We start from the raw sequence: 112,823 nt of genomic DNA, 5'->3' as shown, positions 1-112,823 counted from the left end.
GATACACCACTTGGCCTGGGGTGGTTGCCAGATTGACACCGACCTCGAAAGCCGATCGGTCGGTCATGCCGACATTGAACAGGTTGGGGTTCTGGCGTACATCTTCCGCGAGGTTTCGGGCGCCATCCACCAGATTCATGCCTTTGCGTTCCCAGGTGATCCTCAGGACTTCCGGGTTTGTTAACGGGTAGTTGGACGGAGAGAGTGCACTGGTGAGCTGGCGGGCATAGAACAGCAACTGGTCCCGGCCAGGCCCCGGTAACCCTTCCATCCCTTCAACCCAGTTGAGAAATGCCCTTGAGTTGATCAGGTACGCTTGCTGGAGCACATCGAAAGATAGGTGTTTGTGCCAGTCTTCGGCCAGAAACCGGCGGTCGTCTGGGTCTGGCACGGCAATGGGGTCGGTGGGTTTCCCTGAAAGTCTGATGAAGGTATAGCGTGCCAGCCCCAGATGTTTCCGGGTCAGGTCCAGTTCCGCGCTGACAAACCTCAGGGGATGGAGGAACAGGTCTTCCGCCATGGCCCGGTAAGCGTCCGAGATTTCACTCAGGGTGGATATTTTGGTGTCGTCTATCAGCCCGGTGTCGCCCAGCCATTTCTCAAGTTGCTGCTGGCCCTGACGAACGTTTGTTTCGAAACGGTTGACGAGCTGACTTGCCGTTTTGCTGATGAACTCCAGACCAAACATGGGAAACTCCTGTTTCTCAATGAAAATGGCCGGAATGAAACACTCCGGCCATTGTGGTTATGCTCCGTCAGGCTTTGGGTTCCGGGCCTGTGGGTGCTTTTTCATCTGTGGAGTCAGCAGGGTTCTGCTCAAAAACACTTTGTACCTGGGTGCGGGTTTCCGTGAAGTAGTCCTGCCAGGCTTTCCAGTCTGTCGTGAACTGTTCGCTCAGGGACTTCAGCGTCTCGGCCTGTTCCGTGGTCAGCTTTTTCAGCCCTTCAATATCACGGACTTCTGAGGCTTTCCTGGCTTGATCCATGGCGACATCGGCATAGCGACGAAAGGCATCCATCTGCATTTCGGCGGCTTTGCTGAACTGGCTAAACAGTGTTTCATTCAGGCGATTGGCTTTTTCGATCAGATCCTGATTCATTTTTACAGCTCCTTTGTTTTGGGTGTCCGAGTTCTCAGTTTAGTTCACCTCCGGTGACATGATTTTGACAGGCGTCAAGCCCGGCTCTGTGAGATCTCTTAGTCTATAGTGAGTAAGTGTGGTCGATGTGAGGGGGAAGGCAATGGCAAATCGGCAGTCAGAACTTGAGACGTTGAAGGCAGATCTGGAATCGCGCCTTGTCCGCTACCGGGCACACCAGCGCCGGGAAGCCGGGGCTCTGGAAAAAGACTTTGAGGAGCAGGCAACGCAGACCCAGAACGACGAAGTCGTGGATTCTCTGGAGCAGGAAGCCCGCGTGGAACTTCGGCAGATTGATCACGCTCTGGAGCGGATTGCTCAGGGTGTTGGAGACGAGTGTGAGCGTTGTGGCTGCGAGATTGATCCCCGGCGCCTTCAGGTGTTGCCCTACACTACCGTGTGTGTCGATTGTGCCGAAGACTGATGGTTTTCATCCCTGAGGCCAGAGTGAACGGATGAGCACGCCATACGAAGAACACAACCCCCGGCCCGGGTTGCCGAGAAGCCAGATTGCAGGGCTGGTATTGGGTGCCTGTTTTCTGCTGGCGACCGTCGTACTGCCTGCTCCGGGTGGCATGGCACAGGAAGCCTGGGGGGCCCTCGGCCTGATGTTGCTGATGGCAACCTGGTGGTCTACCGAGGCGATCCCCATCCCGGCGACGGCCTTGCTGCCGATAGTGCTGGTGCCGGCTCTTGGTCTTGGCAGCATCGGGCAGGCAACATCCCCTTACGCCAACCCCATTATTTTTCTGTTTCTAGGTGGTTTCACGCTGGGGCTGGCGATGCAGCGCTGGAATCTGCATCGGCGTATTGCGCTCGTGACCCTGAGGGCGATGGGAGACCGGCCAAAACGGCAGATTGCGGGCTTTATGCTGGCGACCGCCTTCTTGAGTATGTGGGTAAGCAACACCGCAACGACCATCATGATGCTCCCGATTGGACTTTCGGTGGTGGCAATGATGGACGGTTCCCGTCCAGAGGCTGTGCGGCGCTATGCCACGGCCTTGCTGCTTGCGATCGCCTATTCGGCCAGTATCGGCGGAATCGCGACTCTGATCGGTACTCCGCCCAATGCACTGCTGGCCGCTTATCTCAGTGAAAATCAGGGCGTATCGGTGGGGTTTGCCCAGTGGATGATTCTTGGGGTGCCGGTGACTGTGGTCATGCTAACGTTGACCTGGTGGTGGTTGACCCGTAAGGATTTTGGTCTTGATGAGGTGGCCGATAGCGGCCAGATGATTCGTGAGGAGCTGGCGAAACTCGGGCCCATGACCCGGGGCGAGAAACTGGTTGCTGTGGTGTTTCTGGCCACTGCGGTGGCGTGGGTCGCCCGTCCGCTGGTGTCCGGGGCTCTGATGCCGTGGTTGAGTGATACCGGTATTGCCATTGCGGCGGCAATCGCCATGTTCCTGATCCCGGTCGACACCCGCACCCGTACCTTTATTCTGGACTGGGATTCTGCCAACAAACTGCCCTGGGGGGTGTTGCTGTTATTTGGCGGCGGGCTGGCCATGGCCGGGGTTATCAGCAGTTCCGGGCTGGCAGGCTGGATCGCCAGTAGCCTGGGAGTTGCCGGAGCATTGCCGACGTTGATGATGATGGTCATTGTTGCCACTGTCATCATTTTCCTGACAGAAGTCACCAGCAATACCGCGACGGCCGCGGCTTTTCTTCCGCTGCTGGGGGCGCTGGCGATGGCCCAGGGCGTATCACCACTCCTGTTGACGGTGCCCGCCGCCATTGCCGCCAGTTGTGCGTTTATGATGCCGGTGGCGACGCCACCGAATGCGATTGTCTTTTCCAGTGGCCACATGCAGATCTCTGAGATGATTCGGGCGGGATTCGCCCTGAACCTGATGGGCATTGCCGTGGTTACCCTGATTACTTACGCACTCCTCGGGCTGGTGTTTACGCTCTGACCGGTCTGCCTTTCTCGCTGTTTTTTACAGCCTTGAACCAGTTCTCAAACCCGGTCCCACAGGCCCCCTCTGCAGCGACAGATTTGAGGCACAGTTATCTTTAAGCCCGCCATGATTTCGGTATCGTACGGTAACAACATGTAACCCGATAAGTTGCACGCCTAATAAAAACAGGGACTTTCCAAAATGCTGCTGGTGTTGGCCGGATCCATTCTCACGTTCACCATGGTGCAGGAAGCCACGGAAGTGGAGCCGTTTGATCGGGGCACGATTGTTCTGGAGCAAAAAGTAGATTCCAGCCCTGTAGAGCTGCGATGGGATACCCGCGTTGAACCTCTGGTAGAACAGAATTTCCGCAATATTGTTCGTCAGGCCTATGACTACAGCTGCGGCAGCGCTGCACTGACCACCGTCCTCAACTTTTACGTTGGCCGGTCACTGACAGAGCGTCAGGTGATGGAAGGCCTGCTTCATTACGGTGAAAGTGAGCGCATTGTCCAGCGTCGGGCATTTTCGATGCTTGATATGAAACGGCTGGTCACCGCGCTCGGGTATCCCTCCGGCGGTTTCAAGGCGGCTATTGAAGATCTCATGGAGCTGGACCATCCCGCGATCGTGCCCATTGACCATGCTGGTTTCAAGCACTTTGTCGTGCTGAGAAGCATCCGGGACGGTCGTGTTTATCTGGCCGACCCGGCTGTGGGCAATATTTCCTTTACGGTGGCCCAGTTCGAGGAGAAATGGGACGACAACGTTCTGTTCATCGTTTTTCCCGGGAGCGACAAGCCCCTGGATAACCTTGAGCTGAAAGAAGAAGACCTGCGCTTTGTTGATGACCAGACAATGACGTTGCTCGCCATGCAGCAGATACCGGCATTTCATGAGTCGACAGAACGCCGCATCCAGAACTTGCTGGAACGCCAGAAGAATAATCCGGACGGTAGCGTGGAGAACACGCGCAAACAGCTTCATTACCGTCGTCATTAATTTTCCGGGCAGGTGTCCGGCAGGAATAAAACCAATAAAAGTAGGGAGTCAGGATGAATCGTTGGTTTGTGCGAGGTTTTATCCTTGTTTCCTCAGCGGGTGTGCTTCCGGGCATGGCCATCGCTCAGGAAGGAAACGTTGATCAGGCGCGGGAAGCGCTGGCGCGTCAGGAAGGAGATGAGGATTCCACAAAGCAGCTTGAGGAGGTGTTCCAGGCTGCTGAAAAAAACTACTCACTGCAAAAGAAAGGCTCGCACTCCCTGAACTACTCGTTTGATTACTCCTATACGGGGGATCAGCGTCTGGACCTGGCGATCTCGAACGGCTCGGTCCGGAATCTGGATGTGGTTCCTACCGCTACCCACAATTTTACCAACGCATTCTCATACGACTATGGCCTCCTTGATAACCTGACGATTGGCACGCGCGTCCCTCTGGTGGTGAAATATGACACTCAGGACGAGCTGAACGTCTACGATTTTGGCGATGTGTCCTTTACGGGCCGCTGGCAGCCCTTTGCCTATGTACCCGGGAAGGTCTCGACCACCTTCTTCGGAACCTTCAACACGAAGACCGGTGTCAGCCCCTACGAAATTGATATTAACGAGCAGTTGTCGACCGGCAGCGGTTACTACTCGTTCGGGGGCGGTGTCAGCATGTCTAAAGTGCTCGACCCGGTTGTGGTATTCGGGTCGGTAAGCGCAACCTATAATCTGACCGCCGATGGCCTGGAACAGGTTCGGGGTGCGCGTCTGCTCGAAGAGGTGGATCCGGGGTTTGGCCTGTCGGGGTCTGTCGGTTTTGCTTACTCCCTTTCCTACGATATCTCACTCAGCATTTCCGGCCAGCTCAGTTACAGCGATGAGACGGTCCTGACCTTCTCTAACGGTGACCAGGCTGTGGCGCAGGACCAGATGACCGGTTTTCTGAGCTTGTCCCTGGGGACACGCCTGAGCGATCTGACCATCGTGAACACCAGTCTGGGGATCGGTCTGACGGAGGATGCGCCGGACTTCTCCCTGGGTATATCCCTGCCCATTAATTTCTCTGGCCTCAAAGAGTGATCGGCTTCGAGGACGTTTCAAGGGAAGGGGAAGGATTTCATGGGACAAGCTAGCCACAAGCGACATATGTTGGCCGTGCTCATCGCAGCAGGGATGTCCTGCGGTGCCCAGGCACAGATGACGCAGAACCTGACGTTGCACCCCAAGGCTTTGGCGTTGGGTAATGCTGTGACTGCCGACCCTCCAGGGTTGATGGCGATTCATTATAATCCAGCCGGCCTGACCAAACTGGATGGGCGCCAGCTGGAGGTCAACCTGCTGAGTATCTATCTGGATATCGATGCTGACTTCTATGCAGATGACGATTACGAGATTTTCGGGATCAGCGGGTTGGAGAAAGACCCGTTAACTGGCAAGCAGCGCGACCCGGTGGCCAACAGCAGCAGCCACACCAACAATGTGGCGCTGTACGTGCCGGGTTATGGCATCCTGAGGCTGCCTCCGGGGCCGGCGGTTGCGCCTTCTGCCGGCATCAGCATCAAATCTCCCGGGTCGAAACTGACCTTTGCCAATGCGTTTTACCTGCCGATGGCCGCCGGCTTTTATCGGGATAAAAATGATCCAGGGCGCTATCAGCCCCAGGCTGCGACCCTGCAGAGAACAACCTACCTGTCCCCGACTGTCGGTTATGAAATCAACGACGAGTGGTCCGTGGGTGCCGGGATTCACCTCTCTCACTTCGGGTTTGCCGCCGACCAGTACATGAGGGCGCCCAACATGCTGATGGGTGTGGCGGAAGTGCTGCAGGAGGCTTTCAACTGTGAAAGCGGGGACGAGCCCCTGCAGCCCTGGCTGGCTCTGTGCGGGGGAAATGTTGGCCCCTGGGATGATATTGGAGCGATGAACCTCAACCTTCAGGAAACCATCTCTCCGACTTATGCCCTGGGGGTGATGTGGGAGCCAACCGACTGGTTTCGCTGGGGTGCCAGCTATACCTCTGAAGCCGACATGAACCTTAAAGGCCAGTTTGAGATTCAGTATACCGACGACTGGTCCGGGTTCTGGCAAAGCGTGAATGGGTCGATTCTCGGGGCTATTACCTCCGCCATTCTCAGCCTGCCATCGGGGGCGCCGCGAGAGGCTGGAAACGTCAGTATGGATCTCGTTTATCCGCAGCACTTTCAAACCGGCATCAGCGTGGATGTTCATCCCAAACTGACGCTGAACGCGGACGTCGGATGGACGGACTTCTCCCAGTGGGACGCGTTTAATTTCCAGTTTGACCGGAACCTCGAATTTCTGAACGCTGCCCGTATTCTGTCGCCGGACAACGCCACTTCAGACACTCTGCGTTTGCCGCTTGGTTTCAAAAGCCAATGGAACTGGGCGTTTGGTATGGAGTTTCACGCGTCGTCCCGCCTGGATCTCCGGGCCGGGGTGGAAATTCGTGACTCGGTGATTCCGGACGACCAGAGATCGATCATGGCGCCCTTTGGCGGGGCCAATCTGTACAGTATTGGTATGGGGTATCGGTGGGACAAGGACACTGAAATCGACATGAACCTTTCGTATCTGCAATCCGTGGAAACGATTCCTGCGAACACCAGTTGCAACGTGAACTGTGCCAACATCACCAACATCATCTATAACCCCTATGCCGACCTCACCGTCAAAACGTCCTTGCGAGTGGTGATGGCCGGTCTGAGTTTCCGGACCAAATTCTGAGTCAGCCAAAGGGGGCGCTATGGGGCGAGGTCGAGCTGGAAAGGTTCTGAGCAGCGTGGTAGCGCTGGCTTTGATGTCGGGTTGCCAAACAGGGGGAGAGCGCCCGGAGCGGGAAGGCTACTTTTCCTGGGTGGATGAGCGGGGACGAGTGCAGTATTCGCGAATTCCTGAGTCTCAACCAGAGGAAAGCAAAGAGACACTTTCCCCTTCTGAGCCGGTCTCCGACGAAGGGGTGGCATTGGCACTGGAAACGGCAGCTGAGTATACGACCGATAACTACCCAGACGGGAATGAATTGGCGAAAAATGGTTTTGTTCGACCTGGGCAGCGCCAACCCTATTTTACCTGGCTCGATGCCGATGGCGTTGTCCGGGTCAGCTACTTCACGCCGGATACCCGGGGTGAAGTCCAAAAAAAGGGAGACAACGCGCCGGTTACCCTGACAGAAGCCAGTGTTTATCTCCCCTCTGGTCAGGAACACCATGCGCCGGTTGAAGGCTATGATCCCGATGCCTTTGCTATTCTTGGGATTGCCGATACCGCCTCGTTTTTTTCGGTGTTCGCCCAACGGTGTTGTGAGCAGTTGCCGGCCAGGGACTTTCAGGAATGGCAGGAAGGACGTGAGTTTGGTGTGCGCTTTGAGAAGGACACGCCCCGGCACCGCTTCAGTACCGGAGATTCCCCTTACAAGCTCATTGCTTTGCCGTCCGGGGCTGTTGTTCCGGGATTTGTCATGCGGATCCGCTCATATGAGCAGGAGGGGGTTCTGGTGCCCAGCCTGGCTTTTCTCGACAAAAACCTGAAGCCACTGCGGGTGGTAACCGATCTGGTGTTTGATTACCAGCCGGAAAGCTGGCACAAGCGTGGTTACCTGGAAGGCTGGGTGCCGGCGTTCCCGGGCCAGGGAGAGCGGTGGCTGGTGTTGTATACCCGCCCACAGGACCTGGCAGGACAGACGACCCTTGATTCCGGAAGCTCGGTGAGGGCCGTCCCGCATACGACGGTTGGTGAACTCGGCATCGCCACTTTCGAGGATGTGTGGTAAGCCTCAATCTTCCGGAACGTTCAGATTCAGCCATTGCTGCGATAACCAGTAAAAGCTGCCGTTGCCCGCAGGGTGTGTGCAGTTGTAGCGGAACCGGCGACTGTTAATCGCCTTGGGCGCCCGGACTTTGATGTCGTTTCCAGCCACAGAAAATTCAATGCGCCCAAGCCCGGACGCGAAGCAGGTGAGTCGCGAAGGTTGGATAGCGTCGGAAGGCGTGAGCTGCAGCGTTGGAGGGTTCTGGGTGATAACGCCATCCGGCAGTGTTTCCGCGGGCACAGGAAAGCCTTTGCTCATCAGTTTGTCTTTCAGGCTACCGAGCTGCCCGTACGCGTTGGCCATTGGGAATCGAGGTAAGCGGGTCTTACCGGAAAACGGCCCGATGGCACCCGATTGTTGGCCAAACCCCAGCCAGCCTCGCTCCTCCAGTTTTTGCTCCAGCGCCTGATCGAACTCACCGTAGGGATAAGCGAACAGCGGTTCCTCGACACCCAACTGGTTTTTCAAAACGTTCTGAGCGATATCCAGACTGGCGGCCACCCGCTGTTCCCAGTCATTTTCCGGTTCGCCCGGTCGTTTGACCAGGTGGTCATGGCCGGCGCTGTGATTGGCAATGGTTACCAACGGGTTGCCTGCCAGCTCGCGGAGCTGCTCCCAGCTCATGTAGCCCGGAGTGCCGATGGCGTCTGTGTTAACAAAGAGAGTGTAGGGCATGTCACGTTTGTTCAGCAGGGGAGCCGCATAACGATGAACAGACTCATAGGCATCGTCAAAGGTGATGGCGATTTCGTTGGTGTCGGGATGGGCGTCGTCGAGCGCGGCCAGAGTACCTTTTTTAAGAGCAACAACCTCAAGGTCCAGGTTCCCTATCATGTCTATCTGCGCTTCAAACAGAGAGCGGGAGGTGCTTGTGGCCGCAGGCGTGCTGTCATCGACATGGTGGTACTGCAACACCACAAGGTCGGCCCGGGCCTGGTGGCCGGAGAAGAGCAGGGCACTGATCAGAGGTAACAAAATCAGTTTGGTCGTTCGATTCATGGTTCTGTTTCCTGACACCCGTAAGGGCTGGCCGGATGGATTAAGCGTAGTGGGCCTTCAGGAGAGAGAAGGCCTGATTGAGCTTCTGGACTTCCCCTGTATCGCCGCCGCGATCCGGGTGAGCCCGCATAACGAGCTTGCGAAAGCGCTGTTTGACCGTCGAAAACTCGACGGGAAGAGGGTCGAGACCCAGCACTTTTCCAGCGTTGACTGCGCTGGGCGTGTCGGGTTTCCGCGCCGCAGCGCCTGACCAGAAACGGTCCATCATGTCCCGGATGGTTGCCTCAGACATAAAGTACTGGGACAGGTCGAGATAGAATTCCCGGAGGGCGTCGGGTGAGCCAGGTAACGACGACGCCAGGGGCATCGGCACTGATGAGGAAATACGAAGGCAACCTGGTGAAATCTGGAGGCTTTCCCCGCTTTCTCCTATCTGGTCGCGTAACCGGTAAAGGACGTGGAACAGAAGAAAGTGCACGGGATAAAGCCGGTCTGGTTCGTGAAAAGCCACAGGGCCTATCAGCGCCCATCGGTCTGATTGGAGAGCGCGAATCAGCGCCAGTTCGGACAGGCCCGTCGGGCCTGCTGCACGCAATTCATGTTCCACCGCCACCAGCAGGTGGTCTACCTGCTGATGCAGCCAGTGGTGCTCCGCCTCGTTGCCCGAGGTGGAGAGCGGGTGTCCGGGAGACGATGGTGGGGTCGGGTGGATGGTCATGGCCATCATGGTAAGCCACTCAGGCCTCGCTTGAAAGCGTGGCCATGGCCGGAAAGCCCCCAAGAAACAACTGGGTTGAGAACTCTGCAGCTTTCCGGGCCTCGTTCTGGGCGGACTCGGGGCTCTGGTGGGCCCGTCTCGCGACCAGCATGCTGGTGTCGTAGGCGACGCCGAAAAAAGCAGCGCACAGGTAATCTGTATCAACCGCCGGCAACAGGCCTCTGGCGATGGCGTTGCGAACATCTTCTTCCAGTGACAGCATGGTCAGCCCGAGAATGTCAGAGCCAAACAGGTTTCTCAGGGCCCTCTGGTTCTGGTGCGCCAGTTCATAGACTACCGGGTCCCGGGCAGTGGCGCTGTAGAGCGCGAGGTAGGCGTGATAGACGAATTCCCGGGTAGACGAGGCGGCCTGGCGTTGCTGGCTCATGTCGTCATTCATTGACGTCAGAAAATCACTGAGCAGAGCCGCAAAAATATCCTGTTTGCTGGAAAAGTAGTTGTAGAAGGTGCCGGCTGCCAGCCCGGTTCGGCGAACGATATCCCGGATGGTGGTGTTGTCATAGCCGTGTTCTCGAAAGCAGTCTCTGGCTGCCCCCAGAATCGCTCTCTGATTACGTATACGGTTGAGTGCCCGTTTGCCCGTGGCCTGTGGTGTGGCCAAATTCAACATATCCATGTCGCTATCCTGTCCCTGATGGTTTGTGGCGCGTATAATTGCCCGCTCACTTACCTTGTGAGCGTGAAAACGAATGCCCGAAGCAACGATCAGCCCTGAAAAAACACCGGTTTCCGAGAAAGAGCGCCGTCAGAAACTGGAGTTTAACAAACTGCAGAAACGTCTGCGCCGTGAGGTGGGGCAGGCGATCGCTGATTTCTCGATGATTGAAGCCGGTGACAAGGTGATGTGCTGCCTGTCTGGTGGCAAAGATTCCTATGCCATGCTCGATATTCTGCTGAACCTGCAGAAAAGTGCTCCGGTACATTTTGAGCTGATCGCTGTAAATCTGGACCAGAAACAACCGGGGTTCCCCGAACACGTTCTGCCGGAGTATCTTGCCTCACTGGGTATCGAGTATCACATCATCGAGAAAGACACCTACAGTATTGTTAAGGAAAAAGTACCCGAAGGGAAGACCACCTGTGGTCTGTGTTCCCGGTTGCGCCGGGGCATTCTTTACAATTTTGCAGAAGAGCACGGCGTTACCAAAATTGCCCTTGGTCATCACCGGGATGACATGTTGGAGACGCTGTTCCTGAATATGTTCTACGGAGGCAAGCTAAAGTCGATGCCTCCGGTCTTGCACAGTGACGATGGGCGTAACATTGTCATCCGGCCTCTGGCCTATGCGCGAGAGAAGGATATTGCCCGCTACGCCTCACTGCGGAATTTCCCCATCATTCCCTGCAATTTGTGTGGTTCTCAGGAGAACCTTCAGAGACAGGTCATCAAGGAAATGTTTCAGACCTGGGACAAGCAGCACCCCGGTCGTCTTGAAACCATGTTCCGGGCTCTCTGCAATGTGGAACCTTCACACCTGGCGGATCCCGAACTGTATGATTTCAAAGCGGGTAAACGCCTTGGTGGAAAACGGCAGGCGGTCGTGCAAAGCGCAGAGCCTCAGCAGGATTTCGGGCGGCTGGACGTTCTCAACCTCTGAACATCAGTGGTTGAGCAGCGCTTGAATGGGCAGGGTCCATAGGCCGAAGAGGATCAGCAGGAGCCCGCTCAGCTTTCGGAACCCCTGATGGCCTTTCAGGTTCCTTATCCAGTTGGCGGCAAATCCCGTTGCCAGCATGGAGGGCAGGGTACCCAGGCCGAAAAACACCATGGTGAGCGCAGCGCTTGAAACGGTTGGCTGCAGGGCCGCCCAGCCCAGAGTACTGTAGACCAGACCACAGGGGAGCCATCCCCACAATGCACCCAGGGCGAGGGCCTGGCCACCGTGATGAACCGGCAGCAGCTTTCTGGTCAGGGGAGAAAGAAAGCGCCAGGCTGGGGTGCCAATCCGCTCCACATAGCGAATACCCTGCCACCATTGCCCCATTGATAATCCCATCATGATCAGCAGCAGACCGGCCAGCGTCATCAATAGCAGGCCTGCGCTCTGCGACTGGCTGGCCGCACGGGTGCTGAGCAGCGCGATGAGTGTGGCGATGAGCGCGTAGCTGCCAATTCGCCCGGCATTGAACGCCAGCAGCAGCAAGGTCTGACGCAGGCGGAAGCCTTGCCCGACCGGCAGAGCCATAGACAGTGATGCGCTGATGCCACCGCACATGCCCAGACAATGCGTGCTGCCCAGTAAGCCGATCAGAAAGGCACTGGGATAACTCAGGTAGAGTTCTGGCTGCATGCTCTGGCTTACCCTTTGTGGTCTCCGGCTGAGCTGTCTTCCCCGGCTTTTTCAGTGCTTTCAGGCTCGCTTTCGGTCTGGCGTGCTTCTTTGGGAATCATATCCTTATCATCGTCGTAGAGGATACGGTGGGCCGGGCCGTCTAGGTCGTCATACTGCCCGTTCTTGACGGCCCAGGAAAACAGCAGGATTCCGAGGGCCACAAGGAGCAGCATCAGCGGAACCAGTATCATGACGATCTGCATGAGTACCTCCTTCTTAGAGTGTTACGGCCAAGGTATCAGGCCGTTTCCGGTGCGCCAAGCGGAGGCTCTGTGGGAGCCTTCTTTCTGCCAGCCCGGCTCAGTCGCAGCGCATTGAGAACCACAATCAGTGAACTCAGTGACATCCCGATGGCTGCCAGCCAGGGAGGAACGAGGCCGGCAGCGGCCAGGGGCAGGGCACAGACGTTATAGCCGAAGGCCCAGATCATATTCTGACGGATGATTCTGCGAGTTTTCTGGCTGGTTTCCAGCGCGGCGACCAGGGAGTATAGCTGGCCATTGAGCAGCACCGCGTCAGCTTTCAGCTGGGTGAGGTCTGCCGCAGTGCCCATGGCAACGGATATGCCGGCTCCAGCCATAGAGGGCAGGTCGTTCAGGCCATCGCCCACCATCATTACCTGATGGCCTTCCTGGCGGAGTTGGGTCAAAACCTCCAGTTTTCGCTCAGGAGACGCCTCGCCGATGGCGCGATCAATCCCCAGGGCCTTTGCCACTTGCTGGACGTGACCGGATCGGTCACCACTGAGCAACAGGGTCTGGATGCCAGCGTCATGCAGTGCATTTACTGCAACGGCTGCGTCGTCCCGGATCTGATCATCCAGTTGGAAGCTTGCCAGCCATTCCTGCTCCGTTGCCAGCCAGATTTCCATGCCCTGAGCCTGATCCGCTTCGGGTGGAGTTTTTTTGGTGTGCTCGGCAACGAAGGCTTTATGCCCAATGAAGAGTGGGTGGCCGTTATAAAGCCCTGATAAACCTCCGCCCAGATGATTGGTCACCTGAGTGACCGTTAACGACGGCCGATCGTGAAAGACCCTGGCAATCGGGTGCTCTGAGTGCTTTTCAAGGCCTGCAGCGAGGCGGGCGCAGGTTTCTTCGTCTAGGCTGCCATAAACCGATTGGCCGGTCAGGCTCAGCTCACCCCGGGTCAGGGTGCCGGTCTTATCAAAGACGACCGTATCGATAGTGTTCATGGATTCCAGGGTATGCCCCCGGGTTGGCAGAAAACCAAGTTTCCTCAGGCGCACGGTGGCTGAGGTGATGGCTGTTGGTGTTGCCAGAGAAAGAGCGCATGGACAAGTGACCACCAGAACCGACAGGGTGATATCGAAGGCGTTGTCGGCACCCGCAAGCCACCAGCCAAACCAGACAACCGGAGCCAGGATCAGTACCCGGCCAACAAACTTGCCGGCAATGCGGTCTGCCATACGCGCCACCGGCGGCTTTTCTGACTGGACCCGATCCAGAACCCTGAGGATACCAGACAGGCGGGTCTGGGCTCCGGCATGGGTCACCTGGATGTCAATCGGGTTTTCCCCATTCACGCTGCCTGCATGCACTGTATCGCCTGGCTTACGGGTTTCTGGCAGGTACTCTCCGGTAAGGGCCGCCTCGTTCAGCGTTGACTGTCCGGAAACAATGACTCCATCCACAGGGAGCGTCTCGCCGGGGCGCACCCTGACAATGTCCCCGGGCTGCACCTGGTGCATTGCGACAATCTCTGCCTCACCATTCGTTACCCGGGCTGCCACGGAGGGCTGGAACCCGGCCAGGGCATTACCACTCAGCCCGGCCCGGTAGCGCGCCTGGACCTCGATGTAGCGGCCCAGGAGCAGGAAGAAGGTGAACATGCACACCGACTCGAAATAGACCTCCTGGCCGCCCATCACTGTTACCCAGGCGCTGGCGCTATAGGCCAGCCCGATCGCAATCGCAACGGGCACATCCATGGTCAGGTGTCGGGATATCAGGTCCCGGCGGGCGTTGCTGAAGAACGGTCGGGCACTGTAGAGCACCACAGGGGTGGCGACGAGCAGGCTGAACCAGCGGAAAAAGTCGACGAACCCCGTAGAAAGGTCGCTGATCAGCTCGAAGTACAGGGGGAACGCCAGCATCATGCTCTGGAAGGTTCCGATGCCGGCGACCGCCAGCCGGATGAGCATAGACCGGTGCTCGGCTTTTAGCGCCAGCTCGGCTTCATCGGCCTGATAGGGGCGGGCGCTGTATCCCAGTTCGTGAATCGCAATCAGCAGATCGCTGAGCTTTACTTTGTCCGACTCCCAGACCAGCCTTGCCCGTTGGGTGGTGTGGTTTACGGTGAAGGTTTGTACCCCGGGCTGCTGCTTCATGTGATTTTCCAGCAACCAGATGCACGCGGCACAGGTTATTCCGCCGATCAGTAACTGGGCCTCCTGGCCTGCCTTGACCGGTGCAACAAAGGCTTGCTGGACCAGTGGATGGTCAAGCTCCCGGATACGGTCGACTTCTGATCTGGTCAGTTCTCTTGGGGTAACGGCTGGCTCGGTGCGTAGTTCGTAGAAACCTGTCAGGCCTTCCTGATGGATCGTTTCGCAAACGGCCTTGCAACCCTGGCAACAGAAGTGACGTTGCTGTCCTTGCAATTCCAGAGTTATGAGCGGCCCGCCGTCCGCGGGCTCTCCGCAGTGGAAGCAGTTCAGGGCGGTCACCCTTGAGCGTCGCCTTGCGCTTCAATATGAATCGGGGCTGAAGAGGGTAAACGGAGTTCGCCTTTTACCCGCCAGTCGTTGTCGGGGCCCTGAAGGTCGTAATACCAGCGTCCGCTCACGTCTTCCAGCAGTTGCCCTCGATATTCGCCCGGTGCAACACGGCTGAACTGTACGGTCTTGTCTTCACCGGAGAGAGTAGGGTGATAAAGGTTGAAAACCAGGTACGGGTAATCTGCCGCTCCCGCGGTGGTATCCAAAGCCAGGGTTGCGGACCGGCCTGTGATGTTAAGCGTACCGGCGAGTTCGAGGGCCGCTGCCTGCTCATCCCGGGCGATGGACATGTTGATGCCTCGGCCCTGCTTGGAGTAGTCGTCTGTCACCAGTGAGTTGTCCATGCTGGACGAAACCACCAGAGCCGTTACGCCCCACATCATGGATGCAAGCGGGAATATGGTCAGAAACCAGAACCACGGCTGGCGGTACCAGGGGGCGACGGGTGCATTGTCAGTCATTACAGTCATGTCTCAGTTTGTGGCTTGAAGGTGGGTCGTGGTGCCCCACGTACTAACGGGGCCTTGGACCGACAAACCTGCTTTCAGTTTCAAGTTTAATCAGAGAATCCGGTTCGGACTCGGCGTAGAAGCGAATTTCGTTGTTGGTTTCTACGAGAACCTCTGGTGCTACATCCACCACTGTTGGCAACGAGAAGTTCTCTCCGCTGCTGATGGTAACGGTTGTGTTGGTCAGGATGCGAATTCCCTCCAGGCCATCCACTGCCAGGCTGAAGGTCTGTGGTACTTCTGACATGTTCTGGATTTTAACGGTATACGAGTTTTCCACCCGGCCTTCACCGTTGAAGCTGAACAGCGCCCCGCGGTCACGGAGGACATCCATCTTTGCCGGTACCCGGGTTGCGATGGTGAACACGACTGCGCTGATCATGAGCAGCAGGACAGCACCGTAACCAAAGGTACGGGGGCGCAACAGCTTGGAGGTCTTTCCTTCCAGCTCGTTTTCGGTGGTATAACTGATGAGGCCCTTGGGGTAGTTCATTTTCTCCATGACTTCATCGCAGGCATCAATGCAAAGTGCGCAGCCTATGCACTCGTACTGAAGTCCGTCCCGGATATCGATGCCGGTAGGGCACACCTGAACGCACTGGCCGCAGTCAATGCAGTCACCGAGCCCGACGTCGGTCGGCGCTACGCTTTTCTTACGGCTGCCCCGGGGCTCACCTCGATTGGGGTCGTAAGACACCACGCGGGTGTTCGGGTCGAACATGACCGACTGGAAACGAGCATATGGACACATGTACAGGCACACCTGTTCACGCATCCAGCCTGCATTGAGGTACGTGGCTACGGTAAAGAACGCCACCCAGAAATACGCCCAGCCATTTGCCTGCAGGGTAAACAGGTCAATGATCAGTTCACGGATCGGGTAGAAGTAACCGACAAAAGTGACCCCTGTTGCCAGGGCAACGAAGAGCCACAGGGCATGTTTGATCGACTTCTTGGCAAGCTTTTCGGCCGAGTTGGGGGCCTTGTCGAGCTTCATGCGCTTGTTGCGACTGCCCTCAACCTTCTCTTCTATCCACATGAAAATGAAGGTCCAGACCGTTTGAGGGCAGGTGTAGCCACACCAGACCCGGCCGAACAGGGTAGTGATGAAAAACAGGCCAAAGGCCGAAATAATCAGCATGCCCGAGAGCAGGAAGAAATCTTTCGGGAAGAAGGTGACGCCGTACAGGTGGAATTCCCGGGCGGGCAGATCGAAGTGAATCAGGGGCTGGCCGTCCAGAGTCAGCCACACGAACAGAAAGTACATGCCCATGAGCAGGGTCAGACTGACGTTTCGTATTCTCTGGAAAAGGCCTTTGACTTCCTTTACGTAGATCTTTTTACGGCTTGCGTAAAGATCAACGGTTTCGGGTTTTTTGTTGTTATTGGAGGAATCGCCGTTCGGGTCAATCTGCTTGACCGGAATCTCGTTGCTCATGGGTACCTCCCGGTGAGTGATAAAGCTGGGAGCGGGCCTCGGAGGGTCTGCTGATCTTCTCAAGCCTGTACCCGCGAGGGCAGATACAGGGTTGAAAAGACCGGGCCAGGGCGAGCCTGGCCGGGTCAGATTCAGTTAGACAGACTGTATACGTAAGCTGCCAGGATCTGAATCTGGTCGTCGGTCAGACGACCTTCCTGTGCGGGCATCTGGTTCTGGCGACCGTTCACGACGGTCTCTTTGATCCACTCGTAGGTGGAGCCATACAGCCAGACATTATCGGTCAGGTTGGGCGCGCCCATCGCTTCCATGCCTTTGCCATCAGCCCCGTGGCAGGCGGCGCAGGCCTGGGAAAATACCTCTGCACCGGCTTTGGCGGCTTCTGCATTTTCTTCACGACCGCTGAAGCTCAGTACGTAGTTGACCACCTGATCGACCTGCTCATTGGTCATGTTTGGCATAACACCTTTGGCGGGCATGTTGCCGTTACGACCCTGAGTGATGCTGTGCAGGATCTGCTCAGGCTGGCCACCCCACAGCCAGTCTTCGTCGGTCAGGTTGGGGAACCCTACCTGGCCGCGCGCGGCTGTTCCATGACACACCGAGCAGTTGTTGGCGAACAGGCGCTGGCCGATCTTCATGGCGTCCTGATTCTGCGCCAGCTCAGGAATGGCGGTGTCGCCATACTGAGCGTAGATTTCGCCATATTTTTCGTCTGCCTCTGCAACTTCCGCTTCCCACTGGTTGGTGGAGGTCCAGCCCAGCAGGCCCTTGTAGTTGCCCAGACCCGGGTACAGGGCCAGGTAGCCCAGTGCGAATACGCAGGTGCCTACGAACAGGTAGAACCACCATTTGGGCAGGGGGTTGTCGTATTCCTCAATGCCATCAAAAGAATGGCCCATGGTTCGGTCGGTTTCGACATCGGTTGTCTGGCCCTTTCGGGTGGCCCAGAGGAGCCACCAGCAGCCAAAAACAGTACCGAGCACGATCACGGTGACCCAGATGCTCCAGAAGGTACTCATTGTTTTTTCTCCGTTTTATCCTGTTCGAGAGTACGCTTATCCACCTCTTCGTCATCGAAGGGGAGATGGGCCGCTTCCTCGTTCGCCTTCTTGCGGTGGGCGCTGTAGGCCCACCAGACGATGCCGAAGAACGCTGCCATTACCAGCAAGGTGTGAATGCCGCGTAACTCATTAATGTCCATGGGATCACCGTTTCTCTGAAATCACAGTACCCAGCTGTTGCAGGTATGCGACCAGAGCTTCGATTTCAAATTTTCCCTCGATCTCAGCAGCAGCACTGGCAACCTGCTCATCGGTGTAAGGCACACCGAGTGTCTGCAGCGTCTTCATGCGGGCTTCGATGGAGCCATGGTCAACACGGTCTTCGAACAGCCATGGGAAAGCGGGCATATTGGACTCGGGCACAACGCTGCGCGGGTCGAACAGATGCTGGCGCTGCCAGGCATCGGAGTAACGACCACCAACACGTGCCAGGTCAGGACCGGTACGCTTGGAACCCCACAGGAACGGGCGGTCGTATACGAACTCGCCCGCAACGGAGTAGTGGCCATAGCGCTCAGTTTCAGCCCGGAAGGGGCGGATCTGCTGGGTATGGCACACGTGGCAGCCTTCGCGGATGTAGATGTCCCGGCCTTCCAGTTCCAGTGCCGACAGAGGCTCCAGGCCTTCAACCGGTTCGTTAACTTCCTGGTGGAAGAACAGGGGCACAACTTCCGCCAGGAAGCCACCACTGATGGTAAAGACGATCAGGACGATCATCAGACCAAGGTTTTTTTCGACTATTTCGTGTCTCATCTGGTCTCTCTCCCCTTACGCCGCCTGAACCGCAGCATTGTCTTCTGCAACGGCGTCTTTCTGGCGCACGGTCATGTACACGTTGTAGGCCATGATCAGCATGCCGCTGAGGAAGATGGCACCACCGATAAAGCGTACAAAGTAGCCTGGGTAAGAGGCCTCAAGCGCTTCAACGAAGCTGTAGGTCAGCGTGCCGTCGGCGTTCACCGCGCGCCACATCAGACCCTGCATGATGCCGTTAACCCACATGGCGGCGATGTAGAGTACGGTACCTACGGTGGCCAGCCAGAAGTGAACGTTGACCAGAGCCGTGCTGTACATGGCCTGAATGCCCCAGAGCTTGGGAATCAGGTGATAAACCGCACCGATACTGATCATGGCTACCCAGCCCAGAGCGCCGGAGTGTACGTGACCAATAGTCCAGTCGGTGTTGTGTGACAGCGCGTTGACGGTCTTGATGGACATCATCGGGCCTTCAAAGGTAGACATGCCGTAGAAGGACAGGGACACCACCAGGAAGCGCAGAATGGGGTCGGTGCGCAGTTTGTGCCAGGCACCCGACAGCGTCATCATACCGTTGATCATGCCGCCCCAGGAGGGAGCCAGCAGAATCAGGGACATGACCATACCCGCAGTTTGCGCCCAGTCAGGCAGGGCAGAGTAGTGCAGGTGGTGACCACCAGCCCAGACGTAGGTGGCAATCAGAGCCCAGAAGTGAACGATGGACAGGCGATAGGAGTAAACCGGACGGTTGGCCTGCTTGGGAACGAAGTAGTACATCATGCCCAGGAAGCCGGCGGTCAGGAAGAAGCCAACTGCGTTGTGACCGTACCACCACTGCATCATCGCATCGGTAACACCCGCGTAAGCGGAGTAGGATTTGAAGGCTGTTGCAGGCAGCGCCATGTTGTTACCGATGTGCAGGGCTGCAACGGTAATGATGAACGCGCCATAGAACCAGTTTGCCACGTAGATGTGCGGTGTGCTGCGCTTGGTAATGGTTCCGAAGAAGACCAGAGCATAGGTTACCCAGATAACCGCGATAGCGATATCGATCGGCCACTCCAGCTCTGCGTACTCTTTGGTTGAGGTCAGGCCCATAGGCAGGGTGATGGCCGCAGCCACAATAACAGCCTGCCAGCCCCAGAACGTGAACGCGGCTAATCCATCGGAAATCAGGCGCGCCTGACAGGTCCGCTGGACAACGTAGTAGGACGTTGCGAATAGGGCGCTTCCACCAAAGCCGAAGATAACGGCGTTGGTATGCAGCGGTCGCAGGCGACCGAAATGGGTAAAGGGCAGGTCGAGGTTGAGGGATGGCCAAACCAGCTGTGCTGCAATCAGCACACCCAGAGCCATACCTACAATACCCCATACCACTGTCATGATGGCGAATTGCCTCACCACCTTATAGTTGTATGTCAGGTTTGCATTTACTGTGCTCATAGCCTTACCAATGGGTTCAGGATGGGGAATTATGCGGGGGCAAGTATGGAGAAACGGTTATTCCTTTGCAATGATCAAGATCAAGTTATGATATCCGTCAAATCCGCCGGAATCAGTAGTCTGGCCAGTAAGTTGCAGGTCTGGTTGAATGCTTTTTTCAGGAGCTTTAACAGTTTGCCTGCTTGCCTTGTGAAAGGTATTGCACTTAAAACGGGAGTATCGGTTGAATAGAATTACGACCAAAAGCTATGGCAAGGGTGCCAAAGTGGTAATGATTCTGGCCCATGGTGCCGGCGCGCCAATGGATTCGCCCTTCATGGATCAGCTGTCGGCTGACCTTGCCGTGCAGGGCATTGAAAACCTGCGATTCGAATTTCCATACATGGTCAGGCGGAGGGAAGATGGCCGGAAACGGCCCCCGGATCGTCAGCCAGTGTTGCTTGCCGCCTTTGAGGATCAGGTATCGAGGGTCAGGGCGGAGTTGGGTAACGACGTCCGGCTATTGATAGGGGGTAAATCCATGGGGGGGCGGATGGCCTCCCTGCTTGCCTGTGAGGCGCTGACCGCTATCGACGGTGTGGTGTGTTATGGCTATCCCTTTCATCCGCCGGGCAAGCTTGACCGGTGGCGTATTGCGCACTTGTCTGAGGTTAAGGTGCCTCTGTTGGTGGTGCAGGGGACCCGGGACCCCTTCGGAAAGCCTGCCGAACTGGAGGCCCAGGGCGTCATTTCAGGGATTACCCGGTTAGCATGGCTTGAGGGCGGCGATCATGACTTTCAGCCGACGGCCCGGCAGCCGGAGCGGCAGGAAGACCTGATCAGGCAAGCTTCGGCAGAGACGCGTCAGTTCGTGGATGACATGCTTGGGTGAGGCCCGGCAGGATCGTATCCAGGTGACGACGATTGTAAAGGCCGGTCAGAGCATCATTCAGGCTGGCCCCCTGTCGCCAGCAGTTTCAGAGCCCGGGCCGACAATGTTTGTCGGGCAATGCCGAGGAACGGTCACCTAAACAAGGCCATTGAAAGTGCGCATGCGATCAGGGTGAGTGGGATGGAAGGGTTTGCCAGGGTGGTGCCAGTGTGACGGGGAGCAGGAAATAACGGTAATCTAAGCAGGTTCAAGTTTTACCGCTGTTTGTGTGTCAGATTCCTGGCAGCGGTTACCCACAAGGTTAGAGAATGCAGCAGATAATGTTGATGTGTAGGCCCGGCTTTGAGGTGGAAGCGGGGCAGGAGTTGGTGGACCGGGCTGCTGGAAGCGGCATGTTTGGCTATTTTCAGCCGGTGAAAAATGCCGGGCTCGCACGATTTACTCTGGGTGGCCCCGAGTGCGCTGAAGACCTGATGCAAAAGGTGGCATTTGAGGACCTTGTCTTCATCCGTGACTGGTTCATCGTGGTTGGTGACTGCGAGCTCCCTGCTACAGATCGGGTGGGTGCTGTTATTGAATTTCTCCGTGATTCTGGGTGGGCAGAGCCCTTGGCTTCACGCGTGGAAACCCGGCTGATGGAGACCAATGAAGACCGGGATCTTGGCAACTTCGCCAGAAAATGGGTAGCACCACTTTCGAAGGGGCTACGGGACGCAGGGTTGCTGGCGCCGGCCTCTGGCACGGAGCCGCTGTACAGGCTGGAAGTTCTTCTGCCAGACTTCGGGACTGCCATCATCGGGCTCAGTCTGACTGGCAATTGCTCTCCCTTTCCCGCCGGTATCCCCAGGCTTCGGTTACCTGCGTCGGCACCAAGCCGGTCGGCCCTCAAGCTAGAAGAAGCGTGGAAAGTGTTTCTACCCCCGGACCGTGTTCTGGACTACCTGGGAGGTGGAAAAAAAGCCGTTGATCTGGGGGCGGCACCGGGGGGCTGGACCTGGCAACTGGTGCAGCAAGGTATGATGGTTACCGCGGTAGACAACGGCCCGATGAATGCCGATCTGATGGCGTCGGGCCATGTAGAGCATGTACGGGCTGATGGTTATGCCTGGCGGCCGAAGCGGCCGGTAGACTGGATGGTCTGTGACATCGTAGACAAACCCCGCCGAACGGCTCGTATGGCTCTGGACTGGGTGGGTAGCAAGTTGTGCAGGTATACCGTGTTCAATCTCAAGCTGCCGATGAAAAAGCGTTATGAGGAATGGTTGATTTGTCAGGGTATTCTTCTGGAAGGGCTGGCAGAGGCGGGAGTAAACTGTCGACTTAAGGCTCGCCACCTCTACCATGACAGAGAGGAAATTACCTGCTTTATCGAGCGGCTGGACTGACTGTCGTCACGGCATGTCGCTGTGTTGCAGGACAGTGATCATCTCATCACGATCCATCATGGGAGTCAGTTCTGCCATCAACTCCCGGCGCTCGGACGAGCGGTACCAGCGGTCCCAGTCTGCTTCTGAGCGCCAGTTGGCCAGGGTTATCCGGTGGTTGGGGTCGCTGCTGTCGACCAGGGTTTCACCCGAAATAAACCCTGGTGTGCTCACCGCCCGTTGCAGGACTTTTCTGGCCCGGTCTTCGTAGGCCGACTCCAGTGTTTCCGCAATATGACGCTCGATAAGTACCCGGATCATCTTAATCTCCTTTATTTTCGCTGCGATAAACAATAATTTAGCACCGGTTTAAAAAAAATCACGCATACGCCAGGAGGCCGAGTTTGTCGGACAAAGATCATCACGCAGAACTGGATGCCCGGGGGCTTTTTTGCCCGGAGCCTGTCATGATGCTGCACAACCGTATTCGGGAAATTGAGGTGGGGCAGGTGCTTAGGGTCGTTGCGACAGATCCGTCCACCACCCGGGATATTCCGAAGTTCTGTCAGTTTCTTGGGCACGAACTGCTCAGCCAGGAAGAAGCAGAAGGCGAGTTTCTGTTCAGAATTCGCCGGTGCCAGGACTGATTGCATTCAGAGGTTGTTCTGAACCGTTTTGATATGGGCCAGGAACTGGTCTTTGTCCATTTCTCCAAGGACTCGTGCATCACTGAGTTCTGCACCTCCGGCCTGGAAGAACAGAATGGCCGGAGGGCCAAACAGACCGAGTTCATCCAGCAGAGCCTGCTGTGCTGGTGTATTGTCCGTCATGTCGATCTGAAGCAGCGTGTAGGCTGATAATGCCTGGATCACCTGAGGATCGCTGAACACGTTGCGTTCCATTACCTTGCATGAGATACACCAGTCGGCGTAGAAGTCCAGCATGACGGGTTGCCCCTGTTCGCGGGCCGTCGCGAGCAGCCCCCGAATCTGTTCCGGAGCCTCTGCTCGCTGGAAATCAGCGTGTGTTTCGGGGCCCGGAAGGGTGCCAGACGGAGCGGCGGTAACGAACGGCGCCAGGGGTCTGAGTGGGTCATTGGCGCCGCTGACAGCCCCCGCCAGAAGGGCAAGGCCATAGGCGAACAACACCAGCCCAAGCCCTTTTCGGGTTCTCTGCCAGCCGGCCCTGGCGGCGTCAAATGCGCCCAGTTGAACGCCGGTAATGGTAATCAGGAGGCCCCACATCGCCAGGCTTGTCCAGGCAGGCACCAGGCGTTCAATTAGCCAGATCGCAACGGCCAGAAGCATCACGCCATAAAAGTGCTTTACCGTTGTCATCCAGTGACCGGTTGTTGGCAGCAGCTTTCGACCACCAACGGCTACGAGCATCAGGGGCACGCCCATGCCCAGGCCCAGTGAGAGCAGGGCGATACCGCCAATCACCGCATCCTGAGTGGTCGAGATGTACAGCAGGCTTCCGGCCAGTGGGGCCGAGACGCAAGGGGAGACGATAAGCGCTGAAAGTGCCCCGATCCCGAACAGGCTGGCCACGCGCCCGCCAGTCAGGCGGTGGCTGGCATCATTAAGGGGTTCGCGGATAAAGCGCGGAAGCTGAATCTGGAACAGGTCGAACATGGACAGGGCGAACACCACGAACAGGGTGGCAAAGACGCCGAGCACCCAGGGAGACTGCAGTTGTGCCTGCAGGTTGAAGCTGGCGCCGAGTAACCCGGTGACGACGCCGGCGGCGGCATAGGTAAGCGCCATGCCCAGAACATAACTACCGGAGAGCAGCAGAGCCTGACCTGTTGATCGGGTATTTCGGCCGGAGACCATGGAAGAAATAATGGGCACCATGGGGAGCACGCATGGTGTGAAGGTCAGGCCCAGACCAAGCAGGAAAAACAGGCCGGCAATCATCCAGATGGATTGGCTGGAGAGGAACCCGGCAAGGCCGGTGGCTGTTGAGGTGTCGCGGGCTGCTGTCTGGTCCGGCATTGCGCCCGCGCCGGGGGTGCTGGCACCCGATTCCTCGCCGCTACCGGGGTAATAGAGAACGTCGCGGGTCTGCGGGGGGTAACAAAGCCCGGCTTCTGCGCAGCCCTGATAGGTAACCTGTAACTCAGCCTCGCGGGCGCCCTGGGGCAGTTGGATGGGAATTCTGGCTTCGACGGGCTCGAAGAAAACGGTCATTTCACCGAAAAATTCGTCGTCGGTCAGGGTGCCCGGCAATGAGTATTCTGGCGCACCAACCTGAACGCCCTCTGTCAGAGTGCTGACCTGGATCCGACTCTTGTAAAGGTAGTGGCCTGGGGCGATGTTCCACGTCAGAACGATGGCGCCGTTATCTGTGGTGTAGTTAAACGGGAGGGCCTCGTCAACGGGCAGGAACTCGCTGTTCGCGAACAGGTTGCTGGTTCCGAAACCGATGGCAGTGGCGGTCGTCGAAAAAGCGGAAAGAGCCAGTGCCAAGATAAAAACGACGACGCTGGGCAAGGGCAACCTGGATTGCGGGTAAGCCTGGATTACTGACATGGATCCGGTCATTTCCTGGTTCTGATCTGCATGAAAAGGGTTTGCTGCCAGTGGACACGCTGGCCGGTGGAAAGTTCCCACTGGCATTGGTTGAATTAAAGTCGCACAATAGCCAACCGATGAATCACAATCCAGACGATCTTATCATGCTGTTCAATGACCTGTTCCGGGAATCGTACCGGACGGTTCTGGTCAGAGGCAGTGAAGAACCGGAATACCTGCCTGCGAGCAAGCCTGAAGGGGTTGCCCAGGTGGTTTTCGCCCATGGATTTTTTGCCAGCGCCCTGCACGAAATGGCCCACTGGTGCATTGCAGGTGAGCACAGGCGCACGCAGTATGATTATGGGTACTGGTATTGTCCCGATGGGCGAACGCCGGACCAGCAGAGCGCCTTTGAGCATGTGGAAGTCAAACCCCAGGCGATTGAATGTCTGTTTTCGCTGGCTGCAGGCTTCCTGTTCCATATCAGCGTCGACAATCTGGCGGGCGGAGGCGCCGCCAATGGCGATGCCTTCCGTTTGAACGTGCTCCGGCAGGCTGAGGAATACCTGGCGCACGGGCTACCACTGCGCGCACAACAATTTTTTGATTCGCTCACGCAGTTCTACGGAACCCGGGCTTTGATCCATGATCACTGGTCCCGGGCCAAAAAACATCTTGCACCTGCTGAGCTGGAATACGACCAATCAAGGATATTTGAAACTTTATGACATCTGCCCCCAAACATACCGGCGATCTTCGCTTCAGCGATCTTAATCTGGACAAGCGACTGCTGGATGCCATTGCCAAAATCGGTTTTGAATACTGCACGCCCATTCAGGCCGAGACTCTGCCCTGGACCCTGGCTTGCGAAGACCTGATTGGACAGGCCCAGACCGGAACCGGAAAAACGGCGGCCTTTCTGATTACGGCCATTCAGACGCTTCTGGAAACACCAATTGAGGCAAAAGACCGGTTTGCCTCCGAGCCCAGAGTACTGGCGTTAGCGCCCACTCGTGAATTGGCTATGCAGATCGCCAAAGACGCGGAACAGCTTTGTCAGTACACAGGCCACAATGTGGTCACCGTGGTTGGTGGCATGAATTACGATAAGCAGCGGGAACAGCTGCAGAATGAAATTGTCGATGTTCTGGTTGCGACGCCCGGCCGATTGATTGATTTTCTGGGTTCACAGGATGTATTCCTGGACCAGCTCGACATTCTGATTCTCGATGAGGCTGACCGGATGCTCGACATGGGCTTCATTCCGGACGTCAAGCGGATCATCCGCAAGTGCACGCCCAAAGATGAGCGCCAGACGCTGTTGTTCAGTGCCACTTTCAACCAGGATGTTCTGAACCTCGCATCCATGTGGACCCGTAATGCCGAGTTCGTGGAAATCGAGCCGGAACAGAAAACCGCAGAGCGAGTAGAGCAGACCGTCTATCTGGTCTCTGACAACGAGAAACTGCCGGTACTCGTGAACTATCTTAAGCGGCCGGAGGTTGAGAAGGCCATTGTGTTTGCCAATCGCAGGGATCAGTGCCGGGATCTGGACGAGGATCTCAGGAATCAGGGGGTTAAGGTTGCCCTGATGTCTGGTGAGATTGCACAGAACAAGCGATTGAAAACTCTGGACCAGTTCAAGAAAGGGCAGATACAGGTCCTGGTTGCCACCGATGTGGCTGGCCGGGGTATCCACGTAAACGGCGTTACTCATGTATTTAACTACAATCTGCCAGAGAACGCGGAAGATTATGTGCACAGGATCGGCCGGACAGGTCGGGCGGGTCAGACCGGTGTTTCTGTGAGCTTTGCCGGCGAGGAAGACGCGTTTGCGCTTCCTGAAATTGAAAAGTACATCAGTCAGAAGCTGAAAACGGCGGTGCCGGATGAGAACCTGACCGCGGCCATGGATAACCCTCCGATTACCCGCAAGCGCGGCGGTCGTCGGCCTCAGGGCGGCAACCGGGGGCCGCGGCCCCGACGTCATTAACAGTTACTGGTGAGAATGCCGTTATGTTGATTGTTGCGGACGAGAATATTCCCCTGCTGGATTCGTTTTTTGGCGACATTGGAGATATTCGCCGGGTCAATGGCAGAAATCTTTCCCCGGATCAGGTGCGGGATGCTGACGTTCTTCTGGTGCGTTCGGTTACCCGGGTGGATCAGGCCTTGCTGGAGGGCAGTCGCGTCCGGTTCGTGGGTACTGCAACGATTGGCACTGATCATATCGATCAGGCCTGGCTGGAAACTCAGGGGATCGGTTTTGCCGCAGCCCCGGGTTGCAATGCGGCCAGTGTGGCCGAATACGTGCTTTCAATGTTATCGCTCTACGCTGAGCGTAGAGGTATCGAAGACTGGTCGACTCTGTCGGTGGGGGTCGTGGGTGTTGGTAATGTGGGCGGTGAGTTGGCCAGAATGCTGCAACGCCTCAATTTCACCGTAAAGCTGTGTGACCCTCCCCGGCAGGAAAGCGAGCCCGAGCAGGCTGAGGAGTTTGTGCCTCTGGCAGAGGTACTGGAGTGCGATGTGGTTACGTTGCATACGCCGCTTACCCGCCAGGGTGCCCACGCTACCAATCGGATGCTCTCTGAAAGGGAGCTGGCGCTGCTAGGCCCGGATCAGTTGCTGATTAATGCAGGTCGTGGTGAAGTGATCGATGGCGAGGCCTTGCTGGCCCGCCTGACGCAACCGGATGCGCCCACGGTTGCCCTGGATGTCTGGGAGCACGAGCCTCGAATCAATCCGGATCTTGTCGAAAAGGTCTGGCTTGCGACGCCCCATATTGCCGGTTATAGCCTGGAAGGGAAAGTTCAGGGCACCGAAATGGTATATCGGGCGCTCTGCCGTTATCTCGGGTTGCCGGTCAGGAAAAAGTCCGGTCAGTTCCTGCCTGAGCCCGCCCTGAGCAAAGTTTCTTTTACCAGCAGTGTCGATGAAGACGAAGCCGTTCAGGTGGCCCTGAGAGCCTGCTACGATCCTCGCAGAGACGATGCCCGGCTACGCCTGACTATGGCGGGAACTCCTGAAGAGCGGGCTCAGGCCTTTGACAAGTTGCGGCGGGATTATCCGGTTCGTAGGGAGTGCTCCAGCCTCAAGGTGCAACTGAAGGGCAGCAGCAGATCGATACAGGACGGTTTCCGGGCGATTGGTTTTAAACTGAAGATCTGACGGCTTAAAGAGCTTTCGACAGATACACAAAGGGCGCCGCATTGGCGCCCTTTGTTGTTGGCTCACACCGCTGCGTTTTGCAGCGCTGCAATCCGGTCTTCCAGTGGTGGGTGAGTCATGAACATTGCTGCCAGACCTTCCCGGGCGCCGCGGTTGATTCCGAAAGCCTGCAAGGTATCCGGCATCTGGTCGGGCACTTCGCTTTCCTGCTTCAGGCGGGCCAGGGCGGCGATCATGGCGCCTCGGCCAGCCAATTGAGCGCCCGCAATGTCGGCACGGTATTCCCGGCGGCGTGAAAACCAGAACACGATGGTGCTGGCCAGAATGCCCAGAACAATCTCAGCCACAATACTGACCACAAAGAAACCGATCCCATGGCCATTCTCGTTCTTGAAAATGACCCGGTCGACGAACGAGCCGATGACTCGGGATGCGAAGATAACAAAGGTGTTTACGATGCCCTGAATCAGCGTCAGCGTCACCATATCGCCGTTGGCCACGTGACCAATTTCATGGCCCAGAACGGCCCGGATCTCGTCTTTGCTGAACCGGCTCAGCAGGCCTTCACTGACAGCAACCAGTGAGTCGTTCTTGTTCCATCCGGTGGCAAACGCGTTTGACTGTTGAGCTGGGAAAATGGCAACTTCCGGCATCCCGATGCCAGCCTTCTTGGCCAGATCGGCAACCGTCTCGACCAGCCAGCGTTCAGCGGGAGTCCGGGGCGAGTCGATAACCCTTGCCTTGGTGCTCCATTTTGCCATCGGCTTGGAGAGAAGCAGTGAAATAAAGGCGCCGGCGAAGCCGAACACAGCGGCGAACGCCAGGAGAGAGCCATAATCTATACCTTGCTGGGCCAGATAGCTGTCCACGCCGAGCAGGCGCAGGGTGACGCTGGCAACCAGAATAACGGCCAGGTTGGTGGCCAGAAACAACAGAATGCGCATGGTTTTGTCCTGTATCAGCTAACCGGAAAACGGAGTGTCTGTCTGACCGTTATATGTGGCTGAGGTTCATCGGTTCAAGAACCTTACCGGCATTTAATGAACGGGTTCAAGGCCGGCGTCGTTGAAAAAGGTGGATTGAACTGCGAGGCTGATGCGGCTGGAGCTGCCGCTTTTCAGAGCAGATCGCAGAAGATGAATGTAGGTGGACAGATCCTTCTGCACGGACGCCGGCAGACTCGGTTCCCGGGGGGCTGTTGAAAGCTCCCTGACCAGTACCTGAGGTGCCGGAGCGTTCAGCCGGACAAAGGCCTGCCGGGTGAGCACGGCCTGATCCAGCGCCTCCTGGCGAATGGTGTCCACGTATCGGATAAGGCCCTCTTCCGCCAGCCAGAGCAGGGCACCAAAGCAGGCCATGTGACGCGTGCTGTGCAACCCGAACTCGTCGGGTTCATCTGGCCCGGCAATGTCTTCGACGAACAGGTTGGTTCGCCTCGGGAAAGTCATGTAGAGCTGAACCAGCGCGATTGCTGCGTCTTTATAGAACTCTTCGACGTGAATATCAGCCATGCGATCTCATTGGCGGTAGTGTTCAAGGAAATTGCCCAGGCGGCCCATAGCGTCGGCCAGTGTGTCTTCCCTCGGGAGGAAGACTACCCGGAGGTGTTGGTGGTCATCAATGTTGAATGCCGACCCCTGAACGAGCAAAATCTTTTCCTGAAGCAGCAGGTCCAGAACCAGTTTTTCGTCATTGACCACCGGGTATCGCTTGGGGTCCAGACGGGGGAACAGGTAGAGGGCACCTTTGGGCTTGACGCAACTGACTCCTGGGATGTCGTTCAGCATCCGCCAGGCGGTTTCACGTTGTTCGTACAGGCGTCCACCCGGGGCCACCAGATCGTTAATGGACTGATACCCCCCCAGTGATGTCTGGATGGCCAGCTGAGCAGGCACGTTGGCACACAGGCGCATGTTTGAGAGCATATCAATGCCTTCAATCAGGTCTTTGGCCAGGTGCTTGGCGCCACTGATGATCATCCAGCCAGAGCGGTAGCCCGCGGCACGATAGTTTTTGGACAGCCCGTTGTAGGTAAAGCACAGGACATCATCGGCCATTGAGGCAATGGAAGTGTGCTGAGTGCCGTCGTACAGAATCTTGTCGTAGATCTCATCCGACAAAATGATCAGGTTATGCTCCCGGGCCAGCTCAAGAATCTGCTGGAGCAGTTCCTCTGAATACACAGCCCCGGTGGGGTTGTTGGGGTTGATCAGAACAATGGCCCGGGTCCGGCGGGTGATCTTCTTGCGGATATCGTCAATGTCCGGGAACCAGTCCTGTTGCTCGTCGCACCGGTAATGCACGGGTTTGCCGCTGGATAAGGTAACCGCCGCGGTCCACAGCGGGTAGTCTGGCGCAGGAATGAGAACCTCGTCGCCGGTATTCAGCAGTGCCTGCATCGACATGACAATGAGTTCGCTGACGCCGTTACCCAGGTAGATGTCATCAATATCGACCTTGGCAATCCCGCGTTGCTGGCAATAGTGCATGACCGCTTTGCGCGCAGAAAACAGCCCCTTGGACTCGACGTAGCCCTGAGCCTGGTGCATGTTGTAGATAACGTCTTGCTGAATTTCTTCCGGGACGTTCAGCTCAAAGGTGGCCGGGTTGCCAATGTTGAGTTTCAATACCCGGTGACCTTCTTCTTCCAAACGACGCGCCTCACGCAGAACCACGCCACGGATTTCATAACACACATTGTCGAGTTTGGCGGATTTGAAATAGTTCTGCATGGATACTGGTGTCCTTCGCTAAGGTTCTGAACGAAAGCTCTATTCTAGCGGAGGGAGGCCTTCGGGCGACAGGGGCAATTGTGTTGAATTGTGGCGAAATCGGGATGGTTTACGAAGGCTCCTTCAAGTGATGTGTCACCTTTCTGGCCTTTACTGACCATTTCTTTCGTTGTTGTGCAAAATTAAATAGTACACAATCTATATTCTGTTAACGACCAGGCTTGACCAGAAGAGAGGTTCCGGATGTCCAAAGACACGGTTTACGATTTTTCGGCAAAAGATATCAAGGGCGGAGATGTCTCATTGGGGGACTATCGGGGCAAGGTGTTGTTGATTGTTAACACCGCTTCCAAATGTGGTTTTACCCCTCAGTTTGAAGGTCTCCAGAGTCTATATGATGAGTTGGGAGGGCGTGGTTTTGAAGTGCTCGGGTTTCCGTGTAACCAGTTTATGAATCAGGACCCGGGAACGGATGATGCTATCAGCCAGTTCTGCTCACTGAATTATGGGGTGAGTTTCCCGATGTTTGCCAAAATTGATGTCAACGGTGACGAGGTCCACCCGCTGTACCGTTTTCTCAAACGTGAGGCGCGTGGAGTGATGGGGTCGGAGAAGGTGAAATGGAATTTTACCAAGTTTCTGGTCAACCGGGATGGGCAGGTAGTTCGTCGATATGCGCCAACTGCAAAGCCGGCGGATATCAAGTCCGACATTGAGGCTTTGCTTTGAGTGTGGCGGCCAACGATCAGGTGCTGGCTTTGGATAACCAGGTCTGCTTTGCCCTGTATGCCGCTAACCGCGCAGTAACGGCAAGGTATCGGCCCTTACTCGATGAGTTGGGCCTGACCTATCCACAGTATCTTGTGATGCTGGTTCTGTGGGAGCAGGAGGGTGCTGGAACGAAACCTCGGGTGAGCGACCTGGGCGCCCGGCTGCGGTTGGATTCCGGAACCCTGACGCCCTTGCTGAAGCGGCTGGAACAGCGGCAGTTGCTGCAGAGGGTGCGGTCGGCTGAAGATGAGCGTGTGGTTCGAGTGGCTCTGACCGAAAGCGGTCGGGGATTGCGGGCAAGGGCGTCTGAAGTGCCCGGTCGTATGCTGTGTGGGCTGGAATTGGATGAAGGGCGTCTGATTGCGCTAAGGGAGGAGCTCAGGAGTCTGCTTCTGGCGCTGGAGGCAAAGGCGCCCATCGGGCAATAACCGCCCGCAATTCCTCCCGGTTATAGGGTTTTGTGATGTAATCGTTCATCCCGGATGCCAGGCAATCTTCGCGATCCCCCTGCATGACGTTGGCGGTGACCGCGATGACGGGCAGAGCTTGCCAGTCGGGATTCCGGCGAATGGCCCGTGTTGCCTCGTAGCCGTCCATGACCGGCATCTGGCAATCCATCAAAACGAGGTCGTACGTGGCTTTCTGAAGCGCTTCCAGCGCTTTCCGCCCATTCTCGGCATGCTCCACTCGGTGGCCCAGTTTTCTGAGCAGGCTGCTGGCAACCAGTTGATTCACTTGATTGTCTTCCACTAGCAGTATTTTGAGTGCCGGTACGTGGGCTGGCTGGTCTTCCCCGGAAAACCCAAGTTGGCCGGGCTGATCGCCTGTACCCAGTCCTGCGGCTGCATACAGGCAACGGAGCAAGTCATCTCGGCGGAGTGGGAGGGACAAAATGCAGTGTCTTGGGTGGTGGCTGCTAGCGCTACCACTCTGGTCTGCCAGAATCACACCTTTACCATGCCAATCGTTGGCAAACGCCAGGCTTTCCAGTGGTGTGCTGGAAGCGTCCAGTAGCAGAATTCCTTCCGGATATCGGCTGGCGCTGCGGACCGGGATGTGCCAATCGTGCAGCTGTGCTTCAATGGCGGGGCGATGGGGATGGTTCTGGGGCAATGCCATGGCGATACCGATCTCCCGGATGCGTGGCATCTGGTCGCCCCCTGTGTTTGCCTGGGCTTCCTGCTGAACCGGCAGGGGCAAGGTCACGGTAAAGTGGGTGCCCGTCCCCTCTTTGGAGTCCACCATAATCTGCCCATGCATACGTTCGACCAGTTGCCGGCACAAGGTCAGGCCCAGTCCTGTGCCGCCGTAGAGGCGCGTTGTGTCAGTGTCAGCTTGAGAGAAGGGAGAGAAAATACGATGCAGCCCCTCCCGGGACATCCCTATGCCGGTATCAATGACTTCCAGCCTGAGGCTCCCTCCTGAGCAACTGGTGCGGATGCGAACGGTGCCCTGGTCGGTGAACTTTATGGCGTTGCTCAGCAAGTTGTTCAGGATCTGGCGAGTCCTGGTTGGGTCGCCAAGGTAAAGTTCGGGCAAGTCTGGCGCCGTCTCGTTGACGAGGTCAATGCTTTTCCGGCGGGCTTGCTGAGCATGCAGGGTGGCGCATTCTTCAATGAGTTTGCGTACGCTGAAAGGGATGCTTTCAAGGCTGAGTTTGCCCGCTTCCACCTTGGAAATATCGAGAATGTCGTTGAGCAATCCGAGCAGGCTTTCGCCGGCGTTCAGGGCAATCTCCAGGCGGTTTCTCTGGCCAGCATCTTTTTCGTTCTCCAGAGCAAGCCCCAGCATACCCAGAACGCCGTTCAGAGGGGTGCGGATCTCATGGCTCATACTGGCGAGAAAGTTTGCCCGGGCTCTCGCCCGGCGCACGGCATCTTCTTTGGCCCGAACGAGGGCCCGGTTGCCGCGTTGGAGGGCATCGTTCTTCTCAGAGATCTCTCGAGTCCGGTCTTCGACCTCCTGTTCCAGTTGGCTGGAGTAGTTTTTCATGGCGCTCTCAGCGGTTCTCAGCTTCGCCACACTAACTTCCATGTTTTCCAGATGCTGATTAATGATGCCAACCATCGCTCCGATTTCATCGCGCCGGTGGTTCTCGGGGATCGGAAGCCGAATCTTTTCCGGTGAGCTGGCCCGGACCTGGCTCAGGGCGTTGATGACGTTCATCATCGGGCGAGTCAGGACAAAATAGAAAATGGCCAGCAGAACTCCGGACAGCACGAGGCTCTTCAGGAGACCAATGATCAGTGTGTTGGCTGCCCGGGTGAGGAACTGTAGGCCATAGTGATAGGTGTCGATCGTCACCACGAGCCTGCCCAGCGGCAGGTCAGCGAGCTGGGACACGTGGAGTTGCTGGTGAAAAATGCGGCTGGCACCGAAGAGCAGGTCGCTGAGCCAGCGATACCGGGAAACCGGGCTGCTCTGGCTGGCTGCCGCCATGGTCTGACCGTCGCTGTCGAAGATGCGGGCATCGATGGTGGCAGGGTGTTGCAACAGACCGTCCAGCAACTCTTCGGCAAGGCGGACGTCGATGTTATAGGCAATCTGAGAGGCAGGGCTTTGAGTGATTTCGATCAGAGCACGAACTTCCCGCTCCATGGCGTCTCTGGCAATGAAATAGTCCAGAGTTATCTGTATCAGGTTCAGAGCGAGCCCGAGCACCATGGCCACGAGAACGGTATCCCGGGTAAGGCGATAGGAAAGTCGTTGCCTGACTCTGTTAAACACGTAAACTGGTCATCCTTGAGATCATAAGGGTTCCGGGCGCAGGCATTCAGTCGTCATAGTCCGCTTTCTTTTTCCAGGCGTCATCGTCCTGAAGGAAGTTATCCCACGCCTTATCCAGTCTGGTGTGGTTTTCCGCGTTCATAGAGCCCTCTGCGCTCATTTCCTCGAGCTCTTTTATGCGAATCCGAAAGCTCTTTACGGCTTTTTTGGCCAGAGGATTGTCGCTGGATTTACCCATTTCCGTGCTGGCCAGATGATAAGCGTGAATGGCCTTGCGAATCTGCTTCTGGCGGATGAAGTCCCGGGCCTGGAAAACGTGCAGGTCTGCGTGAGTCTTGTGGACAAGGAACAGGACGTACTTCAGGTTTTTCCTGGCGTTGGCCGCATCCAGGCGCCCGGCCTTGTGCATGGCTTCAATCAGTTTGAAAAGTGACTGTAGCAGCTCTTTGATCTGATTCGCTTTTTCAGGAGAATCGATCTTGGCCGGAGGTCTCCTGTCATTACCTTCAAGAACCTCCTTCCTGGCCTGTTGAGTGTTTTCAAGCCACTGACCGACAGGTTGCTCGCTTTTCAGGGCGGAGAGCTCTTTGCAGGCGTCTTCCATCCGTTTGAGTAGCAGCAATTTCAGGTCAGACGTGAGGTACTGCGCGGGGATGTCCGTGAGCAGCCGACGGGCTTTGTGGTAGGCATCTTCCTGAGCCGTCATCTTGCGAACCCGCTCGATCCGTGCTTTCTCGCGCATCTGGCTGAAAACAATGATAGCCAGTGAGACAGCGACGATCGCGGCGAGCAGCAGCACAATGGTTGTGGTATCCATGGCGTGAGGTGGGCTCCGGGTTGAGTTGACGTCTGGCCCGAGGGCTGATGTTACAGTTTTTGATGGTATTTGGTAACGCCCTGAAAGCCTAGCAGAAATATGCCCAACCGTCCGTATCTGGTTGTAATCTCCGGCACCCTCCATTCATTTCATGAATTTGGTTTTTCAGGTATATTGAACCGGTGAATACTTCGCCCGGACGTTGTCTTGAGGTTTGATGATCCATGGATCTATCCCGTGTTGACCTGAATCTGCTGGTTTATCTTGATGTGCTGTTGCGTGAGCGCAATGTCACCAAGGCGGCGAACCATCTTGGAATCACGCAACCCGCCATGAGTAATGGCCTGCGGCGCCTGCGGGACCTGTTTGGCGACCCTCTGTTGGTGCGGACAAGTGAAGGCATGACCGCCACTGAACGGGCCAGAGAACTGCAGCCTCTGGTTCGGGGCATTCTTTCGGACATCGAGCAGGCGGTGCAGGAAAAGACACCGTTTGCTGCCGGGGAGAGTCAGCGAGTGTTCCGGATCATGGCCAGTGATTACGCCGAGTCGTGTCTTATGCCGCGAGTTCTCCGGCGTATTCGTCAGGAGGCACCTCATGTCACGTTGGACGTGCTGACCCCCAGCGATGTCAGTTTTCTGGACGTTGAACAGGGGAGGCTGGATATGGCGATTAACCGTTTTGACAAGATTCCCCAGTCGTTTCATCAGAAAACCCTCTGGACAGAGCATTTCGCTTGCCTGATGAATGGCCGAAACCCGATTCTGAAGGAGCCGTTTACGCTGGATACCTACCTGGATGCCAGCCATATCTGGGTCAGTAAAACCGGTTTTGGTGTGGGGGTGGGGGTTAACCCCAAAGACGTTCAACGCCTGGGCTGGGTCGACGAGGCGTTGGGCAGAATGGGGCGTAAGCGCCAGATTTCCGTATTCACCCGCCACTATCAGGTCGCCATGCTGTTGGCGGAGCAGCATGATTTGATTGCCACTTTGCCGTCACGGGCGGCCTGGCTGCAAAAGGACAACTCCAATCTCGTTGTGAAGGTGCCGCCTTTCGAAATTCCACCGTTTGAGCTTAAAATGGCCTGGAGCCCACTGCTTCAGCATAACTCAGATCATCAGTGGTTGAGAAAGCTGATTGTGGAAGTGGCCGAAGAGGTTGATGTTGAGTTTGCGCCGTTCGGGGCAAGCTTTGAATCGCCACAAACGGCGCCAGCGTCTCACTCAGAGCGGTAGTTCCCGCAGCTCCAGCGAGGGGCGGGCTGCATCCCACATTTTCTGGAAGCTCTCTTCCATCAGTCGGGCCCGGTGGGCAGCCGAGAAGTCGGCGAAACCTTCAGTCTTGTCAAAGCTGTGCCGGCTGAGAACGCCCTGTCTGTCGATCAGAAGGAATGGCCTGTTCTCAGTCGGGTAGTCCTCGTTCACCAGCCGCAGTTCTATCCTGCTGGTAAGCCGGCGCATCAGCTCGACGAGTTGATGTTTTCTCCGGACCAGAGGTTTGTCATCGTGAATCAACAGGCGAACTTCACTTAACCGGTGCCGTCTGGCCAGAGCGGAGATCAGCTCCCGCAGTCTGTGGCGGTCGTAGAATTCATGGTCAAGCACGCGATCGTAAAGCCACAGGCGCTGCCCCGCCTGGCCGACCAGAGAATCCATCAGATCCAGAAAGGACGACGGCTGGTCGAACAACCAGGATTCTTTATCTGCACCCAGGACCAGCGGAGTCTTATGCCCGGAAGCCACTTGATGAGCCAGCCCCGGTGCGAGACAGCGCATATCCAGGTGAGGAATTCCGGCATCGTCGTAAGGTGTTGGTGAGCAAATGTGGAAGCCGCATCGTTGGTAGAAGCCGGTCGCATGCTCCTGAGCCGAGAGCCGGAGCTCCTGATAGCGGCCGGCTGACTCCGCCATAAGATGTCGGAGCAGGGCTTCGCCTACGCCTGTTCCTCTGGCCTCTGGCAGTACCGCCATGCGGCCTATGTAACCGGTTTCTTCCAGGGCTGAAAACAGCCGGGCCGTGGCGACCGGATGGTTGTTTTCATTCACGGCCAGGTAGTGGTCCGCAATCTCATCGGTGTCGTCCCATTCGAGCTCGGGAGGCACCTGTTGTTCCTCAATGAACACTCTCTGACGAATGTCGCGAACCGAGCCGGGGGCGAGCTGCCAGCTGTATTTTCGGAATCTCAGCGCCATGGTTTACTCGAAATAGATCGAGCCCTGGTTGTAAAGGTTGGTCAGCAGGCCCAGCAGGGCCTCATCATCTGAAAATTCCGCCAGGGCCGTCATGTCGAGGCGAGACGCTGCGCAGAGCAGCGGGGCCAGAGGGCGGGCGTCACCTTTCAAAAGGTACTGTTCACCGTCCACAAAAAGGGCGGTTTCGTCGTTCAGGTCATGGTAGGCGAAACGGGAGCCTTCGTTCCAGCGCAGTTGCTCGCCGCAGCGGATGGCTTCGGCAAGGTCATCGGGCTCGGCGGGTTCGTCAGCCGGCACCACGATGTCCATGCTCTTAGGAGCGGTGGCAAATTGCCCGAACCACAATGCCAGATTGCGTCGATCACCGAGTTGTTCCCGAATCACGGTGTCGAGACGGTCTATCACGTCCGGCCCGATGGTGCCCGGGTTTTCCTGAACCTGAAGGTCCGGGTCGTCCAGGTGGTGTGCGGCGCTGTCTGTCTGGCTCAGGTAGTCGGTGAAACTGGTCAGCACATCGTCGAGGGTGGGCGCGCGAAAACCAATTGACAGCGTGATGCAGTCGTCTTCCGCGACACCGTAATGGCCAACACCAGGTGGCAGGTACAGCATGTCGCCCGGGGCCAGGGTCACGGTTTCCTCGCCATCCCAACTGCTCAGAATCCGCAGGGGAGTGCCTTGTACTCTGGGTGAGGTGTGATCGCAGTGCCCGCCAAAGGTCCAGCGGCGATGCCCCTGAGCCTGCAACAGGAAGACATCGTACATATCGTAATGGGGGCCAACGCTGCCGCCCTTCGGGGCGTAGCTGGCCATGATGTCATCCAGGCGCCAGTTGGGAATGAAACGAAAGTGGTCCAGCAGGTCGGCGATGTCGGGTACCCAATGATCCAGCCCCTGCACCAGCAGGGTCCAGTCCTCGGCTGGAAGCTGACTGAAGCGCTCCGGCGTGAACGGACCATTGTGGAGTTGCCAGGGTTTGCCCGAGTCATTCTCAATGACGATACGGGATTCGACGGCTTCTTCACAGGCCAGGCCTGCCAGCTCATCCGGGCTGACCGGGCATTCGAAACCAGGGAAGGCCTGGCGGATAACCAGAGGCTTTTTCTGCCAGTAATCACGCAGAAATTCGTGGGCTGTTATCCCGCCAAGCATGTCCATGGTGTTGCTCCTGCCTAGATGTTGTTGGCCTGGTCGATGGCGTTGCCAATGTAGTTGCCCGGCGTCAGGGCACGCAGTTCGACTTTGGCCTGCTCCGGAATCTCCAGCGTCTCAACGAAATTCTTGATGACTTCCGGAGTCATGGCCTTGCCGCGGGTCAAATCCTTGAGTTTTTCGTAAGGCTTTTCGATGTTGTAGCGACGCATGACGGTCTGAATTGGTTCTGCCAGCACTTCCCAGGCATGGTTCAGGTCTTCATCCAGGAGAGCTGGGTTGATTTCCAGCTTGCCCAGGCCCTTCAGCGTTGCTTCATAAGCGATCAGGCTGTGAGCAAAACCGACGCCAAGGTTGCGAAGCACGGTGGAGTCAGTCAGGTCGCGTTGCCAGCGTGAAATGGGCAGCTTCGCTGACAGGTGGCCGAAGATGGCGTTGGCGATGCCCAGGTTGCCTTCGGAGTTCTCGAAGTCAATGGGGTTGACCTTATGGGGCATGGTGGATGAGCCGACTTCGCCCGCCACGGTCTTCTGTTTAAAATAGCCCAGAGAAATGTAGCCCCAGATATCCCGGTCCAGATCAATCAGGATGGTGTTGAAGCGGGCAATGGCATCGTACAGCTCCGCAATGTAGTCGTGGGGTTCGATCTGAGTGGTGTACGGGTTCCAGTCCAGCCCCAGGCTTTCAATGAACTCCTTGGCGTTGGCGGCCCAGTCTACTTGCGGATAGGCAGACAGATGCGCGTTGTAGTTGCCCACGGCGCCGTTAATTTTGCCCAGTAGCTCAACCGATTTGATCTGATTGAGCTGCCGGCGGAGTCGATAAACCACGTTGGCCAGCTCTTTGCCGACGGTGGTGGGAGAGGCCGTTTGCCCGTGGGTGCGAGACAGCATTGGCTGTTCTGCGTGTTCTTTGGCCAGCACCGCCAGTTTTTCGATAACCTTCTCCATGCCAGGCAGCAGGCCATGATCCAAGCCTTCTCGCAGCATCAGGGCGTGGGACAGGTTGTTGATGTCCTCGGAGGTGCAGGCAAAATGCACGAACTCGGTGACGGCGTGCAGCTCAGGCACGTCGGCGATTTTCTCTTTGATCAGGTACTCAACCGCTTTCACATCGTGGTTGGTGGTGCGCTCAATTTCTTTAATGCGTTCCGCATCGGCCAGGCTGAACTCGCTCACCATTTTGTCGAGGAAAGCGTTGGCGTCGGCAGAAAATGCCGGCACCTCGGTGATGGCGGGGTGAGCCGCCAGTTTCTGGAGCCAGCGGATTTCGACAGTTACCCGGTTACGGATCAGGCCGTATTCACTGAAAATGCTGCGAAATACGCTGACTTTGCTGCCGTAGCGGCCATCGACCGGAGAAATGGCGGTCAGGGCGGTGAGTTCCATCGAAAACCTCTCAGTTCATCAAAGAAAAAACGGTTCAGAAAACTAAAGATGTTAATGATACACCAGCGGGCGCGCTGAATCAGCGCAGCAGCGCCCGGGCATGGGTGATCACCTTCTTGCGGGCAAAGATCAGTTGCCAGCGATGGCCTCCGCTTTGCCGCCAGAGTACAGCAGAGCGAATACCGGCAAGAAGCAGGGCGCGGACCTTATCTGCATTCTCATTGCGCTGGAGTATCTGTGGGTTACCGGTCACCTGGATTCGTAACCGGAATGTGCTGAGGGTGTCGCCATAGATGGAGGCTAGATTGGCCATCAGGTTGCTGTGGCTGTATCCGAAGTGGCTGGCCGTGTGCCGGGCCTGCTCAATCCGGCTGCCGATCACCTTCAGCATCTCAGGGTTCTTCTTGAGTTTGGATTCCAGGTGAATCAGGTTCAGTACATAGCGCAGGATTTCAGCATCCTGAGCGCGACTTTGTTGTGCCAGCACGGTGGAAAGCACCTTCAGCCCGTCGTGAACGTCAGACAGTTCTCCACCGTAGACGTCAAGGGTGGTGGCCGGGTTGGTTGCAAACAGTGAGCGGATACAGGTCTCGAGACTGCGTTCCTCGCAGGTTCCCTGATGGGCTATCTGTTGCACCAGTGCGGCGGCCTGGCAAAGCCCGGCGAGTGCCAGAGTCCGGCCATGGAGTGATCGGCTCATGCGTCTGGCTCCGCGGTGGACAGGTTGTTCAGTCTGGCTGGCAGGGGGGCATCATCTCGCCAGGTCTCTTCAATAACGCCGCCGCCCAGGCAAACGTCTTCCTGATAGAACACGACGGATTGTCCCGGGGTGACGGCGCGCTGGGCGTCGTCAAAGACCACTTTGACACCGCCGTCGATCACCGTGACTTCACAGTCCTGGTCCGGTTGGCGATAACGGGTTTTTGCCTTGCATCTGAAACTAAGGGCCGGTGGCTCGCTGGCAACCCAGTCAATCGGGCCGGAAACCAGGCCGCGGGAAAACAGGAGCGGATGGTGTTTGCCCTGAACGGCGATCAGTACATTCCGGTTCAGGTCTTTCTCGGCGACATACCAGGGGTCATCACCGAACTCTGCCAGGCCTCCGATGCCTAAGCCCTGGCGTTGGCCAATGGTGTGGTACATCAATCCCTGGTGTTTGCCGATCACCTTGCCGTCCGGTGTTTCGATATTCCCGGGCTGAGCAGGCAGGTACTGTTTCAGGAAGTCGGTGAACTTGCGTTCCCCGATGAAACAGATGCCAGTGGAGTCCTTTTTGTCGTGAGTCACAAAGCCCTGGGCTTCGGCGATGCGCCGGACTTCGGGTTTTTCCAGCTCGCCCACCGGAAAGAGGGTCCGGGCAATCCGATCCCCTGACACCGCGTGGAGGAAGTAGCTTTGGTCCTTGTTCGGGTCGAGTCCCTTGAGCAGCCTGGCTTTGCCGTTGCCATTTTCGACGGGGCGCTGGCGGGCATAATGCCCAGTGGCAATGTAGTCGGCGCCCAGAGTAATGGCGTAGTCGAGAAAAGCCCGGAACTTAACTTCTTTATTACAGAGGATGTCCGGGTTCGGTGTTCGGCCTGCACTGTATTCTGAAAGAAAGTGCTCGAATACCCGGTCCCAGTACTCTGCGGCAAAGCTGGCGGTGTGCAGTCTGATGCCGATGGCGTCGGCCACGGCCTGAGCGTCGGCCAGGTCGGTCATTGCCGTGCAGTATTCTGTACCGTCGTCTTCGTCCCAGTTCTTCATGAACAGGCCTTCGACCTGATAGCCCTGGTCTTTCAGAAGCCAGGCTGCAACGGAGGAGTCCACGCCGCCGGACATGCCGACGATCACACGAGTATTCTTGGGCGCTTTGGATTCAGGATTCAGGGTCATTTCTTCTGCGAAACCGGTTAAAACGGCGAATTTTACCATTATCCGATGGTCACGTCTGTCCGTCGACAACGACATCAAGCGGGAATTTGCGTCCGTTTCGGTAATCCTCGATGCATTTGAGCACCATCGGGCTTCGGAGTTGTGAGCCCAGCTCTTTTATTTCGTCCGGAGTTAGCCAGTGGGGGGCGATAATGCCGGTGTCGAGATCATCAGTGACATGCCGGACTGCTTTTGCTGCGTAGCAGAAACGGTGGTAGGTCACGCCATTGGATGGCGCTTTGTAGGTGTAGACGCCAAGAAAGTAGGAAGGCTCTACCTGCCAGCCGGTTTCTTCCAGAGTTTCCCGGCGTACGGCATCCAGGATGGCTTCATTTTCTTCAATATGCCCTGCTGGCTGGTTAAAAACGACCTTGCCGCCGCTGACTTCTTCGACCAGCAAAAAGCGGCCCTCCTGGTCTTCGACGACCACGGCAACGGTGGCGTGGGGTTTCCAGGTCATGTTCGACGGTGCCTCCTTCTGGTTTTAGGGGGAGTTCTGGCCGGGGTGTCCGGCACATTGATGGTGACAGCCCGGGATTCTCCTGGCTGGAGGTTGCCCAGAGACCACTCGCCAATCTGCGTGCGAATAAGCCTAAGTGTCGGATAGCCAACTGCAGCTGTCATACGCCGAACCTGTCTGTTTTTGCCTTCGCTTATCGTCAGTGCCAGCCAGCTGGTTGGTACGGACTGACGAAACCGGACGGGGGGATTGCGGGGCCAGATTTCCGGTGCCGGGATGGGTATGGCTTTGGCCGGGCGGGTCAGTCCGTCTTTTAGTTGTACGCCCTGGCGCAGCTGCCGGAGGGCTTCGTCCGATACCTCGCCTTCAACCTGAACCCAGTAGGTTTTGGGCATTTTGTTGGCAGGAGAAGCTATCCTGTGCTGCAACCCCCCGTGGTCGGTGAGCAGAAGAAGCCCTTCGGAATCGTAGTCGAGTCGGCCTGCCGGATAGACCCCAGGCCGGGTGATCCAGTCGGCCAGGGTGCTGCGGGGATTGGTTGAGCGCTCGTCAGTAAACTGGCTCAGCACATGAAACGGCTTGTTGAGAAGAATCAGCGTTGCCATGGTTTGTGTCCTGTGCCCGATATGCTCGAAAGCGCCAAGACTACTGCAATCACTGATTATAAAAAAGCATAAGCGCTTAATGGCCGTTCATGCCGGCAGCAGGGGCCATGCTTATCCTGCGATCACCGACAGGCTGGCATAACCAGCCTGTCGGTAAGGTCAGCCGTTAGCCGCTCTCGGGGCGTAGTTTTCATTGCTGTCTTCTGAATGCGTCGCCTGGTCGGTGGCGCCAGAAGCAGCATCTCCCCCGGAAGCCCTTTCGGGTGTCTCGTCCGGGATGATGTTGACGGCATGAACCCCTTTGTCGCTGGGCTTTTTGTCGAAGGTGACTGTCTGTCCAGCCTTCAGCGTTTTGTAGCCATCGATCTGGACCGAGGAAAAATGGGCAAACAGATCGTCGCTGCAGCCATCTTCAATAATGAAGCCGTATCCCTTGGCATTGTTGAACCATTTGACTTTGCCTCTTGGCATGATGAACTCCCCTGTTCCTTTGCTGTCACGTTGGGGGTGCTGACCTTTCTTCATGTCTGACAGTGCCCTGGCGTGGCTGGGACTGTTGACAGGAGAGGGGCAGGCCTCCCTTATTATTGGTTTTATGTGTTGTTACCCGGCGTGCTGTTCTGGCTGTCCGGGACTGTTGCGAACCCTGTGTAACTGCCAGCATGTGCGGCCATTCTGGTTACATGTTGATGCGCAAGTTTACAAGTTTTAACAATACACGCTAACTTTCGGCCAAACGGGCGCTTGAGTCAAGTGCCGGGTGAGGCTGAAGTAGGTGGTTCTTGGCGGTCTGGAAGCGGTATCATGCTCGTATTGATAAACAACGCACGCTTGCGGACGGCAGTGTCTTGAAAACGTGTCGTCACGCATCCACATTTAGGCTAGAAACCGAATAACCGGTACAGGGAACCATGCGGACAATTGAGAATTCTCTACTAATATTCAATCAGGGAGAGGATGAACAGCCAGGACGCCATGAGGGGGTCAGTGTTGCGCCTGAAAAGCCTGCCCTCAAGCGCCCGGCACGTTATCGGGTTGTACTCCTTAACGACGATTACACCCCCATGGATTTTGTGGTGGATGTATTGATGAAGTTCTTCGGCATGAACGAAGAAAAGGCGACGCAGGTGATGCTGCTCGTCCATACGCAGGGAAAGGCAGTATGCGGGGTTTACACCCGAGACATCGCGGAAACAAAGGCAGCACAGGTGAACCAGTATTCCTCGGAATGCGAACATCCGCTCCTTTGCGAGATTGAACGTGCGGACTGACAGACGTTGGGGTGGCCCATGCTGAGTAAAGATCTGGAAATTACGCTGAATACGGCCTTCAAGAATGCCCGGGACAAGCGTCATGAATTCATGACGGTGGAGCATCTTCTGTTGGCTCTTCTCGACAACGAATCGGCAGTGGGAGTCCTGAAAGCCTGTGGTGCAGACCTCAAGCGCCTTGAGGATGAGTTGGTAGAGTTTGTTGACTCAACGACCCCTCTGATCCCGAGTTCCGACAGTGAGCGTGAAACGCAGCCGACGTTGGGGTTCCAGCGGGTGTTGCAGCGAGCTGTCTTTCATGTCCAGTCTTCTGGCAAGAAAGAGGTTACCGGCGCCAACGTGCTGGTGGCTATCTTCAGTGAGCAGGAGAGCCAGGCGGTTTATGTTCTGAAAAAACAGAATATTGCGCGTATCGATGTCGTCAATTATGTGTCTCACGGGATCTCCCGGGTACAGGGCGCAGAAGATCAGGATGGCGTTGATCACGCGGCTCATGAGGAAGCTGCGGAGGAAGGTGGGCAATCGCGCCCACTGGAGAGCTATGCCACCAACCTGAATGAGCAGGCGCGTCAGGGGCGCATTGACCCGCTGATCGGGCGGGAGCATGAAGTTGAGCGGGTGGTCCAGATTCTGGTGCGCCGCCGCAAGAACAACCCGTTGCTCGTCGGTGAGGCGGGTGTTGGCAAGACTGCCATCGCTGAGGGGCTGGCCAAGCGGATTGTGGATGGTCAGGTGCCGGAGATTATCTCCGATGCCGTGGTTTACTCACTGGACATGGGGGCGTTGCTCGCCGGTACCAAGTATCGTGGGGATTTCGAAAAGCGTCTCAAGGGGCTCCTGAGTGAGTTGAAAAAACAGAATCACGCCATTCTGTTTATCGATGAGATTCACACCATCATTGGTGCCGGTTCTGCTTCGGGCGGAGTGATGGATGCGTCCAATCTGCTGAAGCCGATGCTCAGCTCAGGCGAGCTGCGTTGCATTGGCTCAACAACCTTCCAGGAATTCCGCGGCATCTTTGAAAAAGACAGCGCTCTGGCACGTCGGTTTCAGAAGATCGACGTGAATGAGCCCAGTGTTGAGGATACTTATCAGATTCTCAAAGGGCTCAAGCCGAACTTTGAAAAACACCACGACCTCAAGTACACCGATAAGGCTTTGCGGGTGGCTGCGGAGCTGGCGGATCGGTACATCACTGACCGTCATTTGCCGGACAAGGCGATTGATGTCATTGACGAGGCCGGTGCCCGGCAGCGTTTGCAGCCGGAAGACAAGCGCAAGAAGACGATAGATGTGACCGACATTGAGGATGTTGTGGCCAACATTGCCCGCATTCCGCCGAAGAATGTCTCCACCAGTGATAAAGACCTGTTGCGTAACCTTGAGCGGGATCTGAAGATGGTGGTCTTTGGTCAGGATCCTGCCATTGAGTCCCTGGCAACCGCGATCAAACTGGCTCGTGCCGGCTTGAAAGCGCCCGAGAAGCCAGAGGGTGCTTTCCTGTTTGCCGGGCCCACAGGGGTCGGCAAGACGGAAGTGACCAAGCAATTGGCCAAGGTGCTGGGGATTGAACTGGTCCGTTTCGACATGTCTGAGTACATGGAGCGTCATACCGTATCACGGTTAATTGGCGCGCCTCCGGGGTACGTGGGCTATGATCAGGGGGGATTGCTGACAGAGGCTGTCAACAAGCATCCGCACTGCGTGTTGCTGCTGGACGAAATTGAAAAGGCCCATCCTGAAGTCTTTAACCTTCTGTTGCAGGTGATGGATCACGGCACCCTGACGGATAACAATGGCCGTAAGGCGGATTTCCGGCATGTCATTCTGGTGATGACCACGAACGCCGGTGCTGAGAACATGGCTCGCAGGTCGATTGGCTTTAGCGAGCAGGATCACAGCACGGACGGAATGGAAGTGATCACCAAGACGTTCACGCCGGAATTCCGAAACCGTCTGGATGGGATTATCCAGTTTGCGGACCTTCAGAAGAGCACCATCACCCATGTGGTCGACAAGTTCCTTACTGAGTTGCAGGCGCAGCTGGATGAGAAGCGGGTTGTTCTGCATGTGGATGACGCTGCTAAACTCTGGCTTGCAGAGAAGGGGTATGACGTCACGATGGGGGCTCGCCCGATGGCACGTCTGATTCAGGATAAGATCAAGCGGCCTCTGGCAGAGCAGATTCTGTTCGGGCGTTTGTCAGATCACGGCGGTGATGTGTTCATTCATCTTGAAAATGATGACCTGACGTTTGAATATGAGGATGAGCCAGCCGAAGCGCTCTGAAAGATAAAAAGCCCCGCATAAGCGGGGCTTTTCAGATGTCGGTTCGGGCTTTTATTAACGAGCGCGATAAACGATGCGGCCCTTGCTGAGGTCGTAGGGAGTCAGCTCAACCTTAACCTTGTCGCCAGTCAGAATGCGGATGTAGTTCTTACGCATTTTTCCGGAGATGTGTGCAGTCACAACGTGGCCGTTGGCCAACTCGACCCGGAACATGGTGTTTGGAAGGGTGTCGACAATAACACCTTCCATTTCAATGACATCTGATTTCGCCATTCAGTAGAAACCTCGTTGGAAATACGTTTCGGTGATTTTAAATGGCGCAATTCTGCCTGATTTCTTAACGTTTGGCAAAATTCAATCGGTGTGCAGCTCTCGCCAGTGGCCATCCCGTAAGGCTTCGATGGGCCGAAAGCGTGTTTTATAGTTCATTTTCCGACATTCTTTTATCCAGTAGCCAAGATACAGATGGGGTACCTCGCGCCGTCGGGCTTCCTCTATCTGCCAGAGGACCGCAAAAGTGCCCAGGCTTCTGTGCTCAAGCTCGGGCGCGAAGACGGTGTAAATTGCTGACAGGCCGTCATCCAGAAGATCGATGGCTGCCAGGCCGACCAGTTCGCCGTCCAGTGACATTTCAAGAAACCAGGAATCGGTAGCGCCTTCTACCAGAAACGAAGTGAACTGCTCTCTGGACGGTGGGTACATATCCCCGTCGCGATGGCGTTCTTCGATATAGTGGGCGTAAAGGCCGTAATAGCGTTCACTGAAGGTGGCCGGGACCAGCTGGCACTTCAGATCGGCGTTCTTTTTCAGAATCCGGCGCTGATTCCGGTCTGGAGTAAAGTGCTCGACCCGAAGACGTACTGGCACACAGGCGCTGCAGCTTTCGCAGTGTGGCCGGTAGTAGTGTGAACCACTGCGGCGAAATCCAAGTGCGGTCAGCTGGCTGTAGAGTTTTTTGTCAATGTTTGCCCTGGGGTCCACAAACATAGTGGTTGCTTCACGGTCGGGCAGGTAGCTGCAGTCGTGGGCTGGCGTGGCAAAAAAAACGAGTGTTCTGAGATTGCTCATTGCACCTCCGGTCCTGGCCAGCGCCAGCTGAGATTCCAGTCTGACTGGTCCGGTTTCCGATCAATACATGCCCTGAGTATAGATAAAAACTCCGCTCTGGGGATGGTCTTGGCCCCCATAGTAAGCAGGTGACTGCTTTCCACCTGACAATCCATAATCTGATATCCCCATTCCTCAAGCTGGTTTGCGAGGTGGACCATCAATACCTTGGAAGCATTGGTTTCCAGCGAGAACATGGATTCGCCAAAAAAACAGCGGCCAATCGCAAGGCCATACATGCCACCTGCAAGCTCATGGTTGTGATTCCAGACTTCAATGGAATGAGCGACCCCTCGTTTGTGAAGTTCGCCATAGGCCGCCATCATGTCATCTGTAATCCAGGTTCCCTCAGCCCGGGTGGAGGCGCAGAGCCTGATGATGCGACCAAAACACCGGTCAGCAGAAACGTGGAACCGGTGTTGGTTGAGGGTCCTGCGCAGGCTACGGGAAACGTGAATCCTGGAGGGGTAGAGCACGCATCTCGGGTTCGGTGACCACCACAGAACAGGTTGGTCGTCACTGAACCAGGGAAAGATGCCGTTGCGGTAGGCAAGCATCAGGCGTTCCGGGGAGAGGTCGCCACCCAGCGCAAGCAGGCCGTCAGGGTCCACAAGAGCGTCTTCAGCAGGAGGGAACCAGAGTTGGTCCGGGTCTAGCCAGGGTAGCGACGTCATTCTGCTCCCGAAAGGTCAGTCCTGTTGGTCCAGAAACTTCTCGGCGTCCAGCGCGGCCATACACCCGAAGCCCGCTGACGTCACCGCCTGACGGTACACGTGATCAGCGACGTCGCCCGCCGCGAATACGCCAGGGATACTGGTTTGCGTTGCCATGCCTTCCAGGCCTGAACGAATACGGATGTAGCCGTCGTTCATGTCGAGCTGGCCTTCGAACAGGCCGGTGTTGGGCTTATGGCCAATCGCGATAAATACGCCAGCCAGGTCGAGGTCCTGAGTGTTGCCATCCTTCGTACTCTTGATGCGCATGCCGGTTACGCCAGTACCGTCACCCAGGACTTCATCCAGTGTGTGGTCCCAGATGATGTTAACGTTGCCATTTTCGGCTTTCTCAAACAGTTTGTCCTGCAGGATCTTCTCTGCCCGAAGCGTATCGCGGCGGTGCACCAGAGTTACTTCGTCTGCAATGTTGGAAAGGTACAGGGCTTCTTCCACAGCGGTGTTTCCGCCGCCGATAACCGCTACTTTTTGTTTGCGGTAAAAGAAACCATCACAGGTGGCGCAGGCCGATACGCCCTGGCCCTTGAACTTTTCCTCGGATTCAAGCCCCAGATACATGGCGGAAGCACCAGTGGCAATGATCAGCGCGTCGCAGGTGTATTCACCACTGTCACCCTTGAGTCGGAAAGGCCGGTTGTTCAGGTCGGCCTGGTTGATGGTGTCGTAAACAATGCGGGTTTCGAAACGCTCTGCGTGTTTCTGCATGCGCTGCATCAGTTCCGGGCCCTGAACGCCATCGTTGTCGCCGGGCCAGTTGTCCACGTCGGTTGTTGTGGTCAGCTGTCCGCCGACCTCGATGCCGGTGATCAGGGTAGGGTTCAGGTTTGCGCGTGCCGCATAGACGGCTGCGGTGTAACCGGCCGGGCCGGAGCCAAGAATGATCAGTCGGGAGTGTTGGGTGTTGCTCATCTGGGTCTCACTGAAATTGAATAAGAGTAGACAGCCCCGTCTTCCTGCTGTTTCGCAGGGCAAGGATCAGGGCTGTTCATCGGGTAGCTGGCAAGAAGGCTAACATGAAATGCCGTAACTGCCATTCGTTTGAGACAATGCTGTTTATAAAACCTTGCTATGTGGTCAGAGCCAAATTATTCAAGTACGGAAACGGTTGTCAGCAGTTGGCGGACCCGTTCCCGGGCCTTTCCGGATTCGCCTTGCTCCAGCCGGTGTTCGGCAACAGAGGGGAAGACCGCCTGCACATCGTCGGGCAAGACGTGGTTCCGCCCCTCCATCAGAGCCCAGGCTTTGGCCGCCCGCAACAAGCCGAGCCCTGCCCGTGGAGAAAGACCGTACATCAGTCCGGGCATCCGGCGGCTTTGCTCCAGCAACCTTTGCAGGTAATCCAGCAGTGCCGGGCTTGCGGATACCGCACCTACCGCTTCCTGAAGTGCCGCCAGTTCGTCGTACGGTAGTATGGCGTCTAGTCTGTCGGTCAGATGTTTTCGGTCTTCACCTTCAAGCAGTTCCCGCTCGGCCTTGGGGTCTGGATAGCCCAGCCGTAGTCTCATCAGAAACCGGTCCAGTTGGGATTCTGGCAGTGGAAAGGTGCCGCCCTGTTCGATGGGGTTCTGGGTTGCGATCACGAAAAAAGGTGCCGGCAGGGGCCGTGTTTCCCCTTCTATGGAAACCTGTCGTTCTTCCATGGCCTCCAGCAGGGCGCTTTGCGTTCGGGGTGACGCCCGGTTGATTTCGTCGGCCAGGACAACCTGAGCGAATATGGGGCCAGGATGAAAGACCAGGCCTCCGGCTTGTTTGTCGTACATGGAATAGCCCAGTACATCGGCGGGCAACAGGTCGTTGGTGAATTGAATTCGCTGGTACGTAAGCCCCATGATTTTTGCGAGGGCATGGGAGAGCGTGGTCTTTCCCATGCCGGGAATGTCTTCAATCAGCAGGTGCCCGCGTGCGAGCAGGCCGCAAAGTGCCAGGCGGACCTGATTCTCTTTGCCAAGCAGGATTTTGTTGAGGGCACTGACTACCGTGTCCGTTCTCTGTTTCATGCTCGTGCTCAGTCCCTTACCCGTTTGACGATGTCTCCGTATGCGTCAATACGCCGGTCTCTGAGGTATGGCCAGATCCGGCGGACCGATTCGGTACGGTTTCGGTCCAGAGTGACCGCCAGGACGCACTCGTCAGTTTCGTTACCGCGAGCGAGAAACTCACCCTGAGGGCCGCAGATAAAACTGTTGCCCCAGAAATGAATGCCGTGACTATGTCCGCTGGGGTCGGGTTCAACGCCGACCCTGTTGGGTGCGATCACCGGCAGGTTGTTGGCGATAGCGTGCCCTCGCTGAACGGTGACCCAGGCGTCGAGCTGTCTTGCCTGCTCGGTCGGATCGTCGGTGACATCCCAGCCGATGGCGGTCGGGTAGATCAGGATGTCGGCGCCAGCCAGGGCCATCAGTCGCGCTGCTTCCGGGTACCATTGATCCCAGCAGACAAGAACGCCCAGTTTGCCGATGGAAGTCTGGATTGGTGTAAAACCGCTCTGGCCATCATTGAATGTGGCATCTCCCGGAGTGAAGTAGAACTTCTCATAGAAGCCCGGGTCATCCGGAATGTGCATTTTCCGGTACAGGCCGGCAAGCGTGCCGTCGGTGTCGAATACAACGGCGGTGTTGTGATAGACGCCGTTCATACGGCGTTCAAAAATAGAGCCTACCAGGACCACATGCAGCTCTCGGGCGAGGTCTGACAGCCATTCGCTGGTTGGCCCGGGGATCGGCTCGGCCAGTTCGAAGATTTCGGTGTCTTCGGTCTGGCAGAAATACTGGGTTGCATGCAGTTCCTGAAGCACGATTAACTGAGCGCCGCCTTTAGCCGCCTGCCGTATCAGACGTTCTGAACTGGCGAAGCTTACGGCTTTGTCGGGGCTGCAGTGTTGCTGAATCGCGGCTACGGTGAGCGCGCTGGATGTGCGGGGATCGGTCATACCGTTACCACTCCGGCAGGAATTTGCATGGTGACACAGTGCAGGCTGCCGTGCTGATAGACCAGCGGGCGGCAATTGATGGCGACGATTTCACGGTCCGGGAACAGGTTGGTCATAATCCGGATGGCCTCTTCATCCTGGGGGACGTCGTAAACCGGGAGCAGCACGGCGCCGTTGATGATCAGGAAGTTGGCGTACGTTGCCGGAAGTCGCTCGCCTTCGTCATCAACGATGGGGTCAGGCCATGGCAAGGCTGTCAGGCGGTAAGGGGTGCCGTCGGCCTGACGGAATTCCTGAAGTTCCTCCTCCATGGCTGCCAGTGCGCTGTAGTGTTCGTCCGCAACCTCCGGACAGGCGACATAACAGATGTGGTCGGGGGCACAGAATCGCGCCAGCGTGTCGATGTGGCTGTCGGTATCGTCGCCGGCAAGGTAGCCGTGATTGAGCCAGAGAACCCGGTTGGCGCCCAACAGCTCAGACAATTTTTGTTCGATGCTCGCCCGGTCCATTGAAGGATTCCTGGAGGGGGTGAGCAGGCATTCGCTGGTGGTCAGCAAAGTGCCATTGCCATCAGATTCAATGGAGCCGCCTTCCAGAACGAAGTCAACCGGGGTCAGGGGGTGTGTCCCGAAAACGCCGGCATTGGACAGATGCTGGTTCAGGGCATCGTCTTTTTCCCAGGGGAATTTGCCGCCCCAGGCGTTGAATCGGAAGTCGAGGAGTGCCGGGCCCTGTTCTGTCTCAATGGTGATGGGGCCATGGTCACGGGCCCAGGTGTCGTTTGCGGGCGCCGGAACGGTGATGACCCGTCCAGGTAACTGGTTTTCTTCTGCATACTGGTTCAGTTGGTGCCCAAGCTTTTGCAGGCGCGCAACGAATTCGCAGCTGATTACCAGGTGTTCAAAGCGCAGAACCGCTTTTGCAATTGCTTCAAATACCGGCTCAACATCGGCCATCATCCCGGCCCAGTCGGTCCCAGGATGAGGCCATGTCAACATCACTGCGCTCTGGGGAGCCCATTCCGCAGGCAACGTACGTCTGGAAGTCACTGTATGGTCACCTTGATTCACAAAAGCCGCCATTCTATCTGACCAATGCAGCGGGCGCATCGACATTCCCGGGGTCCGATGGCCGCACGTGTTTTCCCGGCAGGGGTGGTCAGTCTTTCTGTGGTTTGACCACAGAATGTACTACGCGATTGCCTTCGAAATAGACGACAAAATCCTGATAATGCCACTGACTGATAGGCGGTTGTCCCACTGGCCCCTTAATCGTTACGGGCGCACCCCAGCGAGCACGTACAGCGTCGCTCTTCGTGCCGTTTGCGGGCAGGCTGATCTGGCTCCGGTCTGCCTGGCTGCCCACCGGAACCCTCAGCTGTTCGGCATGAGCCAGAGGCCATGAGCCGGCAAATACGGCGGTGGTCAGGACAGCACTGACCATCAGATTGCGGTAGTTTCTCATAGAGAGGTCTCCAATATTCCCTGGTTACTGCGCATGGGTTGCTGCAGATGAATAAAACGTAATATCCCGAAAAGCTTAGTAAAAGTCAGCTCTTTTTCGGCATCTTAACCTTTTTGTCGTTGGCGAATCTGCCAGCGCATCACATGACGGGCAATTTGCTGGCGGTCGTTGTCATCCAGGTGAGCGAACAGGGTGTGAACCCGTGTGCGGCCTTGATTGTCCCGTTCGGTGTCTACCACATGAGCGGTCGCTCTGGGCTGATACAATTCCGGTGGCAAAGTCATTCGGATTGCCAGATGGTCACCGGTCTCAAATGTCGCAGTGGGCCAGTAAAAGGACAGGCCGCCTTCACTCAGGGTGACCTCCTGCCAGTCCTCCGGTTGCAACGGATTTTGCTCAAAGGCGATAATGCGCGCCAGCGCGTCTACCTTGCTGTTCAGAGATTTAACCAGTCCTGCCAGAAGGCGGTCGCGCTCTGCCAGGCTGGCCAGGTGCGTACGTACGTCCTGATCAAGCCGCCGGAACTCAGTTTTCAGGGCTTCCAGTGGCGAGTTATTGAAGGGATCTTCGCTGGTGTGGGTGTCGTCCAGGCGACGCACCTCAAGCCCGATGCGATCGTGTATCCGGTAAAACTCCCGGCGTTCCCGTTCGTTGTCGTCGCCTGGAGGCGTAGTGCTCTGGCTTGGCATCCTGTCTCCGGACGGGTTTTTATTGATTAGAGAACAGTTTAGCAGTTTCCCAACGGCGGGTAAGTGCCCAGGTGATTCTCCTAGGGACGGTATGAAAATCGGCCGATTGGGTCTCAATCATCGACGGACCGCAAGGTAGCGACAGGCACCCTTACATGTTCAGACCCTTATCGTTCTATATTGGCCTGCGATACACCGCCGCCAAACGACGTAATCATTTCATTTCCTTTATTTCCCTGACTTCGATGATCGGCCTGATGCTGGGCGTTGCGGTTCTGATTATTGTTCTTTCAGTGATGAATGGCTTTGATCGGGAACTTAAGCAGCGGATTCTCGGTATGGTGCCCCATGCCACGATTCAGGGAGCCTCTGGGCCTCTGGAAGACTGGCAGGAAGTGGATCAGCGCGTCGAAGCCTATCCTCGTGTTCTTGCGGCCGCTCCGTTCATTCAGGGGCAGGGGATGGTGACCGGTGGCGGCAACGTCCGGGGCGTTATGCTCAATGGTATCTTGCCCGAGGAAGAGGCCAGCGTATCGATCATTGAGAATCACTTTATTGAGGGCGGGCTGGATGACCTCCGGTCTGGTGAATTCGGCATCATCATTGGCCGCCTGATGGCCAACAGTCTTCGGTTAGGTGTGGGAGACAAGCTGACGGTGGTGCTGCCAGAGGCGTCCGTCACCCCGGCAGGCGTGCTGCCCCGGCTTAAACGTTTTACCGTAAAAGGTATTTTCAGTGTTGGCGCAGAGCTGGATGGTAACTACGCTCTGATCCACATGGATGACGCCGCCCGGCTGATGAGGACCGGTGGGCGTGCGGAGGGGGTTCGTCTGTTGGTGGATGACCTTTTCGCGGCGCCGAGGGTCGTCAATGAGGTGGCCAGAACGCTGGGCGGTCGTTACTACGTGTCGGACTGGACCCGCACCCATGGCAATCTGTTCCAGGCCATCCGGATGGAAAAAACCATGATCGGGTTGTTGCTGATGTTCATCGTTGCTGTGGCGGCCTTTAACATTGTGTCGACCCTCGTGATGGTGGTGACCGACAAAACGGCGGATATTGCCATTTTGAGAACCATGGGGGCGACGCCCGGGCGAATCATGCGGATATTTATCATCCAGGGCGCCGTGATCGGTGTATTCGGCACGCTGACCGGGACCGCGCTGGGTGTTTTTGGCGCCCTGAATATCAGTGCGTTCATCTCCTGGCTGGAGGGAGCCCTGGGGCATCAGTTCCTGAATGCGGATGTGTATTTTATCAGTTACCTGCCTTCCCAGCTTCAGTTGCAGGACGTTCTGATTATCAGTGGTGCTGGTCTGGCGATGAGCCTCCTGGCAACGATCTATCCGGCCTGGCGTGCGTCTCGGGTCGAACCGGCGGAGGCATTGCGTTATGAGTAACAGGCAGTCAACAGCGCTGGTGATTGATTGCCGGCAGGTTACCCGAACCTACAGTGAGGGGCCGGAAACCCTGACCATCTTTTCGGATATTTCTCTGGAGGTGAGTGCGGGAGAAACCGTGGCGATTGTCGGGAGCAGCGGTGCGGGCAAGACAACGCTGCTCAACCTGCTGGGAGGCCTGGACCGGCCGTCTTCCGGGCACATCAGCATCTGTGGCCAGGACATTCACAAGTTGTCCGAAGCTGGCCGGGCAAGATTCCGAAACCAGCATCTGGGTTTTGTGTATCAGTTTCATCATTTGTTGCCGGAGTTTACCGCGCTTGAGAATGTCATGCTGCCGTGTGTGCTGGGAGGTATGCGTCCCGGTCAGGCGCGGCCGAAAGCGGAGGCTCTGCTGACCCGTGTAGGGCTGGGAGAGCGGCTCCGGCATAAGCCTGGTGAGCTGTCCGGAGGGGAGCGTCAGCGGGTGGCCATCGCGAGGGCGTTGGTGAACAATCCGGAGTGTGTGCTGATGGATGAGCCCACCGGTAATCTGGATGAGCAGACGGGTGAAGGTATACGTGCGTTGATCAGCGAGCTTCGGGATACTTCCGGGACGGCTTTCATCATGGTGACCCATGATATGTCGATGGCGCGGAGCCTGGGGCGGGTTTTACGTCTGGAGCAGGGAAGGTTGGTTCAGGAAGCGTGATCACTGCGCTTCCGGCGTTCCTGTTGGCGTACCTGCCAGTCGGTCCGGATCTTGCGGCGCCACAGGTATTGAATTGTCAGGTAGGCAAAGCAGGCCGTGACGGTTGCCAGAATCAGCGACCCAAGGTATAGCGGCACGCCAATGTCGATCAGTCGGTGGCTGATCCAGCCCCAGGACAGTTCAAAGTCGAACGCAAGCACTGGCCGGTCTAGAATCCAGGCACCCACCTTGTAGTTGAAGTAGAAGATGGGAGGCATGGTCAGCGGATTGCTGATCCAGACCAGTGCCACCGACAGCGGCAGGTTGGCGTTAAACCAGATGGCGCAGAACGCGGCGGCCAGCATCTGGAATGGCATGGGGATAAAACAGAACCAAATGCCCACAAGAAACGCCCGTGCCACACAATGCCTGTTGATGTGCCACAGGTTGGGTTCATGGAGGATATCGCCCATAAAGTGCAGTGACTTCATCGACTGCACCTTTTCGGGTGTGGGCAAATACCGTTTCATGAACTTCTTCGGCATAGGAAGTTCGGCCTGTTTCCTGACTTGAGTAACCGCTGTCGGGCAGAGGCCGTCAGCGCAATCGAAAATCGGAGGACAAGGATTGTCCGAATTCCCAGCGACCAGGCGCCGGGCAGGAAAGCGGGATGTTGCGATTGGCAGCATGCTCGCCTTCTCTTGCGGCGTTATCTTACTGTATAGGCTCACAACCTTGCCACCATATCCATGGCTGATCGCCCTTGGAGGTGGTGCGTTACTCTTTCATTTCAGAGGTGGACACACAAACCGACGGTGGCCGGTGCTGGTGGCCGGTGTCATGTTCGGGCTTGCCTGGGCCTCCTGGAGTTCTGAGCACAGACTGGCGGAACGTCTGCCCTCAGAGCTTGAGGGGCAGCGGGTGCTCGTGTCCGGCTATCTCTGTGACCTTCCTGCTCCCGGCAATTTTGACAGCCTTAGATTTAGTTTCTGTGTAACGGGCTGGCCAGGCTTGCACGCACAGGCAACGGATTACCCATTGCCTTCGGTGCTTCGCCTGACCTGGTATGGCAGGGAGGGGCGGCCGCTTCCGGATCACCGGTTGAAGCTTGAGGTCGTGCTCAAGCGGCCCCATGGCCAGCTAAACCCTGAGGGATTCCGGTATGAAGACTGGCTTTTTCGCCACGGCTATCGCGCGACCGGCAGTGTGAAGCAGGTTTTCGCAGATCCGGGTGTTGTCTGTGGAGCAAAATGCAGGTATCACGCCTGGCACTGGGATGCTGCCAATCATGTGAAACGTCTGTTTGGTAAGGCAGAGCAGTATGCCCTGATTGCATCTTTGCTGATGGGGGATCGGGGTGGCCTCACCGACGAGCAGTGGCAAATACTCAAAGCCACGGGAACGATACATCTGGTGGCTATTTCCGGGTTGCACCTTGGTTTGGTGGCCATTGGCGCTGGTCTTATGGCCCGGCGTCTTTGGCTGCTGTTACCGGTGGGAACGGTGAGTGAGTACACGGGGCGGGTGGTGGTCTTCCTGGTGGTGGTTCTGGGCTGTGTCGGTTATGCGTTGCTGGCTGGTTTTACCGTTCCGACTCGGCGGGCACTGGTGATGGTGATTGCCGGCGGCTGGTACCTGGTCAAGGCCCGGCAGCAGGGTGGCTGGTACCCTTGGATTCTGGCCTTAATGGCGGTGCTACTGCTGGATCCGTTTGCGCCGCTTGATCAGGGGTTCTGGTTGTCTTTTGGGGCCGTTGCGGTGTTGTTGCTGGTGTTCTCGGGGCGAGTGGGCAGCACTGGCTGGCTGACAACCCTGATCGCGGCCCAGTTGGCGGCATTCTTCGGGTTGTGGCCTCTGTTGATGGCTTTTCAGCAGACTCAGCCGCTGGCAGGCCTGCTGGCCAACCTGCTGGCTATCCCGTGGGTGTCCCTTGTGGTGATGCCAACCCTGTTTCTGGGATCTCTGCTGGTGTGGCTTTCTGATGGCGTTTTATTGCCCTGGGTGTCGGCAGTTTTTGATGTTGTTCTTGGTACGTTGTGGTGGTGGCTTGAGTGGGTTGGGCAATTCCGGTTTGGGCATATGCAGCCACTGGCGATGCCGCTGGCGGCAGGGCTTGCTCTGCTGGCTCTGTATGCGATCCGTTGGCACGACTGGAAATGGCGCCTGGTGTTTGGCGCTACGGTCTTGTTGCTGGCAGCTCCTGCTTCTTTTATGGGCCGCGGAGAGGGTAATGAGGCGGTGCCACGGCCTGAGGTGCGGATATTGGATGTCGGGCAGGGGTTGTCGGTTGTTGTCAGGGCGGGCAGCCGGGTGATGGTTTACGACACCGGCCCTGAAGTCGAGGGAGCGTATTCGGCCGCCGAGTCTGTGCTGATCCCGAACCTCAGGGCGATGGGAGTTGCAACGATTGATCTTCTGGTGCTTAGCCATGGCGATAAAGACCACGCGGGTGGTCTGGCGGCGCTCGCTGATGCCTTCCCGGTCAAACGGGTGATCTCGGGGGAGCCGGCTTTGATCAGTGGCCGGACAGGCTTGCCGGTTGAGAGCTGCCTGGCAGCCCGGATGCGCTGGCCGGGCCTGGACGTTGCCTTCTGGCGGATGCCTGGCCGCGAGGAAGGCAATGATGCCTCCTGTGTTGTTCGCCTCTACCACCCGGCCACCGGCCGTGATGCGATACTGACCGGGGATATCAGCCGGCGGGTCGAAACCCGGATGCTGGGTAGTGATGGGCCGGGTTGGGTGCAGGATCAGGTTCTACACCGCATCGTTCTGGCGCCTCATCATGGCAGCAAAACGTCGTCATCAGATGATTGGATAAAGGCGATTGGTCCGAATCAGGTGATATACACGGCGGGTTACCGGCACCATTACGGACACCCTCATCCGGACGTTACCGAGCGCTATCGGCGGCAAGGTGTTGGGGCGCTGAGCACGGCCTGCTCAGGAGAAATCCGTCTTTCCTTTGGGGAAAACGGGCGGACATCCAGTGTGTTATGGAGATCTCAGCCATTCTGGATCTCGTCTCAGGGCCTTACCCGAAGCCAATGTAAAATACCGTGACATTCCGGGTGTGGCCTGTACCGGCAGCTATGCTAAAGTAGCGCGGCTTGTAACTAATCAGGGAGATCAAGCGTGTTCGAGCTGTTGAAAGCCGGTGGCATCCTGATGGTGCCCATTGTTGCCTGTTCCATTCTGGCGCTTGCCATCATCCTGGAACGAATCTGGACCTTGCGGGCCTCTCGGGTTGCGCCTCCGCAGTCTATTAATGAACTCTGGCGCTGGATCAAGAAAAAAGAGCTGAATGGCCGCAAGTTGAAGGCGTTGCAGGCGTCATCGCCGCTCGGGCGCATCCTGGCCGGTGGTCTGATCAATGCCAAGCATGGTCGTGAGATCATGAAAGAAAGCATCGAACACGAAGCCAGTCAGGTTATTCATGATCTGGAGCGGTTTCTGAACCCGTTGGGAACGATCGCCACGATTACGCCGCTTCTTGGGCTTCTGGGTACCGTGATCGGGATGATCAAGGTCTTTGCTGAGATCCAGTTGGCGGGTGTGGGCAATGCCGGTAACCTGGCAGGAGGTATTTCAGAAGCTCTGATTACCACCGCCGCAGGACTTAGCGTAGCCATCCCCGCCCTGATCTGTCACCGCTATTTCATTCGTCGCGTGGATGAGCTTGTGGTCAATATGGAGCAGGAAGCCATCAAACTGGTTGAGGTGGTCCACGGGGACCGCGAAATCGACGTCGAAGGAGCCTGAGCGCCGTGAAGTTCAAGCGCCAACGAAGTCAGGAAGTCGGGGTCGATCTGACACCATTGATTGATGTGGTGTTCCTGCTGCTGATCTTTTTCATGGTGTCGACCACCTTTACCCGAGAGAGCCACCTGCAGGTTGAACTCCCGGAGGCGAGTGGTGAGCCGGTTGCGCCAGCGGAAGTTCAGCAAGTCGACGTGGTGATCAATGCCGAAGGCCAGTACTTCCTGAACGACCGTCCACTGGTCAATAACCGCCGGGAAACGCTCGAGCGTGGCGTCCGTGAGCTGGTGGGCGGAGACAACGATCTCCCGTTTATCATTACGGCGGATGCCCGCACGCCCCATGAGTTTGTGGTGCGCGCAATGGATGTGGCTGGCCGCCTGGGGTTTGCCAAGCTGAGCATTACCACCGAGCGGGAGGCTGACAGCCAGTGATGCAAGCCAGGCCCGAGCCTCTGAAGACTCCGCCAACCGGTAGCTGGACAACCTACAAGCGTCTGCTTCGGTATGTGAAGCCATTCTGGCTGGCGTTTTCTCTGGCGGTACTCGGAAATATCATTTACGCGGCAGCGTCCACGGGCATGGCGGCAGCCATGGAGTACGTCATCACCGCGATTGAGAACCCCACGGATCAGAACCGGATGCTGCTGACAGGCCTGATTATCGGCGTGTTTGCCTTCCGGGGGGTGGGAACGTTTTTTAGCCAGTATTTCATCAGCTACGTCGGACGGAACGTGATCAATGCGTTGCGCAATGATGTTTTTGACCGTCTGATGTCGCTGCCGTCTCGCTATTTTGATGAGAACGCCTCCGGGCGGCTGGTCTCCAAGCTGACGTTCAATGTGGAGCAGGTTGCGGATGCCGCGACCAATGCGGTCACCATCACTCTTCGGGAAGGCCTGACCATCGTTGGTTTGCTGGGCTTCATGCTTTACACCAACTGGAAGCTGACCCTGATTTTCCTCACTGTGGGGCCGGTGATCGGGCTGGTCGTCAGTTACGCCAGTAAGCGTTTTCGTCGCATCAGCAAGCGTATCCAGGGCTCAATGGGCGACATAACCCATGTGGCGTCAGAATCGATCACCGGATATCGGGTGGTGCGTACCTTTGGCGGTGAAACCTACGAGCGTGAGCGTTTTCGGCAGGTCAGCGCCCGTAACCTGAAGCAAAGCCTGAAAATGGCGTCAACCCAGGCCATCAGTGTGCCTGTGATTCAGGTGCTGGTCGCTGTGGCAATCGCCGCGCTGGTTTGGACCATGCTCGCGCCGGAAATCCGGGGAGAGATGACAACGGGTCAACTGATTGCGTTTATTACCGCGGCCACCACGATGGCTAAGCCCATTCGTCAGGTGACCTCCGTGCACGCCAAGATTCAGAAAGGGGTGGCTGCGGCTTACGACGTGTTTGAGACCATGGATGAGGTACCGGAAGAAGATCCGGGTACCTACAGCCCTGAGCGGGTCAAGGGTGATATCTGCTTTGACCAGGTGTGTTTTCGATACCGTGATCAGCTCGACAACGTCCTGGAGGGGATCTCGGTGGAGATTCCGGCTGGTCAGAGCGTGGCGCTTGTGGGCCGGTCCGGGAGTGGAAAATCCACGATGGTCAGTCTGCTTCCGCGTTTCTACGAGTACACGGGGGGAGCTATCCGGATCGACGGCCATTCCCTGAAAGAATTTTCACTTCAGGCCCTGCGCTCCCAGATTGCCCTGGTAAACCAGAATGTGGTGCTGTTCAACGACACCATTGCGGCGAATATTGCCTATGGAGCGTTGCGCGACTGCACGCGTGAGGAGATTCTGGAGGCTGCTGAGAAAGCCCACGCGCTGGAGTTCATCAACCGAATGCCTGATGGTCTTGACACGATGATCGGAGACAACGGTGTGATGCTGTCCGGCGGGCAACGCCAGCGGCTGGCCATTGCGCGGGCCATCCTCAAGAATGCCCCCATCCTGATACTCGACGAAGCTACGTCTGCGCTGGATACCGAATCTGAACGGCATATTCAGGAGGCCCTGGAAACGGTTATGCAGGGGCGGACCACCCTCGTGATTGCGCATCGCCTGTCCACCATTGAAAAGGCAGACAGAATACTCGTGATGGACAACGGTCGGATTGTCGAGTCTGGCAGCCATGAGGAGCTGCTGGCAGCAGGCGGTGCCTATGCTCAGCTGCATCAGATCCAGTTCAGTGAGCACGCATGAGTACCAGTCTGATTGACCGTTTGTGGTACGGTCAATCGCGCCCGCTTCGGGTACTGGCGCCTTTGTCCTGGCTGTACCGGAGTATTTCTGAAGGGCGTCGCCGTAAGGCCTGGCAGGCTGTTCACGAAGCCCTGCCAGTGCCGGTGGTTGTGGTTGGCAACATCACAGCCGGTGGCACAGGCAAATCCCCTCTGACAGCCCGGCTTGTTGAGGTTATGGCTGAGGCTGGTCTGGCACCTGTGATTCTCAGCCGAGGCTATGGTGGCAAGAGCCCCCGGTACCCATTGAGGGTGTCTGCAGACACTCCGGCGTCGGTGTGCGGCGACGAACCACTGATGTTGTCTCAGGCGACGGGGTGTCCGGTTGTTGTGGACCCGGATCGCTTTCGCGGAGCCCGTTGGGCGCTTGACGAGGGGTTGGGGAACGTTTTGATCTGTGACGACGGCCTCCAGCATTACCGCTTGCCAAGGGACGTTGAACTCGCGGTATTTGATGCCCGCCGCGGGATTGGTAATGGCGCGATTATCCCGGTAGGGCCACTGCGGGAACCTGTCGAACGTCTGGCGGGAGTGGATTTCGTGATCCTCAACGGAGAGGCGTTTCCACAGCAAGGGGAACGGATTGAGGACTTTGCCGGCATTGATCACCCGGATATCCACGCTATGGCGCTTGAGCCAGCTGCTCTGGTTCACCTTAAAACCGGTGAAAGACGTTCGCCTGAGACCCTTAACGGTAAAAAGGTGCGGGGTGTTGCGGGTATTGGCAACCCCTCCCGGTTTTTCGATACCTTAAGACAACTCGGAGCTGAGGTCTCAGAGCAGCCTTATCCGGACCACCATCGGTTCCGCCCGGAAGATCTCAGAGCCGATTCGGGTGAGTGGGTAGTGATGACCGCCAAGGACGCCGTGAAATGTCGGGATTTTGCGCCGGACGACGCCTGGGTACTGACGGTCCGGGCCAGGCTGTCCGAACCGTTTGAACAGCATTTTCTGGAACGGCTGAGAGTCAGTTCCGGCCAGTTGCTATCTAATATCAGCGAGGAAACAAACGATGGATAAAAAACTGCTTGCCATGCTGGCCTGTCCTGTCTGCAAGGGGGATCTCAAGCTTAATGAGGCCCGGACCGAGCTGATCTGCTACCAGGATGCCATGGCGTTTCCGATTCGCGAGGGTATTCCGGTGATGCTGGCGGTTGAGGCCCGCACCCTCAGCAACGATGAGCGTCTTGAGAAACACTGAGCCATTCGCAGGATCGATGTCCATGTCTTTTACCGTTGTCATTCCCGCTCGTTACGCTTCCAGTCGCTTACCCGGAAAGCCACTGGCCCCGATTGCTGGCAAGCCAATGATTCAGCATGTCTGGGACCGAGCCAACGAGAGCCGTGCCAGCCGGGTCGTCATTGCCACGGATGACGCTCGTATCGAAGAGGTGTGCCGGAGTTTCGGTGCGGAGGTGATTATGACATCGCCTAACCACCCAAGCGGTACCGATCGGCTGGAAGAGGTTGCCCGTACGCTGGCTCTGGACCCCGACCATCGGGTTGTGAACGTTCAGGGCGACGAGCCTCTGATACCGCCCCAGTTGATTGACCAGGTGGCCGACAACCTTGAGCATTATCCGGAAGCCGCGATTTCGACTCTGTGCGAACGGCTTCACGACGCACGGCAGGTGTTTAACCCGAACGTGGTCAAGGTCGTGTTTGATGCCCGTGGCATGGCCCATTATTTCAGCCGCGCGCCGATTCCCTGGGCAAGGGATTTCTGGCCGTCAGATGCGGCCGCTCAGGATGTTGACCTTCCGGATGGCATTGGTTATTTCCGGCATATCGGGATTTATGGCTACCGGGCAAGCGTGCTCAGTGAGTTTGTCACCTGGCTGCCAGCCCCCACGGAGCGGGTTGAGTCTCTGGAGCAGTTGCGTGCCCTGTATAACGGGGCCCTCATTCATGTGGATGTTGCGGAGCGACCTCCCGCCCCCGGTGTGGACACTGAGGAAGACCTGGCCCGCCTGAGGGCCTTGATGGAAAAAGGAGGGCGTTATGTCTGATCGCATCAGCGTACTGTTTGTGTGCCTGGGTAACATCTGCCGGTCACCCAGTGCAGAGGGCGTGTTTCGTCATCTGGCCAGCGAACAGGGTGTGCAGGATCGCCTGAGCATCGACTCTTGCGGCACGGGTAACTGGCACATCGGGAAGGCTCCGGATGAAAGGTCAACCGCCGCAGCGGCCCGTCGCGGCATCGATATCAGCGACCTGAAAGCCCGTCAGTTCTGCGCAGACGATCTGGACCGGTTTGACTATGTGCTGGTTATGGACCGCTCAAATCTGGCGGACGTTCGTGAGGTATGGCACCAGAATGGTGGTACGGAACCCCGGCTGTTCCTGGATTTTGGAGCTTCTCAGTTGGCTGAAGTGCCCGACCCATACTACGGGGGGCAGGATGGTTTCGAACATGTGCTGGATTTGATTCACGAAGCCAGTCTTGGCCTGCTCGAGGATATTCGGGGGCGACTGGCTTGAGCCCGACGCTGACGATTCAGGAAGAGGTGAGTCTGCAGGGGATGAATACGCTTGCAGTGCCGGCTGCGGCTCGATATCTCGTGGAGATCGAAGAGGCTGCGCAGCTCGGAGAAGCCTTGACCTGGGCCAGGGAACACCAGCAGCCGGTATTGATTCTGGGTGGTGGTAGCAATCTGGTGTTTTCCGGCGATTATCCCGGGCTTGTCATACGCCTGGTGCTCCGGGGACGTAGCTGGGAGCAGGTGGATGACCAGGGCGCGGTGTTGTTGCTCAAGGCCGGAGAGAACTGGCATGAGGCTGTTCTGTACGCCGCTCGTTCCGGGTATCGTGGCATCGAAAATCTGGCGCTCATCCCCGGAACCGCAGGGGCGGCTCCGGTCCAGAATATCGGTGCCTACGGCACGGAGCTGTGCGACTGTCTTGAGAGTGTCACGGTGCTGGATCGCACCACGCTGGGGCTGAAAACCCTGAGCGCCAGCGATTGCGGGTTCGGTTATCGCGACAGCGTATTCAAACGGCAGACCGGGCAATACGTTATCCTGGAGGTCCGGCTCCGGCTCTCCCGCACAGCGCCGCTGAACATTGGCTACCGGGATTTGCAGGAGTATTTTGGCGATGCTGATCCGGGCTCGCTGACCCCTCTGGAGGTTGCAGAAGGGGTGATGGCCGTTCGTCGCCGGAAGTTGCCAGACCCTGAGGTGCTCCCGAATGCCGGCAGCTTCTTCAAGAACCCCGTCGTTCCTCATGAGCAGTATCTGGCACTGAGGGAGCGGTTTCCAGAGCTGGTATCATACCCGGTAGACGATGGAGTGAAGCTGGCCGCCGCCTGGCTGATCGATCAGGCTGGCTGGAAAGGATTTCGTAACACAACAGTCGGGGTGCATAATCGCCAGGCCCTGGTGCTAATCAATCATTCCGGGGGGAGCGGGCAGGACATACTCGCGCTTGCGGCAGACGTACGTCAGTCAGTGCTGGGTAGATTCGGTGTCGAACTGGAGATGGAGCCGGGTATTGTGGGCAAAGTGTAGCCCATGAGCCCGGCAATGCGCTCCTTACCGGGGAGCCTGAAAGGCTGCCGGTAAGGAGCTGGAAGGGTCAGATTACAGGCCGCCTTTGGGGGAGGCTTTCACCAGAAACGACAGGGCTTCCTCCAGAGGAATGTCCTGTTTATCCGCATCGCGGCGGCCTTTGTATTCAAGGGTGCCAGCTGTCAGCCCGCGTTCAGACACCACAAACCGGTGCGGTATCCCGATCAGTTCAATATCTGCGAATTTCACGCCTGGGCGCTCGTTACGGTCGTCCAGAAGCACGTCGTATCCGGCCTGGCGCAATTGTTCGTAGAGTTTCTCGCCTGCCTCTGCAACGATCGGCGACTTCTGGCCGTTCAGAGTCACAATCGCCACCTCAAACGGGGCAATCGCGTCTGGCCAGATAATCCCTTTGTCGTCGTGGTTCTGTTCAATAGACGCAGCGACGATTCGGGAAACGCCGATACCGTAACAGCCCATCTCCATGGTTGCCGTCTTGCCGTTTTCGTCCAGTACCGTTGCATTCATGGCCTTGCTGTACTTGTTACCCAGTTTGAAGATATGCCCGACCTCGATGCCACGGCGAATCTCCAGAGATCCTTTTCCATCCGGGCTGGCGTCGCCTTCAACGACGTTCCGAAGATCTTCCACACGGCCGGTCTCAACGTCCCGTTCCCAGTTGACGCCGGTCAGGTGGTAATCGTCCTTGTTGGCGCCGCACACGAAATCCGACAGATGAGCTGCACTGCGGTCAACAATGACCGGAACCGGAAGCCCGACTGGGCCGATGGAGCCGGGTTTGCAGCCGATGACCTTTTCGATTTCCTCATCGCTGGCCATGGTCAGGGGTTCGGCAATACCCGCAAGATTCTCAGCCTTGATTTCGTTCAGGGTATGATCGCCACGAAGGATGAGGGCAACCAGACCGGACTCGCCATTTTCATCCTCTTCGGCTTTTACCAGCAGAGTCTTGACGCTTCGCTCAGCTGGCAGGCCCAGGAACTCGGAGACCGCATCAATGGTGCGCTGGCCCGGAGTGTGAACTTCTTTGAGTTCGTCTTTGGGGGCAGGGCGTTCACCAGCCGGGGCAACCGCTTCGGCTTTTTCAATATTGGCGGCGTAGTCGCTGCCGGTGCTGAACACAATGGCGTCTTCTCCAGATGATGCCAGCACGTGGAACTCATGAGAGGAACTGCCGCCAATGGAGCCCGAGTCTGCCTGTACCGGACGGTAATCCAGGCCAAGACGGTTGAAAATGTTGCAGTAGGTCTGGTGCATGACCTTATAGGTATCGTCCAGCGACTCTGCGTTCAGGTGAAAGGAGTAGGCGTCCTTCATGATGAACTCGCGGGCTCGCATCACGCCGAAGCGGGGGCGTCGCTCATCGCGGAACTTGGTCTGGATCTGATAGAAGTTGGCGGGGAGTTCCTTGTAGCTTTTAAGCTCGCTACGAATAAGATCTGTGATGACTTCTTCGTGCGTGGGGCCAAAGCAGAAGTCCCTGCCGTGGCGGTCATTCATGCGCAGTAGTTCTCCGCCGTATTGCTCCCAGCGGCCGGATTCCTGCCAGAGCTCGGCGGGCTGGACCGCAGGCATCAGAACCTCCTGGCCACCGCTTTTATCCATCTCTTCACGAACAATACGCTCAACCTTGCGCAGGGTCCGCAGGCCCATTGGCAGCCAGGTGTAAAGGCCCGCGGCCAGTTTACGGATCATACCTGCCCGCAGCATCAGCTGATGGCTGATGATTTCTGCATCTGCAGGGGTCTCTTTCTGGGTGGCTATCAGGTAACGGCTCGCTCGCATCGTGTCTTCCGCTGTCGTCAGAGAAAAGTGAGAGTCCGACTAATTGGCAAGGCGGGATCGCCCGCGGTTGCCTTTCATTGTCGTAAAGTGGGCGTTATTGTACGGAGCCTGCTTCACAAGGTACAGATCATGACTGACGAATCCATTGATGTCGCGCCACGCCGCCGCCCCGTTCAGGCTCGTAGCCGGGAGCGAGTGAACTCGATACTGAATCACGCCGCCGGTATCTTTCATGAGCAGGGGGTTGATAGCACCAGTATGTCTGCTATAGCCCGGCAGTCGGGAATGTCGTTGGCCTCACTCTATCGTTACTTCCCGAATAAGGCCGCGATCGTTCATGCCATCGCCGAGCGGCATGTCGAAAAGATGGAGCAAGCGCTGCGGGCCAAGTTGCCACACCTGAGTCTGAATGAAGCGGTAGACGAGCTGATTGATCTGTTTTATGACTTCTACCGCACCGAGCCAGCGTATTCGGCGATCTGGAGTGGGGTCGAGGCCATGCCAGAACTCAGGGCGCTGGATCTGAGGGAGCTCTACAGTAACGCACGGGATCTGGAAACACGCCTTGAACAGGAATGCCCGGAGCTTCCTGCCGATCGTCGTCAGACCGCCAGCCTGCTGTTACCCCGATCAGCCGGCACCATTCTGAGGCTCGCCGCGACCATGCCGGATGACCAGGGGGCTTTGCTGGTCCGGGAAATGAAAACCATGGCGCGGGCTTATCTTGGTAATCTCATTGGTCAGGACAAGTAGCCCAGAGGTAAAGTGGTGTTGTCGATAACGCGCCTCAGAACAAAGCTGGAGTGCACCCCGCTCACACCCGGTATGCGGGTGATGTGATTCAGTAGAAAATGATGGTAGTGATCCATATCTGGCACCACCACCTTCAGCATATAGTCTGCGCTCTGGCCGGTAATCAGGTAGCACTCCTGAACTTCCGGATACTCCCCCACCTGTTCTTCAAAGGCCGAAAACCGCTCGGGTGTGTGGCTGTCCATGCCGATCAGGATAATGGCGGTCAGGGCCAGCCCCAGTTTCTTATGGTCAAGAATGGTGACGGTGCGAACGATAATGCCGCCCTCTTCAAGGGCTCGTACCCGGCGCAGGCATGGTGATGGTGAGAGCCCCACTTTATCTGCGAGCTGCTGATTGGTCAGTGAGCCCTCTTTCTGCAAGTATTCGAGTATTTTCCGGTCCATTTTGTCGATTCTGACAAGTTCTTTCTGTTTGTCGGCCATTATCTGTCTCTGTTTGTCATTTTGGTGGCAGTAGTATGCCAAGAGTGCGTGAAATCGAAAAGAAATGGCAACCAAATAGCGCAGGCTTATCGGTAAACTGTTGTTTCTGCCACTCAAGTACATTGGAAGGAAATTTCATCATGGCTTTTGACCATCGCAAATACGCTGCTTTCCAGCCGGTTGCCAAACGAGACCGTCGCTGGCCCGATCAGGTTATTCAGAAGGCTCCTGCCTGGTGTGCCGTTGACCTCCGGGATGGCAACCAGGCGCTGGTCAAGCCAATGTCGGTTGCGCAGAAGCAGCGCCTGTTTGATTTGCTGGTCAAGCTTGGGTTCAAGGAAATTGAAATCGGGTTTCCCGCAGCCAGCCAGCCTGATTTCGACTTCTGCCGAAAGTTGATTGAAGAAAACCGGATTCCCGAAGACGTGAAAATTCAGGTGCTGACCCAGGCGCGGCCCGAACTGATTGAGCGTACGTATCAGGCGCTGGAAGGGGCCAGAAGCGCCATCGTACACGTCTACAACTCCACCTCGACGGTGCAGCGCGAGCAGGTGTTCGGCCTGGACCGGGAAGGTATTCGTGATATCGCGGTTCGTGGTGCCACGTTGGTAAAAGAGTTGGCGGAGCGTTACCCGGAGACAGAATGGACTTTCCAGTATTCGCCCGAGAGTTTTACCGGGACGGAGCTGGATTTTGCCGCCAGCGTGATTGACGCGGTTAACGACGTCTGGCGTCCGGACCAGGGGCAGCCCGTGATCATCAACCTGCCGGCAACGGTTGAAATGGCAACGCCTAATGTGTTTGCCGACCAGATTGAGTGGATTTGCGACACCATTCGTTACCGCGAGCATATCAGCATCAGCCTGCACACCCATAATGACCGTGGTTGTGCGGTCGCCGCTGCCGAGCTGGGTGTGATGGCGGGTGCGGACCGGGTGGAAGGAACCCTGATGGGGAATGGTGAACGCACCGGGAACATGGATCTGGTCACCATGGCCATGAACCTGTATTCCCAGGGCATTGATCCGACGCTCGATTTGTCCGGCATGGCAGAAATTACCGAGGTGGTGGAAGCCTGTACAGAAATTTCAACTCACCCCCGTCATCCCTATGCTGGTGAGCTGGTGTTTACCGCCTTCTCGGGCAGCCATCAGGACGCCATACGGAAGTGCCTGGCCCGCCGGGAAGAAGGCGATGTCTGGAATGTGGCGTATCTGCCGATTGATCCGTTCGATGTTGGCCGGCGGTATGAAGAAGTGGTCCGGATCAACAGTCAGTCGGGGAAAGGCGGCGTTGCCTACGTTCTGGAGCGGGATTACGACATCACCTTGCCACGCTGGTTGCAGATTGAATTCAGCAAGGTGGTACAGCGTGAAGCCGAAACCAACGGTGGTGAGATTGACTCCCATACCATCCACCGGTTGTTTGACGAACATTATCTCAAAGTCCATGCCGACTGGGCGTTGCGGTCATACGATCTGCATCGCGATGATGAAGGCGTGCGTGCCGAGGTAGTGGTTGGTGGTGATACAAGTCAGGCAACCCTTGAAGGTCGCGGGCTGGGAGCCGTTGAGGCGGTGTCAGACGCGCTGGCAACACAATTCGGGCTGTCGGTCGCCGTTGAAGCGTACGATGAGTACGCCTTGGGTGAGGGCACCAATGCCAATGCGCTGGCCTGCATTCGTCTGACCGCCAACGGCCAGCATTGCAGTGCAGCGGCGTTGGCTGAGGATACAACGTCGGCGACGTTGCAGGCGTTGTTGTCTGCGGTTGCTCAGGTGCTCGGTGCTGACCGCCAGGAGAGCTTGAGGGCGGAAGTCGAAGAGACGGTCTGATCTGCTTTCCTGTTTGAACAGAAAGGCCGGCAATCTGGGATTGCCGGCCTTTCTTTTTACCTGCCCGTGAGGGGCATCAGGACGCTGACATAACGGCTCAGAGCGGCGTTACGTTTTCGGCCTGCGGGCCTTTAGGGCCCTGGGTGACGGTGAACTGAACCTGCTGGCCTTCGGCCAGGGTACGGAACCCGTTTGAGTTGATTGCGCTGTAGTGAACGAAAACGTCACTGCCGCCTTCCTGGGCAATGAAGCCAAAGCCCTTGGATTCGTTAAACCACTTCACGTGGCCAGTTTTGGTATCGGACATCGATCTTTCCTGTCTTACTGATAATTTTCCCTCACGGGACCTTCTTGTGAGCTGGAGACCTCTGGAGCGTACTGAGGAAGGGGCAACGAAAAGCCGAGGGCAGGACGTTGTAACGCATTCGCCAAATAACGCTGCAGAAGTGCACAGCAATTTTCAGTATAGACCGACTTTGTGGGGCGTCAATTGTTTTTTTTATGATCAAGTGGATTTTTAAATTGATAAAAAACAATGACTTGTAATAATGGTGCAACCCGGGTCTGCTCTCAGTCAGGAGAGCCCCGGGTCGCTTGCAGGCAACGGCGTGTATTTTCTGGAATCAGTGAGCGAATTTCTCGCTGATTTCTTCCAGAATGGCGGGGTCGTCAATGGTGCTGGGTACCGAATAGGCCTCGCCGTCTGCAATCTGGCGGATGATCCGCCGAAGAATCTTGCCCGAACGGGTTTTCGGCAGCCGGTCAACGACGATGGCGCGGCGGAAGCAGGCGATAGCGCCGATCTTCTCCCGGACCATTTCAACCAACTCTTCTTCCAGTTCATCCGGGTCTATCGTCGCGCCGTCCTTGATGAGTACCAGGCCAACCGGAGTCTGTCCCTTCAGATCGTCGTGGGCACCGACCACGCAGCATTCAGCGATGGCGGGGTGCGAGGCAACCACTTCTTCCATTTCGCCGGTCGAGAGTCGGTGCCCGGCAACGTTGATGACGTCGTCGGTCCGCCCCATGATGAAGACGTAGCCATCGTCATCGATGAAGCCCCCGTCGCCGGAGCTGTAAAAGCCCGGAATCGGTTGCAGGTAGCTGCTTTGAAAACGCTCATCGTCTCCCCAGACCGTCATCAGACATCCCGGGGGCAGGGGTAACTTGACCGCAATCTGGCCCTGTTCACCGGCGGGGACCTGGCGCCCCTGCAAGTCGACCACCTGCACATTGAAGCCGGGCGATGGCACGGTTGCGGAGCCGGGCTTGGTGTTCATCATTTCTATGCCGACCGGGTTGCAGCAGATTGCCCAGCCAGTTTCGGTCTGCCACCAGTGGTCAAGGATCGGCAGCCCCGTATGCTCCTTCAGCCATTCATAGGTTGGCGGGTCCAGGCGTTCACCTGCCTGGAAAATTCGTTTCAGCGATGAAACGTCGTACCGGTTGAGCTGGTCCGCTTCCGGGTCTTCTTTGCGCACCGCGCGGAAAGCTGTTGGTGCGGTAAAGAGTATGTTGACCTTGTGATCCTGAACCACGCGCCAGAAAGCGCCTGCGTCAGGCGTTCTTACCGGTTTTCCTTCGTACAAAATGGTCGTACAGCCAGTAAACAGCGGGGCGTATACGATGTAACTGTGGCCAACCACCCAGCCAACGTCAGACGCCGCCCAGAACACGTCGCCGGGCTTGGCGTCGTAAACCAGTTTCATGCTGTACTTGAGGGCCACGGCATGGCCGCCGTTGTCGCGCACAACACCTTTGGGTTTGCCGGTGGTTCCGGAGGTGTAGAGGATGTACAGGGGGTCGGTTGCTTTGACGGGTACGGGTTCTGCGGGAGAGGCGTCGGCGGTGATGATGTTCCAGTCGAAATCACGCCCTTCATGCAGTGTGGCGAGTGCCTGTGGACGCTGGAAAACCACGCAGACATCCGGCTTGTGGCTCGATTGTTCAATGGCTTTGTCGACCAGGGGTTTGTATTCAATAACCTTTTCGACCTCAATGCCGCAGGAGGCTGTGATCAGGGCTTTGGGTTGGGCATCCTCAATGCGGACCGCCAGTTCGTGGGCTGCAAATCCGCCGAAGACCACCGAGTGAATGGCTCCCAGGCGGGCGCAGGCGAGCATCGCAATGGCTGCCTGTGGAATCATCGGCATATAAATGATGACCCGATCGCCTTTCTCGACGCCGCGGGCTCTGAGCGCTCCGGCGAAACGAGCTACTTCATCGCGCAGTTCGTGGTAGGTAAAGGACTGCTGGGTGTTGGTGACGGGAGAGTCGTAAATCAGGGCTTTCTGGTCGCCGCGACCGGCACGAATGTTGGCGTCCAGGGCAACGTCACTGGTGTTCAGCTCACCATCGGGGAACCACTGGCCGTGGCCGTTGCCCATGGATTGCCAGATGGTATCCGGGGTCTTGATCCAGTCGACATGTTCCGCCTGGTCACGCCAGAAATCCTCTCGCTGGTCCACAGACCGGCGAAACTCGGAGTTGTAGCTCATTGTGCTCCACCTCAGTTGTGCATGTTGTTGTTCTTGATGTGTATGCACAACTTTAGGAGCTTTGAAATCCGGGGCTAGTAGACCATAGGCGTAGTTACCGGGCCCTAAGGCATTATTCCGGGAGAGAATTGATCTCGGTCACCTGGGCAGATACGGAACCCTGCCCGAGCCTTGCGGTAATCCGGGAGCCTTGATGAACGTCGGCAGCTTTCCGGATGATCTGGCCCTGCTCGTCCCGGACGATGGCGTACCCGCGCCCCAGGGTGGCAAGCGGGCTGACCACGTTGAGCGTTTGCGCAACATGCTGCAAGCGGTCCTGGTGCTGGCGCAACAAATGCCGGGTGGCAAGGTTGAGGCGTTGCTGAAGCGCGGCGGTTTGTTCGACGGCCGCTTTCAGGGTTCGTTGCGGAGATTGTGCGTTCATCCGCTGCTGCAGATGCCCGGTCTTCTGGCTTTGCTGCCCCAGCCGTTCCCTGATGGCTTTGTGCAGGCGCAACTCCAGTTCATCCATGCGCTGGGCTTTTTCCTGGAGCTCCCGCCTTGGGTCCCGCAGGCGGGCAGAGAGATGGCCTAGCTGGTTTTCCAGGCGCTTTAGCAGTCGGGTGGCGGATTGACTGAGCCGGGACTGCTGCTCCCTTAACCGGCGAAGCCAGTCTTGTTGATCCGGCGAAATTTTCTCTGCGGCGGCTGAGGGGGTGGGGGCCCGCAGGTCGGCGACAAAGTCTGCGATGGTAACGTCGACCTCGTGGCCTACGGCGCTGACCGTTGGAATCGTGCAACCGGCGATGGCCCGGGCCACAGCTTCCTCGTTAAAACACCAGAGGTCTTCCAGCGAACCACCGCCCCGGCCAATAATCAGAACATCGGCGACACCATGGCGCTGTGCCCGGGCGATGGCCTGGACGATTTCGCTGGTTGCGGCCTGGCCCTGCACCGATGTGGGGTACAGGGTGACCGGAATCGCGGGGCAGCGTCGTTGAAGTACCGTCAGGATGTCGTGGATGGCAGCTCCGGTTGGTGAGGTGATCACGCCAATGTGTTTCGGTGTGGCGGGTATTGGCTTTTTGACCGCCGGATCGAAAAGGCCTTCGGCCTGGAGCCTGACCTTGAGCGCCTCGAAGGCCTGTTGCAGGGCGCCCAGCCCCGCAGGTTCGAGGTGTTCAACGATGATCTGAAAGTCCCCCCGGTTTTCATAAAGTGTGACTTTGCCGCGAATCCGGATCTGGTCACCTTCCCTGGGAATGGTTCGGATGCGTTGGTTGGCGCCCCGGAACATGGCACACCGGATCTGGCACTTCTGATCTTTGAGCGAAAAATACCAGTGCCCGGAGGATGGGCGTGAAAACCCTGACAGTTCGCCTTCAACCCAGACCTGCATGAAGCTGGATTCGAGCAGGTGGCGCGCCTGATGGTTAAGTTCGCTGACGGTCAGCGCGCGGGGGCGAGTGTCCGGGTAGGGGGTGCTCAAAGGTCAGGCTCCAGAGTGATTCATACGCAATAGCCGAGAGAAGGCCAAAAATAACGGAAATTCAAAAAGATGCAACCGAAGGGCGAAAACCGCGCGGTTTACTGTCTTTCCGCTCCACTTTATAATAGATCGATTAAGGATTTTGCTTTGTCGCTCCGCCGCGGGTGCGGCATGGAAATTCCCAATTTAGCATGTTCAAAAGGCGGACCCCAATGCTGCGTATTGCCGAAGAAGCCCTCACGTTTGACGATGTTCTGCTCGTGCCTGGTTACTCCGAAGTGCTCCCTCACCAGGTCAATCTGCAAACCCAACTGACTAAAGGCATTACCCTGAATATCCCGCTGGTGTCGGCAGCCATGGATACGGTAACCGAGGCTGAGCTGGCGATTGCCATGGCTCAGGAAGGCGGTGTGGGTATCATGCACAAGAACATGACGGTGGAACAGCAGGCGGCTGCTGTGCGCAAGGTCAAGAAATTCGAGAGTGGTGTGGTCAAAGACCCGATCACCGTCTCGCCGGAAACCACCGTGCGGGAACTGGTCGACATCACCATGGCGAATAGCATTTCCGGCCTTCCGGTGGTGGCTGGTAATGACCTGGTCGGTATTGTGACCGGGCGCGATATCCGGTTTGAAAGCCGCATGGATACTCCTGTACGCGACATCATGACCCCGAAAGAAAAGCTGGTGACGGTCAAGGAAGGGGCCGCACTGGATGAAGTAAAAGAGCTGCTGCATCGCCACCGCATTGAGAAAGTTCTGGTGGTGAATGACGAATTCCAGCTGCGCGGGCTGATTACGGTGAAAGACATCCAGAAGGCCAAGGACTACCCGTTGGCGTGCAAGGATGAGCAGGGCCGTCTGCGGGTTGGTGCCGCGGTTGGGACTGGTGGCGATACTGAAGCCCGTGTCGCGGCGCTGGCGGAAGCTGGCGTCGATGTGATTGTTGTTGATACGGCGCATGGCCACTCAAAAGGCGTGATCGAGCGTGTTCGCTGGGTCAAGCAGAATTACCCTGATGTGCAGGTTATTGGCGGCAACATTGCCACAGGTGATGCCGCTATCGCACTGGCAGACGCCGGAGCGGATGCCGTTAAAGTAGGGATTGGCCCCGGCTCTATTTGTACCACCCGGATTGTTGCCGGCATTGGTGTTCCCCAGATCTCCGCGGTGTCTAACGTTGCGGCGGCTCTGAAAGACCGGGGCGTGCCGCTGATTGCCGATGGTGGTATCCGGTTCTCGGGTGACATTGCCAAGGCCATCGCCGCTGGCGCGCACTGCGTTATGGTCGGCAGTTTGTTGGCGGGTACCGATGAAGCACCGGGAGAAGTTGAGCTGTTCCAGGGGCGGAGTTACAAGGCCTATCGTGGTATGGGGTCTCTGGGCGCCATGGGGCAGGGCTCCAGCGACCGTTACTTCCAGGATGCCAGTAAAGGCATTGAAAAACTGGTGCCGGAAGGCATTGAAGGCCGCGTGGCCTGCAAAGGCCCGATGCGTAACATCGTGCATCAGCTCGTGGGTGGTATCCGGGCTGCCATGGGTTACACTGGCAGTGCCACCATGGACGAAATGCGCACCAAGCCTGAATTTGTCCGCATTACCAACGCCGGAATGCGCGAAAGCCACGTTCACGACGTGACCATTACCAAAGAAGCGCCCAACTACCGTATCGGTTAATCTTTGCCTGATCTGACACGGCCCGGAAACCGGGCCGTGTTGTTTCTATACAGCCCGAGGACTCCATGGCCCAGAACATTCACGACCACCGTATCCTGATTCTCGATTTCGGTTCCCAATACACCCAGCTGATCGCCCGTCGCGTTCGGGAAATCGGGGTCTACTGCGAGATCAAGGCATTCGATATAACCGACGATGAACTCAACGAGTTCAACCCCAAAGGCATCATCCTCGCCGGTGGGCCGGAATCGGTTACCCAGCTGGGTGGCCCGCGGGCGCCCGACGGCTTGTTTGACCGCGGTATTCCGGTACTTGGCATCTGCTACGGAATGCAGACCATGGCCGAGCAGCTTGGTGGCCGGGTTGCCAGCTCCGAGAAGCGTGAGTTTGGGTACGCTCAGGTGAAAGTGCGGGCCAAAGGCCCTCTGCTGGCCGATATCACCGATCACCTGACGCCTGCCGGCGATTCGCTGCTGGATGTCTGGATGAGCCATGGCGACAAAGTCGTTGCCATGCCGGATGGGTTTGAACTGCTGGCCTCCACAGAAAGTGCGCCGATCGCTGCCATGCAGGACCTGAGCCGTAACCTGTATGGTGTTCAGTTCCACCCGGAAGTGACCCATACGCTGCAGGGCAAGCGGATTCTGGAGCACTTTGTGATGTCCATCTGTGGCTGTGAAGCACTCTGGACACCGGCAAAAATCGTCGATGATGCCGTTCAGCAGATCCGCGAGCAGGTGGGAAGTGACAAGGTTCTTCTTGGATTGTCCGGGGGCGTAGATTCCTCCGTCACGGCGGCGTTGCTGCACAAGGCCATCGGTGATCAGCTCACCTGTGTGTTCGTGGATAATGGCCTGCTTCGCCTGCACGAAGGCGATCAGGTGATGGATATGTTCGCCAGCAACATGGGAGTGAAGGTCATCCGGGCGGATGCCGAAGACCTCTTCCTGTCGAAGCTAAAAGGTGTGACCGATCCGGAACAGAAGCGGAAGATCATTGGCAACACCTTTATTGATGTGTTTGATGAAGAAGCCGCCAAGATCAAAGACGTGAACTGGCTGGCGCAAGGCACCATCTATCCGGACGTGATTGAGTCCGCCGCCTCCAAGACTGGCAAAGCGCACGTGATCAAGTCGCACCACAACGTTGGTGGCTTGCCGGAAACCATGAAGATGAAGCTGGTTGAGCCGCTGCGGGAGCTGTTCAAGGACGAAGTGCGCCGTATTGGCCTTGAACTCGGCCTGCCGTACGACATGGTGTATCGCCACCCGTTCCCCGGGCCGGGCCTGGGTGTACGCATCCTGGGTGAGGTTAAAAAAGAGTACGCCGAGATCCTGCGCCGCGCCGATGCCATTTTCCTTGAAGAGCTGCATCGTGCGGACCTGTACCACAAAACCAGTCAGGCGTTTGCCGTCTTCCTGCCGGTAAAATCCGTTGGTGTGGTCGGTGATGCCCGCCGCTATGAATACGTCATCGCCGTCAGGGCCGTGGAGACCGTGGATTTCATGACGGCACGCTGGGCTCATCTGCCGTATGAGCTGCTGGAGACCGTCTCCAACCGGATCATTAACGAAATCTCCGGTGTTTCCCGGGTGACTTACGATATTTCCTCCAAGCCGCCTGCGACGATTGAGTGGGAGTGAGTACGCGTTAGGCATTGGCTGGTACTAATTGTCATCAGTTGAAACTTAAGCTCATGTTTTCATGGGCTTTTTTGTTTTTGTCTGGCAGTGTTTGGCAACTGGTGGCAACTGGTGGCAGCGGGAAGCACTGCTTGAGCATGTTATCTAAGGTGGTATTATCGAAACATGAAGCCACGAGTGATAGCCGATACCATGCTGCTTGATCCTGTACGTACATGGTATCGAAATCGGAGAAGTATAGAACTCTTGCTGACCGATGCAAAGCTGAAGGCTCCGCCATATCCTGGTGTAGTTCTTACATTTTTTGCTATGTCGGTCTCCGAACGTTTGGACTGAAGGTGTCAGGTTAGCTTCGATTGGTAAGTGTTGCTTGGAGTCATTATCTAATTCGAAGGGCTTCTTTTGTCCATGCGTTTCCCCCTGATATTCCTCAATACACTGTAAGCTCTTCATGAAAAGCTGGCTTTTCGAAAACTTGGATCCTTACTTAGACTTTTGTCAGGTGGGTTTTTTGTGCACATTAATTGTTCCAATGTGTTGGCGTCATCTATGGATCATTGGGGGCGAGCAATGGCTAATAACCAGCTCCTGAACCTGAAACATGACGGGATTATGCTAGCCTGATCTACGAAAAGGCGGCCAGCGTGATAATTTTGCTGGCAAAAAAGGCGTAAACAGAGTCGGACGTGTACCTAAAGTCAGCGGTAGAAAAAAGAGGCTCGCGGCTCCGGCGGTAAGCTGCAATTCCATTCCATGTGTTCGCTACCCCCTGAGGATATTGTAAGCTCTTTTGTGTACGGATGATCCAGTAGGTGTGGAGAATGGAGAGAGCACTGTTAGACGAGGTGGAGCTGGTTACTCAGCTTCGCACACGCGGCTTGGTTCGCACTATCGCAGACCTAGAATGTCGTCGTCTGAGTGATGACCGTTCTGAGTTGCTGGAAGTACTCGCGACAATATTAAGCACCACCTATGCGCCACCGATTGACCTTCACGCCGATGAAGCGCTGGCAGAGTTGGAGGGATCACGCTTCTTTCTCGTCCAGGATGTGCTCTGCGACCTGATACCGCTTTTGAACGTAGATCAGGACGTCCTTCTTGCATTCATCACGCGGCTACTTGATAAAAGCGGTAATGATCTGGCTGCTGGTGCTCCGAGTACTGCTTTTGGGGAATGGACTAAGAAGGACACTGCCAGACCTTTCAAGATCTACGAAGCCGCACGTACTGGCGATAGCCTCGCTTTGCGCCAATTGTTCTCTGTTCTCCTAGTGAATGCTGATGTCGATGAGGGCCTCCTTTTCGCTCAAGCTCACGATAGGGAAGCGAAGCTAGCAGCAATTTCGGCATTGGGTGCCATGGAATTGGGTGAACGGCACAGTGAGGTATTCGACACACTATTCCAAGGAGCGTCTAGCGACGATGAGGGCACCGCTCTTCGGTCCCTTGAAGCAGCCTACCGAGCTGCTGCAAAACGAAAAGTATACGCATCAGCCCGCTTCGATGACCAGCTCGAGCGGGTCCTTCAAACACGTAGCCCACACGCGATTCACTTGGCGGCAGATCTCCTTTGGCGTTATCGAGAAGGCCTGACAGAGAATGCCATAGAGTTGTGCCTCAGTACCGTTGTAGATGTTGATCCAGGTAATACTGGAACCATCTCGCAAATCGATCATGCCTTATACAAACTCGTGCGGGATGGGCGCGCTGAACGAGCGGTCCGCCTACTTGGTGAATTGATTGAACGCTCAAAGGGGCGGATTACACTGGACGTGTTTCAGAGTACTTACCACGCCCTGACAGATGCAGGCGCCGATGTGGTTGGTAGTGCGGTTGTCTACTGGCTGCTCAACGGGGGGAGGTACATTCGTACATGCCTTGCTAATGAAGTGTGCCGCGTTGGAAACGATGCTCCACCTTTCTCAATTCCAACGACGGCTCTGCCAGCGGCTCCATCAGATCAGCTGTTTCTCTGCCGCAAGGCTGTCGGGTGGTTCTTTATCGATCCTTTGGCAGCGGTTGACATTCCATTAGCAGTACTTCGCGATGGATCTCCAGATATTGCCAGTGATGTCCTCAATCTGATCTACGATCCCCTGCTGCTAAGCTATGGTGGCAAGCTGAAGGAGTACCTTGAGCGCTACGTCGCGGACGGCGGAGTGAATGGTTCTGGTATTACTGAACTGCTTGCGCAAAAGGCTACATTTAAGGATGCGCTGGAGGGCATTGAGCGTTTGGTCGAACTGCACCCAAGCGAAATGCAGCGCGAAGCAGAGCGTGTTCAATGGAAAGAGCAGATGGAACGGGGCATGGAGCAGGGACGCCGGAAATCTATCTTTGAGGATCTCTTTTCTAAGCAATACATCCTCTATGGGCGCTCGTCTCTAACGCCGCTCCATACCGGTCAGGGCACCGCAGGTTTCACCGAGATCGAGATGAAATCGTTTTCTATCTCGTCCGAGCTGCCGCTCCTCAATATCGTTGATCCCGTCGGCCTTGAGAATATGCTTTTATATTTTAAACACGAGGCGCAGGAACAGCGATGAAACTTGTTGTTATGCATTATCTGCGCTCACTGCGCGAACGTGACGAGCTCGACGCTATTTTGCCTGATCTTTTAGCAGAGAGTGGGTTCGAAGTTATAACCCGTCCCCGGCGTGGGACGCGGCAAGCCGGTGTCGATGTCGCCGCAGTTGGACCTGATTCGGAACGCGATGGGGCTCGAAGCCTGTTCCTATTCACAATCAAGTCCGGCGATTTGACGCGAGAGCATTGGGATACCGGCCAGCAAGCAGTGCGGCCATCGCTGAACGAAATATTTGATGACTATATACCGAACCGTATCCCGCCTCATTTTGCAAACTTGCCAGTCGTTATCTGTGTATGCATGGGAGGGGAGATGCGCGAAGATGTTCGTGCCCAGTGGAGCGGGTTCTGCCGGAATAACGAGGCAGCCAACGTTCACTTTGCCGAGTGGAATGGAGATCGCCTCGCTGATCTGATCCTCAACGGCATGTTGCGTTCAGAGTTAATTGAGAGTGAGAACCGGGGCCGGTTTCAGAAGGCGCTAGCGATGCTTGACCAGCCCGATGTTGCTTATCGGCATTTCTGTCACTTGCTAAATGCCATCTTCACTGAACCCAAGAACCAGACAGAGCGCACACGCCAGCTACGCAAGGCCTACCTTTGCCTTTGGATTCTCTTCGTATGGGCGCGTGATGCGGGTAACCTTGAAGCTGCATACCGAGCATCTGAGCTGGTCCTGCTACGTAGTTGGCCGCACTGCGATAATACCCGTCTGCGTAAGGGGACAGCGCAGCAGGAGCGGCTGGCTCATTTCGATCAAGTCTTGAAGCTGTATAACATCATCGCTCACCTTCTTCTCGTCGAGAAAATTGGGCCGTTCGCCGATAAGCGCTACGCGTTGTCAATGGCCGTAAATTCTCGCAATGCAGTCGACATCAACATCGCGCTGTTCGAGACTCTGGGAAGGTTATCTCTCCACGGACTATGGTTGGATGCCTTCAGTAATGTGCAGGATGAGGCATTCGCGCAGGCAATGAGCGAAGCAGCGGATAAGGTGCTCAATATAGCAATCGGGATGCTGAACGCGAACCCGGCGCTTATTGTTCCCGTTCGCGACGATTTCGCGATCGAGCTAGCTCTGTTTATGCGTCTAGCAGACGTCCGCGGTCGTCTTTCCAATGTCGCCGACTATATTCGTGGCATAGCCGAGCATTTGTGCGACGGTCTGGTGACTCGGCAGCACTATCCGATCCCGACGACAGATTATCGAGACGTCCTCGCTCACCCCGGAGACCGAAGCGACGAATACTTCGAAGAGCATACGCGGGCGGGGATTCTGTACACCTTCGTGCTAGCTTGGCTTGCGATGATAGGAGATGAGGAGCGCGCAGAGCGCCTTCGCAGCACGTTGCTTGAGCACGCTCCCCACATGACGCACCAAATCTGGATTCCTGACGGTCAAACGGATGAGGTCTTCTGGGACGGTGGTCGAGAACATGGCCTATCGGTACCCGGTCTTCCACTCAGTGAGTCACTCGAAGCCGTTTTCGATCTAATCAATCGCGTAATTGGGGAGCATCCACTGGAGGAGCGAGTAAGTGCTGTGAGAATAGGTTTGGCCCCTATCCTCTTCATGGCCTGCCGCCATTATCGCATGCCTATCCCACCTCACCTTTGGCGAGGTGATGATCGTTCCGAACCGGCCAGAACCGCCACTGATCAAACAATATCTGATCCTGAAGCGTAGCAGGCACAGGGTAGGTAGTCTTCGGTGCTGGCCTGCCTCGCGCAAAGATGGAAAAGGCGAAATCAATAGATTTCGCAGTAATTATTGATGGACTATGCTGTGCATAGTGTTTTTCATGGTATTAGGTTGATCGTTTGTTATAAGTTTTGAAATATTGGTTTTATTTTTGATTATTTACGATTGGGTGGGGAGAGTTTTCCCTCCATTTGACTCCCCAACACCAAACCCGGCCTCAGGCCGGGTTTGGTGTTTCTGGCAAGCAAAAAATTCCTGATCTGGTTATTTCCACTTATTTACTCCGTTTTGTGTCACGAAATACACTGCACCGTATAGTGTACTTATTGGTTGTCCGTGCGCTATGCAGTCTGAATACTTCCAGTACCTAACGAGGATTGAACGCTCATGACACAGAACGGCACCCAAAACCGTCAACTGACTCTCGCTTCGCGTCCGGCCGGAGCGCCGGGAAAGGATAACTTTCACCTGAAACTTGATTCCGTGCCTCAGATTGAGGAAGGGCAGCTGTTGCTTCGCACGGTTTATCTGAGCCTTGATCCGTACATGCGCGGGCGCATGAGTGATGCGAAATCCTACGCCGAGCCGGTGGCGATAGGCGAGGTGATGGTGGGGGGCACGGTTAACCGGGTGGTTGCTTCCCGGCATCCGGATTATCAGGCAGGGGACTGGGTCGTCAGTTATACCGTTGGCTGGCAGGATTACGGTGTGTCTGATGGTTCCATGCTGTTCAAGCTGAACCCGGAGCTCGGGCCGGTTTCCCACGCGCTGGGCGTCTTGGGAATGCCTGGGTTTACCGCTTACATGGGGCTGAAAGACATTGGCCAGCCGGAGCCGGGAGAGACTCTGGTGGTGGCCGCTGCCACCGGCCCGGTGGGGGCGACGGTGGCTCAGATTGGCAAGATTATGGGGTGCCGGGTCGTCGCGATCGCAGGTGGGGAGCAGAAGCGGCAGCACCTGGAGGCCATGGGGGTGGATGTGGCTCTGGATCACCGCGACCCGGACTTTGCCCAAAAGCTGGCAGAAGCCTGCCCGAAGGGCATTGATATCTACTTTGAGAACGTGGGTGGCGCGGTGTTCCGGGCGGTGTTGCCTTTGCTTAACTTCCGCGCCCGCATTCCTTTGTGCGGCACAGTCTCAGGGTACAACGCGGTGGATTTGCCGGAAGGCCCGGACCATCTGGATATGGCCTGGTCTATTTTGCAGACCCGGAGAGTCAAGGTTCAGGGCTTCATCATTTTCGATGACTACGGGCATCGTTATGAAGAGTTCGCCGAGGAAATGGCCCGTTGGGTTGCTGAAGGAAAGATTGAGTATCTGGAGCAGATTATTGACGGCCTTGAAGCCGCTCCGGAAGGGCTTCGGGATCTTCTTGAAGGAAAGAATTTCGGGAAGCTGGTCGTCCGGGTTGGCCCGGATGAGTTGGCCTGATGCAGCAGGTTTAAATCCGATTATGGATACTTTCCGGAGGTCAGATGCGTAGATTCTCATTGATAACACTGGCGGTACTCAGCGGAGCCTCGGCTCACGCTGAGGTGGTCAGGATTCCCCAGGAGTCGGGGTTTTCCGGCTATGTGATGGGGGGTGTCGGCTATACCGACTATCAAAGTAACTTTTTCCAGGGGCCAGACGACGACCATGAAACCCATGGCGGTCTGGGCGGGGGGCCGGATGACCGGAATGCTGTTCATGCCGTTGGTGGTCTGGATTTGCGTTACACGTTTGCGGAAACCCGGACTCAGGTGTTTCTGGGGAACCTTCTCCAGGACGCAATCCGCTACGATTTCACCCAGCAATTCGGTGTGCGGCAGGAGGTGGACGGGAAGGGCATCGTGGCGCTTTCCTACGTGTTCAATACCAAAGATGCTGAAACCTGGAGTGATCCTTATCAAAACGGTGACCGTGATGACACCGACATGACGATGGATGGGGTGCGTCTGGCCTGGGATCAGATCTGGGGATCGGGTTTCAATGCCGGTTATACCTACCAGGAACTGGATCTGGACCGGGAAAAAAGCGGGGAGAGCCTCGGGCTTGATGCGCGGGAGCGTGCTTTGCTGGACCGCAACGGGACGGTTCACCAGTTCCGTTTCTCCTACGATTGGGCGATTGCGCCGAATCAGGGATTACGCCCCGAGGTGGTATACAGCAATGGCGACCTTGATGGAGAGGCCGTCAGTTTCGATCGCTACCTGTTCAAGCTCACCTATGGTCTGCATCGGGAGCGCTGGTCGCTGACGGCGAACGCGTTCGCGGGCACCACCCGTTACAGCGATGACAATCCGGTTTTCTCGGACAGGGCGAATTCGGATGAGTATGGCCTGGGAGCCAGTGTGTACTGGCACAAGCTGTTCGGTGTGAACCGCCTGAGCGGAATCGCATCCGTCGCCCTGATGGAATCGGAGTCGGATATCCGTTTCTACGACGCGGGTATGAGCCATGTGAGCACGGGCCTGCTGTACAAGTTCTGAGCCTGTCCGGGCCGGTGGTATTCCGGTTTGATCAGCAAGGGGGGGCCTGATAATGGCCCCCTTTTTTTATTGGAATCTCCGGTATGGCTTTTCCGTGTTCTGGGTGTCGAGTATGCATTGAGAGGCGGTAAAACCGGGGCAGGATTTGATATGATGGTACAGGTTTAATGAGCAACTGACCTGTGGCCCGACTGGAAGCCTTCTTTGAGCACTGATCCCTGCCGTAATATTGACGAGTACTGGATGAATCGCGCCCTGGCTCTGGCCGCCGAGGCGGCACTACGCGATGAGGTGCCGGTAGGGGCTGTGGTGGTGCTTGACGGCAAGGAAGTCGGTGCCGGGTTTAATGCGCCGATCAGTGGGTGCGACCCGACCGCCCATGCCGAAATCCGGGCATTGCGTGATGCTGCTGCGAGGGTTGGGAATTACAGGCTGTCCGGCGCCACGCTGTATGTGACTCTGGAGCCCTGTACCATGTGTGTGGGGGCCATCGTCCACAGTCGCATCAGTCGTTTGGTGTATGGCGCGCCGGAACCAAAAGCCGGGGCTGTTGAATCTGCTCGGAAAACTCTTGAAGAACCGCACCTGAACTGGGCTGTAGAGCCGGTTTCGGGTATCCTCGCCGAACAGTGCGGCAAGATCATCAGCGAATTTTTCAGTCGCCGCCGGCACGAGATCCGGCAGCGGCGCCAACAGTTATCAGGGAAGGAGTGACTATCTGACATGAACGTTCTCGTTACCGGCGGTGCCGGTTATATTGGCAGCCATGTTGTCCGGCAACTGGCGCAGGCAGGGCATGACATTGTTGTCTATGACAATCTGTCCACCGGCTACCGCTGGGCGGTGACCGCCGGTGAGCTTGTGGTGGGTGATCTGGCGGACGAGCAGGCGTTGGATGCCGTATTCGCTTCCCATAGCTTTGATGCGGTGCTTCATTTTGCGGCGAATATTGTGGTGCCGGAGTCGGTGGCCAACCCACTGAAGTATTACGGCAATAACACGCGGAACACGCTGAACTTGCTCAAGGCGGTCGAAAAATACGATATTCCTTACATGGTGTTCTCCTCGACGGCGGCCGTCTACGGCATGCCCGATGAGACGGTGTTGACTGAGGATATGCCTCTGGCCCCCATCAATCCGTACGGCGCTTCCAAAATGATGAGCGAGCGGATGATCATGGATCTGGCCGCGGCCTCAAAGCTCAATTATGTGATTCTCCGGTATTTCAACGTGGCGGGCGCCAATCCCGATGGGCTGCTGGGGCAGTCGACACCTGAGGCAACTCACCTGATCAAGGTCGCCTGTGAGTGCGTGACCGGCCAGCGGGATGGTATGAGTGTGTTCGGGACCGATTACGAAACCCGGGACGGCACGTGCATCCGCGATTACATTCACGTTGAGGATCTGGCCAAGGCGCACGTGATGGCGTTGGATTATATGGCCAATGGCGGGCAGTCTGAGGTGCTGAACTGCGGCTATGGCCGTGGTTTCACTGTGCGTGAAGTAATTGATGTGGTGAAGTCTGAGTCTGGTGCGGCGTTCCCTGTGCAGGAAACCGGCCGCCGGGCTGGCGATCCGGCTGCGCTGATGGCCGACAATACAAAAATCAAAAACATTCTGGGCTGGCAGCCGGATTACGATGACCTCAATACCATCGTCCGTACCGCGTTGGCCTGGGAAAAAATCTGGCTGCAGAAAAAGTCTGCTCACTGACCATTTTTGTTACATCTTTTCGGGAAGAATTGCATGAAAATCACGATTTTTGGAACCGGGTACGTTGGCCTTGTTACCGGAGCTTGTCTGGCGGATGTCGGGCATAACGTACTTTGCATGGATGTCGATCAGGGCAAGATCGAAAAACTCAAGAATGGCCAGATTCCTATCTATGAGCCGGGCCTGGACAATATTGTAAAACACACAGTGGAAGCGGGTCGTCTGGCGTTTACCACCGATACTGAAGAAGCGGTCAGGCACGGCACGTTGCAGTTCATTGCCGTGGGTACACCGCCGGATGAGGACGGCTCTGCCGACTTGCAGTACGTGCTGGCGGTGGCGAAGTCCATTGGTCAGTACATGGATGATTACAAGGTGGTGGTGGATAAATCCACTGTGCCCGTGGGTACCGGCGACAAGGTGAAAGCTGCGGTCCGTGCTCAGTTGGATCAGCGTGGTCTGGAGCTGGATTTTGATGTGGTGTCCAACCCGGAATTCCTGAAGGAAGGGGCGGCCATCAACGACTTCATGAAGCCGGACCGGATTGTTGTAGGCACAGAAAGCGAGCGCGCGGCGGAGCTGTTGCGGGAAGTCTACTACCCGTTTAACCGCAATCACGACCGGATGATTTTCATGGACATCCGTTCCGCAGAGCTGACCAAGTATGCGGCTAATGCCCTGCTGGCCACCAAAATCAGCTTCATGAATGAAGTGGCCAACCTGGCGGAACGTCTGGGCGCTGATATTGAAGAAGTGCGCCGTGGGATCGGTTCCGACCCGCGTATTGGTTACCACTTTATCTATCCCGGTTGTGGTTACGGCGGTTCCTGTTTCCCGAAGGATGTGCAGGCTCTGGCGCGTACTGCGCGTGCCTGTGACTACGATTCCAAGTTGCTGAATGCCGTTGAGGCTGTCAACTACGCACAGAAACATGTGCTGTTTGACAAGGTGTCTCATTACTTCCAGGGCAACCTTGAGGGCAAGGTTGTCGCGTTGTGGGGGCTGTCCTTCAAGCCTAATACCGATGATATGCGGGAGGCGTCTTCCCGTACATTGATGGAGAGTCTCTGGCGTGCCGGTGCGAGTGTCCAGGCTTTTGACCCGGAGGCAATGGAGGAGACTCAGCGCATTTATGGTGACCGCGACGATCTGACGCTGTGTGGTACGAAAGAGCAGGCGCTGAAAGGGGCCGATGTTCTGGTGATCTGTACAGAGTGGAAAGAGTTCCGTTCGCCGGACTTTGATGCGGTTGCGACCGCCCTGAATGAACCGGTGGTGTTTGATGGCCGGAACCTCTACGAGCCAGAGATGCTGGATCGTCACGGCCTGATCTACTACGCCATTGGTCGTGGCCGCAATCAGTTTCATTCGGCCGACTGAGGTCTGAGGAGCGCAAGTGATGTTTCAGCTCCACGAACGGTTAGCCGCCGACACTCACAAGCTGGGCGAAAGTCGCTTGTGTGAGGTTCTGCTGATGAACGACAGCACCTGGCCCTGGGTGATTCTGGTGCCCAGAGTGCCTGGCGTTCGGGAGATCTACGAACTGGATCAGCAACAGCAGCAGCGGTTACTGGCAGAGTCCTCTGCTCTGAGCGAGGGGATGATGGCGCTGTTTTCGGGAGATAAGATGAATGTGGCGGCGCTGGGGAACATGGTGCCGCAACTTCATCTGCATCACATTGTTCGCTTTGAGGGTGACCCGGCCTGGCCGGGCCCCGTCTGGGGCATGCAGCCTCCGGTCTCTTATGAGGCCGGGCAGCTGGCCGGCGTTGCTGCGAAGTTTCAGGCGCTGTTGGATTCGCTGGCCTGAGATTGCTTTACTCCTGGCCCTGTTGCCACCGGGCCAGGGTCTGCGAGCCTACCAGGATCATTCTCAGCTCGGTTTTTAGTTTAAGTTTGAGCTCGTCCCGCTCTTTTGGGGTAGCGTCGAGGGCTTCAGCTCCCTGGTTGAAGACCAGCGTTACCATAGCCTCTGCCACCAATCGCGCCTCTGTCAGCGATTTGTTCTGTTCATCAGCAAATCGAACCAGGTCGTCGGCCAGTTCGGTTACGAAGTGATCGATTTCGGCTTTGACCGCTGTTCGAAAAGGCTTTGATACCCCGGTGCGCTCCCTCAGCATGAGGCGGAACAGGTTGGCGTTGTTGCCAAGATATTCCATAAATGTATCCACCGAGGTGGAGATGGCGCTGCCGTCCCGGGCAATCCGCTTGCGGGCCTGCCGCATGAGCTGGCGAAGCGCGACACCGCCTTCATCCACCAGGGCAAGGCCAAGTTCATCAAGCTCCGAGAAATGGCGGTAGAACGAGGTGGGCGCGATGCCTGCTTCCCGGGCAACTTCCCTCAGGCTCAGGCTGCCAAACCCGCGGTCTGCGCTCAATTGGGCGAGGGCAGCGTCCATCAGCGCGCGACGGGTCCTCAGCTTCTGTTCCGCTCTGGTGGCCAACGTGTAACTCCATGCTTCGGTCAAACCATGCATTTTAGCCCCGGGGTTTTTGATAGTCATCCCGGGAGAGGCGCCTGAGTACCATTTGTGCTCTGAGACGCCTGATTTTCAGTGTCATTGTGTTTATAATGGGCGGCTTTTCGGCCACGGCCATCGTCTTTTTGCGAGGGCTGACAGAATCAGCTCTAACGCTTTGATTTAACGCGAACACATTCAGAAACAACGGGAACCGGTATGCGCAGCCATTATTGCGGTGGGATCAACGAATCCCACATCGATCAGGAAGTGACACTCTGCGGATGGGTACATCGCCGCCGCGATCACGGTGGGGTAATCTTCCTGGATCTGCGAGATCGGGATGGCTTGTCTCAGGTGGTTGTAGATCCAGACACCCCCGAAAGCTTTGCCCTGGCAGAGAAAGTCCGCAGCGAATTTGTTATCAAGGTCACCGGCCGAGTTCGTCGTCGCCCGGCTGGAACCGAGAATAACAACATGCCCACCGGTCAGGTGGAGTTGTTGGGCAAAGAGGTCGTGATTCTGAACGCGGCTGCCACCCCTCCGTTCCCGCTGGATGAGCATGTGGACGTGGGTGAGGATGTGCGTCTGCGTTATCGTTTTGTGGACCTGCGCCGCCCGGAAATGATCAATCGCCTCCGGTTCCGCTCCCGCGTGACCAGTTACATTCGTAACTTCCTGGATAGCCGCGGTTTCATGGACGTTGAAACTCCGATTCTTACTCGCGCAACGCCGGAAGGCGCCCGTGATTACCTGGTGCCGAGCCGTACCCACGAAGGTTCCTTTTTTGCTTTGCCGCAGTCTCCGCAGCTGTTCAAGCAGATGCTGATGGTCTCTGGTGTCGATCGTTACTACCAGATTGCCAAGTGCTTCCGGGACGAAGATCTGCGCGCTGATCGTCAGCCGGAGTTCACGCAGGTGGATATCGAGGCGTCGTTCATCGATGAACAGGCGCTGATGGAGCTGAATGAAGACATGGTTCGCGCTCTGTTCAAGGATGTCCTGGATGTGGAGCTGCCTGAATTCCCCCGTATGCCGTATTCAGAAGCCATGCAGCGCTATGGCAGCGACAAGCCTGATCTTCGGATTCCCCTGGAGCTGCAGGACGTTGGTGATCTGGTTGAAAGTGTGGACTTCAAAGTCTTCGCCGGCCCGGCTCAGGACCCGAAAGGGCGTGTCGCTGCGCTGCGTGTGCCTAAAGGGGCTGAGCTGACCCGTAAGCAGATTGATGACTACACCAAGTTTGTTGGTATCTACGGTGCAAAGGGGCTCGCCTACATCAAGGTCAATGAGCTTGCCAAGGGTGTCGACGGCCTGCAGTCACCCATTGTGAAGTTCCTGGGTGGTGACGTTGCACTGGCAATCATGGAGCGGGTAGGCGCTGAGGATGGCGACCTCGTGTTCTTCGGTGCCGACAAGGCGTCGGTGGTCAATGAGGCGCTGGGCGCCTTGCGGATCAAAGTCGGGCACGATCTCAACATGCTGACCTCTGAGTGGGCACCGCTGTGGGTGGTTGACTTCCCGATGTTTGAAGAGCTGCCTGATGGCGGGCTGACGGCGATTCACCATCCGTTTACGGCGCCGTCCTGCAGCCCCGAAGAACTGGCGTCAGACCCGGCAAATGCGTTGTCCCGTGCCTATGACATGGTGTTGAATGGCACCGAGCTGGGCGGTGGGTCTATCCGTATCCACGATGAAAAAATGCAGGAAGCGGTGTTCCGTATTCTGGGCATTGGTGAGGAAGAGGCGCGTGCCAAATTTGGCTTCCTGCTGGACGCTCTGAAGTTCGGCTGCCCCCCTCATGGCGGCCTGGCTTTTGGTCTGGATCGACTGGTGATGCTGATGACCGGCTCATCGTCTATCCGTGACGTCATTGCTTTCCCGAAAACCCAGAGTGCCACCTGTCTGATGACTCAGGCGCCGGGCGAAGTAGACGAGAAGCAGCTGAAAGAGTTGCATATCCGCCTTCGTCGATCTGCAAAAGCCGTTGACGGCAACAAGGCAGAAGACAAGTCGTAAATCCGATTGCCGGAGCGTCCAGGGGGCGCTCCGGTAACCGTCAGGAGTATTGATAATGGCTGGACACAGCAAATGGGCCAATATCAAGCACCGCAAAGCGGCCCAGGATGCAAAGCGTGGTAAGATTTTTACCAAGCTGATCCGCGAGCTTACTGTTGCTGCCCGCATGGGCGGTGGCGATCCCAATGATAATCCCCGTTTGCGTGCGGTGGTCGATAAGGCCCTGACCGCAAACATGAAAAAAGACACCATTGAGCGAGCCATTGAGCGCGGCGCTGGTGGTGGCGATGACAGCAACTACGAAGAACTCACGTACGAAGGTTACGGCCATGGCGGCGTCGCCGTGTTCGTGGAAGCGATGACCGATAACCGGAATCGTACGGTGGCTGAGGTGCGTCATGCCTTCAGCAAGTTCGGTGGCAATCTCGGTACAGAGGGTTCCGTTGCCTATCTTTTCAGCCGGCAGGGCATCATCAGCTATGGGCCCGACACCGACGGTGACCAACTGATGGAGTCAGCACTTGACGCCGGGGCAGACGATCTTCAGGTGCAGGATGATGGCTCGTATGAAATCGTGACCACCCCTGACGAGTATCTGGATGTAAAAGACTCGCTGGTGGCAGCAGGTTTTGTGCCAGACAACGCGGAGGTCACTATGGTGCCATCCACCACTGCGGAGCTTGATCGTGAGGGTGCAGAGACCTTTCTCAAGTTGATTGATCTTCTGGAAGATCTGGATGACGTGCAGAACGTCTATCACAACGCAGAGATTTCTGCCGACATCATGGAGTCCCTTTAGTTTGACCTTGCCAGTTGAGAGGCGGCCGCGCTGATGGCCATCATCATGGGCGTGGACCCGGGTTCCCGTATTACCGGGTACGGCATCATTCGTGCCGAAGGGCGCACTATGGAGTACCTCGACAGTGGCTGTATTCGCGTTGGTGAGAAACCCATGGCAGAGCGCCTTCAGACTATTTTTCACAGTCTGGCGTTGCTGATCGGCGAGTATCGCCCGGAAGAATTTGCCATCGAACAGGTGTTCATGGCCCGGAACCCGGACTCCGCACTCAAGCTGGGCCAGGCCAGGGGAGCTGCGATTGTCAGCGCCGCCAACAGTGGCCTGGCAGTGCATGAGTATTCCGCCCGCCAGGTCAAGCAAGCCGTTGTTGGCACAGGTGGCGCCGATAAATCTCAGGTGCAGCATATGGTGCAGGCACTTCTGAGCCTGTCCCGAAAGCCTCAGGCGGATGCAGCGGATGCACTGGCCATTGCGCTTTGCCATGCCCATATGAATCAAAGTGTCTTACGAGTGGCCCGAACCGGGGGTCGGGTAAGAAGCGGGCGCGTGCGCCAACCATAAACGGCTGGATGCCAAGACAGGAGAGTCCATTTGATTGGTCGAATCCGTGGGATGCTGATTGAGAAGTCTCCCGGGCAGGCGCTGGTGGAGTGCGCGGGTCTGGGGTATGAAACTGACATTCCCTACACCACGTTTTTTAATCTGCCGGAGGTTGGGCAGGAAGTTACCCTTCATACTCATTTTGTTGTCCGTGAGGATGCCCAGAGCCTGTTTGGGTTTGCCTCCCGCCTGGACAGGGACCTTTTCCGGCTGCTGATCAAGGTGAACGGGGTGGGGCCAAAGCTGGCGGTGGGTATTCTGTCGGGGCTCGATGCCCGTCAGTTCATCCGATGCATCGAAGCGAGGGATGCAAACTCCCTGGTTAAATTGCCGGGCATTGGCAAGAAAACGGCTGAGCGATTGCTGATTGAGATGACGGACCGCATCGGGCAGTTGGAAGGGCAGTTCGTGCCTTTGGCTTCGGAATCCGGGGCGGCTCTGGATACGGCCGTTCCTGCCGCCGGGGCAGACGATCCGAGAGAGGAGGCGGAGGCGGCGCTCATTGCGTTGGGGTACAAGCCGCAGGAAGCGTCGAAAGCCATCGGAAAAATCGCCGAGCCAGACATGAGCCGGGAGACACTGATTCGCCTTGCCTTGAAGAACATGATTCCCGCCGGGTAACCCCCGGCGTTTTTGTATCAGTTGAGGGCGCGTGCACTATGACACCAATGTGTATAGAGCGTAACGTGACTCGCAACAGACCCTTTGTACAATTGGGGCAACCTGACCATCCGGGGCAACCAATGGGCACGTTGTTTATCCCCCGTAATCGGATAATGACATGATTGAATCAGACCGACTGATATCGGCCAAGGCCGGAGAGTATGAGGAAGTGCAGGATCGGGCCATTCGTCCGACGCTGCTCTCTGAGTATGTTGGTCAGCCCACCGTGCGCGAACAGATGGAGATTTTTATCTCTGCCGCGCGGGGCCGTCAGGAAGCCCTGGATCATGTTCTTATTTTCGGCCCGCCAGGTCTTGGTAAAACAACGCTGGCAAACATCATTGCCAATGAGATGGGGGTGGCTATCAAGACCACGTCCGGCCCGGTTCTGGAAAAGGCGGGGGACCTCGCCGCTATGCTCACGAACCTGGAAGAAGGTGATGTGCTGTTTATTGATGAGATTCATCGCCTGAGTGCTGCCGTGGAAGAGGTGCTTTATCCCGCCATGGAAGACTATCAGCTGGATATCATGATCGGGGAAGGGCCGGCGGCACGGTCTATCAAGCTGGATCTGCCGCCTTTCACGTTGGTGGGAGCCACCACCCGTGCGGGACTCCTGACATCCCCCCTCAGGGATCGTTTTGGCATCGTTCAGCGTCTGGAGTTCTACAATCATCAGGATCTCACTCATATCATCGCCCGCTCTGCACGCCTGTCGTCGGTCGAGATCGAAGAGGCTGGCGCCTTTGAGATTGCCCGTCGGTCCCGGGGGACGCCGCGGATCGCCAACCGGTTGCTTCGGAGGGTGAGGGATTACGCGGAAGTGCGGTCAAATGGCCGGATTACTGCTGAGATTGCGGATCAGGCCCTGAACATGCTGAAAGTAGACAATCAGGGGTTCGATCATATGGATCGTCGCCTGTTGCTTGCCATGATTGAGAAATTTGATGGCGGCCCGGTCGGAGTGGAAAGTCTGGCGGCAGCAATCAGTGAGGAGCGGGGCACCATCGAAGATGTGCTGGAGCCATTCCTGATACAGCAAGGGTTCATGGTGCGGACACCCCGGGGGCGTATGGTGACATCGAACGCTTATCAGCATTTTGGTGTTGTCGGGCCAAAGTCTGGTCGGGAGGATGATTCTTTTGAGTGAATCTCCTGATATCGGGATTCTTGAGCTACCTATTCGTGTGTATATTGAGGATACAGACGCCGGTGGTATTGTCTTCCATGCAAAATATTTGCATTACATGGAGCGCGCCAGAACGGAGTGGGTGAGGCATCAGGGCGTGGGCCTTCGGGCGGGTCTTGAAGACAACATCAGTTACGTGGTTCAGAAAATGAATCTGCATTACCGGGTGCCAGCCAGGTTGGATGATGAGCTGCTGGTTACGGCGGAGTTGGTGGGCGCTTCCCGGGTTTGGATGGGATTCCGGCAATGCGTATACCGGGCCAGTGGCCGAGAGCTGCTGTGCGAAGCAGACGTGCGGGTTGCCTGTGTTGCTCTGGACACCGGAAAGCCCAGGCGCTTCCCGGAAAACATGCAGGATGTTCTTAAGAAGTTCTCATAATCTATTGAAAAATATAAAGCTACTTGGGAGTAAACAGTGGAAGCGGAACTGTCAGTCTGGCACCTGATTTCAAACGCCGGGATATTGGTACAGCTGGTCATGCTGTTGCTGATGCTCGCATCGGTCGTTTCCTGGGCGCTGATTTTCCAGCGCCTGCAGGTCTTCAGAAAAGCTCGGCAAGCACAACTGGAGTTCGAGGACCGGTTCTGGTCCGGTATGGATCTCGGTCAACTCTACAAAGAGGTGAGTGCAGAGCCCACGCCGTTCTCAGGCATGGAGGCGGTGTTTCGTGCCGGGTTCAAAGAATTCTCCCGCTTGCGTCAGCAAAGTCGTGACGCCGATGCCGTCATGGAAGGGACTCAGCGGGCCATGCGGGTGGCATTTTCCCGAGAGCAGGAGCGACTGGAGACCCATCTTCCATTTCTGGCAACCGTCGGGTCAACCAGTCCGTATGTGGGCCTGTTTGGTACGGTTTGGGGGATTATGAACTCATTCCGGGGGCTGGCTCAGGTTCAGCAGGCGACGCTTGCTACGGTTGCTCCAGGGATTTCAGAAGCTCTGATTGCGACCGCTATGGGTTTGTTTGCAGCGATCCCGGCGGTTATTGCCTACAACCGGTTTTCCGCCATGTCTGATGCTTTGCTCAAGAACTATGAAACGTTCGCAGAGGAGTTTTCCAGCATCCTGCACCGCCGGGTCCATAACAGTGAGCAAACCGCAGCGTAAGTGGCTGGCTGTGACAGGAGGTTAGCGTGAGGAAAGGTATGGGAATGATGCCTCAGCAGCGGCGTAAGCCAATGTCTGAGATCAACGTGGTCCCTTACATTGATGTGATGCTGGTGCTTCTGGTGATTTTCATGGTGACTGCGCCCATGCTGACGCAGGGCGTGAAAGTGGATTTGCCGGAAACCACCTCTGATCCGATTCAGCAGGATAAGGACGTAGAATCCATTACCGTGTCAGTCGACAGTAACGGCGCATACTTTCTTGAAGTCGGGGATGATGCCAGCGAACCGATGGCGCTCGACGAAGTGCGGAATCAGGTGGCAAAGATTCTGTCACAGAGAACCAATGGCGAAGTGCTGGTGCGAGGGGATGAATACGTCGACTATGGGGTGGTTGTGCGCCTGATGGCAGAACTTCAGGCGGCAGGCGCAACCGGTATTGGACTGATAACCGACGCACCGAATGATAACCAGTAACAGGATGGTGGTGACATTTTGAAAGGTCACAAGCGGGACATCCTCAGCTCGGGAAAGGCACCACTGAAATCGCCGGTTGCGGTCTCTGTGGCTTTGCATCTGTTGGTGTTCGGGGTCGCCCTGGCGGGGTGGTCCTGGAGTACGCCTCCCGAACCTGAGCCCAGAAGTATCTCGGCCAGGTTGATAAGCCCGGAGCCCCGGCCTTCACCCGTGGTTGAGGAAAAAGATCAGCCGGACAAGGATCGGGAGCGAAAGCAGGCGGAAGCTCAGGAGCGCCAACGGGTTCAGGAAGAGAAAGCCCGGAAGGAAGCCGAGAAAAAGGCGCAGGAAGAAGCTCAGCGCCGAGAGGAAGAGCGTCGCCGACAAGAGGCGCAGGCACAGGAGTTGGCTGAAAAGCAGGCCCGGGAGCGAGAGGCTGCCCGCCAGAAGGCCGAGGCTGAAGCCAAAGAACGTGAGCGGCAGAAAGCGGAAGAAGAGCGTCGCAAGCAGGAAGAGGTGAAGCGCCGGGCTGAGGAAGAAAAACGGCGCCAGGAAGAGCAGCGTCGCAAAGAGGCCGCTGAGCAGGAGCGAAGGGAAGAAGAGGCTCGCAAGAAAGAGGCGGAAAAGAAACGCCTGGAAGCAGAGCGGCGGCTTAGGGAGCAGCAGTTAGAAGCTTTGGCCGAACAGGCGAGCCAGGACCGCGAAGCCGAAGCTCGCAAGCAGCAAGAAGCTGCTGCCGCGCGTGCCCGGGAAGCGCAGATGCTGAGCGAAAGTGAGAAGTATCAGGCCTTGATTCGTGAACGGCTTAGCCAGGCCTGGTATCCGCCGTCTTCGGCCACGGAAAACATGACCGCCAGATTACAGATTACCCTGTTGCCGACAGGAGAGTTGGTTGGCGTTAAGTTGATCAGTGGGAGCGGGAACACGGCGTTTGACAACTCGGCACTGAGTGCGGTCCGATCTTTGAATCGCTACCCCATTCCGGAGAATCGTGACACCTTTGAGCGTTATTTCCGCCAGTTCACGATTGAGTTCAATCCCAAGAAAATGCGGCGATAAGGCTGATGATGCTTATGACAGACAGAAAGTTTTGTCTTGACCGAATACTCAAAACCCCGGCCATTGTGTGGCTGGCCCTGATGCTGACATTGCCGTCGGGCGCTCGGGCGGAGCTTCTGATCCGAATTACGGAGGGCGCAAGTTCGGCGATTCCGATTGCCGTAGTGCCTTTTGCTGAAAGCGGCAGCATGCCGGCGGGCGATAAGGTCAGCAGCGTGGTGCAATCGGACCTGACCATGAGCGGTGAATTCCGTCCCCTCGAGCCATCCAGAATGCTGAGCCTCCCGTCGGAGCGTTCAGAAGTCTACTTCCGGGATTGGCGGCTTCTTGGGCAGCGGTACGTGCTCGTGGGCCAGCTTACCCGCAATGGCGACCGGGTTCAGGCCCGCTATGAGCTGTTTGATGTCAATCAGGAGAAACGGGTGCTGGGAGAAACGGCTGCAGCGCCCGCCGGCAACGTGCGTTCGCTGGCGCATCACATCAGTGACCGGGTTTATGAGGCTATCACCGGAGTTGAGGGTGTCTTCTCAACCAAGCTGGCCTATATAACCGTGAGCGGGCAGGGCGATCAGACGCGCTACCGCCTTCAGGTCAGTGATGTCGACGGAAAGCGTGCCAAGATTCGCCTTGAAAGCCGTGAGCCGATTCTGTCACCGGCATGGTCTCCTGATGGCAAGAAGCTCGCGTATGTCTCGTTTGAGACGGGAAAACCGGTGATTTTTGTCCATGAACTGGCCACAGGTGAGCGCCAGAAAGTGTCGGACTTGCCGGGGCTTAATTCGGCACCGGCCTGGTCAGCCGATGGCCGTTCCCTGTTAATGACGTTGTCCCGTGATGGCAATGCCGAAATCTATAGCAAGGATCTGGCCAGCGGAAAGCTGAGCCGGTTGACCAATCATTGGGCCATTGATACCGAAGCGGCGTGGGATCATTCTGATCGTGGCATCTACTTTACGTCGGATCGGTCCGGTGGCCCTCAGATTTATCATATGGAACGCCCGGGCGCCGAACCGCGTCGGATTACCTTCGGAAGTCGCTATAACGCCCGGCCGCGACCGAGCCCGACGGGTGACTACGTGTACTACGTTCATCAGCGTGACCGGTCGTTTCACATTGCCAGAATGAATCTGGAAAATGGTGAGGAGTCTGTGATTACGCGCACTGGCTCGGATGAGTCGCCCAGTGTGTCTCCGAATGGCCGGTTGCTGATTTATGCAACACGGCAGGAGGGGGAAGGAGTGTTAACCGTGGTGTCTGCAGACGGCGGCGCGGCATACAGTCTCCCGGCCTCGGAAGGAGAGGTGCGGGAGCCGGCCTGGGGTCCGGTCACCCGATAGGTACGTACTGAACCCATTCATTAAAACCAAGAGCTGAAAAAGAGGAAGTAATATGATGAAGACGTCTGTATCTGCCAAAGCATTTGCCATGCTCCTGTCCGCAGGTCTGGTTGCGGGTTGTAGCTCCACAGGTGAAACGGTTGATGAGGGAGGTTACGGCTCCGACGTAGCGGCCATCGATCAGGACGGTGGCTCCACCGTGTACGGTGGCGATGACGGTTCCGGGATTTCCAGTTCAGGTCTGACCGATGAAGAGCGTCAGGCAGCTCAGGAGCAAGCGGAGCAGCAAGCACTGCGTGACATTACGGTTTTCTACTTTGATTTCGATACGTCTGAAATCAAGCCAGACACCCGTGATGTGTTGGTAGCCCATGCCCGTTACCTGGCCGACAACCCGCGCAGTCAGGTGCGTCTGGAAGGTCATGCGGATGAGCGTGGCACCAAAGAGTACAACCTGGCTCTGGGTGAGCGTCGTGCCAATGCCGTACAACGCTTCCTGATTGTAAACGGCGTTTCCCGTGGCCAGATTGAAACCATCAGCTATGGTGAAGAAAAGCCGGCTGTGCGTGGTGGAACCGAGAGTGCACATGCTCAGAACCGTCGCGTAGAGCTGGTGTTCCCGTAAAACCGAACGGACGGACGTTTCCATGAGAAAACAACTCATGGCGGCCGTGCTTCTCCCGCTGGGCATTGGCCTGGCGGGAGTTACCCAGGCACAGTCGTCCACACCTGCCTATCAGAACACGAGCTCCGAAGCCCAGCGCAAGGCTGGAAACAGTCAGGCAACGGCGGAGCTGTTCTACATGATTCAGCAGTTGCAGCGAGAGGTCAGAGACCTTCGGGGCAAGGTTGAGGGGCAGGAACATCAGATTACCCGCCTGCAGCAGCAGGGAAGGGATCGTTACGTTGATCTGGATCAGCGGATACTGGAGCTTTCCAAATCCATTGAAAACCGGGAGGCAGCGGCCGGTCAGCCAGATTCCGAAAGCGCGGACGGTAACGGCGGGCGGCTGACTCCGGCCCGGGTGTATCGTTCTCCGGAAGCTGAAGAGCAGGAGCGCTACAATCAGATCATTGACCTGATTCGCAACAAAAAGGACTTTGACTCGGCCATCACGCAGCTATACGAGTTTGTCGACAAATACCCGGAAGGGGATCTGACGGTCAATGCCTACTACTGGTTGGGAGAGGTATACCTGGCCAAGCCGCAGCTGGAGCAGGCTCAGCAGGCTTTTACTATCGTATCGACTCGGTATGCGGATCACCGAAAAGCGCCAGATGCGGTCTACAAGCTTGGGGTAACATTGGATAAGCTTGGTGAGAAAAGTGAGGCCCGGCGGCGGATGAACATGGTGGTTCAGCAGTATCCGAAGTCAGGGGCGGCAGATCTTGCAAAGAAATACCTGGAGTCCAATCAGGGTTGACTGGATTTTGGTCAGGTTGCCTACATCTTGACCGATTGATAAAAAAAATTGGCTCACCCCAAAAAAAGGGGTTGATCACCAAAAAAATATCAGTAATATGTGCGCCTCGTTTGGGTCGTTAGCTCAGTTGGTAGAGCAGTTGGCTTTTAACCAATTGGTCGAAGGTTCGAATCCTTCACGACCCACCAAATTCAGAGTAGCCGTTTTGGCGGGGCTCGCTGGATGAAAAGCCAGCATACAGTTATGGGTCGTTAGCTCAGTTGGTAGAGCAGTTGGCTTTTAACCAATTGGTCGAAGGTTCGAATCCTTCACGACCCACCAATAAGGCAGGCCAAGCAATAGGGTTTGCGAAAAAAAGAGCCGAAAGGCTCTTTTTTTTTGCCTTCAAAAACCCAATGGTGGTGGCAGAATGAAAACCGTCCCGTGGCCTATCACAGATAGGTTTCACGGCCATGAATCAAAAGGCAGAAGTGGTATACTCTGGCCGTGAACGTCAATCAGAGAATAAACGATGACTAAAGCGCAAGACCGCATTCTGGTTCAGGAACATCTCGCCCACGCGGCGGAACCCAAACCCCTGAGCGCCTCCGAAAAAGCAGAGCTGGAGGCCAGGATCAAGGTGGCTCTGAAGGAGAAGGATGCCGTTCTGGTTGCGCACTACTACACCGACCCGGATATTCAGCGACTGGCTGAAGAAACCGGCGGCTGTGTGGCCGACTCACTGGAGATGGCGCGCTTTGGTAACCAGCACCCGGCATCGACTGTCGTTGTGGCAGGGGTTCGTTTCATGGGGGAGACGGCAAAGATCCTTAATCCGGAGAAGCGGGTGTTGATGCCAACGCTCGAAGCTACGTGTTCCCTGGATATTGGTTGCCCGGCAGATGAATTCTCCGCCTTCTGTGATCAGCACCCGGACCGCACGGTGGTGGTTTACGCCAATACCTCAGCGGCGGTGAAAGCTCGCGCTGACTGGGTCGTGACCTCCAGCTGTGCCCAGGCCATCGTTGAGCATCTGGATGCGAAAGGGGAGAAAATCCTGTGGGCGCCGGATAAGCATCTGGGGGGCTATGTCCAAAAGACCACGGGGGCGGATGTCCTGCTTTGGGATGGCTCCTGCATCGTGCATGAGGAGTTCAAATTCCGGGGGCTGGAAGATCTCAAGGCTCTGTATCCGGATGCGGCGGTTCTGGTGCATCCGGAATCACCTGATGCGGTGGTTCAGATGGCCGATGTGATTGGTTCAACCTCCCAGTTGATCCACGCCGTGCAGACGTTGCCGAACGACGAGTTCATTGTTGCTACCGACAACGGTATTTTCTACAAGATGCAGCAACTGGCGCCGAGCAAGACGTTGATTGAGGCGCCCACGGCTGGCAACGGAGCTACCTGTCGCAGCTGTGCTCACTGCCCCTGGATGGCCATGAATGGCCTGGAGAACCTGCTTCAGGTTCTTGAATCAGGGGATCAGGAGGTGCTGGTGGATGAGGGCTTGCGAGAGGATGCATTGCGCCCGCTGCGGCGAATGCTGGACTTTACGGCCAATATGAACCTCAAGGCGGCGGGCAACGCCTGAGCGCCTGATCAACCGGCTTCGCGTGCCTGAAGCCGGTTGGTGAGTTCTCCAAGGCGCTCGCTGACCACCTGCCGCTCGGCAGACCCGGCGGGCAGCTTCTCCTGAGCCTGGCGCAGTTGGCGCTGGGCGGATTTCAGGTCACCCATCAGTACATCGTATTCGGCTCTTGCCCGATGCACGCCAACAATATTTCTTGCCACGCCTTCGGCTTCTGCCAGTCTGAGCCAGAGTTGCTCCTGGCCGGGCAGGCGTCGAGTGAGTTCCCGCAGATAGTCGGAGGCCGTTGCGCCATTGCCGTCAGCCAGTTCCGTGGCAGCCAGCGTTACGGTTATCGGGTAGTTGCCCGGGTTTCGCGCCAGGGCCTGCGTCAGCAGGTTTCTGGCATCGCTGTATCGTTTCTGGCTGATCAGTGTTTCGGCCAGTGAAACCTGAAGAGTAATGCGCCCGGGATTGGCTTCCAGAAGTTTTCTCAGCAGCTGTTCAGCATCCTGATAACGGCGGCTCTGGTGATAGGCTACGGCCAGTCCATAGCGAATGGCATCGTTGTGCTGCGTCTCTTCCTGGTTGAGATAGTTCTCAAAGGTCTCTGCTGCTTTCTCCGGTGACTTGCTGTAATGCACCTGGAGGCGGCTGCGGACAAGGTGATATTCCTGCCCATCCTGGATTTTGGTGTCGGGGTATTGCTCCGCCCGGTTGCGGCTGTCGGCCACCCGATTCTGTGTCAGGGGGTGAGTCGAAAGGTATTCCGGAAGCCGGTTCCCTTGTAGCCGGTTCTGGCGCATCATGATTTCAAACATTTCCGGCATGCCGCGGGGGTCCATTCCTGCGCTGGCCAGAATGTCCATACCGACCCGGTCGGCTTCCTGCTCATGCGCCCGGCTGTAAGCCAGCATGTTCTGTACGGTCAGTGCCTGGGTGCCTGCGATGGCGGCAATGCCAATGTCGGATTGAGTAACTGCAGACAGTACGATGCCGGCGATCATGCCGGCCAGGGTAAGTGGTGCGCTGGTTTCCTGCTGTTGCATTCGGCGGGCAAAATGCCGTTGGCTCAGGTGAGCCAGTTCGTGGGCCAGTACAGAGGCAAATTGCTGTTCCGTGGTGGCGTTCAGGAACAGGCCGCCGTTAACGCCAACAACCCCTCCTGGTACGGCGAAGGCGTTAATGGCCGGGCTGTCGATGATAACCAGCTTCAGGTCCCGGTTATCCAGAGGGGCGGAGGGGACGAGGCGATAGATGATCGAACTCAGGTAATCATAGACCAGAGGGTCCTGCAGCTGCGGTGCTGAGCGCCGGATGGAGGACATCACCTGTTGTCCGATATCGGCTTCCAGTTGTCCGGAAATGAGCCCGCCACTGCCTCCGATGCTCGGGAGATCGGACGACTGGGCGTAGGCGGTCGGGAGCGCGGGTGCCATCAGGAGCGACAGAAGCAGAGCTCTGGCCCAGGAGCGATGGCGGTTGTTGCGATGGAGGTTCATGTGTCTGAAAGTACCCTGAATCCAGATTGCCCGTTTGACAAGGCGGCTCCCGGCAAGTTCTCAGGAGCATTACCAACTCTTGTGATGCAATAGAGTAACACCAGCGGCATAATGCGTGCCTGATTACTGTATTAAACGTAATGGTAACGGCTGAATATGTCTGACAAAACCCTGGATGCGACCGGTTTGCGTTGTCCCATGCCGCTTCTGAAAACGAAGCTGGAACTCAATGCCATGGCTCCCGGGCAGGAGCTGGAGGTGGTGGCCACCGACACAGGTTCGAAACGGGATATCCCGGCGTGGCTTGCGCTATCGTCCCATACTCTTGTCAGCCAATCGGAGAGTAATGGGGAGTACCGTTTCGTGATAAAGTGCGGCGGTTAATTTCCGGAGTCATTCATGGTCAGAATTCTGCGTGGTCTAGCCCACAAATATTTTTCAGACGAAGAAGCCGTTATCCTGTTCCTGCTTCTGGTGGCCGGAACGGTCTTCATCATCTGGTTCGGGGCCATGCTGGCTCCAGCCATCGCCTCGCTGATTGTCGCGTTTATTCTTCAGGGGCTGGTTGCCAAGCTCAATCGCCTGGGCGTGCCGGAGCTCTTTGCCGTAATCGGTGTGTTCGTGGTGTTTCTGGGTGTGCTTGTCGGGTTCATCTTTGGTTTGCTGCCGTTGATCTGGACCCAGCTCAGTAACCTGGCGGGCGAGGCGCCGAGAATTATTCGGGAGTTGCAGTCCTATCTGGAGGTTTTGCCCGAAGAGTATCCTCATCTGGTGTCTGTGGAAACGGTCAATACCATGTACCAGCAGATTTCTCAGGAGGTGGGCCATCTGACTCAGTGGCTGGTTTCGTTCTCGCTGTCGAGCATCCCGGATCTTGTGGCATTGCTGATATACATGGTGCTTGTGCCGATACTGGTCTTTTTCTTCCTGAAAGATCGTCAGGTGCTGGTTAACTCGATTGCCCATCTGTTGCCGCCCCAGAGACCGATGATGGTCAGAATCTGGCATGAAGTGAATCTCCAGTGTGCCAATTATGTCCGGGGAAAGGCGGTCGAAATTCTCATTGTGGGCGGTGTGACTTATGTTGCCTTCAAGTTTCTGGGGATGCCCTACGCCGCGCTGCTGTCCTTGCTGGTAGGGCTCAGTGTGGTGATTCCCTACATCGGTGCGGCGGTTGTCACGATTCCGGTTGCGGTGATCGCGTTGTTTGCCTTCGGGTGGGGGAGTCACTTCATCTGGGTGATGGTGGTCTATGGCGTTATTCAGGCGCTGGATGGGAACGTTCTGGTTCCTATTCTGTTCTCGGAAGTGAATAACCTGCACCCCGTGGCCATTATTGTGGCGGTGTTGTTCTTCGGTGGTATCTGGGGCTTGTGGGGGGTGTTCTTTGCCATCCCGCTGGCAACCATGCTCAAAGCGGTTTTTGCGGCATGGCCGGTGAAGGATATGCCCCCAGCACCAGCCACTGGCGAGTAAACGAGGTCGTTACAGGGTTTTGACGGCCTCCAGCACCTCGTCGGCGTGGCCTTTGACCTTCACGCCGCGCCATTCCTTGCGCAGAACGCCTTCCTTGTCGATCAGGAAGGTGCTGCGCTCAATCCCCAGGTGTTCCTTGCCATAGAGCTTCTTAAGCTTGATGACATCGAACAGCTTGCACAGTGTTTCCTCTTTGTCTGTAATCAGATGGAAGCGGAAGTCGTGCTTGGCCCGGAAGTTCTCGTGGGCTTTCAGGCCGTCTCGGGAGACGCCGAAGATGTCGGTATCCAGAGCGCTGAAGGCGTCCATCCGGTCGCGGAAGTCCTGGCCTTCCGTTGTGCACCCGGGTGTGTTGTCTTTTGGGTAGAAGTAGATAACGATGTTCCGGCCCTTCAGGTTGGACAACTGGACCGTTTGATCGCCGGTTGCTTCTGCCTGAAAATCGGGCACGGGTTGATTCAATGCTGCGGATGACATGACATCTCCTTTAATTCCCTTGTGTCAGTTCGAGCCCAACATTACCATATCGGTTTTATCTGGACGGAGCTTTTATGATTACGGGTAGCCTTGTCGCACTGGTCACGCCCATGCATCCAAACGGTGACATTCACTGGGAGGAGCTGGACAAACTGGTGGACTTCCATATTGACAACGGCACGCATGGCATTGTGGCCGTGGGTACCACCGGCGAATCCGCAACCCTTGATCCGGAAGAACATATCCGGACCATCGGGCATATCATAAAACGCGTGGACGGTCGGATTCCCGTCATTGCCGGCACAGGTGGTAATAGTACGCGTGAAGCCATCTGGCTGACCACCGAAGCGCAGAAAGCTGGTGCAGATGCCTGTCTGCTCGTGGTGCCGTACTACAACAAACCTACTCAGGAAGGCTTGTACCAGCATTTCAAGGCGATTGCCGAAGCGGTTCCGGGGATGAATCAGATTCTCTACAACGTACCGGGCCGTACCGCCTGCGATATGTTGAATGAAACCGTGGTCCGTCTGGCTGACATCCCGAACATTATCGGTATCAAGGATGCGACCGGAAACATCCCCCGGGGCACCGAGCTGATTGAAGCACTGAATGGCCGCCTGGCGGTTTATTCGGGCGACGATGCGACGGCGGCAGATCTCATGCTGGCAGGCGCAAAAGGAAACGTGTCGGTGACCGCCAACGTTGCTCCCAAATCAATGGCCCAGCTTTGTGAAGCGGCTGTTGCGGGCAACGAGGAAGAAACTCGTCGGTTGAATGAGCTGCTGATGCCCCTGAACCGGAAGCTGTTCCTTGAAGCGAACCCGATTCCGGTAAAATGGGCGTTGTTCCGCATGGGCATGATCGGTGAAGGTATCCGTCTGCCGCTGACACTGCTCAGTGAAAAGTTCCACGGTGAAGTGGAAGACGCGCTCAAGGCCTCGGGTGTTCTCTGAGGCCAACCGTTACCGTAAACCGGAGTAACCCGATGCAGGTTCCTGCAAGAGCCCGTGAAAAAGTCTTGTTTGTCAGTCGCCCTGTGGCAGCCATGCTGCTGTCGGGCGCTCTGGTTGGCTGCAGTCTGATTGATGACCGGTCAGAAGGTTATGTTGACGCGCAGGAAGGTCAGCCGATCCAGATTCCCGAGGGGCTGGACTCCTCCCGGGTGGGGGAGGCGATGCCGATCCGTACGATCAGCACCGACGATTCCCGCGGTCTTTACCCGTCATCCATACCCCGTCCACCGGACATGACCTCTGAGATCCTTGATCAGAATTATGTGATTGAAGAGCTGGACGACCGTATCTGGTTGTTGGTTAACGAGGTACCGGGGCGGCTGTGGCCCGTGGTCGGTGCCTGGATGAGTGAACGCGGTCTCGGGGTAGCGTATGACAGCCCCCAGTTAGGTATTTTTCAGAGTGAACTGGCCAACTACAGCATGCGCAGCCGGCGTCTGCTGGGGATGGAAAGTGACGCGACAGCCGCAGAGCCCAAAGTACTCCTTCAGGTTCGTCTGGCGCCGGGCATTCGCCGCAAGACCACGGAGATCCGTGTTCGGATACTGGAACTGGGGAGTACGCCCGGGGAGCTTGTGGCCTGGGAAAGTGATGACGGCGCCGGAAGAACGCCCGGGCAGCAGCAGCGAGAGCTGCTGACAGAACTGGGTGAGTTTCTGAAGGAGCGGGAAGACAGCAAATCCTTCTCCCGGGCGGCCTCTGGTATGGTCTCCAAGCCGCTGGTTCGCCTTTTGTCGGAGGCTGAAGAAGCCGTTGCCATCCGGGTTGATCTGGACTTTGGGCGTACCTGGGCGGAAGTGAACCGATCACTGGAAGATATGGCGCTGCCCATCCTCGATCTGAACCGCAGCGAGGGCTGGCTACAGGTTGATTTCCGGACCGAAGAGGAACGCAGTCCCGGATGGTTCTCCTGGTTCAGCGACGCTGGCAAACCGGTTCACACGCACACAATCCGGATTCAGCAATCTGGCGACGCCATGAGCGTGACAGCGGAGCGGCAGGACAGCTATGAGGGCGAACGTACCTCGTCAGATCTGCTCACACAATTATTTGAACATCTGTATTGATTAACGGGGTGGCGCTGGCCACCAACCGTTTGGAGAAGGTAATGGAAAAGCGCGAAGAGCTATACGCTGGCAAGGCAAAATCAGTCTACCGCACTGACGATCCGGAACGCTTTGTTCTGGTGTTCCGGGATGATACCTCAGCGTTTGATGGTGAGAAAAAAGAACAGCTGAACCGGAAAGGCATGGTGAACAACAAGTTCAACGCGTTCATTATGGAAAAACTGGAAGCCGCCGGGGTTCCTACCCATTTTGAGGGTTTGCTGTCTGACACCGAGTCTCTGGTCAAGAAGCTGGACATGATTCCGGTAGAGTGTGTGGTCCGCAACGTTTCTGCGGGTAGCCTGTGTCGTCGCCTGGGCGTGGAAGAAGGGCAGGAGCTGACGCCGCCAACGTTTGAGCTGTTCCTGAAAAACGATGAATTGCACGACCCCATGGTGAACGAGTCACTGGCAGTCAGTTTCGGTTGGGCGAAGGACACAGAACTGGCCCGGATGAAGGAACTGACCTACAAAGTAAATGATGTTCTCAAAAAACTGTTTGACGACGCCGGTATGCTGCTGGTCGACTATAAGCTTGAGTTCGGGCGTAGCGGTGGTCAGATTGTGTTGGGGGATGAGTTCAGCCCGGATGGTTGCCGTATCTGGGACAAGGAAACCCGGAAGAAAATGGATAAGGATCGCTTTCGTCAGGGCCTTGGCGACGTGATTGAAACCTATGAAGAAGTCGGTCGCCGTCTTGGCATTCGTTTTGACTGACCTGGCAATACAACCAAAAAAACGGGTGCGTTATGCGTAAACTGATGATTGTTGTGGGTGGTTCACTGGCTCTTGCGGCACCGCTTGCGAGTGCGGATATCCTGGGCGTTGGTGCGACCGTGAGTTACTGGGATTCCGATTTTTCCGGCGAAGTGGTTAACAAGGATTCCGCCGTTGATATTGAGAAAGATCTCGACCTCGACAGTGACAGCAACGCTAACTTTACCGCTTTCTTTGAGCATCCGATCCCGGTTCTGCCGAACGTACGGTTGAATTACACCAGCATTTCCCAGAGTGGAAATGGTGAAATTGGTCCCGAAGGCTTTGATGGCATTTTTAGCGCGGATGTTCGTTCTGAGCTGGATATAGACCAGTTTGACGCGACTTTCTACTATGAAGTGCTGGATAACTGGGTCAATCTGGATCTTGGGCTGACGGCTCGAAAATTTGATGGCGAGCTGGTCGTCCGGGATACGGTGATTGGTGGTCGGGTGAGTAAAACCTCCGTTGATGCAGTAGTGCCGATGGGGTACCTTGCTGCCCGCTTTGATTTACCGTTTACCGGCGTCTCCGTGGGCGCGGAAGGTAACGTCATCAGTTTTGACGGCGATTCACTTCACGATTTTAACGCCTATGGTCAGTACGAAATCGCGATGCTGCAGCTGAGAGCGGGCTACCGTCAGATGTCAATCGATTATGAGGACGATGACGACAAACTGGATGTCGAATTGTCCGGGCCGTTCGCCAGTGTTGGCGTGGCTTTCTGATCAGGACAGATACAAAGGCGCCTTCGGGCGCCATTTTCATGGAGAACAGAACTTGAAAATCCTCGTTACGGGAACCGCCGGTTTCATCGGCTCGCATCTTGCCCATCGTCTGCTGGATCGTGGTGATGAAGTGATCGGTGTGGACAACGTCAACGATTATTACGACGTTAATCTCAAGGAAGCCCGCCTGGCTCGTTTGCTGAACAAGCCAGGGTTCACGGAAGTACGCCAGGATGTGGCTGATCGCGATGCCATGGAAGCCTTGTTTCGTGAGCACAAGCCGGAGCGGGTGGTCCATCTCGCAGCACAGGCCGGAGTTCGTTACTCGCTGGAAAACCCGCATGCCTATGTGGATGCCAATCTGGTGGGGTTCATGAACATACTGGAGGGGTGCCGCCACAATGGTGTCGAGCACCTGGTGTATGCCTCCAGCAGTTCCGTATACGGTGCCAATGAAAGCATGCCTTTTTCGGTGCATGACAACGTAGACCATCCTCTCAGCCTGTATGCGGCTTCCAAGAAAGCCAATGAGCTGATGGCGCATACCTACAGTCATCTGTATAACTTGCCGACCACCGGGCTCAGGTTCTTTACCGTGTATGGCCCCTGGGGCCGGCCAGATATGGCGCTGTTTATCTTTACCAAAAAGATTCTGGCGGGCGAGCCGATTGACGTCTTCAACCACGGCCATCACAGACGGGATTTCACGTACATTGATGACATTGTGGAAGGGGTTATCCGGACCCTCGATAACGTTGCTCAGCCCAACGATGCCTGGAGTGGATCACTGCCTGATCCGGGCACCAGCAAAGCACCTTATCGAATCTACAACATCGGCAGCAATAATCCGGTGGAGTTGTCCCGCTTTATCGAAATCATCGAAGAGCGTCTGGGTAAGAAGGCCGAGAAGAACCTGTTGCCGCTGCAGCCGGGGGATGTGCCAGCCACTTATGCCAATGTGGACGACCTGATTGATGATGTTGGCTATAAACCAGCCACTTCGGTGGAAGAGGGGATTGCTAACTTTGTCGACTGGTACCGGGATTTCTACAAAGCCTGACCTGTAAGCAAACGATTGATAAGGCCAGCGTTACGCTGGCCTTTTTGCGTTTCAGGGACGGGGAACCGGTGCGGAGAACGTCAGGTGTTGTCCTGTAAAGGGGCACTGGAAAGCCAGTTGTATTGCGACAAGCTGCAAGCCCTCCGCATCCGGAGTGCCGTATAACCGGTCGCCTACGATGGCGTGGCCAATACCCGCCAGGTGGCGGCGAATCTGGTGTTTCCGGCCGGTTTCAATGGCAACTTCCACCAGGGTTCTTGCTGGCTCCTCCGGCTGTATCTCCAGCGTGGTCACTCGGCTAACGGAAGGTTTGCCATCCAGCGCCTGGTCGATCAGCTGTTGATTGCTCTCAAGAGCCCCCGTTACGGTGGCCCGATAGATTTTCGTCATGGTTCGACCGGCAAATAGCTCTGACAGAGCGGCGGCGGCTTTGCCGTCGTGAGCAATCAGCATCAGGCCGGCGGCATCCGCATCTAGCCGGTGGACCAGAAAGCAGGGGTGATTCAGTCTTGTTTCGGCGATGCGAAGCAAGCTGCAATGATCTCCCCACTGTGAGCCCTGAGACAGCAGGCCGTGGGGTTTGAACCAGACGCTGTATCGGCCTTTGTTTTCTATAAGGGAAGGGGGTTCGGGCGTTCTGGCCAATACCTGATCGTCATAGAACAACTGGATCCGCGTGCCTGGTTTCAGGTCACGTTTGGCTTTACGAAGCCGAACCTGCTTGCCTTTTTGTACCCACCAGCACGCGCCTTTTGCCATGGCGTCTTTTATCCGCTGCTTGGGCAGGCCAGAGGCACTGGCCAGAGCATCAACGGCCGTTATCGGGCTCTCGACCTTCACATCAACTTGTTTGCGCATGGCTGTTCAGATCCGGAGACATGGAGTGGGACAAAGGAGTGTGAGGCAATAGTACGGAGCGGGCCAAAGCTCGACAAGCCGTTTTCGCCTGCCAAGGGCTTTGGCCAGCGAGTTTATGGTGGCGTCGGGCAAGTGTACACTGGTAACCATCGCCCCTGGGAGATACTGAGATGCCAATGATTGGATGGTTGTTCATTTTCGCGGCTTTTGCGATGGTTGTCGGTAGCCTGTTGCTGCTGCGAGACACCGCCAATATGAAGCTGCCCAAGGAAAAGCTCGACCGTATTCGTGAGCGCAAAGCCGAGCAGGAACGCAAAGACCGACAGGATGAAAATACCTGGTAGCCATCTGGTTTCCTTCAGTGAGTCAGGACATTTGCAGAAACGATGAAACGAGAACGAGCCATCAATGGGTTATTCGCCTGCCCTTGCTGCGGTTATGCGACGCTGGGAGACGCGGGCCGATATCACATTTGCGCCATTTGTTTCTGGGAAGACGATGGCCAGGATGACCCCGAGGAGAATGAGTGCTGGGGCGGGCCCAACTACGTGACATTAACGGAAGGGCGGGTGAACTTTCTGCAGCTCGGTGTCAGTGATCCAAAAGACAAATCCCACGTTCGCGAGCCAGCGCCGTCGGATATCAATATTCGAAAGTACACGCTGCGGAATGGGCGGGCGGTCAGTGCCACGATCATTCATAATCCAGGCAATAAACATGGAGTGGGGGAATGATCCGGATAGTGTATCGCTGGCGGGTAAAAGAAGAAGACTTTGCAAAGTTCCGGGAGGTGTGGGCTCGCACAACGAACCACATCCATGAGACCGTTCCGGGCGCCCTCGGGAGTTTTATGCTTCGTGGACCCGAAGATAAAACCGAGGTGCTCACGGTTGCGCGGTGGGATTCTCAGGACAGCTGGGAAGCCTTCTGGGTGGCCGACAATCCCTCGGAGATGGTTGGCATGCGCGAGATTGGCGAACGCCTTTCCGTTACTGTGTACGATGAGGTGGACGACTTCACTCGCTGACTACGGCTAGCGCACTCGGATTCGGTCTCCGTTACTCAGCCCCCGGCCCGGATGGCGAACGACCTGGTCTTGTTCCCGGAGTCCCTCTGTTACCTGGGTTGCCAGCCCGTTTGACTGGCCCGTTTTTAGCGTGCGGTGATAAGCAGCGCCATCGAGGATGACAAACACGGTAGGCCGGCCATTGTGTTCGAAAATGGCGGATGCGGGTACCAGAAGGGTGTCTTGAGACTGCCAGAGTATGAAGCGGGCATCCACCCGATAGCCATCTCCGAGTTGCTGCCATTCTTCCCGGGGGCTGACCATGTCTGCGATCACCTGAACCCGCTGTTCTTCCACGCCTAGTGCAGAGACATCTTCGAAGCCAATTGGCTCAACGCGTCGTACGGTAGCTTCCAGCTCCTTGCCGCCCCAGCCACCAAGGCGAACACGCAAACCTGGCTCCAGTTTGACGGCATCAACACTGAGGACATCCACAACGACCTCAAGGGCACTGGGGTCGCCAACTTCGAGAATAGGTTCACCGGCCTGTATGACTCCCTCGCTTTGGCGCACCAGAGAGAGCACGGCGCCATTGACCGGGGAGCGCACGGCTACCCGCTCTGCTGGTTTCTGCCCGTTTGAGGAGGCGGTCGAAATCTGAAGACGAGTTTCGGCCGCAGCCAGTTCATGAGCTGCCACTTCTTCATCAAAACGCGCAGAGCGCAGAATGGCCTGTGAGCGTGCGGCGGTGGATTTTGCTTGTTGTAACTGCTCGGCAGAGACGAAGCGAGACGCTTCCAGGGCCTGTAAGCGTTGGTATTCGTTTCGGGCAAAGTCGGCATCGGCTGCGGCGGCCTCAACTTTCTGGCGAATGGATTGCAGGGCTGCCCGCGCAGCTGCCGCTCTCGCTTCGGCCTCTGCGCGGGACCTGGCATCAAGAATACTGGCGGGGGTCGGGTCCACGTGGGTGAGCAGTTCCCCAGGGCTGACCAGATCACCTACGTCCAGCTCTATCCGATGGATATACCCGGCCACGGGGGAGGAAATCAGGTAACGGTCCTTCACCCGGGTTTTCCCCTCCTCAAGAATGGTCACCTCCATGGGCCCCCGTTCGACAGCGGCAAGGTCTACCCATACGGGTTCCGGTCTGAGGACGAATGAGAACACAGCGGTGATCATCAGGGCGACGAAAAGCCAGAAGATCCATTTACCCTTTGGTGTGCGTTGTGCGGCCATGTCTGATCTCTTGCATCGTAGAATGGGTTACTCGCGGGTTTTCAGCACGGCGACCAGATCGAGTCTGCGTAGGCGCCACCAGGTGATGAAGCCCGATATCAACGCAGACAGAACCACCACGCTGGCGGCCAGTGCCAGGGTTTTCCCGGTTACAACGACGGGCACCCGGTAGAGTTCTGTTTGCAGCGCCGTCACGACAAGGCCCGCCAGCCCGAAGCCTGTGGCCCATCCCAGGGGAATGCCCAGCAACAGCAGGATGGCAAGCTCGCCCAGCAAAATGTGCGCTACCTCATTGTGGCTATAGCCCAGTACGCGAAGACTGGCCAGGTCCCGGCCACGCTCGGCGAGGGAAATACGCGCGGTGTTGTAGATTACACCGAAGGCGATTATGCCGCCGAGCAGGCTGATAATGGATGTATAGGTCAGAAACGTGCGGGCGAGCGTTTCAAAGAAACTGTCTAGCATCGCTTGGCGTAGGTTGGTGGCCATAATGCCAGGTGTATCCCTGAGCGACTGGTAGACGGTGTTGCTCTGTTCCGGCACCAGGTTCATCAACACCTGATTCACCCGGGGGCCTTCGCGTAGTGCCCGGTTCATGGCGTTCAGGTTCATGTAAGCGCCGACACCAAGAAACTCGCTGGTGATGCCAGCCACCACCAGAGTCAACACCGGGCGTTTTCCCTCCAGCACCTGCACCTGCACCGAATCGCCGGTACGAACGCCTAATGACTCGGCGAGAAAGTCGGTGAGTAATAGTCCGGCGGGCGGTAATGAAACGTTTTCAAGGTTCCGGTCAACGACAAACTGGAGATGGGCGTCGGGGGGCATTCCGGTCAGAACGGTTCGCCAGCGCCGATGTTCATGTACCAGCTCCACCGGTGCACTCCGGCGGCCTTCAACATAACGAACGCCGTTTTGACGGGCCATATTGAATAGAGCGGATGGATTGACCGGGTCCGTCAGGGTGGCTGTCAGGTCCTGTTTCTGGACTCGCGCAAACTGGGTATGCACCATCAGAGAGACAGAACTGAACTGAAAATTTCCCACCACCACAATCGCCGTGGCCATGGCGATACCAAACACCGAAAGGGTTGTTCTGCCGGGCTTTCTGGAGAGCTGGCGGACAATCATTCTCGATGGCTGCCGGAAGCGAATCCATGGCAGCAATTGCTCCGGAGGCGTGATGTGGTATCGGGCCGGACCCTCGGGCCGCATGGCCTCAGCAGGCGGCAGTGCAGCGGCAGAGCGAATGGAGCGCCAGCCACCGAGCAGGGCGACCGCCAGGCTGATCAGGGTCAGTAAAACCAGCCACTGGGGATCGATCCGGAACAACAGAGAGGGAAAGCGATAATAGTCCATATAGAGCTCCCCCAGTTCATGCCCCAGCCAAAGCCCGCTGAAGCACCCAATGGCCAGGCCTGTGAGTGCGATGGCCAGAACCATCTGGCTGTAGTGCCAGCCAATTTGCCAGTTGCTGTAGCCAAATGCCTTCAGGATAGCGACGATCTCGCGTTGAGTATTGATCAGCCGCGTGATCACGACGTTCAGCAGGAACATGGCGACGCCCATGAAAATGGCAGGGAAGATCACGGCCATGGCCTTGAGTTGCTCCAGTTCATCGCTTAGAAACTGATGCGAAAACTGGTCGTGCCGGGCAAAGG

General features: G+C 56.7%; 114 protein-coding genes and 2 tRNA genes (2 of these 116 running past the window's edge). 66 read left to right on the top strand and 50 right to left on the bottom strand.

All coding sequences use genetic code 11. The features are described from left to right. Together K325_RS0108720 and K325_RS0108715 are read right to left on the bottom strand one after the other, a co-directional pair. Positions 1-688: the 5' end (the start) of a PHA/PHB synthase family protein gene (locus K325_RS0108720; protein ID WP_029653886.1), read on the bottom strand. The gene continues 1,115 nt to the left of window position 1, outside the view; the window shows 688 of its 1,803 coding nt (coding positions 1-688); it begins with the start codon at positions 686-688; its stop codon lies off the left edge, out of view. 67 nt (positions 689-755) lie between these two features. After that, positions 756-1,100: a phasin family protein gene (locus K325_RS0108715; RefSeq protein ID WP_029653885.1), complete on the bottom strand. Its 345-nt coding sequence runs from the start codon at positions 1,098-1,100 to the stop codon at positions 756-758. Between the two features lie 142 nt (positions 1,101-1,242). Here K325_RS0108715 and K325_RS0108710 point away from each other — a divergent pair, with 142 nt between their 5' ends. The 6 genes from K325_RS0108710 (at position 1,243) to K325_RS0108685 (ending at position 7,819) form a co-directional block, all read left to right on the top strand. Then, positions 1,243-1,563, top strand: a complete 321-nt coding sequence (locus K325_RS0108710; protein ID WP_029653884.1) for a TraR/DksA family transcriptional regulator — start codon at positions 1,243-1,245, stop codon at positions 1,561-1,563. 31 nt (positions 1,564-1,594) lie between these two features. Next, on the top strand, positions 1,595-3,058 hold the full coding sequence (locus K325_RS0108705) for an SLC13 family permease (RefSeq protein WP_051146601.1): 1,464 nt from the start codon (positions 1,595-1,597) through the stop codon (positions 3,056-3,058). Positions 3,059-3,244: 186 nt separating this feature from the next. Beyond that, positions 3,245-4,045: a C39 family peptidase gene (locus K325_RS0108700; protein ID WP_029653882.1), complete on the top strand. Its 801-nt coding sequence runs from the start codon at positions 3,245-3,247 to the stop codon at positions 4,043-4,045. 53 nt (positions 4,046-4,098) lie between these two features. Further along, complete coding sequence (locus K325_RS0108695; protein WP_029653881.1) at positions 4,099-5,109, top strand: hypothetical protein; 1,011 nt, start codon at positions 4,099-4,101, stop codon at positions 5,107-5,109. A gap of 39 nt (positions 5,110-5,148) precedes the next feature. After that, entirely contained in the window at positions 5,149-6,774 is a 1,626-nt protein-coding gene (locus tag K325_RS0108690) for an OmpP1/FadL family transporter (protein WP_029653880.1), read from the top strand. A gap of 19 nt (positions 6,775-6,793) precedes the next feature. Then, positions 6,794-7,819: a MalM family protein gene (locus K325_RS0108685; RefSeq protein ID WP_029653879.1), complete on the top strand. Its 1,026-nt coding sequence runs from the start codon at positions 6,794-6,796 to the stop codon at positions 7,817-7,819. A gap of 3 nt (positions 7,820-7,822) precedes the next feature. Here the strand turns inward: K325_RS0108685 and K325_RS0108680 are convergent, their stop codons facing one another. From K325_RS0108680 to K325_RS0108670, 3 genes are read right to left on the bottom strand one after another with little or no spacing between them, the layout of a single operon-like run. Beyond that, a complete protein-coding gene (locus tag K325_RS0108680) occupies positions 7,823-8,857 on the bottom strand; it encodes a polysaccharide deacetylase family protein (protein WP_029653878.1) in 1,035 nt (344 codons plus the stop codon). 40 nt (positions 8,858-8,897) lie between these two features. Continuing rightward, a complete protein-coding gene (locus K325_RS0108675; RefSeq protein ID WP_029653877.1) occupies positions 8,898-9,584 on the bottom strand; it encodes a DNA-J related domain-containing protein in 687 nt (228 codons plus the stop codon). Positions 9,585-9,594: 10 nt separating this feature from the next. Further along, positions 9,595-10,251: a TetR/AcrR family transcriptional regulator gene (locus K325_RS0108670; protein ID WP_029653876.1), complete on the bottom strand. Its 657-nt coding sequence runs from the start codon at positions 10,249-10,251 to the stop codon at positions 9,595-9,597. Positions 10,252-10,324: 73 nt separating this feature from the next. Between K325_RS0108670 and ttcA the strand changes: the two genes are divergently transcribed. Then, entirely contained in the window at positions 10,325-11,233 is a 909-nt protein-coding gene (gene ttcA, locus K325_RS0108665) for a tRNA 2-thiocytidine(32) synthetase TtcA (RefSeq protein ID WP_029653875.1), read from the top strand. Positions 11,234-11,236: 3 nt separating this feature from the next. On the opposite strand, the gene K325_RS0108660 is transcribed toward ttcA, so the two are convergent. From K325_RS0108660 to ccoN, 9 genes are all read right to left on the bottom strand, one after another. After that, positions 11,237-11,926: a sulfite exporter TauE/SafE family protein gene (locus K325_RS0108660; RefSeq protein ID WP_029653874.1), complete on the bottom strand. Its 690-nt coding sequence runs from the start codon at positions 11,924-11,926 to the stop codon at positions 11,237-11,239. 8 nt (positions 11,927-11,934) lie between these two features. Further along, positions 11,935-12,171, bottom strand: a complete 237-nt coding sequence (gene ccoS / locus K325_RS0108655) for a cbb3-type cytochrome oxidase assembly protein CcoS (protein WP_029653873.1) — start codon at positions 12,169-12,171, stop codon at positions 11,935-11,937. Between the two features lie 35 nt (positions 12,172-12,206). Further along, a complete protein-coding gene (locus tag K325_RS0108650) occupies positions 12,207-14,654 on the bottom strand; it encodes a heavy metal translocating P-type ATPase (RefSeq protein ID WP_029653872.1) in 2,448 nt (815 codons plus the stop codon). Next, positions 14,651-15,166, bottom strand: a complete 516-nt coding sequence (locus K325_RS0108645) for a FixH family protein (protein ID WP_029653871.1) — start codon at positions 15,164-15,166, stop codon at positions 14,651-14,653. The genes K325_RS0108650 and K325_RS0108645 overlap by 4 nt, the downstream gene beginning before the upstream one ends. Positions 15,167-15,218: 52 nt before the next feature. Further along, the gene (gene ccoG, locus K325_RS0108640; RefSeq protein ID WP_029653870.1) at positions 15,219-16,652 is read right to left on the bottom strand and encodes a cytochrome c oxidase accessory protein CcoG; all 1,434 of its coding nucleotides are present in this window, start codon (positions 16,650-16,652) and stop codon (positions 15,219-15,221) included. Between the two features lie 131 nt (positions 16,653-16,783). Further along, positions 16,784-17,674 carry a cytochrome-c oxidase, cbb3-type subunit III gene (gene ccoP / locus K325_RS0108635; protein WP_029653869.1) on the bottom strand — a complete coding sequence of 297 codons (891 nt, stop codon included), beginning with the start codon at positions 17,672-17,674 and terminating at the stop codon, positions 16,784-16,786. Further along, complete coding sequence (locus K325_RS0108630) at positions 17,671-17,856, bottom strand: CcoQ/FixQ family Cbb3-type cytochrome c oxidase assembly chaperone (protein ID WP_029653868.1); 186 nt, start codon at positions 17,854-17,856, stop codon at positions 17,671-17,673. Before K325_RS0108630 ends, ccoP begins: the two co-directional genes overlap by 4 nt. Before the next feature lie 4 nt (positions 17,857-17,860). Then, on the bottom strand, positions 17,861-18,469 hold the full coding sequence (gene ccoO / locus K325_RS0108625) for a cytochrome-c oxidase, cbb3-type subunit II (RefSeq protein WP_029653867.1): 609 nt from the start codon (positions 18,467-18,469) through the stop codon (positions 17,861-17,863). 15 nt (positions 18,470-18,484) lie between these two features. Then, positions 18,485-19,915, bottom strand: a complete 1,431-nt coding sequence (gene ccoN, locus K325_RS0108620) for a cytochrome-c oxidase, cbb3-type subunit I (protein WP_029653866.1) — start codon at positions 19,913-19,915, stop codon at positions 18,485-18,487. A 223-nt stretch (positions 19,916-20,138) separates the two neighbouring features. Between ccoN and K325_RS0108610 the strand changes: the two genes are divergently transcribed. Beyond that, on the top strand, positions 20,139-20,786 hold the full coding sequence (locus K325_RS0108610) for an alpha/beta family hydrolase (RefSeq protein ID WP_228128419.1): 648 nt from the start codon (positions 20,139-20,141) through the stop codon (positions 20,784-20,786). A 308-nt stretch (positions 20,787-21,094) separates the two neighbouring features. Beyond that, positions 21,095-22,171 (top strand): 23S rRNA (cytidine(2498)-2'-O)-methyltransferase RlmM, encoded by a 1,077-nt coding sequence (gene rlmM, locus K325_RS0108605; RefSeq protein ID WP_029653863.1) that lies wholly within the window; start codon positions 21,095-21,097, stop codon positions 22,169-22,171. Positions 22,172-22,177: 6 nt separating this feature from the next. On the opposite strand, the gene K325_RS0108600 is transcribed toward rlmM, so the two are convergent. Next, positions 22,178-22,471, bottom strand: coding sequence for an antibiotic biosynthesis monooxygenase family protein (locus K325_RS0108600; protein WP_029653862.1), 294 nt, complete (start codon positions 22,469-22,471; stop codon positions 22,178-22,180). 83 nt (positions 22,472-22,554) lie between these two features. On the opposite strand from K325_RS0108600, the gene tusA reads away from it, so the two are divergent. Next, positions 22,555-22,797 carry a sulfurtransferase TusA gene (tusA, locus tag K325_RS0108595; RefSeq protein WP_029653861.1) on the top strand — a complete coding sequence of 81 codons (243 nt, stop codon included), beginning with the start codon at positions 22,555-22,557 and terminating at the stop codon, positions 22,795-22,797. Between the two features lie 6 nt (positions 22,798-22,803). Here tusA and dsbD read toward each other — a convergent pair whose 3' ends face one another. Then, entirely contained in the window at positions 22,804-24,684 is a 1,881-nt protein-coding gene (gene dsbD, locus K325_RS0108590; RefSeq protein WP_228128418.1) for a protein-disulfide reductase DsbD, read from the bottom strand. Positions 24,685-24,830: 146 nt separating this feature from the next. On the opposite strand from dsbD, the gene K325_RS0108585 reads away from it, so the two are divergent. From K325_RS0108585 to pdxB, 3 genes are read left to right on the top strand one after another with little or no spacing between them, the layout of a single operon-like run. Then, a complete protein-coding gene (locus K325_RS0108585; protein WP_228128417.1) occupies positions 24,831-25,394 on the top strand; it encodes an elongation factor P hydroxylase in 564 nt (187 codons plus the stop codon). Continuing rightward, positions 25,391-26,659 carry a DEAD/DEAH box helicase gene (locus K325_RS0108580; RefSeq protein ID WP_029653858.1) on the top strand — a complete coding sequence of 423 codons (1,269 nt, stop codon included), beginning with the start codon at positions 25,391-25,393 and terminating at the stop codon, positions 26,657-26,659. Before K325_RS0108585 ends, K325_RS0108580 begins: the two co-directional genes overlap by 4 nt. Before the next feature lie 23 nt (positions 26,660-26,682). Further along, on the top strand, positions 26,683-27,837 hold the full coding sequence (pdxB, locus tag K325_RS0108575) for a 4-phosphoerythronate dehydrogenase PdxB (protein ID WP_029653857.1): 1,155 nt from the start codon (positions 26,683-26,685) through the stop codon (positions 27,835-27,837). A 62-nt stretch (positions 27,838-27,899) separates the two neighbouring features. Here the strand turns inward: pdxB and htpX are convergent, their stop codons facing one another. The 3 genes from htpX to K325_RS0108560 form a co-directional block, all read right to left on the bottom strand. Further along, complete coding sequence (htpX, locus tag K325_RS0108570; protein WP_029653856.1) at positions 27,900-28,781, bottom strand: protease HtpX; 882 nt, start codon at positions 28,779-28,781, stop codon at positions 27,900-27,902. 93 nt (positions 28,782-28,874) lie between these two features. After that, positions 28,875-29,348, bottom strand: a complete 474-nt coding sequence (locus K325_RS0108565) for a hypothetical protein (RefSeq protein ID WP_029653855.1) — start codon at positions 29,346-29,348, stop codon at positions 28,875-28,877. A 6-nt stretch (positions 29,349-29,354) separates the two neighbouring features. Continuing rightward, on the bottom strand, positions 29,355-30,569 hold the full coding sequence (locus K325_RS0108560; protein WP_029653854.1) for a pyridoxal phosphate-dependent aminotransferase: 1,215 nt from the start codon (positions 30,567-30,569) through the stop codon (positions 29,355-29,357). Positions 30,570-30,812: 243 nt separating this feature from the next. Here K325_RS0108560 and K325_RS0108555 point away from each other — a divergent pair, with 243 nt between their 5' ends. Together K325_RS0108555 and K325_RS0108550 are read left to right on the top strand one after the other, a co-directional pair. Further along, positions 30,813-31,298 (top strand): glutathione peroxidase, encoded by a 486-nt coding sequence (locus K325_RS0108555; protein ID WP_029653853.1) that lies wholly within the window; start codon positions 30,813-30,815, stop codon positions 31,296-31,298. A 2-nt stretch (positions 31,299-31,300) separates the two neighbouring features. Then, positions 31,301-31,768 carry a MarR family winged helix-turn-helix transcriptional regulator gene (locus K325_RS0108550; RefSeq protein ID WP_029653852.1) on the top strand — a complete coding sequence of 156 codons (468 nt, stop codon included), beginning with the start codon at positions 31,301-31,303 and terminating at the stop codon, positions 31,766-31,768. Here K325_RS0108550 and K325_RS0108545 read toward each other — a convergent pair. Then, on the bottom strand, positions 31,719-34,067 hold the full coding sequence (locus tag K325_RS0108545; RefSeq protein ID WP_029653851.1) for a hybrid sensor histidine kinase/response regulator: 2,349 nt from the start codon (positions 34,065-34,067) through the stop codon (positions 31,719-31,721). The two genes, K325_RS0108550 and K325_RS0108545, sit on opposite strands and share 50 nt — an antisense overlap. Before the next feature lie 46 nt (positions 34,068-34,113). Further along, positions 34,114-34,884: a hypothetical protein gene (locus K325_RS0108540; protein WP_029653850.1), complete on the bottom strand. Its 771-nt coding sequence runs from the start codon at positions 34,882-34,884 to the stop codon at positions 34,114-34,116. A gap of 224 nt (positions 34,885-35,108) precedes the next feature. On the opposite strand from K325_RS0108540, the gene K325_RS0108535 reads away from it, so the two are divergent. Then, complete coding sequence (locus tag K325_RS0108535; RefSeq protein ID WP_029653849.1) at positions 35,109-36,119, top strand: LysR family transcriptional regulator; 1,011 nt, start codon at positions 35,109-35,111, stop codon at positions 36,117-36,119. Here K325_RS0108535 and K325_RS0108530 read toward each other — a convergent pair. The 8 genes from K325_RS0108530 to K325_RS18875 form a co-directional block, all read right to left on the bottom strand. Next, a complete protein-coding gene (locus K325_RS0108530; RefSeq protein WP_029653848.1) occupies positions 36,108-37,076 on the bottom strand; it encodes a GNAT family N-acetyltransferase in 969 nt (322 codons plus the stop codon). The two genes, K325_RS0108535 and K325_RS0108530, sit on opposite strands and share 12 nt — an antisense overlap. Positions 37,077-37,079: 3 nt before the next feature. Next, on the bottom strand, positions 37,080-38,231 hold the full coding sequence (locus K325_RS0108525; protein ID WP_029653847.1) for a cupin domain-containing protein: 1,152 nt from the start codon (positions 38,229-38,231) through the stop codon (positions 37,080-37,082). Positions 38,232-38,245: 14 nt separating this feature from the next. Then, entirely contained in the window at positions 38,246-39,613 is a 1,368-nt protein-coding gene (purB, locus tag K325_RS0108520) for an adenylosuccinate lyase (RefSeq protein ID WP_029653846.1), read from the bottom strand. A 79-nt stretch (positions 39,614-39,692) separates the two neighbouring features. Continuing rightward, positions 39,693-40,313, bottom strand: a complete 621-nt coding sequence (gene hflD / locus K325_RS0108515) for a high frequency lysogenization protein HflD (protein ID WP_029653845.1) — start codon at positions 40,311-40,313, stop codon at positions 39,693-39,695. Next, positions 40,310-41,488, bottom strand: a complete 1,179-nt coding sequence (mnmA, locus tag K325_RS0108510; RefSeq protein ID WP_029653844.1) for a tRNA 2-thiouridine(34) synthase MnmA — start codon at positions 41,486-41,488, stop codon at positions 40,310-40,312. Before mnmA ends, hflD begins: the two co-directional genes overlap by 4 nt. Positions 41,489-41,537: 49 nt before the next feature. Beyond that, a complete protein-coding gene (locus K325_RS0108505) occupies positions 41,538-41,987 on the bottom strand; it encodes an NUDIX hydrolase (protein ID WP_029653843.1) in 450 nt (149 codons plus the stop codon). Further along, positions 41,984-42,592 (bottom strand): pseudouridine synthase, encoded by a 609-nt coding sequence (locus tag K325_RS0108500; protein WP_029653842.1) that lies wholly within the window; start codon positions 42,590-42,592, stop codon positions 41,984-41,986. Before K325_RS0108500 ends, K325_RS0108505 begins: the two co-directional genes overlap by 4 nt. Before the next feature lie 159 nt (positions 42,593-42,751). Beyond that, positions 42,752-43,063: a cold shock domain-containing protein gene (locus K325_RS18875; RefSeq protein ID WP_029653841.1), complete on the bottom strand. Its 312-nt coding sequence runs from the start codon at positions 43,061-43,063 to the stop codon at positions 42,752-42,754. A gap of 440 nt (positions 43,064-43,503) precedes the next feature. On the opposite strand from K325_RS18875, the gene clpS reads away from it, so the two are divergent. Next, positions 43,504-43,863: an ATP-dependent Clp protease adapter ClpS gene (gene clpS / locus K325_RS0108490; protein WP_029653839.1), complete on the top strand. Its 360-nt coding sequence runs from the start codon at positions 43,504-43,506 to the stop codon at positions 43,861-43,863. A gap of 18 nt (positions 43,864-43,881) precedes the next feature. Next, positions 43,882-46,152 carry an ATP-dependent Clp protease ATP-binding subunit ClpA gene (gene clpA / locus K325_RS0108485; protein WP_029653837.1) on the top strand — a complete coding sequence of 757 codons (2,271 nt, stop codon included), beginning with the start codon at positions 43,882-43,884 and terminating at the stop codon, positions 46,150-46,152. 54 nt (positions 46,153-46,206) lie between these two features. Here the strand turns inward: clpA and infA are convergent, their stop codons facing one another. The 9 genes from infA to K325_RS0108440 form a co-directional block, all read right to left on the bottom strand. Then, positions 46,207-46,425 (bottom strand): translation initiation factor IF-1, encoded by a 219-nt coding sequence (gene infA, locus K325_RS0108480; RefSeq protein WP_004581958.1) that lies wholly within the window; start codon positions 46,423-46,425, stop codon positions 46,207-46,209. Between the two features lie 81 nt (positions 46,426-46,506). Further along, positions 46,507-47,220 carry an arginyltransferase gene (locus K325_RS0108475; protein WP_029653836.1) on the bottom strand — a complete coding sequence of 238 codons (714 nt, stop codon included), beginning with the start codon at positions 47,218-47,220 and terminating at the stop codon, positions 46,507-46,509. Next, positions 47,217-47,933, bottom strand: a complete 717-nt coding sequence (aat, locus tag K325_RS0108470; RefSeq protein ID WP_029653835.1) for a leucyl/phenylalanyl-tRNA--protein transferase — start codon at positions 47,931-47,933, stop codon at positions 47,217-47,219. Before aat ends, K325_RS0108475 begins: the two co-directional genes overlap by 4 nt. Before the next feature lie 15 nt (positions 47,934-47,948). Beyond that, positions 47,949-48,902: a thioredoxin-disulfide reductase gene (gene trxB, locus K325_RS0108465; RefSeq protein WP_029653834.1), complete on the bottom strand. Its 954-nt coding sequence runs from the start codon at positions 48,900-48,902 to the stop codon at positions 47,949-47,951. Positions 48,903-49,078: 176 nt separating this feature from the next. Beyond that, complete coding sequence (locus K325_RS0108460) at positions 49,079-49,990, bottom strand: AAA family ATPase (protein WP_029653833.1); 912 nt, start codon at positions 49,988-49,990, stop codon at positions 49,079-49,081. An 8-nt stretch (positions 49,991-49,998) separates the two neighbouring features. Then, positions 49,999-50,922, bottom strand: coding sequence for a carbon-nitrogen hydrolase (locus tag K325_RS0108455; protein WP_029653832.1), 924 nt, complete (start codon positions 50,920-50,922; stop codon positions 49,999-50,001). Continuing rightward, entirely contained in the window at positions 50,919-51,971 is a 1,053-nt protein-coding gene (locus K325_RS0108450) for an agmatine deiminase family protein (RefSeq protein ID WP_228128416.1), read from the bottom strand. The genes K325_RS0108455 and K325_RS0108450 overlap by 4 nt, the downstream gene beginning before the upstream one ends. Positions 51,972-52,080: 109 nt before the next feature. Then, complete coding sequence (locus K325_RS0108445) at positions 52,081-52,386, bottom strand: hypothetical protein (RefSeq protein WP_029653830.1); 306 nt, start codon at positions 52,384-52,386, stop codon at positions 52,081-52,083. A gap of 104 nt (positions 52,387-52,490) precedes the next feature. Then, positions 52,491-53,075 (bottom strand): PilZ domain-containing protein, encoded by a 585-nt coding sequence (locus tag K325_RS0108440; protein WP_029653829.1) that lies wholly within the window; start codon positions 53,073-53,075, stop codon positions 52,491-52,493. A gap of 155 nt (positions 53,076-53,230) precedes the next feature. Here K325_RS0108440 and K325_RS0108435 point away from each other — a divergent pair, with 155 nt between their 5' ends. Together K325_RS0108435 and K325_RS0108430 are read left to right on the top strand one after the other, a co-directional pair. Beyond that, the gene (locus tag K325_RS0108435) at positions 53,231-54,475 is read left to right on the top strand and encodes a lipoprotein-releasing ABC transporter permease subunit (RefSeq protein ID WP_029653828.1); all 1,245 of its coding nucleotides are present in this window, start codon (positions 53,231-53,233) and stop codon (positions 54,473-54,475) included. Continuing rightward, on the top strand, positions 54,468-55,166 hold the full coding sequence (locus K325_RS0108430; RefSeq protein ID WP_029653827.1) for an ABC transporter ATP-binding protein: 699 nt from the start codon (positions 54,468-54,470) through the stop codon (positions 55,164-55,166). Before K325_RS0108435 ends, K325_RS0108430 begins: the two co-directional genes overlap by 8 nt. Here the strand turns inward: K325_RS0108430 and K325_RS0108425 are convergent. After that, positions 55,154-55,690 (bottom strand): DUF2062 domain-containing protein, encoded by a 537-nt coding sequence (locus K325_RS0108425; protein WP_029653826.1) that lies wholly within the window; start codon positions 55,688-55,690, stop codon positions 55,154-55,156. The genes K325_RS0108430 and K325_RS0108425 overlap by 13 nt on opposite strands. A 142-nt stretch (positions 55,691-55,832) precedes the next feature. Here K325_RS0108425 and K325_RS0108420 point away from each other — a divergent pair, with 142 nt between their 5' ends. From K325_RS0108420 to murB, 9 genes are all read left to right on the top strand, one after another. Then, on the top strand, positions 55,833-58,205 hold the full coding sequence (locus K325_RS0108420) for a DNA internalization-related competence protein ComEC/Rec2 (protein ID WP_156836583.1): 2,373 nt from the start codon (positions 55,833-55,835) through the stop codon (positions 58,203-58,205). A gap of 72 nt (positions 58,206-58,277) precedes the next feature. Then, entirely contained in the window at positions 58,278-58,904 is a 627-nt protein-coding gene (locus K325_RS0108415; protein WP_029653824.1) for a MotA/TolQ/ExbB proton channel family protein, read from the top strand. Between the two features lie 5 nt (positions 58,905-58,909). Beyond that, on the top strand, positions 58,910-59,335 hold the full coding sequence (locus K325_RS0108410) for an ExbD/TolR family protein (protein WP_029653823.1): 426 nt from the start codon (positions 58,910-58,912) through the stop codon (positions 59,333-59,335). Further along, the gene (gene msbA / locus K325_RS0108405) at positions 59,335-61,104 is read left to right on the top strand and encodes a lipid A export permease/ATP-binding protein MsbA (protein WP_029653822.1); all 1,770 of its coding nucleotides are present in this window, start codon (positions 59,335-59,337) and stop codon (positions 61,102-61,104) included. Before K325_RS0108410 ends, msbA begins: the two co-directional genes overlap by 1 nt. Beyond that, positions 61,101-62,162 (top strand): tetraacyldisaccharide 4'-kinase, encoded by a 1,062-nt coding sequence (lpxK, locus tag K325_RS0108400; RefSeq protein ID WP_029653821.1) that lies wholly within the window; start codon positions 61,101-61,103, stop codon positions 62,160-62,162. Before msbA ends, lpxK begins: the two co-directional genes overlap by 4 nt. Beyond that, positions 62,155-62,343 (top strand): Trm112 family protein, encoded by a 189-nt coding sequence (locus K325_RS0108395; RefSeq protein ID WP_029653820.1) that lies wholly within the window; start codon positions 62,155-62,157, stop codon positions 62,341-62,343. The genes lpxK and K325_RS0108395 overlap by 8 nt, the downstream gene beginning before the upstream one ends. Positions 62,344-62,365: 22 nt before the next feature. Beyond that, complete coding sequence (gene kdsB, locus K325_RS0108390) at positions 62,366-63,151, top strand: 3-deoxy-manno-octulosonate cytidylyltransferase (protein WP_029653819.1); 786 nt, start codon at positions 62,366-62,368, stop codon at positions 63,149-63,151. Continuing rightward, the gene (locus tag K325_RS0108385) at positions 63,144-63,623 is read left to right on the top strand and encodes a low molecular weight protein-tyrosine-phosphatase (RefSeq protein ID WP_029653818.1); all 480 of its coding nucleotides are present in this window, start codon (positions 63,144-63,146) and stop codon (positions 63,621-63,623) included. The genes kdsB and K325_RS0108385 overlap by 8 nt, the downstream gene beginning before the upstream one ends. Next, positions 63,620-64,651, top strand: a complete 1,032-nt coding sequence (gene murB, locus K325_RS0108380; RefSeq protein ID WP_029653817.1) for a UDP-N-acetylmuramate dehydrogenase — start codon at positions 63,620-63,622, stop codon at positions 64,649-64,651. Before K325_RS0108385 ends, murB begins: the two co-directional genes overlap by 4 nt. Positions 64,652-64,723: 72 nt before the next feature. On the opposite strand, the gene K325_RS0108375 is transcribed toward murB, so the two are convergent. Continuing rightward, on the bottom strand, positions 64,724-66,457 hold the full coding sequence (locus tag K325_RS0108375) for a proline--tRNA ligase (RefSeq protein WP_029653816.1): 1,734 nt from the start codon (positions 66,455-66,457) through the stop codon (positions 64,724-64,726). A 129-nt stretch (positions 66,458-66,586) separates the two neighbouring features. Here K325_RS0108375 and K325_RS0108370 point away from each other — a divergent pair, with 129 nt between their 5' ends. Continuing rightward, positions 66,587-67,210 carry a TetR/AcrR family transcriptional regulator gene (locus K325_RS0108370; RefSeq protein ID WP_029653815.1) on the top strand — a complete coding sequence of 208 codons (624 nt, stop codon included), beginning with the start codon at positions 66,587-66,589 and terminating at the stop codon, positions 67,208-67,210. Here the strand turns inward: K325_RS0108370 and K325_RS0108365 are convergent. Beyond that, positions 67,198-67,695, bottom strand: a complete 498-nt coding sequence (locus K325_RS0108365; RefSeq protein WP_029653814.1) for an Lrp/AsnC family transcriptional regulator — start codon at positions 67,693-67,695, stop codon at positions 67,198-67,200. The genes K325_RS0108370 and K325_RS0108365 overlap by 13 nt on opposite strands. Positions 67,696-67,835: 140 nt before the next feature. Between K325_RS0108365 and leuA the strand changes: the two genes are divergently transcribed. Next, positions 67,836-69,530: a 2-isopropylmalate synthase gene (gene leuA, locus K325_RS0108360; RefSeq protein WP_029653813.1), complete on the top strand. Its 1,695-nt coding sequence runs from the start codon at positions 67,836-67,838 to the stop codon at positions 69,528-69,530. Between the two features lie 97 nt (positions 69,531-69,627). Here leuA and K325_RS0108355 read toward each other — a convergent pair whose 3' ends face one another. From K325_RS0108355 to xseA, 3 genes are all read right to left on the bottom strand, one after another. Continuing rightward, positions 69,628-69,837 carry a cold-shock protein gene (locus tag K325_RS0108355; protein WP_022989121.1) on the bottom strand — a complete coding sequence of 70 codons (210 nt, stop codon included), beginning with the start codon at positions 69,835-69,837 and terminating at the stop codon, positions 69,628-69,630. A gap of 316 nt (positions 69,838-70,153) precedes the next feature. Continuing rightward, entirely contained in the window at positions 70,154-72,076 is a 1,923-nt protein-coding gene (locus K325_RS0108350) for a propionyl-CoA synthetase (protein ID WP_228128414.1), read from the bottom strand. A 64-nt stretch (positions 72,077-72,140) separates the two neighbouring features. Next, complete coding sequence (xseA, locus tag K325_RS0108345; RefSeq protein WP_029653811.1) at positions 72,141-73,496, bottom strand: exodeoxyribonuclease VII large subunit; 1,356 nt, start codon at positions 73,494-73,496, stop codon at positions 72,141-72,143. Between the two features lie 212 nt (positions 73,497-73,708). Here xseA and guaB point away from each other — a divergent pair, with 212 nt between their 5' ends. The 10 genes from guaB (at position 73,709) to K325_RS0108295 (ending at position 87,097) form a co-directional block, all read left to right on the top strand. Next, positions 73,709-75,172, top strand: coding sequence for an IMP dehydrogenase (gene guaB, locus K325_RS0108340; RefSeq protein WP_029653810.1), 1,464 nt, complete (start codon positions 73,709-73,711; stop codon positions 75,170-75,172). Between the two features lie 65 nt (positions 75,173-75,237). Next, complete coding sequence (guaA, locus tag K325_RS0108335; protein ID WP_029653809.1) at positions 75,238-76,815, top strand: glutamine-hydrolyzing GMP synthase; 1,578 nt, start codon at positions 75,238-75,240, stop codon at positions 76,813-76,815. Positions 76,816-77,636: 821 nt separating this feature from the next. Next, positions 77,637-79,361 (top strand): hypothetical protein, encoded by a 1,725-nt coding sequence (locus K325_RS0108330; protein ID WP_029653808.1) that lies wholly within the window; start codon positions 77,637-77,639, stop codon positions 79,359-79,361. Next, entirely contained in the window at positions 79,358-81,088 is a 1,731-nt protein-coding gene (locus K325_RS0108325) for a hypothetical protein (RefSeq protein ID WP_051146599.1), read from the top strand. The genes K325_RS0108330 and K325_RS0108325 overlap by 4 nt, the downstream gene beginning before the upstream one ends. Before the next feature lie 402 nt (positions 81,089-81,490). Beyond that, complete coding sequence (locus tag K325_RS0108320; RefSeq protein WP_029653806.1) at positions 81,491-82,534, top strand: NADP-dependent oxidoreductase; 1,044 nt, start codon at positions 81,491-81,493, stop codon at positions 82,532-82,534. 44 nt (positions 82,535-82,578) lie between these two features. Then, entirely contained in the window at positions 82,579-83,574 is a 996-nt protein-coding gene (locus tag K325_RS0108315; protein ID WP_029653805.1) for a DUF2860 family protein, read from the top strand. Positions 83,575-83,778: 204 nt separating this feature from the next. After that, positions 83,779-84,288 carry a tRNA adenosine(34) deaminase TadA gene (gene tadA / locus K325_RS0108310; RefSeq protein ID WP_265596843.1) on the top strand — a complete coding sequence of 170 codons (510 nt, stop codon included), beginning with the start codon at positions 83,779-83,781 and terminating at the stop codon, positions 84,286-84,288. 9 nt (positions 84,289-84,297) lie between these two features. After that, positions 84,298-85,287: a UDP-glucose 4-epimerase GalE gene (gene galE, locus K325_RS0108305; protein ID WP_029653803.1), complete on the top strand. Its 990-nt coding sequence runs from the start codon at positions 84,298-84,300 to the stop codon at positions 85,285-85,287. 33 nt (positions 85,288-85,320) lie between these two features. Further along, positions 85,321-86,667, top strand: a complete 1,347-nt coding sequence (locus K325_RS0108300; protein WP_029653802.1) for a UDP-glucose dehydrogenase family protein — start codon at positions 85,321-85,323, stop codon at positions 86,665-86,667. Between the two features lie 19 nt (positions 86,668-86,686). Continuing rightward, positions 86,687-87,097 carry an HIT domain-containing protein gene (locus tag K325_RS0108295; protein WP_029653801.1) on the top strand — a complete coding sequence of 137 codons (411 nt, stop codon included), beginning with the start codon at positions 86,687-86,689 and terminating at the stop codon, positions 87,095-87,097. 7 nt (positions 87,098-87,104) lie between these two features. Here K325_RS0108295 and fabR read toward each other — a convergent pair whose 3' ends face one another. Next, on the bottom strand, positions 87,105-87,731 hold the full coding sequence (gene fabR / locus K325_RS0108290) for an HTH-type transcriptional repressor FabR (protein ID WP_029653800.1): 627 nt from the start codon (positions 87,729-87,731) through the stop codon (positions 87,105-87,107). A 234-nt stretch (positions 87,732-87,965) separates the two neighbouring features. Between fabR and aspS the strand changes: the two genes are divergently transcribed. The 15 genes from aspS to nadA all read left to right on the top strand — a co-directional run bounded on the left by aspS (position 87,966) and on the right by nadA (position 99,969). Next, positions 87,966-89,765 carry an aspartate--tRNA ligase gene (aspS, locus tag K325_RS0108285; protein ID WP_029653799.1) on the top strand — a complete coding sequence of 600 codons (1,800 nt, stop codon included), beginning with the start codon at positions 87,966-87,968 and terminating at the stop codon, positions 89,763-89,765. Positions 89,766-89,820: 55 nt separating this feature from the next. Then, entirely contained in the window at positions 89,821-90,564 is a 744-nt protein-coding gene (locus K325_RS0108280) for a YebC/PmpR family DNA-binding transcriptional regulator (protein WP_029653798.1), read from the top strand. 33 nt (positions 90,565-90,597) lie between these two features. Then, on the top strand, positions 90,598-91,125 hold the full coding sequence (gene ruvC, locus K325_RS0108275) for a crossover junction endodeoxyribonuclease RuvC (RefSeq protein WP_029653797.1): 528 nt from the start codon (positions 90,598-90,600) through the stop codon (positions 91,123-91,125). 30 nt (positions 91,126-91,155) lie between these two features. Continuing rightward, entirely contained in the window at positions 91,156-91,785 is a 630-nt protein-coding gene (gene ruvA / locus K325_RS0108270) for a Holliday junction branch migration protein RuvA (protein ID WP_029653796.1), read from the top strand. A 160-nt stretch (positions 91,786-91,945) separates the two neighbouring features. After that, positions 91,946-92,977, top strand: coding sequence for a Holliday junction branch migration DNA helicase RuvB (gene ruvB, locus K325_RS0108265; RefSeq protein WP_029653795.1), 1,032 nt, complete (start codon positions 91,946-91,948; stop codon positions 92,975-92,977). Then, complete coding sequence (gene ybgC / locus K325_RS0108260) at positions 92,970-93,395, top strand: tol-pal system-associated acyl-CoA thioesterase (protein ID WP_029653794.1); 426 nt, start codon at positions 92,970-92,972, stop codon at positions 93,393-93,395. Before ruvB ends, ybgC begins: the two co-directional genes overlap by 8 nt. A gap of 36 nt (positions 93,396-93,431) precedes the next feature. After that, on the top strand, positions 93,432-94,121 hold the full coding sequence (tolQ, locus tag K325_RS0108255; RefSeq protein WP_029653793.1) for a protein TolQ: 690 nt from the start codon (positions 93,432-93,434) through the stop codon (positions 94,119-94,121). Between the two features lie 44 nt (positions 94,122-94,165). Further along, complete coding sequence (tolR, locus tag K325_RS0108250; RefSeq protein ID WP_029653792.1) at positions 94,166-94,597, top strand: protein TolR; 432 nt, start codon at positions 94,166-94,168, stop codon at positions 94,595-94,597. Between the two features lie 18 nt (positions 94,598-94,615). Continuing rightward, a complete protein-coding gene (tolA, locus tag K325_RS0108245) occupies positions 94,616-95,635 on the top strand; it encodes a cell envelope integrity protein TolA (RefSeq protein WP_084694194.1) in 1,020 nt (339 codons plus the stop codon). An 80-nt stretch (positions 95,636-95,715) separates the two neighbouring features. Further along, positions 95,716-96,972, top strand: a complete 1,257-nt coding sequence (tolB, locus tag K325_RS0108240; protein WP_228128434.1) for a Tol-Pal system beta propeller repeat protein TolB — start codon at positions 95,716-95,718, stop codon at positions 96,970-96,972. Between the two features lie 55 nt (positions 96,973-97,027). Next, the gene (pal, locus tag K325_RS0108235) at positions 97,028-97,597 is read left to right on the top strand and encodes a peptidoglycan-associated lipoprotein Pal (RefSeq protein WP_029653789.1); all 570 of its coding nucleotides are present in this window, start codon (positions 97,028-97,030) and stop codon (positions 97,595-97,597) included. A 22-nt stretch (positions 97,598-97,619) separates the two neighbouring features. Next, positions 97,620-98,396: a tol-pal system protein YbgF gene (gene ybgF / locus K325_RS0108230; RefSeq protein WP_029653788.1), complete on the top strand. Its 777-nt coding sequence runs from the start codon at positions 97,620-97,622 to the stop codon at positions 98,394-98,396. A gap of 112 nt (positions 98,397-98,508) precedes the next feature. Further along, a tRNA-Lys gene (locus K325_RS0108225) sits at positions 98,509-98,584 on the top strand. Between the two features lie 57 nt (positions 98,585-98,641). Beyond that, positions 98,642-98,717, top strand: a tRNA-Lys gene (locus tag K325_RS0108220). Positions 98,718-98,907: 190 nt separating this feature from the next. Then, positions 98,908-99,969, top strand: coding sequence for a quinolinate synthase NadA (gene nadA / locus K325_RS0108215; protein ID WP_029653787.1), 1,062 nt, complete (start codon positions 98,908-98,910; stop codon positions 99,967-99,969). Positions 99,970-99,977: 8 nt separating this feature from the next. On the opposite strand, the gene K325_RS0108210 is transcribed toward nadA, so the two are convergent. After that, entirely contained in the window at positions 99,978-101,447 is a 1,470-nt protein-coding gene (locus K325_RS0108210) for a M48 family metalloprotease (protein ID WP_029653786.1), read from the bottom strand. Positions 101,448-101,603: 156 nt separating this feature from the next. On the opposite strand from K325_RS0108210, the gene K325_RS0108205 reads away from it, so the two are divergent. Continuing rightward, a complete protein-coding gene (locus K325_RS0108205; protein WP_029653785.1) occupies positions 101,604-101,831 on the top strand; it encodes a sulfurtransferase TusA family protein in 228 nt (75 codons plus the stop codon). A gap of 15 nt (positions 101,832-101,846) precedes the next feature. Continuing rightward, positions 101,847-102,923 carry an AI-2E family transporter gene (locus K325_RS0108200; protein WP_029653784.1) on the top strand — a complete coding sequence of 359 codons (1,077 nt, stop codon included), beginning with the start codon at positions 101,847-101,849 and terminating at the stop codon, positions 102,921-102,923. A gap of 9 nt (positions 102,924-102,932) precedes the next feature. Here the strand turns inward: K325_RS0108200 and K325_RS0108195 are convergent, their stop codons facing one another. Then, positions 102,933-103,400 carry a peroxiredoxin gene (locus K325_RS0108195; protein ID WP_029653783.1) on the bottom strand — a complete coding sequence of 156 codons (468 nt, stop codon included), beginning with the start codon at positions 103,398-103,400 and terminating at the stop codon, positions 102,933-102,935. 74 nt (positions 103,401-103,474) lie between these two features. Between K325_RS0108195 and dapA the strand changes: the two genes are divergently transcribed. Genes dapA through K325_RS0108170 form a run of 5 tightly spaced genes read left to right on the top strand, consistent with a single transcriptional unit; the run spans position 103,475 to position 108,062 of the window. Continuing rightward, positions 103,475-104,353 carry a 4-hydroxy-tetrahydrodipicolinate synthase gene (dapA, locus tag K325_RS0108190; RefSeq protein ID WP_029653782.1) on the top strand — a complete coding sequence of 293 codons (879 nt, stop codon included), beginning with the start codon at positions 103,475-103,477 and terminating at the stop codon, positions 104,351-104,353. A 32-nt stretch (positions 104,354-104,385) separates the two neighbouring features. After that, positions 104,386-105,480: an outer membrane protein assembly factor BamC gene (gene bamC / locus K325_RS0108185; protein ID WP_029653781.1), complete on the top strand. Its 1,095-nt coding sequence runs from the start codon at positions 104,386-104,388 to the stop codon at positions 105,478-105,480. Positions 105,481-105,521: 41 nt separating this feature from the next. Continuing rightward, positions 105,522-106,235 carry a phosphoribosylaminoimidazolesuccinocarboxamide synthase gene (gene purC / locus K325_RS0108180; protein WP_029653780.1) on the top strand — a complete coding sequence of 238 codons (714 nt, stop codon included), beginning with the start codon at positions 105,522-105,524 and terminating at the stop codon, positions 106,233-106,235. 32 nt (positions 106,236-106,267) lie between these two features. Beyond that, the gene (locus K325_RS0108175; RefSeq protein ID WP_029653779.1) at positions 106,268-107,002 is read left to right on the top strand and encodes a TIGR04219 family outer membrane beta-barrel protein; all 735 of its coding nucleotides are present in this window, start codon (positions 106,268-106,270) and stop codon (positions 107,000-107,002) included. Between the two features lie 52 nt (positions 107,003-107,054). Beyond that, positions 107,055-108,062: an NAD-dependent epimerase gene (locus tag K325_RS0108170; protein ID WP_029653778.1), complete on the top strand. Its 1,008-nt coding sequence runs from the start codon at positions 107,055-107,057 to the stop codon at positions 108,060-108,062. 51 nt (positions 108,063-108,113) lie between these two features. Here K325_RS0108170 and K325_RS0108165 read toward each other — a convergent pair whose 3' ends face one another. Next, positions 108,114-108,920, bottom strand: coding sequence for an RluA family pseudouridine synthase (locus tag K325_RS0108165; RefSeq protein WP_029653777.1), 807 nt, complete (start codon positions 108,918-108,920; stop codon positions 108,114-108,116). A 170-nt stretch (positions 108,921-109,090) separates the two neighbouring features. Here K325_RS0108165 and K325_RS18375 point away from each other — a divergent pair, with 170 nt between their 5' ends. Genes K325_RS18375 through K325_RS0108150 form a run of 3 tightly spaced genes read left to right on the top strand, consistent with a single transcriptional unit; the run spans position 109,091 to position 109,947 of the window. Then, positions 109,091-109,264, top strand: a complete 174-nt coding sequence (locus K325_RS18375; RefSeq protein ID WP_084694193.1) for a DUF2897 family protein — start codon at positions 109,091-109,093, stop codon at positions 109,262-109,264. A gap of 42 nt (positions 109,265-109,306) precedes the next feature. Continuing rightward, the gene (locus K325_RS18250; RefSeq protein WP_051146597.1) at positions 109,307-109,654 is read left to right on the top strand and encodes a CPCC family cysteine-rich protein; all 348 of its coding nucleotides are present in this window, start codon (positions 109,307-109,309) and stop codon (positions 109,652-109,654) included. Next, entirely contained in the window at positions 109,651-109,947 is a 297-nt protein-coding gene (locus K325_RS0108150; RefSeq protein ID WP_029653775.1) for an antibiotic biosynthesis monooxygenase family protein, read from the top strand. The genes K325_RS18250 and K325_RS0108150 overlap by 4 nt, the downstream gene beginning before the upstream one ends. Positions 109,948-109,953: 6 nt before the next feature. Here the strand turns inward: K325_RS0108150 and K325_RS0108145 are convergent, their stop codons facing one another. Then, entirely contained in the window at positions 109,954-111,162 is a 1,209-nt protein-coding gene (locus tag K325_RS0108145; protein WP_029653774.1) for an efflux RND transporter periplasmic adaptor subunit, read from the bottom strand. Positions 111,163-111,189: 27 nt separating this feature from the next. Further along, a protein-coding gene (locus tag K325_RS0108140; RefSeq protein ID WP_228128413.1) for an ABC transporter permease crosses the window boundary here: on the bottom strand, positions 111,190-112,823 show its 3' portion. 688 nt of this gene lie beyond the right edge of the window; only the last 1,634 of its 2,322 coding nucleotides appear in the window; the start codon falls outside the window, past its right edge; its stop codon occupies positions 111,190-111,192.

The organism is Marinobacter daepoensis DSM 16072 (assembly GCF_000421165.1).
GTDB classification, from domain to species: domain Bacteria; phylum Pseudomonadota; class Gammaproteobacteria; order Pseudomonadales; family Oleiphilaceae; genus Marinobacter; species Marinobacter daepoensis.
This window is presented reverse-complemented; position numbering and strand designations above follow the sequence as displayed.

Bases quoted from the DNA above. Each gene is read 5' to 3' on its own strand.
- tolR (WP_029653792.1), top strand. From the start codon at position 94,166: ATGATGCCTCAGCAGCGGCGTAAGCCAATGTCTGAGATCAACGTGGTC.
- mnmA (WP_029653844.1), bottom strand. From the start codon at position 41,488: ATGACCCTGAATCCTGAATCCAAAGCGCCCAAGAATACTCGTGTGATC.
- K325_RS0108560 (WP_029653854.1), bottom strand. From the start codon at position 30,569: ATGCAGAACTATTTCAAATCCGCCAAACTCGACAATGTGTGTTATGAA.
- K325_RS0108535 (WP_029653849.1), top strand. From the start codon at position 35,109: ATGGATCTATCCCGTGTTGACCTGAATCTGCTGGTTTATCTTGATGTG.
- ttcA (WP_029653875.1), top strand. From the start codon at position 10,325: ATGCCCGAAGCAACGATCAGCCCTGAAAAAACACCGGTTTCCGAGAAA.
- guaB (WP_029653810.1), top strand. From the start codon at position 73,709: ATGCTGCGTATTGCCGAAGAAGCCCTCACGTTTGACGATGTTCTGCTC.
- clpA (WP_029653837.1), top strand. From the start codon at position 43,882: ATGCTGAGTAAAGATCTGGAAATTACGCTGAATACGGCCTTCAAGAAT.
- K325_RS0108175 (WP_029653779.1), top strand. From the start codon at position 106,268: ATGCGTAAACTGATGATTGTTGTGGGTGGTTCACTGGCTCTTGCGGCA.
- dapA (WP_029653782.1), top strand. From the start codon at position 103,475: ATGATTACGGGTAGCCTTGTCGCACTGGTCACGCCCATGCATCCAAAC.
- purC (WP_029653780.1), top strand. From the start codon at position 105,522: ATGGAAAAGCGCGAAGAGCTATACGCTGGCAAGGCAAAATCAGTCTAC.
- K325_RS0108680 (WP_029653878.1), bottom strand. From the start codon at position 8,857: ATGAATCGAACGACCAAACTGATTTTGTTACCTCTGATCAGTGCCCTG.
- hflD (WP_029653845.1), bottom strand. From the start codon at position 40,313: ATGAGCCGATCACTCCATGGCCGGACTCTGGCACTCGCCGGGCTTTGC.
- aspS (WP_029653799.1), top strand. From the start codon at position 87,966: ATGCGCAGCCATTATTGCGGTGGGATCAACGAATCCCACATCGATCAG.
- K325_RS0108195 (WP_029653783.1), bottom strand. From the start codon at position 103,400: ATGTCATCCGCAGCATTGAATCAACCCGTGCCCGATTTTCAGGCAGAA.
- K325_RS0108530 (WP_029653848.1), bottom strand. From the start codon at position 37,076: ATGGCGCTGAGATTCCGAAAATACAGCTGGCAGCTCGCCCCCGGCTCG.
- K325_RS18250 (WP_051146597.1), top strand. From the start codon at position 109,307: ATGAAACGAGAACGAGCCATCAATGGGTTATTCGCCTGCCCTTGCTGC.
- K325_RS0108705 (WP_051146601.1), top strand. From the start codon at position 1,595: ATGAGCACGCCATACGAAGAACACAACCCCCGGCCCGGGTTGCCGAGA.
- K325_RS0108165 (WP_029653777.1), bottom strand. From the start codon at position 108,920: ATGCGCAAACAAGTTGATGTGAAGGTCGAGAGCCCGATAACGGCCGTT.
- K325_RS0108475 (WP_029653836.1), bottom strand. From the start codon at position 47,220: ATGAGCAATCTCAGAACACTCGTTTTTTTTGCCACGCCAGCCCACGAC.
- purB (WP_029653846.1), bottom strand. From the start codon at position 39,613: ATGGAACTCACCGCCCTGACCGCCATTTCTCCGGTCGATGGCCGCTAC.
- K325_RS0108145 (WP_029653774.1), bottom strand. From the start codon at position 111,162: ATGGCCGCACAACGCACACCAAAGGGTAAATGGATCTTCTGGCTTTTC.
- K325_RS0108670 (WP_029653876.1), bottom strand. From the start codon at position 10,251: ATGGATATGTTGAATTTGGCCACACCACAGGCCACGGGCAAACGGGCA.
- K325_RS0108210 (WP_029653786.1), bottom strand. From the start codon at position 101,447: ATGAACCTCCATCGCAACAACCGCCATCGCTCCTGGGCCAGAGCTCTG.
- dsbD (WP_228128418.1), bottom strand. From the start codon at position 24,684: ATGTCAGTAATCCAGGCTTACCCGCAATCCAGGTTGCCCTTGCCCAGC.
- ruvB (WP_029653795.1), top strand. From the start codon at position 91,946: ATGATTGAATCAGACCGACTGATATCGGCCAAGGCCGGAGAGTATGAG.
- K325_RS0108435 (WP_029653828.1), top strand. From the start codon at position 53,231: ATGTTCAGACCCTTATCGTTCTATATTGGCCTGCGATACACCGCCGCC.
- K325_RS0108695 (WP_029653881.1), top strand. From the start codon at position 4,099: ATGAATCGTTGGTTTGTGCGAGGTTTTATCCTTGTTTCCTCAGCGGGT.
- K325_RS0108370 (WP_029653815.1), top strand. From the start codon at position 66,587: ATGACTGACGAATCCATTGATGTCGCGCCACGCCGCCGCCCCGTTCAG.
- clpS (WP_029653839.1), top strand. From the start codon at position 43,504: ATGCGGACAATTGAGAATTCTCTACTAATATTCAATCAGGGAGAGGAT.
- K325_RS0108200 (WP_029653784.1), top strand. From the start codon at position 101,847: ATGGTCAGAATTCTGCGTGGTCTAGCCCACAAATATTTTTCAGACGAA.
- infA (WP_004581958.1), bottom strand. From the start codon at position 46,425: ATGGCGAAATCAGATGTCATTGAAATGGAAGGTGTTATTGTCGACACC.
- guaA (WP_029653809.1), top strand. From the start codon at position 75,238: ATGGCCCAGAACATTCACGACCACCGTATCCTGATTCTCGATTTCGGT.
- K325_RS0108460 (WP_029653833.1), bottom strand. From the start codon at position 49,990: ATGAAACAGAGAACGGACACGGTAGTCAGTGCCCTCAACAAAATCCTG.
- K325_RS0108295 (WP_029653801.1), top strand. From the start codon at position 86,687: ATGTTTCAGCTCCACGAACGGTTAGCCGCCGACACTCACAAGCTGGGC.
- K325_RS0108385 (WP_029653818.1), top strand. From the start codon at position 63,144: ATGTCTGATCGCATCAGCGTACTGTTTGTGTGCCTGGGTAACATCTGC.
- ruvC (WP_029653797.1), top strand. From the start codon at position 90,598: ATGGCCATCATCATGGGCGTGGACCCGGGTTCCCGTATTACCGGGTAC.
- ccoP (WP_029653869.1), bottom strand. From the start codon at position 17,674: ATGAGTACCTTCTGGAGCATCTGGGTCACCGTGATCGTGCTCGGTACT.
- htpX (WP_029653856.1), bottom strand. From the start codon at position 28,781: ATGCGCATTCTGTTGTTTCTGGCCACCAACCTGGCCGTTATTCTGGTT.
- K325_RS0108600 (WP_029653862.1), bottom strand. From the start codon at position 22,471: ATGATCCGGGTACTTATCGAGCGTCATATTGCGGAAACACTGGAGTCG.
- ybgF (WP_029653788.1), top strand. From the start codon at position 97,620: ATGAGAAAACAACTCATGGCGGCCGTGCTTCTCCCGCTGGGCATTGGC.
- K325_RS0108150 (WP_029653775.1), top strand. From the start codon at position 109,651: ATGATCCGGATAGTGTATCGCTGGCGGGTAAAAGAAGAAGACTTTGCA.
- K325_RS0108325 (WP_051146599.1), top strand. From the start codon at position 79,358: ATGAAACTTGTTGTTATGCATTATCTGCGCTCACTGCGCGAACGTGAC.
- K325_RS0108280 (WP_029653798.1), top strand. From the start codon at position 89,821: ATGGCTGGACACAGCAAATGGGCCAATATCAAGCACCGCAAAGCGGCC.
- ccoS (WP_029653873.1), bottom strand. From the start codon at position 12,171: ATGCAGATCGTCATGATACTGGTTCCGCTGATGCTGCTCCTTGTGGCC.
- K325_RS0108505 (WP_029653843.1), bottom strand. From the start codon at position 41,987: ATGACCTGGAAACCCCACGCCACCGTTGCCGTGGTCGTCGAAGACCAG.
- K325_RS0108685 (WP_029653879.1), top strand. From the start codon at position 6,794: ATGGGGCGAGGTCGAGCTGGAAAGGTTCTGAGCAGCGTGGTAGCGCTG.
- rlmM (WP_029653863.1), top strand. From the start codon at position 21,095: ATGCAGCAGATAATGTTGATGTGTAGGCCCGGCTTTGAGGTGGAAGCG.
- leuA (WP_029653813.1), top strand. From the start codon at position 67,836: ATGGCTTTTGACCATCGCAAATACGCTGCTTTCCAGCCGGTTGCCAAA.
- K325_RS0108205 (WP_029653785.1), top strand. From the start codon at position 101,604: ATGTCTGACAAAACCCTGGATGCGACCGGTTTGCGTTGTCCCATGCCG.
- K325_RS0108320 (WP_029653806.1), top strand. From the start codon at position 81,491: ATGACACAGAACGGCACCCAAAACCGTCAACTGACTCTCGCTTCGCGT.
- trxB (WP_029653834.1), bottom strand. From the start codon at position 48,902: ATGAGCAACACCCAACACTCCCGACTGATCATTCTTGGCTCCGGCCCG.
- K325_RS0108555 (WP_029653853.1), top strand. From the start codon at position 30,813: ATGTCCAAAGACACGGTTTACGATTTTTCGGCAAAAGATATCAAGGGC.
- K325_RS0108365 (WP_029653814.1), bottom strand. From the start codon at position 67,695: ATGGCCGACAAACAGAAAGAACTTGTCAGAATCGACAAAATGGACCGG.
- K325_RS18875 (WP_029653841.1), bottom strand. From the start codon at position 43,063: ATGCCAAGAGGCAAAGTCAAATGGTTCAACAATGCCAAGGGATACGGC.
- ccoO (WP_029653867.1), bottom strand. From the start codon at position 18,469: ATGAGACACGAAATAGTCGAAAAAAACCTTGGTCTGATGATCGTCCTG.
- K325_RS0108660 (WP_029653874.1), bottom strand. From the start codon at position 11,926: ATGCAGCCAGAACTCTACCTGAGTTATCCCAGTGCCTTTCTGATCGGC.
- ccoN (WP_029653866.1), bottom strand. From the start codon at position 19,915: ATGAGCACAGTAAATGCAAACCTGACATACAACTATAAGGTGGTGAGG.
- K325_RS0108500 (WP_029653842.1), bottom strand. From the start codon at position 42,592: ATGGCAACGCTGATTCTTCTCAACAAGCCGTTTCATGTGCTGAGCCAG.
- K325_RS0108420 (WP_156836583.1), top strand. From the start codon at position 55,833: ATGCTCGCCTTCTCTTGCGGCGTTATCTTACTGTATAGGCTCACAACC.
- K325_RS0108540 (WP_029653850.1), bottom strand. From the start codon at position 34,884: ATGGATACCACAACCATTGTGCTGCTGCTCGCCGCGATCGTCGCTGTC.
- K325_RS0108690 (WP_029653880.1), top strand. From the start codon at position 5,149: ATGGGACAAGCTAGCCACAAGCGACATATGTTGGCCGTGCTCATCGCA.
- K325_RS0108440 (WP_029653829.1), bottom strand. From the start codon at position 53,075: ATGCCAAGCCAGAGCACTACGCCTCCAGGCGACGACAACGAACGGGAA.
- K325_RS18375 (WP_084694193.1), top strand. From the start codon at position 109,091: ATGCCAATGATTGGATGGTTGTTCATTTTCGCGGCTTTTGCGATGGTT.
- K325_RS0108375 (WP_029653816.1), bottom strand. From the start codon at position 66,457: ATGCGAGCGAGCCGTTACCTGATAGCCACCCAGAAAGAGACCCCTGCA.
- nadA (WP_029653787.1), top strand. From the start codon at position 98,908: ATGACTAAAGCGCAAGACCGCATTCTGGTTCAGGAACATCTCGCCCAC.
- K325_RS0108700 (WP_029653882.1), top strand. From the start codon at position 3,245: ATGCTGCTGGTGTTGGCCGGATCCATTCTCACGTTCACCATGGTGCAG.
- K325_RS0108675 (WP_029653877.1), bottom strand. From the start codon at position 9,584: ATGATGGCCATGACCATCCACCCGACCCCACCATCGTCTCCCGGACAC.
- tolB (WP_228128434.1), top strand. From the start codon at position 95,716: ATGCTGACATTGCCGTCGGGCGCTCGGGCGGAGCTTCTGATCCGAATT.
- msbA (WP_029653822.1), top strand. From the start codon at position 59,335: ATGCAAGCCAGGCCCGAGCCTCTGAAGACTCCGCCAACCGGTAGCTGG.
- K325_RS0108315 (WP_029653805.1), top strand. From the start codon at position 82,579: ATGCGTAGATTCTCATTGATAACACTGGCGGTACTCAGCGGAGCCTCG.
- pal (WP_029653789.1), top strand. From the start codon at position 97,028: ATGAAGACGTCTGTATCTGCCAAAGCATTTGCCATGCTCCTGTCCGCA.
- aat (WP_029653835.1), bottom strand. From the start codon at position 47,933: ATGACGTCGCTACCCTGGCTAGACCCGGACCAACTCTGGTTCCCTCCT.
- K325_RS0108585 (WP_228128417.1), top strand. From the start codon at position 24,831: ATGCTGTTCAATGACCTGTTCCGGGAATCGTACCGGACGGTTCTGGTC.
- K325_RS0108525 (WP_029653847.1), bottom strand. From the start codon at position 38,231: ATGGACATGCTTGGCGGGATAACAGCCCACGAATTTCTGCGTGATTAC.
- K325_RS0108330 (WP_029653808.1), top strand. From the start codon at position 77,637: ATGGAGAGAGCACTGTTAGACGAGGTGGAGCTGGTTACTCAGCTTCGC.
- galE (WP_029653803.1), top strand. From the start codon at position 84,298: ATGAACGTTCTCGTTACCGGCGGTGCCGGTTATATTGGCAGCCATGTT.
- K325_RS0108425 (WP_029653826.1), bottom strand. From the start codon at position 55,690: ATGCCGAAGAAGTTCATGAAACGGTATTTGCCCACACCCGAAAAGGTG.
- ccoG (WP_029653870.1), bottom strand. From the start codon at position 16,652: ATGAGCAACGAGATTCCGGTCAAGCAGATTGACCCGAACGGCGATTCC.
- K325_RS0108645 (WP_029653871.1), bottom strand. From the start codon at position 15,166: ATGACTGACAATGCACCCGTCGCCCCCTGGTACCGCCAGCCGTGGTTC.
- pdxB (WP_029653857.1), top strand. From the start codon at position 26,683: ATGTTGATTGTTGCGGACGAGAATATTCCCCTGCTGGATTCGTTTTTT.
- K325_RS0108430 (WP_029653827.1), top strand. From the start codon at position 54,468: ATGAGTAACAGGCAGTCAACAGCGCTGGTGATTGATTGCCGGCAGGTT.
- bamC (WP_029653781.1), top strand. From the start codon at position 104,386: ATGCAGGTTCCTGCAAGAGCCCGTGAAAAAGTCTTGTTTGTCAGTCGC.
- K325_RS0108300 (WP_029653802.1), top strand. From the start codon at position 85,321: ATGAAAATCACGATTTTTGGAACCGGGTACGTTGGCCTTGTTACCGGA.
- kdsB (WP_029653819.1), top strand. From the start codon at position 62,366: ATGTCTTTTACCGTTGTCATTCCCGCTCGTTACGCTTCCAGTCGCTTA.
- lpxK (WP_029653821.1), top strand. From the start codon at position 61,101: ATGAGTACCAGTCTGATTGACCGTTTGTGGTACGGTCAATCGCGCCCG.
- K325_RS0108580 (WP_029653858.1), top strand. From the start codon at position 25,391: ATGACATCTGCCCCCAAACATACCGGCGATCTTCGCTTCAGCGATCTT.
- K325_RS0108395 (WP_029653820.1), top strand. From the start codon at position 62,155: ATGGATAAAAAACTGCTTGCCATGCTGGCCTGTCCTGTCTGCAAGGGG.
- K325_RS0108445 (WP_029653830.1), bottom strand. From the start codon at position 52,386: ATGAGAAACTACCGCAATCTGATGGTCAGTGCTGTCCTGACCACCGCC.
- K325_RS0108455 (WP_029653832.1), bottom strand. From the start codon at position 50,922: ATGACCGATCCCCGCACATCCAGCGCGCTCACCGTAGCCGCGATTCAG.
- K325_RS0108630 (WP_029653868.1), bottom strand. From the start codon at position 17,856: ATGGACATTAATGAGTTACGCGGCATTCACACCTTGCTGGTAATGGCA.
- K325_RS0108715 (WP_029653885.1), bottom strand. From the start codon at position 1,100: ATGAATCAGGATCTGATCGAAAAAGCCAATCGCCTGAATGAAACACTG.
- K325_RS0108355 (WP_022989121.1), bottom strand. From the start codon at position 69,837: ATGTCCGATACCAAAACTGGCCACGTGAAGTGGTTTAACGAATCCAAG.
- K325_RS0108710 (WP_029653884.1), top strand. From the start codon at position 1,243: ATGGCAAATCGGCAGTCAGAACTTGAGACGTTGAAGGCAGATCTGGAA.
- K325_RS0108565 (WP_029653855.1), bottom strand. From the start codon at position 29,348: ATGGCTGATATTCACGTCGAAGAGTTCTATAAAGACGCAGCAATCGCG.